The sequence below is a fragment of the Marinobacter sp. MA genome, assembly GCF_048298425.1.
Classification (GTDB): domain Bacteria; phylum Pseudomonadota; class Gammaproteobacteria; order Pseudomonadales; family Oleiphilaceae; genus Marinobacter; species Marinobacter salsuginis.
The window spans coordinates 3,271,779-3,382,577 of the sequence record NZ_CP103058.1; the positions used below are offsets into that span (position 1 = coordinate 3,271,779).

General features: G+C 56.7%; 122 protein-coding genes (1 of these 122 cut by a window edge). 48 read left to right on the top strand and 74 right to left on the bottom strand.

Annotated features, from left to right (window positions below):
- Nucleotides 1–77 precede the first annotated feature (77 nt).
- Together NUW46_RS15135 and NUW46_RS15140 are read left to right on the top strand one after the other, a co-directional pair.
- Nucleotides 78–1,526, top strand: a complete 1,449-nt coding sequence (locus NUW46_RS15135; protein ID WP_418140533.1) for a PLP-dependent aminotransferase family protein — start codon at nt 78–80, stop codon at nt 1,524–1,526.
- The gene (locus NUW46_RS15140) at nt 1,523–2,251 is read left to right on the top strand and encodes a class I SAM-dependent methyltransferase (RefSeq protein WP_418140534.1); all 729 of its coding nucleotides are present in this window, start codon (nt 1,523–1,525) and stop codon (nt 2,249–2,251) included. Before NUW46_RS15135 ends, NUW46_RS15140 begins: the two co-directional genes overlap by 4 nt.
- Here NUW46_RS15140 and NUW46_RS15145 read toward each other — a convergent pair.
- Nucleotides 2,172–3,074 (bottom strand): LysR family transcriptional regulator, encoded by a 903-nt coding sequence (locus NUW46_RS15145; RefSeq protein WP_418140535.1) that lies wholly within the window; start codon nt 3,072–3,074, stop codon nt 2,172–2,174. The two genes, NUW46_RS15140 and NUW46_RS15145, sit on opposite strands and share 80 nt — an antisense overlap.
- Before the next feature lie 105 nt (nt 3,075–3,179).
- Between NUW46_RS15145 and NUW46_RS15150 the strand changes: the two genes are divergently transcribed.
- Genes NUW46_RS15150 through NUW46_RS15160 form a run of 3 tightly spaced genes read left to right on the top strand, consistent with a single transcriptional unit; the run spans nt 3,180 to nt 4,315 of the window.
- Nucleotides 3,180–3,806, top strand: a complete 627-nt coding sequence (locus NUW46_RS15150) for a class I SAM-dependent methyltransferase (RefSeq protein ID WP_418140536.1) — start codon at nt 3,180–3,182, stop codon at nt 3,804–3,806.
- Nucleotides 3,807–3,841: 35 nt separating this feature from the next.
- Nucleotides 3,842–4,066: a hypothetical protein gene (locus tag NUW46_RS15155; RefSeq protein WP_418140537.1), complete on the top strand. Its 225-nt coding sequence runs from the start codon at nt 3,842–3,844 to the stop codon at nt 4,064–4,066.
- A gap of 45 nt (nt 4,067–4,111) precedes the next feature.
- On the top strand, nt 4,112–4,315 hold the full coding sequence (locus NUW46_RS15160; RefSeq protein WP_418140538.1) for a DUF3185 family protein: 204 nt from the start codon (nt 4,112–4,114) through the stop codon (nt 4,313–4,315).
- A 13-nt stretch (nt 4,316–4,328) separates the two neighbouring features.
- Here the strand turns inward: NUW46_RS15160 and NUW46_RS15165 are convergent, their stop codons facing one another.
- Nucleotides 4,329–4,721 (bottom strand): DUF2784 domain-containing protein, encoded by a 393-nt coding sequence (locus NUW46_RS15165; RefSeq protein ID WP_418140539.1) that lies wholly within the window; start codon nt 4,719–4,721, stop codon nt 4,329–4,331.
- Between the two features lie 82 nt (nt 4,722–4,803).
- On the opposite strand from NUW46_RS15165, the gene NUW46_RS15170 reads away from it, so the two are divergent.
- The 3 genes from NUW46_RS15170 (at nt 4,804) to NUW46_RS15180 (ending at nt 9,525) form a co-directional block, all read left to right on the top strand.
- Nucleotides 4,804–5,547 (top strand): maleate cis-trans isomerase, encoded by a 744-nt coding sequence (locus tag NUW46_RS15170; protein ID WP_418140540.1) that lies wholly within the window; start codon nt 4,804–4,806, stop codon nt 5,545–5,547.
- Between the two features lie 169 nt (nt 5,548–5,716).
- On the top strand, nt 5,717–8,287 hold the full coding sequence (locus tag NUW46_RS15175) for a GcvT family protein (RefSeq protein ID WP_418140541.1): 2,571 nt from the start codon (nt 5,717–5,719) through the stop codon (nt 8,285–8,287).
- A gap of 113 nt (nt 8,288–8,400) precedes the next feature.
- Nucleotides 8,401–9,525: a GlxA family transcriptional regulator gene (locus NUW46_RS15180; protein ID WP_418140542.1), complete on the top strand. Its 1,125-nt coding sequence runs from the start codon at nt 8,401–8,403 to the stop codon at nt 9,523–9,525.
- On the opposite strand, the gene NUW46_RS15185 is transcribed toward NUW46_RS15180, so the two are convergent.
- The 3 genes from NUW46_RS15185 to NUW46_RS15195 all read right to left on the bottom strand — a co-directional run bounded on the left by NUW46_RS15185 (nt 9,517) and on the right by NUW46_RS15195 (nt 13,592).
- Entirely contained in the window at nt 9,517–11,253 is a 1,737-nt protein-coding gene (locus NUW46_RS15185) for a formate--tetrahydrofolate ligase (RefSeq protein WP_418140543.1), read from the bottom strand. The two genes, NUW46_RS15180 and NUW46_RS15185, sit on opposite strands and share 9 nt — an antisense overlap.
- Complete coding sequence (locus NUW46_RS15190) at nt 11,250–12,164, bottom strand: methylenetetrahydrofolate reductase (RefSeq protein ID WP_418140544.1); 915 nt, start codon at nt 12,162–12,164, stop codon at nt 11,250–11,252. Before NUW46_RS15190 ends, NUW46_RS15185 begins: the two co-directional genes overlap by 4 nt.
- Before the next feature lie 66 nt (nt 12,165–12,230).
- On the bottom strand, nt 12,231–13,592 hold the full coding sequence (locus NUW46_RS15195) for a glycine cleavage T C-terminal barrel domain-containing protein (protein ID WP_222465161.1): 1,362 nt from the start codon (nt 13,590–13,592) through the stop codon (nt 12,231–12,233).
- 351 nt (nt 13,593–13,943) lie between these two features.
- On the opposite strand from NUW46_RS15195, the gene codB reads away from it, so the two are divergent.
- The 3 genes from codB to codA are packed head-to-tail and all read left to right on the top strand — an operon-like array spanning nt 13,944 to nt 17,137.
- Entirely contained in the window at nt 13,944–15,227 is a 1,284-nt protein-coding gene (gene codB, locus NUW46_RS15200; RefSeq protein ID WP_418140545.1) for a cytosine permease, read from the top strand.
- Complete coding sequence (locus tag NUW46_RS15205; RefSeq protein ID WP_418140546.1) at nt 15,228–15,851, top strand: PucR family transcriptional regulator; 624 nt, start codon at nt 15,228–15,230, stop codon at nt 15,849–15,851.
- Between the two features lie 29 nt (nt 15,852–15,880).
- Nucleotides 15,881–17,137, top strand: coding sequence for a cytosine deaminase (gene codA / locus NUW46_RS15210; protein ID WP_418140547.1), 1,257 nt, complete (start codon nt 15,881–15,883; stop codon nt 17,135–17,137).
- A gap of 14 nt (nt 17,138–17,151) precedes the next feature.
- Here codA and NUW46_RS15215 read toward each other — a convergent pair whose 3' ends face one another.
- Nucleotides 17,152–17,607, bottom strand: a complete 456-nt coding sequence (locus NUW46_RS15215; RefSeq protein ID WP_418140548.1) for a DUF4112 domain-containing protein — start codon at nt 17,605–17,607, stop codon at nt 17,152–17,154.
- 20 nt (nt 17,608–17,627) lie between these two features.
- The gene (locus NUW46_RS15220; protein WP_418140549.1) at nt 17,628–18,275 is read right to left on the bottom strand and encodes a DsbA family oxidoreductase; all 648 of its coding nucleotides are present in this window, start codon (nt 18,273–18,275) and stop codon (nt 17,628–17,630) included.
- Between the two features lie 176 nt (nt 18,276–18,451).
- Here NUW46_RS15220 and NUW46_RS15225 point away from each other — a divergent pair, with 176 nt between their 5' ends.
- A complete protein-coding gene (locus NUW46_RS15225) occupies nt 18,452–18,664 on the top strand; it encodes a penicillin-binding protein (protein WP_136630549.1) in 213 nt (70 codons plus the stop codon).
- A 25-nt stretch (nt 18,665–18,689) separates the two neighbouring features.
- The gene (tenA, locus tag NUW46_RS15230) at nt 18,690–19,358 is read left to right on the top strand and encodes a thiaminase II (protein ID WP_418140550.1); all 669 of its coding nucleotides are present in this window, start codon (nt 18,690–18,692) and stop codon (nt 19,356–19,358) included.
- Between the two features lie 32 nt (nt 19,359–19,390).
- Here the strand turns inward: tenA and mtgA are convergent, their stop codons facing one another.
- A complete protein-coding gene (gene mtgA, locus NUW46_RS15235) occupies nt 19,391–20,083 on the bottom strand; it encodes a monofunctional biosynthetic peptidoglycan transglycosylase (protein ID WP_418140551.1) in 693 nt (230 codons plus the stop codon).
- Nucleotides 20,084–20,192: 109 nt separating this feature from the next.
- Between mtgA and NUW46_RS15240 the strand changes: the two genes are divergently transcribed.
- On the top strand, nt 20,193–20,495 hold the full coding sequence (locus NUW46_RS15240) for a 2OG-Fe(II) oxygenase (protein WP_418140552.1): 303 nt from the start codon (nt 20,193–20,195) through the stop codon (nt 20,493–20,495).
- Between the two features lie 46 nt (nt 20,496–20,541).
- On the opposite strand, the gene NUW46_RS15245 is transcribed toward NUW46_RS15240, so the two are convergent.
- Genes NUW46_RS15245 through NUW46_RS15255 form a run of 3 tightly spaced genes read right to left on the bottom strand, consistent with a single transcriptional unit; the run spans nt 20,542 to nt 22,906 of the window.
- Nucleotides 20,542–21,420: an amino acid ABC transporter substrate-binding protein gene (locus tag NUW46_RS15245; RefSeq protein ID WP_418140553.1), complete on the bottom strand. Its 879-nt coding sequence runs from the start codon at nt 21,418–21,420 to the stop codon at nt 20,542–20,544.
- A gap of 24 nt (nt 21,421–21,444) precedes the next feature.
- The gene (locus NUW46_RS15250; RefSeq protein WP_418140554.1) at nt 21,445–22,164 is read right to left on the bottom strand and encodes a DnaJ domain-containing protein; all 720 of its coding nucleotides are present in this window, start codon (nt 22,162–22,164) and stop codon (nt 21,445–21,447) included.
- Nucleotides 22,165–22,210: 46 nt separating this feature from the next.
- Nucleotides 22,211–22,906, bottom strand: coding sequence for a VWA domain-containing protein (locus NUW46_RS15255; protein WP_418140555.1), 696 nt, complete (start codon nt 22,904–22,906; stop codon nt 22,211–22,213).
- Between the two features lie 94 nt (nt 22,907–23,000).
- Here NUW46_RS15255 and NUW46_RS15260 point away from each other — a divergent pair, with 94 nt between their 5' ends.
- Nucleotides 23,001–23,870, top strand: a complete 870-nt coding sequence (locus NUW46_RS15260; protein ID WP_418140556.1) for a hypothetical protein — start codon at nt 23,001–23,003, stop codon at nt 23,868–23,870.
- Between the two features lie 39 nt (nt 23,871–23,909).
- On the opposite strand, the gene NUW46_RS15265 is transcribed toward NUW46_RS15260, so the two are convergent.
- Together NUW46_RS15265 and NUW46_RS15270 are read right to left on the bottom strand one after the other, a co-directional pair.
- Complete coding sequence (locus NUW46_RS15265) at nt 23,910–24,365, bottom strand: GatB/YqeY domain-containing protein (protein WP_069184333.1); 456 nt, start codon at nt 24,363–24,365, stop codon at nt 23,910–23,912.
- A gap of 121 nt (nt 24,366–24,486) precedes the next feature.
- Nucleotides 24,487–26,079 (bottom strand): BCCT family transporter, encoded by a 1,593-nt coding sequence (locus tag NUW46_RS15270; protein WP_153637243.1) that lies wholly within the window; start codon nt 26,077–26,079, stop codon nt 24,487–24,489.
- A gap of 240 nt (nt 26,080–26,319) precedes the next feature.
- Between NUW46_RS15270 and NUW46_RS15275 the strand changes: the two genes are divergently transcribed.
- Nucleotides 26,320–27,213, top strand: coding sequence for a patatin-like phospholipase family protein (locus NUW46_RS15275; RefSeq protein WP_418140557.1), 894 nt, complete (start codon nt 26,320–26,322; stop codon nt 27,211–27,213).
- Between the two features lie 90 nt (nt 27,214–27,303).
- Nucleotides 27,304–27,972, top strand: coding sequence for a glutathione S-transferase family protein (locus tag NUW46_RS15280; RefSeq protein ID WP_418140558.1), 669 nt, complete (start codon nt 27,304–27,306; stop codon nt 27,970–27,972).
- Nucleotides 27,973–28,052: 80 nt separating this feature from the next.
- Here NUW46_RS15280 and NUW46_RS15285 read toward each other — a convergent pair whose 3' ends face one another.
- Entirely contained in the window at nt 28,053–28,211 is a 159-nt protein-coding gene (locus NUW46_RS15285; protein WP_167352711.1) for a hypothetical protein, read from the bottom strand.
- A gap of 80 nt (nt 28,212–28,291) precedes the next feature.
- Nucleotides 28,292–28,621, bottom strand: coding sequence for a rhodanese-like domain-containing protein (locus NUW46_RS15290; RefSeq protein ID WP_418140559.1), 330 nt, complete (start codon nt 28,619–28,621; stop codon nt 28,292–28,294).
- A 78-nt stretch (nt 28,622–28,699) separates the two neighbouring features.
- Here NUW46_RS15290 and NUW46_RS15295 point away from each other — a divergent pair, with 78 nt between their 5' ends.
- Nucleotides 28,700–28,903 carry a hypothetical protein gene (locus NUW46_RS15295; protein ID WP_209400488.1) on the top strand — a complete coding sequence of 68 codons (204 nt, stop codon included), beginning with the start codon at nt 28,700–28,702 and terminating at the stop codon, nt 28,901–28,903.
- 15 nt (nt 28,904–28,918) lie between these two features.
- On the opposite strand, the gene NUW46_RS15300 is transcribed toward NUW46_RS15295, so the two are convergent.
- From NUW46_RS15300 to NUW46_RS15310, 3 genes are all read right to left on the bottom strand, one after another.
- Nucleotides 28,919–29,296, bottom strand: coding sequence for a nuclear transport factor 2 family protein (locus NUW46_RS15300; RefSeq protein WP_291906337.1), 378 nt, complete (start codon nt 29,294–29,296; stop codon nt 28,919–28,921).
- A gap of 121 nt (nt 29,297–29,417) precedes the next feature.
- Nucleotides 29,418–29,882, bottom strand: a complete 465-nt coding sequence (locus NUW46_RS15305) for an AtaL-like protein (protein ID WP_418140560.1) — start codon at nt 29,880–29,882, stop codon at nt 29,418–29,420.
- A gap of 175 nt (nt 29,883–30,057) precedes the next feature.
- Nucleotides 30,058–31,362, bottom strand: a complete 1,305-nt coding sequence (locus NUW46_RS15310) for a ferredoxin reductase family protein (protein ID WP_305965897.1) — start codon at nt 31,360–31,362, stop codon at nt 30,058–30,060.
- Between the two features lie 95 nt (nt 31,363–31,457).
- On the opposite strand from NUW46_RS15310, the gene NUW46_RS15315 reads away from it, so the two are divergent.
- Nucleotides 31,458–32,051, top strand: coding sequence for an NUDIX hydrolase (locus tag NUW46_RS15315; protein WP_418140561.1), 594 nt, complete (start codon nt 31,458–31,460; stop codon nt 32,049–32,051).
- On the opposite strand, the gene NUW46_RS15320 is transcribed toward NUW46_RS15315, so the two are convergent.
- Together NUW46_RS15320 and NUW46_RS15325 are read right to left on the bottom strand one after the other, a co-directional pair.
- Entirely contained in the window at nt 32,034–32,519 is a 486-nt protein-coding gene (locus NUW46_RS15320; RefSeq protein ID WP_418140562.1) for a DUF6644 family protein, read from the bottom strand. The two genes, NUW46_RS15315 and NUW46_RS15320, sit on opposite strands and share 18 nt — an antisense overlap.
- 8 nt (nt 32,520–32,527) lie before the next feature.
- The gene (locus NUW46_RS15325) at nt 32,528–32,908 is read right to left on the bottom strand and encodes a DUF6152 family protein (protein WP_305965894.1); all 381 of its coding nucleotides are present in this window, start codon (nt 32,906–32,908) and stop codon (nt 32,528–32,530) included.
- Between the two features lie 293 nt (nt 32,909–33,201).
- Here NUW46_RS15325 and dctP point away from each other — a divergent pair, with 293 nt between their 5' ends.
- From dctP to NUW46_RS15340, 3 genes are all read left to right on the top strand, one after another.
- Entirely contained in the window at nt 33,202–34,209 is a 1,008-nt protein-coding gene (gene dctP, locus NUW46_RS15330; RefSeq protein ID WP_305965893.1) for a TRAP transporter substrate-binding protein DctP, read from the top strand.
- A gap of 89 nt (nt 34,210–34,298) precedes the next feature.
- Nucleotides 34,299–34,925 (top strand): TRAP transporter small permease subunit, encoded by a 627-nt coding sequence (locus NUW46_RS15335; RefSeq protein WP_418140563.1) that lies wholly within the window; start codon nt 34,299–34,301, stop codon nt 34,923–34,925.
- A complete protein-coding gene (locus NUW46_RS15340) occupies nt 34,922–36,331 on the top strand; it encodes a TRAP transporter large permease (protein ID WP_418140564.1) in 1,410 nt (469 codons plus the stop codon). The genes NUW46_RS15335 and NUW46_RS15340 overlap by 4 nt, the downstream gene beginning before the upstream one ends.
- 73 nt (nt 36,332–36,404) lie before the next feature.
- Here NUW46_RS15340 and NUW46_RS15345 read toward each other — a convergent pair whose 3' ends face one another.
- Together NUW46_RS15345 and NUW46_RS15350 are read right to left on the bottom strand one after the other, a co-directional pair.
- Nucleotides 36,405–36,887 carry an FKBP-type peptidyl-prolyl cis-trans isomerase gene (locus NUW46_RS15345; RefSeq protein WP_418140565.1) on the bottom strand — a complete coding sequence of 161 codons (483 nt, stop codon included), beginning with the start codon at nt 36,885–36,887 and terminating at the stop codon, nt 36,405–36,407.
- 73 nt (nt 36,888–36,960) lie between these two features.
- Nucleotides 36,961–37,743: a helix-turn-helix domain-containing protein gene (locus tag NUW46_RS15350; RefSeq protein WP_418140566.1), complete on the bottom strand. Its 783-nt coding sequence runs from the start codon at nt 37,741–37,743 to the stop codon at nt 36,961–36,963.
- Between the two features lie 150 nt (nt 37,744–37,893).
- Here NUW46_RS15350 and NUW46_RS15355 point away from each other — a divergent pair, with 150 nt between their 5' ends.
- Nucleotides 37,894–38,301, top strand: coding sequence for a hypothetical protein (locus NUW46_RS15355; RefSeq protein ID WP_418140567.1), 408 nt, complete (start codon nt 37,894–37,896; stop codon nt 38,299–38,301).
- Nucleotides 38,302–38,358: 57 nt separating this feature from the next.
- On the opposite strand, the gene NUW46_RS15360 is transcribed toward NUW46_RS15355, so the two are convergent.
- Entirely contained in the window at nt 38,359–40,104 is a 1,746-nt protein-coding gene (locus NUW46_RS15360) for a DEAD/DEAH box helicase (RefSeq protein ID WP_418140568.1), read from the bottom strand.
- Nucleotides 40,105–40,224: 120 nt separating this feature from the next.
- Between NUW46_RS15360 and NUW46_RS15365 the strand changes: the two genes are divergently transcribed.
- Nucleotides 40,225–42,885 (top strand): cation-translocating P-type ATPase, encoded by a 2,661-nt coding sequence (locus NUW46_RS15365; RefSeq protein WP_418140569.1) that lies wholly within the window; start codon nt 40,225–40,227, stop codon nt 42,883–42,885.
- 56 nt (nt 42,886–42,941) lie between these two features.
- Nucleotides 42,942–43,955, top strand: a complete 1,014-nt coding sequence (gene ltaE / locus NUW46_RS15370; protein ID WP_418140570.1) for a low-specificity L-threonine aldolase — start codon at nt 42,942–42,944, stop codon at nt 43,953–43,955.
- On the opposite strand, the gene NUW46_RS15375 is transcribed toward ltaE, so the two are convergent.
- Nucleotides 43,949–45,076 (bottom strand): HlyD family secretion protein, encoded by a 1,128-nt coding sequence (locus tag NUW46_RS15375; protein WP_418140571.1) that lies wholly within the window; start codon nt 45,074–45,076, stop codon nt 43,949–43,951. The two genes, ltaE and NUW46_RS15375, sit on opposite strands and share 7 nt — an antisense overlap.
- 3 nt (nt 45,077–45,079) lie before the next feature.
- The gene (locus NUW46_RS15380; protein WP_418140572.1) at nt 45,080–45,424 is read right to left on the bottom strand and encodes a DUF3302 domain-containing protein; all 345 of its coding nucleotides are present in this window, start codon (nt 45,422–45,424) and stop codon (nt 45,080–45,082) included.
- 153 nt (nt 45,425–45,577) lie between these two features.
- Here NUW46_RS15380 and NUW46_RS15385 point away from each other — a divergent pair, with 153 nt between their 5' ends.
- Nucleotides 45,578–46,123, top strand: a complete 546-nt coding sequence (locus NUW46_RS15385; protein ID WP_418140573.1) for a nucleoside 2-deoxyribosyltransferase — start codon at nt 45,578–45,580, stop codon at nt 46,121–46,123.
- 30 nt (nt 46,124–46,153) lie between these two features.
- Here the strand turns inward: NUW46_RS15385 and NUW46_RS15390 are convergent, their stop codons facing one another.
- The 7 genes from NUW46_RS15390 to NUW46_RS15420 all read right to left on the bottom strand — a co-directional run bounded on the left by NUW46_RS15390 (nt 46,154) and on the right by NUW46_RS15420 (nt 53,555).
- Nucleotides 46,154–47,437 carry an SO2930 family diheme c-type cytochrome gene (locus NUW46_RS15390; protein WP_418140574.1) on the bottom strand — a complete coding sequence of 428 codons (1,284 nt, stop codon included), beginning with the start codon at nt 47,435–47,437 and terminating at the stop codon, nt 46,154–46,156.
- Between the two features lie 13 nt (nt 47,438–47,450).
- Nucleotides 47,451–49,046: a parallel beta-helix domain-containing protein gene (locus NUW46_RS15395; RefSeq protein ID WP_418140575.1), complete on the bottom strand. Its 1,596-nt coding sequence runs from the start codon at nt 49,044–49,046 to the stop codon at nt 47,451–47,453.
- Between the two features lie 217 nt (nt 49,047–49,263).
- Complete coding sequence (locus NUW46_RS15400) at nt 49,264–50,208, bottom strand: helix-turn-helix domain-containing protein (protein WP_418140576.1); 945 nt, start codon at nt 50,206–50,208, stop codon at nt 49,264–49,266.
- A 168-nt stretch (nt 50,209–50,376) separates the two neighbouring features.
- Nucleotides 50,377–50,928, bottom strand: coding sequence for a flavin reductase family protein (locus tag NUW46_RS15405; protein WP_418140577.1), 552 nt, complete (start codon nt 50,926–50,928; stop codon nt 50,377–50,379).
- A complete protein-coding gene (locus tag NUW46_RS15410; RefSeq protein WP_418140578.1) occupies nt 50,928–51,983 on the bottom strand; it encodes a methionine synthase in 1,056 nt (351 codons plus the stop codon). The genes NUW46_RS15405 and NUW46_RS15410 overlap by 1 nt, the downstream gene beginning before the upstream one ends.
- Before the next feature lie 27 nt (nt 51,984–52,010).
- Entirely contained in the window at nt 52,011–53,006 is a 996-nt protein-coding gene (locus NUW46_RS15415; protein ID WP_418140579.1) for a DUF1852 domain-containing protein, read from the bottom strand.
- Nucleotides 53,007–53,270: 264 nt separating this feature from the next.
- Nucleotides 53,271–53,555 carry a hypothetical protein gene (locus NUW46_RS15420; RefSeq protein WP_418140580.1) on the bottom strand — a complete coding sequence of 95 codons (285 nt, stop codon included), beginning with the start codon at nt 53,553–53,555 and terminating at the stop codon, nt 53,271–53,273.
- Between the two features lie 205 nt (nt 53,556–53,760).
- Between NUW46_RS15420 and NUW46_RS15425 the strand changes: the two genes are divergently transcribed.
- A complete protein-coding gene (locus NUW46_RS15425; RefSeq protein ID WP_418140581.1) occupies nt 53,761–54,204 on the top strand; it encodes a YHS domain-containing (seleno)protein in 444 nt (147 codons plus the stop codon).
- Nucleotides 54,205–54,299: 95 nt separating this feature from the next.
- Nucleotides 54,300–54,467 (top strand): hypothetical protein, encoded by a 168-nt coding sequence (locus NUW46_RS15430; RefSeq protein WP_418140582.1) that lies wholly within the window; start codon nt 54,300–54,302, stop codon nt 54,465–54,467.
- 68 nt (nt 54,468–54,535) lie between these two features.
- On the opposite strand, the gene NUW46_RS15435 is transcribed toward NUW46_RS15430, so the two are convergent.
- The 8 genes from NUW46_RS15435 to NUW46_RS15470 all read right to left on the bottom strand — a co-directional run bounded on the left by NUW46_RS15435 (nt 54,536) and on the right by NUW46_RS15470 (nt 60,821).
- Nucleotides 54,536–55,546 carry an Acg family FMN-binding oxidoreductase gene (locus tag NUW46_RS15435; RefSeq protein WP_418140583.1) on the bottom strand — a complete coding sequence of 337 codons (1,011 nt, stop codon included), beginning with the start codon at nt 55,544–55,546 and terminating at the stop codon, nt 54,536–54,538.
- Between the two features lie 46 nt (nt 55,547–55,592).
- The gene (locus NUW46_RS15440; RefSeq protein WP_418140584.1) at nt 55,593–56,387 is read right to left on the bottom strand and encodes a substrate-binding periplasmic protein; all 795 of its coding nucleotides are present in this window, start codon (nt 56,385–56,387) and stop codon (nt 55,593–55,595) included.
- Between the two features lie 141 nt (nt 56,388–56,528).
- Nucleotides 56,529–56,969, bottom strand: coding sequence for a DUF4174 domain-containing protein (locus tag NUW46_RS15445; protein ID WP_418140585.1), 441 nt, complete (start codon nt 56,967–56,969; stop codon nt 56,529–56,531).
- 57 nt (nt 56,970–57,026) lie between these two features.
- Nucleotides 57,027–57,635: a DUF3592 domain-containing protein gene (locus tag NUW46_RS15450; RefSeq protein WP_418140586.1), complete on the bottom strand. Its 609-nt coding sequence runs from the start codon at nt 57,633–57,635 to the stop codon at nt 57,027–57,029.
- 47 nt (nt 57,636–57,682) lie between these two features.
- Entirely contained in the window at nt 57,683–58,306 is a 624-nt protein-coding gene (locus tag NUW46_RS15455) for an ankyrin repeat domain-containing protein (RefSeq protein WP_305965880.1), read from the bottom strand.
- A 45-nt stretch (nt 58,307–58,351) separates the two neighbouring features.
- Nucleotides 58,352–58,747, bottom strand: a complete 396-nt coding sequence (locus NUW46_RS15460) for a hypothetical protein (RefSeq protein WP_418140587.1) — start codon at nt 58,745–58,747, stop codon at nt 58,352–58,354.
- A complete protein-coding gene (locus NUW46_RS15465; protein ID WP_418140588.1) occupies nt 58,740–60,227 on the bottom strand; it encodes a type VI secretion system PAAR protein in 1,488 nt (495 codons plus the stop codon). Before NUW46_RS15465 ends, NUW46_RS15460 begins: the two co-directional genes overlap by 8 nt.
- Nucleotides 60,228–60,386: 159 nt before the next feature.
- Entirely contained in the window at nt 60,387–60,821 is a 435-nt protein-coding gene (locus NUW46_RS15470) for an SRPBCC family protein (protein ID WP_418140589.1), read from the bottom strand.
- Between the two features lie 136 nt (nt 60,822–60,957).
- On the opposite strand from NUW46_RS15470, the gene NUW46_RS15475 reads away from it, so the two are divergent.
- Both NUW46_RS15475 and NUW46_RS15480 read left to right on the top strand, forming a co-directional pair.
- Nucleotides 60,958–61,449, top strand: coding sequence for an MOSC domain-containing protein (locus tag NUW46_RS15475; RefSeq protein WP_418140590.1), 492 nt, complete (start codon nt 60,958–60,960; stop codon nt 61,447–61,449).
- A gap of 21 nt (nt 61,450–61,470) precedes the next feature.
- Nucleotides 61,471–62,403, top strand: a complete 933-nt coding sequence (locus NUW46_RS15480; RefSeq protein ID WP_418140591.1) for an NAD-dependent epimerase/dehydratase family protein — start codon at nt 61,471–61,473, stop codon at nt 62,401–62,403.
- 82 nt (nt 62,404–62,485) lie between these two features.
- Here the strand turns inward: NUW46_RS15480 and NUW46_RS15485 are convergent, their stop codons facing one another.
- Nucleotides 62,486–62,821, bottom strand: coding sequence for a thioredoxin family protein (locus NUW46_RS15485; RefSeq protein WP_418140592.1), 336 nt, complete (start codon nt 62,819–62,821; stop codon nt 62,486–62,488).
- A gap of 237 nt (nt 62,822–63,058) precedes the next feature.
- Here NUW46_RS15485 and NUW46_RS15490 point away from each other — a divergent pair, with 237 nt between their 5' ends.
- From NUW46_RS15490 to NUW46_RS15500, 3 genes are all read left to right on the top strand, one after another.
- Nucleotides 63,059–63,610 (top strand): hypothetical protein, encoded by a 552-nt coding sequence (locus NUW46_RS15490; protein WP_418140593.1) that lies wholly within the window; start codon nt 63,059–63,061, stop codon nt 63,608–63,610.
- A gap of 36 nt (nt 63,611–63,646) precedes the next feature.
- A complete protein-coding gene (locus tag NUW46_RS15495) occupies nt 63,647–64,261 on the top strand; it encodes a PEGA domain-containing protein (protein ID WP_418140594.1) in 615 nt (204 codons plus the stop codon).
- 354 nt (nt 64,262–64,615) lie between these two features.
- Nucleotides 64,616–65,557, top strand: coding sequence for a hypothetical protein (locus tag NUW46_RS15500; protein ID WP_418140595.1), 942 nt, complete (start codon nt 64,616–64,618; stop codon nt 65,555–65,557).
- A 49-nt stretch (nt 65,558–65,606) separates the two neighbouring features.
- Here the strand turns inward: NUW46_RS15500 and NUW46_RS15505 are convergent, their stop codons facing one another.
- The 5 genes from NUW46_RS15505 to NUW46_RS15525 all read right to left on the bottom strand — a co-directional run bounded on the left by NUW46_RS15505 (nt 65,607) and on the right by NUW46_RS15525 (nt 67,842).
- Entirely contained in the window at nt 65,607–65,981 is a 375-nt protein-coding gene (locus tag NUW46_RS15505) for a thiol-disulfide oxidoreductase DCC family protein (protein ID WP_418140596.1), read from the bottom strand.
- Nucleotides 65,982–66,177: 196 nt separating this feature from the next.
- Nucleotides 66,178–66,633 carry a metallophosphoesterase family protein gene (locus NUW46_RS15510; protein ID WP_418140597.1) on the bottom strand — a complete coding sequence of 152 codons (456 nt, stop codon included), beginning with the start codon at nt 66,631–66,633 and terminating at the stop codon, nt 66,178–66,180.
- 13 nt (nt 66,634–66,646) lie between these two features.
- Nucleotides 66,647–66,958, bottom strand: coding sequence for a helix-turn-helix transcriptional regulator (locus NUW46_RS15515; protein WP_338355581.1), 312 nt, complete (start codon nt 66,956–66,958; stop codon nt 66,647–66,649).
- A gap of 14 nt (nt 66,959–66,972) precedes the next feature.
- Nucleotides 66,973–67,326 (bottom strand): type II toxin-antitoxin system RelE/ParE family toxin, encoded by a 354-nt coding sequence (locus NUW46_RS15520; RefSeq protein WP_418140598.1) that lies wholly within the window; start codon nt 67,324–67,326, stop codon nt 66,973–66,975.
- A 63-nt stretch (nt 67,327–67,389) separates the two neighbouring features.
- The gene (locus NUW46_RS15525; protein ID WP_418140599.1) at nt 67,390–67,842 is read right to left on the bottom strand and encodes a transposase; all 453 of its coding nucleotides are present in this window, start codon (nt 67,840–67,842) and stop codon (nt 67,390–67,392) included.
- A gap of 425 nt (nt 67,843–68,267) precedes the next feature.
- On the opposite strand from NUW46_RS15525, the gene NUW46_RS15530 reads away from it, so the two are divergent.
- Both NUW46_RS15530 and NUW46_RS15535 read left to right on the top strand, forming a co-directional pair.
- Nucleotides 68,268–69,041, top strand: coding sequence for a hypothetical protein (locus NUW46_RS15530; RefSeq protein ID WP_418140600.1), 774 nt, complete (start codon nt 68,268–68,270; stop codon nt 69,039–69,041).
- 704 nt (nt 69,042–69,745) lie between these two features.
- Nucleotides 69,746–70,030: a hypothetical protein gene (locus NUW46_RS15535; RefSeq protein ID WP_418140601.1), complete on the top strand. Its 285-nt coding sequence runs from the start codon at nt 69,746–69,748 to the stop codon at nt 70,028–70,030.
- A 12-nt stretch (nt 70,031–70,042) separates the two neighbouring features.
- Here NUW46_RS15535 and NUW46_RS15540 read toward each other — a convergent pair whose 3' ends face one another.
- The 21 genes from NUW46_RS15540 to urtA form a co-directional block, all read right to left on the bottom strand.
- Nucleotides 70,043–70,678 (bottom strand): hypothetical protein, encoded by a 636-nt coding sequence (locus tag NUW46_RS15540; protein ID WP_418140602.1) that lies wholly within the window; start codon nt 70,676–70,678, stop codon nt 70,043–70,045.
- 11 nt (nt 70,679–70,689) lie between these two features.
- The gene (locus tag NUW46_RS15545) at nt 70,690–71,220 is read right to left on the bottom strand and encodes a hypothetical protein (protein WP_418140603.1); all 531 of its coding nucleotides are present in this window, start codon (nt 71,218–71,220) and stop codon (nt 70,690–70,692) included.
- Between the two features lie 146 nt (nt 71,221–71,366).
- On the bottom strand, nt 71,367–71,969 hold the full coding sequence (locus NUW46_RS15550) for a PIN domain-containing protein (protein WP_418140604.1): 603 nt from the start codon (nt 71,967–71,969) through the stop codon (nt 71,367–71,369).
- A 107-nt stretch (nt 71,970–72,076) separates the two neighbouring features.
- Nucleotides 72,077–72,499 (bottom strand): hypothetical protein, encoded by a 423-nt coding sequence (locus NUW46_RS15555; RefSeq protein ID WP_418140605.1) that lies wholly within the window; start codon nt 72,497–72,499, stop codon nt 72,077–72,079.
- A complete protein-coding gene (locus NUW46_RS15560; protein ID WP_418140606.1) occupies nt 72,496–73,365 on the bottom strand; it encodes a DUF6731 family protein in 870 nt (289 codons plus the stop codon). The genes NUW46_RS15555 and NUW46_RS15560 overlap by 4 nt, the downstream gene beginning before the upstream one ends.
- A 94-nt stretch (nt 73,366–73,459) precedes the next feature.
- Nucleotides 73,460–74,152 (bottom strand): DarT1-associated NADAR antitoxin family protein, encoded by a 693-nt coding sequence (locus NUW46_RS15565; protein ID WP_418140607.1) that lies wholly within the window; start codon nt 74,150–74,152, stop codon nt 73,460–73,462.
- Nucleotides 74,153–74,154: 2 nt separating this feature from the next.
- Nucleotides 74,155–74,775 carry a DarT ssDNA thymidine ADP-ribosyltransferase family protein gene (locus NUW46_RS15570; RefSeq protein ID WP_418140608.1) on the bottom strand — a complete coding sequence of 207 codons (621 nt, stop codon included), beginning with the start codon at nt 74,773–74,775 and terminating at the stop codon, nt 74,155–74,157.
- Between the two features lie 184 nt (nt 74,776–74,959).
- Complete coding sequence (locus tag NUW46_RS15575; RefSeq protein ID WP_418140609.1) at nt 74,960–75,757, bottom strand: NERD domain-containing protein; 798 nt, start codon at nt 75,755–75,757, stop codon at nt 74,960–74,962.
- A gap of 171 nt (nt 75,758–75,928) precedes the next feature.
- Nucleotides 75,929–76,504 carry a HupE/UreJ family protein gene (locus NUW46_RS15580; protein WP_418140610.1) on the bottom strand — a complete coding sequence of 192 codons (576 nt, stop codon included), beginning with the start codon at nt 76,502–76,504 and terminating at the stop codon, nt 75,929–75,931.
- 43 nt (nt 76,505–76,547) lie between these two features.
- A complete protein-coding gene (ureG, locus tag NUW46_RS15585) occupies nt 76,548–77,186 on the bottom strand; it encodes an urease accessory protein UreG (protein ID WP_418140611.1) in 639 nt (212 codons plus the stop codon).
- Between the two features lie 22 nt (nt 77,187–77,208).
- Nucleotides 77,209–77,922: an urease accessory protein UreF gene (locus NUW46_RS15590; protein WP_418140612.1), complete on the bottom strand. Its 714-nt coding sequence runs from the start codon at nt 77,920–77,922 to the stop codon at nt 77,209–77,211.
- Nucleotides 77,894–78,460 carry an urease accessory protein UreE gene (locus tag NUW46_RS15595; RefSeq protein WP_418140613.1) on the bottom strand — a complete coding sequence of 189 codons (567 nt, stop codon included), beginning with the start codon at nt 78,458–78,460 and terminating at the stop codon, nt 77,894–77,896. The genes NUW46_RS15590 and NUW46_RS15595 overlap by 29 nt, the downstream gene beginning before the upstream one ends.
- Before the next feature lie 21 nt (nt 78,461–78,481).
- Entirely contained in the window at nt 78,482–80,185 is a 1,704-nt protein-coding gene (ureC, locus tag NUW46_RS15600; protein ID WP_418140614.1) for an urease subunit alpha, read from the bottom strand.
- Nucleotides 80,182–80,499 carry an urease subunit beta gene (locus tag NUW46_RS15605; protein WP_136631679.1) on the bottom strand — a complete coding sequence of 106 codons (318 nt, stop codon included), beginning with the start codon at nt 80,497–80,499 and terminating at the stop codon, nt 80,182–80,184. Before NUW46_RS15605 ends, ureC begins: the two co-directional genes overlap by 4 nt.
- 10 nt (nt 80,500–80,509) lie before the next feature.
- Nucleotides 80,510–80,812, bottom strand: a complete 303-nt coding sequence (gene ureA / locus NUW46_RS15610) for an urease subunit gamma (protein WP_069184394.1) — start codon at nt 80,810–80,812, stop codon at nt 80,510–80,512.
- Nucleotides 80,813–80,848: 36 nt separating this feature from the next.
- Entirely contained in the window at nt 80,849–81,745 is an 897-nt protein-coding gene (locus NUW46_RS15615; protein ID WP_418140615.1) for an urease accessory protein UreD, read from the bottom strand.
- Nucleotides 81,742–82,440 (bottom strand): urea ABC transporter ATP-binding subunit UrtE, encoded by a 699-nt coding sequence (gene urtE / locus NUW46_RS15620; RefSeq protein WP_418140616.1) that lies wholly within the window; start codon nt 82,438–82,440, stop codon nt 81,742–81,744. The genes NUW46_RS15615 and urtE overlap by 4 nt, the downstream gene beginning before the upstream one ends.
- Nucleotides 82,440–83,264 (bottom strand): urea ABC transporter ATP-binding protein UrtD, encoded by an 825-nt coding sequence (urtD, locus tag NUW46_RS15625; protein ID WP_222465239.1) that lies wholly within the window; start codon nt 83,262–83,264, stop codon nt 82,440–82,442. The genes urtE and urtD overlap by 1 nt, the downstream gene beginning before the upstream one ends.
- Complete coding sequence (urtC, locus tag NUW46_RS15630; protein ID WP_418140617.1) at nt 83,261–84,385, bottom strand: urea ABC transporter permease subunit UrtC; 1,125 nt, start codon at nt 84,383–84,385, stop codon at nt 83,261–83,263. Before urtC ends, urtD begins: the two co-directional genes overlap by 4 nt.
- A 192-nt stretch (nt 84,386–84,577) precedes the next feature.
- Nucleotides 84,578–86,176: an urea ABC transporter permease subunit UrtB gene (gene urtB, locus NUW46_RS15635; RefSeq protein WP_418140618.1), complete on the bottom strand. Its 1,599-nt coding sequence runs from the start codon at nt 86,174–86,176 to the stop codon at nt 84,578–84,580.
- 95 nt (nt 86,177–86,271) lie between these two features.
- On the bottom strand, nt 86,272–87,579 hold the full coding sequence (urtA, locus tag NUW46_RS15640) for an urea ABC transporter substrate-binding protein (protein WP_418140619.1): 1,308 nt from the start codon (nt 87,577–87,579) through the stop codon (nt 86,272–86,274).
- Nucleotides 87,580–87,931: 352 nt separating this feature from the next.
- Here urtA and atzF point away from each other — a divergent pair, with 352 nt between their 5' ends.
- The 7 genes from atzF to NUW46_RS15675 all read left to right on the top strand — a co-directional run bounded on the left by atzF (nt 87,932) and on the right by NUW46_RS15675 (nt 95,183).
- Complete coding sequence (atzF, locus tag NUW46_RS15645; protein WP_418142047.1) at nt 87,932–89,746, top strand: allophanate hydrolase; 1,815 nt, start codon at nt 87,932–87,934, stop codon at nt 89,744–89,746.
- 45 nt (nt 89,747–89,791) lie between these two features.
- Nucleotides 89,792–90,499 (top strand): GntR family transcriptional regulator, encoded by a 708-nt coding sequence (locus NUW46_RS15650; RefSeq protein WP_418140620.1) that lies wholly within the window; start codon nt 89,792–89,794, stop codon nt 90,497–90,499.
- Nucleotides 90,500–90,945: 446 nt separating this feature from the next.
- On the top strand, nt 90,946–91,215 hold the full coding sequence (locus tag NUW46_RS15655; protein WP_069184402.1) for a ComEA family DNA-binding protein: 270 nt from the start codon (nt 90,946–90,948) through the stop codon (nt 91,213–91,215).
- Nucleotides 91,216–91,367: 152 nt separating this feature from the next.
- Nucleotides 91,368–92,147 carry a (Fe-S)-binding protein gene (locus tag NUW46_RS15660; RefSeq protein ID WP_418140621.1) on the top strand — a complete coding sequence of 260 codons (780 nt, stop codon included), beginning with the start codon at nt 91,368–91,370 and terminating at the stop codon, nt 92,145–92,147.
- The gene (locus tag NUW46_RS15665; protein ID WP_418140622.1) at nt 92,144–93,583 is read left to right on the top strand and encodes a LutB/LldF family L-lactate oxidation iron-sulfur protein; all 1,440 of its coding nucleotides are present in this window, start codon (nt 92,144–92,146) and stop codon (nt 93,581–93,583) included. The genes NUW46_RS15660 and NUW46_RS15665 overlap by 4 nt, the downstream gene beginning before the upstream one ends.
- Entirely contained in the window at nt 93,580–94,233 is a 654-nt protein-coding gene (locus tag NUW46_RS15670; protein ID WP_222465245.1) for a LutC/YkgG family protein, read from the top strand. The genes NUW46_RS15665 and NUW46_RS15670 overlap by 4 nt, the downstream gene beginning before the upstream one ends.
- Nucleotides 94,230–95,183, top strand: coding sequence for a DMT family transporter (locus tag NUW46_RS15675; RefSeq protein WP_418140623.1), 954 nt, complete (start codon nt 94,230–94,232; stop codon nt 95,181–95,183). Before NUW46_RS15670 ends, NUW46_RS15675 begins: the two co-directional genes overlap by 4 nt.
- A 6-nt stretch (nt 95,184–95,189) precedes the next feature.
- Here NUW46_RS15675 and gloA read toward each other — a convergent pair whose 3' ends face one another.
- Both gloA and NUW46_RS15685 read right to left on the bottom strand, forming a co-directional pair.
- The gene (gene gloA, locus NUW46_RS15680; RefSeq protein WP_069184407.1) at nt 95,190–95,738 is read right to left on the bottom strand and encodes a lactoylglutathione lyase; all 549 of its coding nucleotides are present in this window, start codon (nt 95,736–95,738) and stop codon (nt 95,190–95,192) included.
- Between the two features lie 303 nt (nt 95,739–96,041).
- Nucleotides 96,042–97,178 carry an alkane 1-monooxygenase gene (locus NUW46_RS15685; RefSeq protein ID WP_418140624.1) on the bottom strand — a complete coding sequence of 379 codons (1,137 nt, stop codon included), beginning with the start codon at nt 97,176–97,178 and terminating at the stop codon, nt 96,042–96,044.
- A 251-nt stretch (nt 97,179–97,429) separates the two neighbouring features.
- On the opposite strand from NUW46_RS15685, the gene NUW46_RS15690 reads away from it, so the two are divergent.
- From NUW46_RS15690 to NUW46_RS15710, 5 genes are all read left to right on the top strand, one after another.
- The gene (locus NUW46_RS15690; protein ID WP_418140625.1) at nt 97,430–98,089 is read left to right on the top strand and encodes a GntR family transcriptional regulator; all 660 of its coding nucleotides are present in this window, start codon (nt 97,430–97,432) and stop codon (nt 98,087–98,089) included.
- A 309-nt stretch (nt 98,090–98,398) separates the two neighbouring features.
- Nucleotides 98,399–99,448 (top strand): DUF6160 family protein, encoded by a 1,050-nt coding sequence (locus NUW46_RS15695; protein WP_418140626.1) that lies wholly within the window; start codon nt 98,399–98,401, stop codon nt 99,446–99,448.
- A 65-nt stretch (nt 99,449–99,513) separates the two neighbouring features.
- Nucleotides 99,514–100,572, top strand: a complete 1,059-nt coding sequence (locus NUW46_RS15700) for a lysylphosphatidylglycerol synthase transmembrane domain-containing protein (RefSeq protein WP_418140627.1) — start codon at nt 99,514–99,516, stop codon at nt 100,570–100,572.
- The gene (locus NUW46_RS15705; RefSeq protein WP_418140628.1) at nt 100,569–102,812 is read left to right on the top strand and encodes a glycosyltransferase; all 2,244 of its coding nucleotides are present in this window, start codon (nt 100,569–100,571) and stop codon (nt 102,810–102,812) included. Before NUW46_RS15700 ends, NUW46_RS15705 begins: the two co-directional genes overlap by 4 nt.
- A gap of 103 nt (nt 102,813–102,915) precedes the next feature.
- Nucleotides 102,916–103,863 (top strand): YbgA family protein, encoded by a 948-nt coding sequence (locus NUW46_RS15710; RefSeq protein ID WP_418140629.1) that lies wholly within the window; start codon nt 102,916–102,918, stop codon nt 103,861–103,863.
- A 51-nt stretch (nt 103,864–103,914) separates the two neighbouring features.
- On the opposite strand, the gene NUW46_RS15715 is transcribed toward NUW46_RS15710, so the two are convergent.
- From NUW46_RS15715 to NUW46_RS15725, 3 genes are all read right to left on the bottom strand, one after another.
- Entirely contained in the window at nt 103,915–104,646 is a 732-nt protein-coding gene (locus tag NUW46_RS15715; RefSeq protein WP_418140630.1) for a DUF481 domain-containing protein, read from the bottom strand.
- Between the two features lie 21 nt (nt 104,647–104,667).
- Nucleotides 104,668–105,687 (bottom strand): rhodanese-related sulfurtransferase, encoded by a 1,020-nt coding sequence (locus NUW46_RS15720; RefSeq protein WP_418140631.1) that lies wholly within the window; start codon nt 105,685–105,687, stop codon nt 104,668–104,670.
- 144 nt (nt 105,688–105,831) lie between these two features.
- Nucleotides 105,832–106,563 carry a DsbA family protein gene (locus tag NUW46_RS15725; RefSeq protein ID WP_418140632.1) on the bottom strand — a complete coding sequence of 244 codons (732 nt, stop codon included), beginning with the start codon at nt 106,561–106,563 and terminating at the stop codon, nt 105,832–105,834.
- Between the two features lie 126 nt (nt 106,564–106,689).
- Here NUW46_RS15725 and NUW46_RS15730 point away from each other — a divergent pair, with 126 nt between their 5' ends.
- Nucleotides 106,690–107,664, top strand: coding sequence for an NAD(P)H-dependent flavin oxidoreductase (locus NUW46_RS15730; protein WP_418140633.1), 975 nt, complete (start codon nt 106,690–106,692; stop codon nt 107,662–107,664).
- Here NUW46_RS15730 and NUW46_RS15735 read toward each other — a convergent pair.
- Together NUW46_RS15735 and NUW46_RS15740 are read right to left on the bottom strand one after the other, a co-directional pair.
- A complete protein-coding gene (locus NUW46_RS15735; protein ID WP_418140634.1) occupies nt 107,661–109,601 on the bottom strand; it encodes a methyl-accepting chemotaxis protein in 1,941 nt (646 codons plus the stop codon). The two genes, NUW46_RS15730 and NUW46_RS15735, sit on opposite strands and share 4 nt — an antisense overlap.
- Nucleotides 109,602–109,728: 127 nt before the next feature.
- Nucleotides 109,729–110,799, bottom strand: the 3' portion of a protein-coding gene (locus NUW46_RS15740; protein ID WP_418140635.1) for a DUF5666 domain-containing protein. 447 nt of this gene lie beyond the right edge of the window; 1,071 of the gene's 1,518 nt are visible here — the last part of the coding sequence; its start codon lies beyond the right edge, outside the window; its stop codon occupies nt 109,729–109,731.

Sequence of the window (110,799 nt, forward strand, 5' to 3'; positions counted from 1 at the left end):
GGTCTTGCACTTCAGAAAATGTACTTCTATTGAAAGGCACTTCTGATACCATCGAAAGATCCAGATTATGAATTTTAATGAGACCAGTTGATGTGATTGACGATATCCGGCTGGATGGTGAGCATCCACTACAACACCAGCTGTATCAGCAACTGGCCGAACGGATACTCGACCAGCGATACCCGGCCGGGCGCCAAATGCCCCCCAGCCGCCAGATGGCTAAAGATCTAGGCATCAGTCGTAATACGGTGAACGCGGTTTATGAGCAGCTCAAGGCGGAGGGCTTTCTTCAAAGCCGAGCCGGCAAGGGAATCTTTGTCCACGAAGACATCAAATCCGTCGTCAGGCCATCCGGACCAGGCCTGAATAAAGCTGCCCAGTTTGGGGTTGAGCTGCCCCCGCTGCCTGAACGACCCCCGGTTAAATCGAAACCGGTGGAAGACGCCAGCCTGCCGTTCCAGCCGGGCCTGCCGGACCTGGACGCGTTTCCAATCCGTGCCTGGAATCGCATCATGCACCACCAGGAAAGTCGCCGGTCACTCAGGGGATATGACAGCATCCAGGGGTATCAGCCCCTGAGACGCGCCATCGCCAATTACCTGCGAACCTCCCGCGGTGTTCGTTGCCAAGAGCATCAGGTGATCATAACCAACGGCGCCCAGCAGGCGCTTTCACTGCTAGCGGAAGTGTTTCTGCAACCGGCCGACAGCATCCTGTGTGAAAACCCCGGTTACCGTGGTGCACGGAACGCGCTGGGTCGCTTGGGCAATCCACTGATTCCAATACCCCTGAAGAATCAGGTACTGGATGTGGAGGCGTTGCCCGGCCTTGAGTCCGCCAGGGCCAGGCTCCTGTTCTGTACGCCCACGCACCAATACCCCATGGGCGGCATCCTCGACCTTTCCCAGCGAATGGCACTGGTGCATTGGGCCCGGCAAAACGGATGCTGGATCATCGAGGACGACTACGACAGCGAGTTCCACTTCTATAACAAGCCCTTCGCCGCCATTCAAGGCCTGTTCGAGAATGCGCCCGTGTTGTACATGGGCAGTTTCAGCAAGACTCTGCTCCCCGCATTGCGCGTCGGGTACCTGGTGGTTCCGGAAGCGGTTGTAGAACCCCTACTCTGGGCAAAGCAGATCAGCGGTGGCGAGACGCCGCTCCTTACCCAGGCGACCATCGCCGAATTCATCGAGAGCGGTCAGTTCACCCGCCATCTCAGGCGAATGCGCCAGCTCTACCGGGACAAATGGCAACGCTTCCAGCATGAGGTAATCGAAAAGCTCGGTGGACTTGCCCAACCAGTGGCGGAAAGCGCAGGAATGCATCTGGTGCTGGAAGGGGCTTTTGATGATGTGGCTCTCAGTCAATGGTTGAAAACCAGAGGCTTTGGCAGCACGCCGCTCAGCGCACACTTCCTGGGGAAAAACGCGAAAACAGGCCTGGTAATGGGCTTTGCCAGTGCCAACGAGCGTGAAATCACAGAGTGCGTCGAAACCCTACGATCGGGGCTCGCCAAGCCATGACATCGAAGTACGAAAAACAGATTCTTGCCGCCTGGCACTCAAATGCCCGACCCTGGATCAAGGCAGTGGAAGAGGCAGGCATACGTGCACCCGGCACGCTCTCGAGCAGCGCTGTTCTATGTGTCATCGAAGATTACTGTCCTGCGGGTGGTTCAATTCTCGACGCAGGATGTGGCGAGGGCTGGCTGATCAGAGAGCTGACCCGCCTCGGTTATCGTGGCACCGGAACAGATGCAGTACCAGAATTGATCGAATACGCCCGGCAACAGGGAAGTGAAACGTTCAGGTTACTCGCCTACGAACAACTTGAAACAGCGGGTTTAGGCAGGTTCGATCTTGTCGTGAGTAACTTTGCCTTGCTGGGAGATTCCTCAACCAGCGCGTTCCTCAAGGCTTTGCCTGACCTCCTCAATCCAAACGGCGTGTGTGTTATCCAGACGCTCCATCCGGTCGCTTTTTTCCGGGAAGGCGAATACATCACTGGCTGGAAGCCCGGCACCTGGGCTGGCCTACCCGGCGATTTCGGCGATCCGGCTCCCTGGTATTTCCGAACACTCTCTGATTGGCTAAACCTGTTCACGAAAACCGGATTGACGGTGCGAGAGACTAGGGAACCCTCAACGGAGGGCCAAGCGCCGCAGTCGATTATTTTTGTGGTTCAAAATACTCGGAAAGTTCAGCCGCGAGAAAATCAAAGACCGTCCGAACCCGCAGGTTCATCCTGAGTTCCCGATGGGAGACAAGCCAGACATCGCCGCCGAAAACCTTATCCTTGAAGACTCTCTCAACGTCAGGCTCTGCATCACCCAACTCAACGGGCATTATACCAATACCGATACCCGCGCGAGTCAATTGCCAATGAACCAGATGGCTGTCTGTCCTGGCAACAAATTGTTCCTCCTGCAGCTTGAGGCCACGTTGCGCCAAGGCTTCCATGTATCTCTCATTGTTCGAGAGAAAGCCGATGAATGGGGCCTCACAAAGATCGTCGGTCAACGGCGATGGCAGATCAGCCAGGATGTCCGGTGTGGCGAAAAGAGTCGCAGAGAATTCACCCACCTTTCGGGCGATAAGATCAGGTTCGGTAGGCCGAAAATTGCGTATGGCAATGTCTGCTGCTCGGCGGCGAAGATCGCTGGCTTCGTTGGAAGCAACAAGGTTAACGCGAATTCCAGGATACTGGTCCCGGAGCTTGTGAAAAATAGAGGGCAGAACGTAAGCGGCCGTGATTTCTGACGCCGAGATGGCGATCTCGCCCTCAATAGACCTTGCCTGACCGGTTGCGGCAAGTGATAGGCTGCTGGCGGCCTCTCCCATCGCTCGAACGTAGGCAAGCAGATCCAGGCCATTCCGCGTCAGTTCCAGCCCTCGACCACCCCGCTCGAAAAGCGCTGTAGAAAGCTCTTCTTCCAGTGCCGCAACCTGTCTTCCCAGGGTTGGTTGCGAAACGCCCAACGCCTTTGCGGCAGCAGAGAGAGATCCCTCCTCCGCAGTCACCAGGAATGCGCGCGCTCGGTTCCAGTCGAATTTTACAGCTCGCCAATCCATTCAGAAATGCATACCTGAAATAATTTTTTGTCGATATTACCAACAAAAGTGAAGATATAAAATCCGTTCCAGGTATTGAATCAACTACTCCTGAGAGCCGAAACCATGAACTCCTCCATCAGTTTCTGGAACCGCAGCGCCGCACGCTACGCCCAGCGCCCGATCACAGACCAGAACGCCTATTTGCGAAAAATCGCTGTTACCCAGAAGTACCTTCACCCGCAAATGGATGCTCTGGAGTTCGGCTGCGGCACCGGATCGACGGCACTTATTCATGCTCCCAGGGTACGCAGCTACCTGGCAACCGATGCCTCTCCCCGGATGATAGATATTGCCCGAAAGCGGAAGACAGAAAAATCCGCTGACAACCTCCGCTTTGTGGTTGCCACACTTGACGACATGCAACATCGGCAGCAAGCGTTCGACGCAATTCTGGGGTTGAACATTCTGCACCTGCTCCGGGACCCCGAACGTGCAATACAACAAGTTTCAAGCATGCTGAAACCCGGCGGAGTGTTCATCAGCAATACCGCCTGCCTACAGGATACCTGCCCCTATTTGAAACCAGTCGCTGCCCTGGCTCGAGTGCTGCGACTCGCGCCCTATGTTAATTTCTTGTCCCGAGCTCAGCTGGAGAGGCATCTGGAGCATGCCGGATTCCAGATTGATTACCGCTGGGTGCCTGAAACCTCGAAAGACGTTTACTTCCTGATTGCCAGAAAACCAGAATAGGACTGTGCCCATACTCAGAAGAGCAATCTCGACCAATGAAGACATCACTTTCTCTAACCGCCCTTTTGGTATTGACCGCCGGCTGCAGCCACAGAGCCGTCTATGAGAACGTTCAGATAAATCAACGAACCGAGTGCGCCAACGAGCCGCCGTCGACCTACTTCGAGTGTCTCGATCGTGCTAACAAACCCTTTGATGAATATCAGCGTGAAAGGAAAGAACTGTTGGAAAAACCAGAATCGGATGGCAAGCTTCCCTGACCCACGGCACGCTGCATTTCAGCGCCAATCAAAAAGGAGCACATAATGGGAAGTTCAAAGCTGGTCGGTATCGTTTTACTGGTTGTTGGCATAGGATTGCTCTATTTCGGCTATCAATCAACACAGTCTCTGGGAAACCAGCTTACCGAGACGGTCACAGGCCGATTTACCGACGACACCATGTGGTATCTGATTGGCGGTGCGGCCGCGGCTGCAGCCGGCGCTTTCCTGGCATTTTTCAAGAAATAACCCAGCCTGTTTTTCACCGCTCGGGCCTGACCACAAACCAGCTGGCCAGGACGAGCGCTCCGAACACCGTGTAAGCCACGATAAACACCCAATCCGGAGCGCTGTAGTAGAGGATTGACTGCAGCCAGTGCTGGATAAATGAGCCTTCATAGCCCGCCTCCCCGGCCTTTGTCCGAAGCGCCATTTCCCAGCTCGTAAGCGGGCATAACACGCCCAGCCAGGATTGCAGAACCACAATCGCAATCACGATCAGGTGGCTGAGGCGGAACCAGAAATTTCGAACCCATCGCCACTGAAGGAAATGACCAGCGAAGGTTGCCACCAGCCCGAGGATCACGAAGGCCACCAGCATCGTGTGCAGGATCAGGAGCGCATCAGCAAAGATCAGGAACCAACGGGAATCCATCACTAACCTCCAAAGACTGCGGTAGCCCCAGTTTTCGTCTATTGTGGAGACACGTCAATCACTGCGAGCGCGGGAGCGATCAATGAACCACGCACCACCTCCAGCCAGGCTCGGATTCCTCTACCCGGGCCATGCGGCCGAAGACGATTATCCCCTTATGGGCTCCATGATAGAGCCCCCGGCTCAGGTAACCCTTATTCACACCGAATTCCTGGAGGACGCTCACACCGTTGAAGCCCTCAGTGAAATGGGGAGTATCCACCGTCTTACGGAAGGAGCAGAAAAGCTGGCTGACTCGGGGATTGAATCGGTGATGTGGACCTCCACCAGCGCCAGCTTTGTACTCGGCCTCGACGGTATTCGTCAGCAGATCGACACGCTCGAGAAGGTCCTTGGTGTACCCGCCTCCACCACTGCAATGGCATTTGCCAGAGCGGTCAAAGCCATCGGAGCAAAGCGGGTGGCCATCGCTGCAACCTACCCCGAAAAGGTCGCGCAGCGATTTCGGGAATTCCTCGATCACTTCGAAATTGACGTGGTGCACCTGTCCAGCCGAGGCATCGTTACAGCGGCTGAGGTAGGTACTCTGGAGCGGGACGAGGTTATTGATTTTGCACTGGCAAATGCACGGCAAGACGCCGATGCGCTGCTCATTCCCGACACGGCCCTCCACTCTGCAGCCTGGCTGACTGATCTGGAACGGTCGATCAGTCAACCGGTGCTGACTGCCAATCAGGTCAGTTTCTGGGAGGCTTTGAGGTTATGCGGGAAGCTGACGCCCCAGAAGGAACTAGGGCACCTGTTCAAGCAAATGCCTATGGGCTAGCCCACAACGCAGGCGGACCTACACTGTTACCCCCCGAGCCTGCCGCTTTTAGACGGCTCGGTGTCGTATTGGATTTACCCGCCCAGAGCAATTAGAGCCACATTGACTGAAGGCTTAGCCGAGAATCGGGCAGCACGGTCGCGTTCAATGCAGGTACGGGGGAATCAAAATGGCACAACTACCGAAACGGGCAAAAGTCGTGATCATTGGCCAGGGCGGTATCGTTGGCTCGTCGGTAGCGCACCACCTGATCGAGCAAGGCTGGGATGACATCGTGGGTCTGGAGAAATCCGCGATTCCCTCGGATATCGGTTCAACCTCCCACGCATCGGATTTCTGCTTCACCACCTCCCACGACAAGCTGAACATATATACCACCAAATACAGCCAGGCGTTTTATGAGAAGCGTGGCAACTACGTGAAATGCGGGGGCATGGAAGTGGCCCGTGTTGATGACGACGAGCGAATGGACGAGCTTCGACGCAAGGTGGGTTCCGGAAAAGCCTTCGGCACAAATGTCAGCATGATCTCGCCCAAACAGGCCAAGGAGTTGTTTCCTTTACTGGACGAAAGCCAGATCCAGGGGGCCATGTGGGACCCGGATGCCGGGCTGGTGGTGCCGCGCTCTCAGAGTGTTGCCGGCGACCTGGTGGAAGAAGCCGTGGCCACCGGCAAACTGCAGGCCTTTGCCTACACGCCGGCCATCCGCATTGATGTCCAGGACGGCCAGGTGCGTGGCGTTGAGACCCACAAGGGCTACATCGAGACCGAATACGTCGTTCTCTCCATGGGTATCTGGGGACCCCTGATGGCCAACACCGCGAATGCGCCCTTGCCATTGATGCCACTGGAGCATCCGCTGCTGTTTTTCGGTCCCTATGAAGAGCTCAATGGCACCGGCAAGCAGATCGTCTATCCACTGTTTCGCGATCAGGGGAACTCCGCTTATGTGCGGGACACCGGCGACCCAACCACCACCGAAGGCGGCCGTATCGAGTGGGGCTACTACGAAGCGGAGAACCCACGGCTGGTCTACCCCGGCGCCATTGCCGAGCCCGGTGATGCCCGGATGTCCCCCTCGATGCGGGATCTTTCCCTGGAGCAGGTGATGGACGCGTACGAAAAAGCCATTGAGATGACGCCGATCCTCGGCGAACTGGGGTGGGAAGAGAAGCACTCGTTCAATGGCCTGCTGTCAGTAACGCCGGATGGGGGTTCACTTATGGGCGAATCCCCGGAAGTCCGTAACCTGTGGTTCTGCGAGGCGGTCTGGGTGAAGGACGGCCCGGGGGCGGGCAAGGTCCTGGCCGACTGGATGACCCACGGCTCCCCTGCAATGGACCCCCACAGTATTGATATTGCCCGACACTATCCGCTGCAGAAAACACCGGACTACGTGTATAACCGCTGCTACGAAACGGCCAAAAAAATCTATACCCCGGCGGTTCACCCCCGAGAGCCATACCTTACCGGTCGCAAGATGAGAACCAGCCCTTTCTATCTGCGGGAAGTCGGTCTGGGTGCTTACTTCATGGAAGCCGCCGGCTGGGAGCGTGCTCACGGTTATGCGGTCAACGAGTCCACCCTGCTGGCGAAATATCGCGACCGGATCCCGGTGCGGGAACACGAATGGGATGCCCGGCACTTCTGGGAGGTCTCCAACGCAGAACAGCTTGAGATGAGCGAATCCGTGGGTATGATCAACCTCTCACATTTCGCCATCTTCGACATCTCCGGCGCCGACGCAGAAGCACTGCTGGAATACCTGTCCGTTGCCAAAGTCGGCGGTACCACGCCCCACGGCAAGGGTGTCTACACCCATTTCCTCGACGAGCGCGGGGGCGTACGTTCCGACCTCACCATCATCCTGCGGGGTGAGCAGGACTATCGGGTCGTCTGCGGCGGTGACACCGGCCACCGGGACTATTGCTGGATCACCCGTATGGCCCGGGAAAAGGGCCTGGACAACATCCAGGTGCATGACCGCACAGACGAACTGGCGACCCTCGGCCTCTGGGGTCCCAAGGCCCGGGAGACACTGGCCCAGTTCGTTACAGACCCGGACCAGTTGTCCGCGGACAATTTCCCGTTTGCCACCGCCCGGGAACTGAACATTCAAGGGGTCCCGGTCTGGGCCTTCCGGATTTCCTACGTTGGCGAGCAGGGCTGGGAGCTCTACTTCCCCTTCAGTTATGGTTTGAGAATCTGGGACCTGCTCTACGATGCGGGCGTTACGCCGGTGGGCATCGAAACCTACGCCAACACCCGTCGCCTGGAGAAAAGCCTGCGACTGCAAAACGTGGATCTGGAAACGGAATACAACCTTTACGAAGCCGGCCTGCACCGGCCCAAGGTCAAGGAAGCCGATTTTCACGGCAAGGCCGCGTATCTGGAACAGCGGGAGTGGCCCAGTCAGGCCGCTTACCTGTGCACCATGACCATGACCGAGCATCGGGATGCCAACGGCATTCTGCGCTACCCGGTCGGCCAATGGCCGATTCTGGATCCACAAACCGGTGAAGTACTGGTGGATAGTCACGGCCGCCGCTCTTACAACACCAGCGTGGCCTGGGGGCCTTCGGTGGGGAAAATCATCCTGCTCGGTTACATCCCCGCCGAGTACGCCCAGGAAGGCCGAGAACTGACCCTGGAATACTTTCAGGAGCACTACCCTGTCCGGATCGAAGCGGTGGGTTACCGGGCACTGTTTGATCCGGATAATGAGCGGGTCAAATACTGATCACTTATTGCACGATTTAGGTGCAACAGCTACTGTTCAGGTAGTGGTGGGCAGTATGAAATTTTCGCGTACTGGCCAGCGCAACCGGCCCAGGCGGGGCAAGGGGGTTGATTATGACCACTGATACCGGCTCGCAGACAGACAGGCCCGTTCAGCCGCCCTATCGGGTCGGCTTCCTGCTGATCGACAATTTCACCCTGATTGCCCTTGCCACCGCGGTTGAACCCCTGCGAGTGGCCAACCAGATGGCCGGTACCGAACTCTACTCCTGGAAGCTGCTGACAGCCAACGGCGATTACGCCCGTGCCAGTGACGGCATCACCATGGTGCCGGATGCCTCCATTCAGGAAGAGCACAACTTTGATCTGGTCATCGTTGTTGCCGGGATTGACGTCACCCGCAGTTTTTCACGCCCTGAGGTTCAGTGGCTGAGACAGATGGCGCGGCAGCATGTGCTGCTGGGGGCTGTCTGCACCGGACCCTATGTGCTGGCCAGCGCCGGGCTGCTCGACGGCTACGCCTGCAGTGCGCACTGGGAATGTCTGGAAGCCATGCAGGAACACTTTCCGCGAGTACAAACCAACAACCATCTGTTTACGGTGGAGCGTGAGCGCATGACCTGCACCGGTGGCACCGTGCCCATGCACATGATGCTCAGTTTCCTGGCGCGACGGCACGGCCAGGAACTCAGCAATGCCATCTCCCACATGTTTGTCTGCGACCGGGTCCGGGAGGAGACCGAACAGCAGCCCATGCCCATGCATCCGGGCCTGGCCCGCGCGCAACCGAAGCTGGCGGAGGCGGCTCAACTGATGGAGTCCAACATCGAGGAACCGATCGAGCTGCAGGAACTGGCAACCCTGGCAGGTATATCCCGCCGGCAACTGGAACGCCTGTTCCTGAAACATATGGGATGCACACCGTCTCGCTATTACCTCAGGGTGCGACTGAACCGGGCCCGCCGGCTGCTGAAGCAGACCTCCTGCTCCATCGTGGAGATTGCCTCTATGTGCGGCTTCGTTTCTGCCACCCATTTCAGCCGTTGCTATCGTAAAATCATGGGGCGGGCGCCCAAATACGAAAGGATGGCAGTCTTCACTCCAGCCAGGGCCGAAGGTCTGCTGAACGAGACCATGGGCAGTTTGTCGTCTTCATCCCTGCAAGCCCTGAAGCGGGCCCGGACTGAGCCCACCTACGGCACCTTTGAGAATTCCGCTAAACAGACGGCTTCAGGTTAACCCCACCACAAGACCATTTTCGTCCAGGGCAATGTCCAGGGCCGCCGGGCGTCTCGGCAGCCCTGGCATGGTCATGATGTCGCCACAGACCGCCACCACGAAGCCGGCTCCGGCGGCAAGGCGCACTTCCCTCACCGGTAACATATGCCCGGACGGCGCGCCCTTCACCGACGAATCCACCGAAAAGCTGTACTGGGTCTTGGCGATGCACACCGGCAGGTGTCCAAAGCCCAGGCTTTCGTATTCCTCCAGCTGTCGTTTGGCGACCGTTGTAAACTCCACGCTGCCGGCATGGTAGATACGGGTCGCAATGGTGCGAATCTTGTCCGCCAGGGGCAGGTTGTCTTCGTAGAGAAACTTCACCTCGGGTTTCCCCTGGTCCATCTGGTCGAGCACAGCCTGGGCGAGTTCCATGGCACCTTCGCCGCCAGTTGCCCAGTGATCGGCGGGCACTGCCCGCACGCCCAAATCCTCGCTAATGGACTGGACCAGCGCCATTTCCTCCTCGGTGTCATCCGGGAAACGGTTGATGCACACCACCGGGTTCAGACCAAATTGCTGCAGATTGCGGATATGCCGCTCAAGATTCGCGGCCCCCTTGCGCAGCGCTGCCAGGTCGGGAATCCCCAGTTGGCTGCGGGGAATACCGCCCTGCATTTTGAGGGCCCGGATGGTGCACACCACCACGGCGGCATCCGGCCGCAGCCCGGTGTGGCGGCACTTGATATCAATGAACTTCTCCGCACCCAGATCGGCGCCGAAGCCGGCCTCGGTAATCACCACGTCATTCAGCGCCAGCGCAGCCCGGGTGGCCGTGACCGAATTGCACCCGTGGGCGATATTGGCAAAGGGCCCACCATGAATAAACACTGGATTGTGCTCCAGGCTCTGCACCAGGTTTGGCTGCAGGGCTTCTTTCAGCAGTACGGTGAGTGAACCCTCGACCCCCAGATCACGAACGGTCACCGGCGACATGTCCGAACGCCGTCCAACGATGATATTTCCCAGGCGCTGCTTCAGGTCCGCGCGGCCATCCGCCAGGCAAAGGATGGCCATGATTTCCGATGACACCGTGATATCGAAACCGGTCTCACGAGGCACGCCATGTGCCGTCCCGCCCAAGCCACAGACCATGTTTCGCAGAGACCGATCGGTTATATCCATGACTCTGCGCCAGCTTATGTAACGCGGATCCAGCCCGGCCTCATTGCCCCAGTGAATGTGGTTATCAATCAGTGACGCCAGCAGGTTATGAGCGCTGGTGATGGCGTGGAAGTCACCATTGAAATGCAGGTTGATGTCCTCCATCGGAATCACCTGGGCCCGGCCTCCGCCCGCAGCCCCGCCTTTCATGCCAAAGCAGGGCCCCAGGGACGGCTCCCGCAGACACACGGAGGAACGCACTCCCAGGCGGTTGAAGCCGTCGTTCAGCCCCACGCTGGTTGTGGTCTTGCCCTCTCCTGCCGGGGTTGGCGTAATGGCCGTCACCAGTACCAGTTTTCCACGGGGGGCCGATTCAGACGTATCGACATAGGCCATGTCCAGCTTTGCCTTGTAATGGCCACAGGGCACCAGGCTCTCCGCCGGCAAACCGAAACGCTGCTGCGCCAGCAGAAGAATGGACTGGGGCTGGACCGAACGGGCAATCTCGATGTCCGGCGTGCCCGGCGGCGGGAAAGCCGAAGACGCCGGCGTCTCGGGTGTGAATTGATTGTACTGAAGACTCATGACACCGCCTCCCTTTTGTCGTCGACGGACCCGCTGTGTTCCCGAATCCATTGCGCTGACTGGCGCAGCCCTCCGAACGGAAACAGATGGATGCCCCGGAGCAGGGTCTCCGGATTTTCCAGGCAGTACTGCACCAGGGCCCGGACCATGTCGTCGGGTTTCCAGGCACCCAGCATCCGGGCGCTGCCAGGCCGACGGAGCAGCATACGGGCGGATGCGCCCACCCCGCACATAGCTGCGTAAGCGATAAGCGTTTTAACCCGCGTCGGGCCCGCCATGCCGATATAGACAGGCACCTCCTCCAGAATGTTGCCCAGCCCCTGCAGCCAGTCGATCACCACTTCAGCGTCGAAGGTGAACTGGGTGACCACCCAGAGCCTGGTCGCGATCGTACGGGCGTACTCACGCTTGACGCTCAACGCCTGTGCCAGGGTTGCCCTATCCGCCATCGGATGGCCATCCGGATGCGCCGCAACACCGATACCATGGAACCGGAACTGGGCCAGCAATCCCGATTCAAGCACGGCCAGGGTATCGGGGAACGGACCGGCCACCGCATCGCTGTCGCCCGCGATCAGCAGCAAACGGTCCACGCCGCTTTCCTGCAACTGGGCCAACCAGTCCTCCATCTGCCCCCGGCTCTGAGCCATTCGGGCCGGCACATGTGGCACCGGCTGCATACCCAGCTCCAGCAAACGGCGGGAGGCTGCCAGCGTATCGCTGAATTGCCCCTTGGGCAGGAAAGGAACGTAAACAGAGGTCCCGAAGGGCAGGAGATCGGGTAGATGCTCTGTCGTCAGGATCTGACGGGGCGTGGCCTCAATGGAAGCCGAGCGCACCAGCTCACGGAACCGCGCTGCTGCTTTCTCCTCGGGCCGAATGAACGCCTGCCTTTCGCTCATCAGTGTCATAAACCGCGCACCCCATCGCTCAAGGTGTTTACCCGGCAGCCGTTACTGCCGGTTTCTCCCGCCCTGTTAATCGGCGAAGTCGATCCCCTTGGCCCGCGCCCTCTCGCGGGCGTTCGGGTTCACCGAGGGCCGGAAGGGCACTTCCACCACTTCCGCCTCCACAGCGGTTGAACCATCCGCGGCAGCGTATTCCACAGGAAGATGCACAGTCAGCCTCGTGCCGACAGTTCGAAGATCAAAGGGCACGTAAGCCAGTGCGATGTTGGTCTCAAGCTCCGGCGAGTACCAGGGGGAGGTCACATAGCCCTCCGGTTCGCCGCCATCAGGGCCGCTGATCAGCCAGAAATCATTGGAGTAGTCAGTCACCTTGCCACCACCAAAACGGATGCCCACCATGATGTGGCTGAAAGGAGGACGCCCCGCTTCCACCTGTTCACGGATCTGCTCAAGCTTTTGCTTGCCGATATAATCGGCCTCCTTGTTGCGCGGAACCTGGTACGCCAGGTTGCACTGGAACGGCAGGGTTTCCTGATCCACATCCTGACCCCAGGACAGAATGCCCGCAGCAATCCGGCGATGGTGGGCGGGTGCTATGACCCGAAGATTGTGAGGCTCGCCTGCGGCAAGCACGGTGTACCAGAGGTCCTCGGCGTATTTGGTCGCTTCCTTGAGATAAATTTCGTACCCCTTCTCACCGGTGAAGCCGGTCTGGGAAACGATCACGTCGTGGCCGGCCACCTGGCCTTCCATAAGACCGTAATAGGGAATATCCCGAACGGCGTCGCCAAACAGATCCGCCATAAGCGCTTCGGATTTGGGACCCTGGATCTGCACGGGCGCGACATCAATTTCCGCAATGGTGACGTTGAAGCCCATGCCAATGTTCACGCCCCGCATCCAGAGTTCCAGATCACTGTCGGAGAGCGAGAACCAGAACTCGTCCTCGGCAACCCGCAGCAGAACAGGGTCATTGATGATGCCACCTTCTTCATTGCAGAGAATGACGTACTTGCCACGCATGGGCTTTATCTTGGTCGCATCCCGGGTGATCACGTAATTCACGAATCGCTCGGCATCCGGGCCTTTAACCTGGATCTGGCGCTCGACCGCCACGTTCCACATGGTGACGTCGTGGATCAGCGACTCGTACTCCAGCATGGCACCGCCGTCCTCAGGGCGGACATAACCCCGGGGGTGATACATCCGGTTGTAGACGGTCGCCCGCCAGCAGCCAGCCTCATAGGCCAGATGCCAATAGGGTGACTTGCGAACCCGGGTGGAGATCAGCATTTCCACCGGCGTAGGCCCGGATTGGCGCAGATTGATGGGAACGCGCCGATCAGACTGGTCGACGCTGTCGGGCTGGCGCGCCGCTCCCGCCCGTTGTTGTGGGTAATCCAGAAGTGCTTGCTCGAATTTAACGGCCATGGCTTTTTCCCCCTTGCCGGGTTGTCGATAGCCCTAATGTGGCCGTCTTTGAGGTTTCCGGGAGGAACCAATACGACACCCAGTCGACTAAAAGCGTCAGACCGATCTCAAGTGTGTTGGCGCAGCTTCTCCAAAAAGTAAAAACGGGGAAGCACGCACCAAATGTGCAAACAAGCCCATATTTCGCACCATGACAATGCAACCAGCCCCCTACCCAATCGACTGCGGCTACCCGACTGTGCATATTGCACAATAAAGAACCGGCAACCTGGCACAAATCAGCCTGAAAAGCGGCCATGGCACAAACGTTGCCAACTCTCCCCGTGTTACCTACGACACGGAGAGAACGTCATGACCACTGAACCAACACCCAAAGAACAGGATTATCCCTTAAGCCCTGTCCCCATGGATCAGCGTAAAAGCGTCTGGTCCATGGGGCTGGTCCTCCTTGGCTTTACCTTCTTTACCGCCACCATGTGGGCCGGTGGCAGCGTTGGTGTTGCCTTCGACTTTTCCACCATGCTCATGGTGCTGGCGGTCGGCAATCTGCTGCTTGGCCTCTACGCAGCAGGGCTCGGCTATATCGCCGCGAAAACAGGCCTGAACACTGCATTGATGAGCCGGTTCACCTTCGGCGAGCTGGGCAGCAAACTTTCCGACTTTATTCTGGGCTTCACCCAGATTGGCTGGTACGCCTGGGGCACCGCCACCATGGCCATTCTGCTGGTTAAACTCACGGGGATGCCGGAGGGGATGACAACACCGCTGATGGTGCTGTTCGGTTTCGCCTTCTGTGTTACCGCATTTATCGGTTATCAAGGCCTCGAGTGGCTATCCCGGGTTGCCGTGCCCGCCATGATCATCCTGGTGGCCGTCAGCATGTCTATCGCCACGTCCGATGCCGGCGGCCTGTCCGGGCTTCTGGCGATTACCCCGACGGATGAAATGACCGTTGCAGCGGCAATCACGCTGGTGTTTGGCACCTTTGTCAGTGGCGGAACCCAGGCCACCAACTGGACCCGCTTCGCGAAATCCGGCAAAACGGCGGTGATCGCCACATTGCTTGCTTTCTTCCTCGGTAACGGCCTGATGACCCTGATCGGCGCCTTTGGTGCCCTCGTCTATCAGCAGGCCGACATCGTCGACATCATGGTCGCCCAGGGTCTGGCCACACTCGGTATCCTGATGCTATTCCTGAATCTCTGGACCACTCAGGACAACACGGTTTACAACTTTGCGGTCGCAGGCTGTAACCTGATCCGTACCCGCCGCCGCAAGTCGGTGACCATTGCTGGTGCCGCGATCGGAACAGTACTGGCTGTACTGGGCATGTACGAGTGGCTGATACCGTTCCTTGTTCTGCTTGGCACCTTTATCCCGCCGATCGGTGGCGTCATCATGGCCAGCTACTTTGTCGGCTATAAACGCCAGTATCCGGACCTGACCACGGTTACACTGCCAGCCTTCAATGTCCCGGGGCTCGCGGCCTACGCCATCGGCTCCGCAGCCGCCTATACTTCTCCCTGGATTGCGCCCATTGTGGGTGTCCTCGTCGCGGCCCTGAGCTACAGCCTCATTCTGGTCGTCAGCGAAGCAGTCCGTGAGCGCAAAGCACAGGTGATGGGAGCGATCTAAGTGACACTGCGATGCCGGGACGTGCCACTTCTCCCCGGCCTGGACGCCATTCGGCTCCGGGGCGGGGAGTCCGCCGGAGATAACCCGGTACGTTGGCCCTATGTGGCAGAAAACCGCTCGTTCAAGAGCTGGGTCAAAGGCGGCGAGCTGGTATTTGTTACCGGCATCAGCCGGCATCGCAGCCCCCAGAATCTGGCGGAATGCCTCTATGAGGGTAAGGAATGCAATGCCTCCGGTCTCGTCGTCCTGACCGGAGACGCCTATATTGGCCAACTGCCCAACACGCTCTGCCGGCTGGCCGACGAACTTGCGATACCTCTGTTCGAACAGCCCTATTCGCTGCCCATGGTGGAAGTCACGGAGGCCATCGGCAGGGCCATCGTCTGGTCCGAACACACATCGATTGAGCAGGTGGATCCGTCCATTCTGGCCGATTCTACCGAATTGCTCGACGCCTGGATCGCCTGCCGGGGCAACCAGAGTGCCATGGCAGAGGCATTACGCTGCCACAGAAACACGATACGCAACCGAATAAACCAACTCAGTGAATCGTTACCAGGCCCGGGCAACACCACTGAAAAATTCAGAATACTCTTAAAGGCTCACCTGCTATTGAAACCATAAAGGTTGGTGAGCGACTTACCGGAGACAATATGACTACACCATTGAATGCCATAGCGAACGCACGTTTACAGGGCCAGGATGGGCTGTACAGGCTGGAGATCACCAACGGGCGCTTTTCAGGTATCACGGCCCAACCCGACAAGGCCACCACCAGAGACGGTGAACTGGATGCAGGGGGCAACCTCGTCACCGCACCTTTCGTGGAACCGCACATTCATCTTGACGCCGCCATGACAGCCGGGGAGCCGCGCTGGAACAAAAGCGGCACCCTGTTTGAAGGCATTGAATGCTGGTCCGAGCGCAAGACAACTTTGAACCACCAGGATGTCATTAACCGCGCCACCCAGACACTGAAACTGTTTGCCGCTCACGGCATCCAGTACGTCCGTACCCATGTGGACGTAACGGATCCGAGCCTGACGGCCCTCAAGGCCATGCTTGAGGTTCGCGAAAACACCGCAGCCTTTGTAGACCTGCAGATCGTTGCGTTTCCCCAGGAGGGCATCTGGTCTTTCAAAAACGGGCGTGAGCTAATGGAGGAAGCCGTGCGGCTCGGAGCTGATGTGGTTGGTGGCATCCCGCACTTCGAGTTTACCCGGGACTACGGCGCGGAATCCGTTCGCTGGCTGATGGAGCTGGCCCACAAAAACGACCGGCTGGTGGATGTCCATTGCGACGAAATTGACGATCCGGAATCCCGGTTCCTGGAGGTTCTGGCCGCCGAGTCCCTGAGACTGGATTACGGTTCCCGGGTATCCGCCAGCCACACCTGCGCCATGGGCTCCTACAACGACGCCTATTGCAGCAGACTGTTCCGATTGCTGAAAAAGTCCGGCCTTCGCTTTCTTTCCATGCCTACGGAAAGCCTGCATTTGCAGGGGCGGTTCGACAGCTACCCCAAACGCCGCGGGATTACACGGGTCCCCGAGCTGCTTGATGCCGGACTGAAAGTCGCCTTCGGCCAGGATTCCATCCGCGACCCCTGGTATCCCATGGGCAATGGCAACATGCTCCGCACCCTCGATGTCGGCCTGCACGCCTGCCACATGCTGGGAATGAGCTGGATTGACCGGTCGCTGGAACTGATTACCGACAATGGCGCGGCTGCGCTGGACCTTGATGAGTATGGCGTTTATGAGGGGATGCCAGCACGGTGCGTGGTTCTTCAGGGAACCACACCCTATGAAGTGCTGCTCGGACAACGACCGGTGCTGGCTTCTGTACGAGACGGGCAAGTGCTGGTCCGGCGGGAGGCATCCCACCCGGAATCCGGCCTGATGCTTTAAGAGAGTTGCCCGGTTCAGAACAAAAGCGTGAGGCCACCGGTCACCACGGCAAACAGAACCGACAACCCGATGACAGTCATCCAGGGGAAGGGCGGTGGAGGTGGCTCAATGGCCAGTTCCTTCTCCAGGTAATTTCGGAGCAGGCGGGTATTCCGCGTGTTGGCTTTGTAGACCGCATCGAACGCATCACCGACCACCGGGAAGAGCCCGCCCAGGAAATCAATGCCCATGTTGCGCAGCATGCGAAGCTTAACCGTCTTACTGGCGCCCGCCCGCTGCGCTTCCACCAGCACGTAGCTTGCCAGCACCAGGCCGGCCATGTCTCCCACCACGGGCAACAGGCCAATCACCGCCTCCGCGCCAATCCGTACTTTGGTGAACGGAATCGCGATGTTGCTATCGGTAAAGCGGCTGAATTTATCCAGCCGTGCCAGAATGGCCCGCTGCCGGGCTTCGGAAGGTTTCGGCATTTCTACTCCAGCTCAGGATTTCATTCGGGCTTTCCGCCTATTTCCTCGAACGCCTGCACCAGCGTATCCGGTTCCTGGGCGCCGGAGATCAGGTATTTCCCGTTCACGATGAATGCCGGCACCGCAGACACGCCCGCCTGTTGGTAGGTGGCTTCGTCTTCGCGAACCACACTGGCGAATTCATCAGAATCCAGAATCTGCTCTGCCCTCGCGCGATCCAGCCCAAGGCTCTCGACACAGCCCAACAACACGTCCCGGTCTGAAACGTCTTCTGCCTTTCCAAAATAGGCGTCGAACAACGCCTGTTTCATCTCCGTCTGCTTGCCCTGCTGGCCGGCCCACTTCACCAGCCGGTGAGCATCGAAGGTATTGCAGGTGAAACGCTCCTGCATTTTTTCAAAGTTGAGGCCCAGATCCTTCGCAATCGTCATCATCTGGTCCTGAGTAGCACGCATCTCTTCCTCGCTCCGGCCGTACTTGCGGGCCAACGCCGGCAGGATTGGCTCCCCCTCACCCGTATGATCCGGGTTCAGTTCAAAGGCATGCCACTGGACGCCGAATTCGTATTCAGGCGCCAACTGCTTCATGGCCTGTTCCAAGCGCGCATACCCAATGGCACACCAGGGGCAGGCGATGTCGGAAACAATGTCGATGCGAATCTTTTGCATGGGGAATCCTGTCAGCTGGTTGAATACATCATCCCTCAGACTAACACGGACACCGATCAGCAATCTCCCGCAAGATGCCCGGGGTCAATTGCTTTTCCGTGGCTGCCTGTCGGCCTTTCCCAAATGACTTGCGTATACTCTTCATCTATCAATCAAACCGCATGAGGAGTCTGCCAATGGCCGATGAAGATACACTCACCGCCCTCAAAACCGCCTTCACCTTCATGCCCCAGCCGGTCGAAATTAACCGGTTTGAATATGGGGATGATGCCGACAGAATTCTGGCTCAGGTGAACTTTGTGAGGGAAGTGTTGACCCGTCACGGCATTGATCCAGAAGAAGTGGCCGGCGAGATCAATCCGGACTCGTCCCCCAATTCCTGCTACTGAACCAACAGCATTTTCAGGAGAAAGCATGCCTTACCAGTTCGATGACCTGAAGAAGAGCTGCCAGGCCGAATGGCAAGCCTACATCCAGCATAGCTTCGTGCAGCAACTCGGTAATGGGTCGCTCGCGCCTGAAGCGTTCCAGCATTACCTGAAGCAGGACTACCTGTTTCTGATCCAGTTTGCCCGAGCATTCGCCCTGGCCGCTTACAAAAGCCCGACATTATCCGACCTCCGCCAAGCGAAAGAGGGTTTGCAGGCCATCCTGGATGTGGAGCTGGATCTCCACGTCAACTACTGCAAGGAGTGGGGCATCTCCGAGCAAGAGCTGGCGGAATTGCCAGAAGCCCGGGCCACTTTGGCCTACACACGCTACGTTCTGGATACTGGTAACCGTGGCGACCTTTTGGACCTGCACGTCGCCCTATCGCCGTGCATGGTGGGCTACGGTGAGATCGCCAACTGGCTGAACAGCCGGGCGGAGACTATCCGTGGCGACAGCAACCCCTATGATGCCTGGATCGCCATGTATGATAGCAAGGAGTTCCAGGAGGCGGTGCAAGCTGAAATTTGCTGGCTCAATGAACGATTGGCCGATGTCTCCCCTGCCCGCTTCAAAGAGCTGACCCGGATTTTCAGCGATGCCACCCGGCTTGAGATCGATTTCTGGGAAATGGGCCTGAAGCAGAGCGACTGACTGGGCGCCAATCCTCTTTAAACGCCTCTCAGCTAGAGATCGCGCAGGTACCCAGCACCAAGCTGTGCGATCTGCCCCTGAATCCAGGCCACTCGCTCCCGCACATAAGCGGACGGTGTGTTGACACGCAAAACCTTCGGATTTGGAAGCACGGCCGCGAGCAGCGCGGCCTGGTACTCGGTGAGGTGACGGGCAGGCTTGCCGAAATAGGCCTGGCTGGCGGCTTCGACCCCGTAGATACCGGGACCGAACTCAGCAACGTTCAGGTAAACTTCCAGTATGCGCTGCTTGGGCCAGAGGCCGTCTATGACAAGGGCCAGCCCTGCCTCAAGAGCCTTGCGGACGAAACTGCGCCCGTTCCACAGGAACAGGTTTTTAGCCGTTTGCTGAGTGATGGTGCTGGCCCCTCGAAGCCCCTCGCCCGCCCTGTACTCCGAGAGGGCTTGGCGTATAGCCTCAAAATCCACGCCCGCGTGATGCGGGAAGCGTTGATCCTCGCTGGCAACCACCGCCAGCGGCATCCAGGCAGAGATCTCATGTATGGGCACCCATTCGTGAGCGAGGGATCTGTTCGCGCTTTGAAGCTGATACCCCAGCATGAAGGCCGAGGTGGGTGGATTTACGAACCGGAACATCAGCACCACCAACAGGACCAGCACGATAGCGCCAGCGCATAGCAGCAAAAACCACCGCAAAAGCTTGCGAGCACCTGATGCTCTGGCCATCAATTCAACCCCCATCGTTGTACATTGCGGGACTCAGCAAATCATTGACCCATGGCCCGCAGACCGCGCACACTGCTCTGGTGTTTCTGTAAGAGCGTATGCCACGAACATGCCTGGCAAAGTGAAGACCCGGATTCTCTTTCATTCAAGACGCCTGAATATATACCTGGTCCGATATCCTCAAGGCCATAAGGTAGGGCCACATGTGGACATGGTCTCCGAGGGCCGGCTGTACAAACTTAATTATGTTTTGGCCAAGCCCAAGGCCGGAGGGGAATTCATCTGCGAGAAGAATATCTTCAATCTGTTCGGACGATTGTATCTTTTCCGTCCGGACCTATATCAACACAGGGTTTCAAGAATCGAAAGCGGTAACAGGTGGTTGCTGAGTTTTGCTCTGACGACGCCCTGATATCATTCAACCCAAGCAGAAATCGAGGTGTGGCGGCCTCCTTTACTTACCGTCCCAGGTACCTGAAACGCAGCACATTCTGATACTTGTCGATGTATCTCTGGTTGATGTCCGCGATCACCTCTGATTGCCGCAAATCATCGAAGCATTGATCAAATGCAGTGGCACGTTCACGGTCCCGAAAAACCATTTTGTGCGGCGCAGGGTTGAATATCGGTGCGAATCGAAAGGTATCCATCTGCGAGGGCCAGCTTTCACCACGACGCTTCTCACGAAATATTCTTCGATTGACCTCAGCCACCACGAATCCATCAGCCAGAATCGCATCGGCCCGTCCCATGAAGAGTAGGCGCGAGTGAATTGTCTGATCGGCAATCTCGGTAAGAGAGGCAAATTCCGAAACATTGCCGCTGATTCCCAGAACATCAACACCCTGACGGAAAGTAAGCACATCAAGACCGGCGAGGTCATTGATCCGCTCAACTGGCCCGATACGGGAATAATTATAGAAGGCCCCGTTCTGGTACCAGATGTAGGCAGAAGTAGAATACCCTGGAAGACGCCAGTGCAGGGGCACAGTCATGATGGCGTCGAAGTCCTCACGTTCCCGGTAGGTACGAGCATGCCGCTCGAAGGGCTGAAAAACGAACCGGGCGTCAAAACCGCACTCATTGAACGTTGCCAGCACAAGTTCAATATCCCGACCTTTGAGACTTGGCTCGGCTGCGCCCGGGATTTCGGGCGCGAGTACTTTCAGCCGCTTTAAAGACTCGGCGAGCCCGAACTGGGGCAAGCCGAGTATAAAAAGCAAGATCCACGAGATCAGCGTTGATGTCTTCAACCGAGGCGCTCTCCCCCAGGCCCAGAGAAGTCCAATTTTTGAACAATATCGCTTACCGTCACCACAGGCAACCGACTCTGGCAAAACGCCTGCGAACCTCGCCGTCCTTCAGCCCAGCAAACACTCCTTGGCTTCATTAATGCGCGCCGCCAGATAATTGCTGCCGCCATGATCCGGGTGCAGCTTCTGCATCATCCGGCGATGGGCCTTGATAATCTCGTCGCGGCTCGCGCCGGGCTCCAGCCCCAGGATATCCAGCGCTTCGCTCTCGGTCAGAGGAGCTCCAGCATTGCCATTTCCGCTTGACTTCGTGCCTTCGGAGGCGCCCTCATCATCCTGTCGCCAGGAATCACCGAACCTGCGATCCAGATAGCTTTCCAGGAGCCGGGCCGAGTCTTCGTCCTGCGCCCGGCAATACCGCAGCAGTTCCAGGAACTCGTTCTCGCTCAAATCTGACAACTCACGGCCCTCCATGGGCCCCTTTATGATTCTGCCACTCATGTTTCCGGAATCGTGGTCCAGGGTCATTTCCAGGATGTCACTGGTCACGTGAGATTGATTGCCGGATTTGGCTCGGGCTCCGCCAGCCATACCACCCAGTCCACCGCGCAACAGTGAGGGCAGCAATCGACGCAACAGCGGATAAAGAAACGCCAACCCGGCGAACACAAAATGCAGGCGTCCGGTTACGGCGAGAACGACCACGATCCCGATACCGACCAACAAAGCGAGTTTGAGAATGGCTGCATTACGTTGGCTGGCTGGCTGATTGCGCAACCACACCCAGGCAACAACCGCGACCACGATGGCAACAAGCGTTAACGGCACTCAGATACCCCGGGCGCATCGGCCCTCGAATGGATTTCCACAAGCACTATCGGATCTGCTTCGTCAGGCGCTTCACTTCCGGGGAGCTGCGGCTCGAAAAATCCTGCAACGCCTTGGCTCCCCCGGAAGCATAGACCGCAACCGCCGCCATAAGATCCTTCAGAACCTGCGGGCTGCTCCGATCAAAGGGCGCGTATGCGCCGCCGGAGAGCTTGCTCACCTGCTGGAAAACCGCCCTGGCGTGGGCGTCACTGCCTTCATGAAACATAAATACCGGCGTGCGCAGCATGCCCAATTCCCCGGCGGTATGGCAGAGCTCGTCTACCGGTTCCTCGCAGCAATCTCCGATAAACACCACCGCCTTGACGGGGTTTGTGCGAGTCTCTTTCACCGCGTGGGCCAATACCCGGCTGATCTGGGTTCGCCCACCCAGACAGGAAACGCCGTTCATCAGGTTCAGTAGCTGTCCGGCCCCGGTCACAAAGCCTGTGGCCTTGAACTCGCCAAAACCTCGATAGTAACAGAGCTGAATGGCCAACCCGCCCAGATCCCGGGTTGCCATAAACAGTTCGCTCTGCAAATGGCAAGCCTGATCCCAGGTTGCCTCCCGGCTTGCGGTTGCGTCCAACGCGAAAATCAGACGCCCCTGGCCGCCACCCTGTTTAGGCAGCGAGCGAACCTCGTTAATAAACTGATCGATCGCCTGTTTATCGGATCGGATTCGTAAATCTTTGTCGGCCATGGGCTCCTGAAAATCGCAGCGATTGGAGAATCTGACGCTAAAATAGTAGGGCATAGATCGCTCAATTCACAGGTTTGGCAAGAGGCGACGCATCTTGGATACAGGGCGTTGGTACCGAATCGGGAACCTGGCCAGACTCCGGTTTTTCATTCTGGCTCCGTTCCTTGTTGCCATCCTGGCAATGCCCTGCGCGGTACAGGCCTCAAATTCTTTTTATCTGCTCTATCGCCAGTGGCAAGCTTACGATTGGCCAGAGGATCTCCCCGCTGCAAACGAGGTGACCCGCTCGCAGCGCGGCCTGGGCTGGCAACGGCAGAACTCTGCGAGCACCTTTGGCATCGATTACGATTACCAGCCACTGAGAATCCGCACAGGCGAACCGGCACACAACGGGCACCTCCATCGGTTGACCTTCGGTGGCGATTGGCAGCATCGGCTTTACCGCTTGGAAGCAACGGCCGGCGTTGCCGGCACTTCCAACATGTTCAAGTACCAGGACTTCCACAATGATCTGTTAAATGGACGTATCGCTCTATTCCGGGCTCTGAATGAGACCAGCGCCCTCAGCCTCGGCGTCGGCGGCGACCATCGCTTTGGCTCTTTCCGATGGCTTCCCAGGGCACGCTGGCAACAGATCAACGACAGTGGGCACTGGTTGTTCGACCTGCCGGTCTTAATCCAATGGCAAAGCACCGGGCATCTATGGGAGTTTCGGGTGGAACGAAACGGGGACCGTTGGGCGACTCTTGATAAAACCAGGGAAGTGGAAAACGCTCTGTATTTGCGGGAGTGGAGAACGGAAATTGAATACCGGGCCTACGACGGGCGCGGGGCTTGGCCGGCGGTGACTCTTGGCGTCGGCGCCAGCGTTGATACCCGTGTCCGGTACAAAGACCTGAACACGGGCACGGAGGATCTGAAACTGGGCGATGCCCTGCTCGCCAGCCTCAGGCTGGATTGGTAACCGGGGCATTAATGCCCGCGAGCCGGCAAACGCCGGCGCTCAACCCGCCAGCGCAGACCTCACCTTCTTGCTCAAATGCCCCATTTCTACCCGGCCAAGCACCTGGGGCTTAAGCTCGTTCATCACTTTGCCCATGTCCTGCATCCCCTGGGCATCGGTTGAACTGATGGCCATCCGAATCAGCCCGTCCAGGTCATCCTCGCTCAGGGCCGCAGGCATGAACTCCTCGATGATCACCATTTCAGCTCGTTCTTTGTCGCCCAGCTCCTCACGACCGGCATCATCATACTGGCTCGCGGCGTCGCGGCGCTGTTTGAGCATCTTGTCCAGCACCTTCAGAACATCTTCATCGTTGAGCTCGCGGCGTTCATCAATCTCGATCTGCTTTACGGCAGACTGGGCCATGCGCAAGGTAACCAGACGGGTTTTATCCTTGTTCCGCATTGCCTCCTTTACCGCGTTGTTCAGTTGTTCCTTCAGAGTTGGTGCCGTCATTTCCGATCTCCTGTTTGTTTGCGCCTTTTCCGTTTATATGGGGACAGGATCCCGAAAATGCAAAGGCCCCTCGGTGAGGGGCCTTTGGGTCGGTGACGTGGTTTAACGATCAGACTGCCGGTTACATTTTGCCCTCAGCGATCAGCAAGCGGCGTTCATGGTGAAGCCCCTTGAACAGGCTGTAGGTCATTACCAGCAGAACGAGAGTGAAAGGCAGACCCACGCTCAGGGCGCCGGCCTGAAGCGCCCCCAGCGCTTGCTCGCCGCCTACGAACAGCAGCACGCCGGCAATCGAACCTTCAATAACCGCCCAGAAAATCCGCTGGGCTTTGGGAGCATCCGTCTTGCCGCCCGAGGTAATGCTATCGATGACCAGCGAGCCGGAATCCGACGAGGTCACGAAGAAAGTCAACACCAGGGTAATACCGATAAACGAGGTAATGCCCGACAGTGAAATATTCTCAAGCGCCTGGAACATCGCCAGTGATACTTCAGTGAGTCCCTCCGAGGCCAGCACGCCAATATCATTCTGCACCTGATGGAGGGCACCGCCGCCGAAGGCGCTCATCCAGAACAGCGTGATGATGGTCGGGATGATCAGAACCGCTGTAACGAACTCACGCACCGTGCGGCCATGGGACACCCGCGCGATGAACATACCCACAAACGGCGACCAGGAAATCCACCAGGCCCAATAGAATACCGTCCAGCCATGGAACCAGGTCGTGTCCTCCTCCCGGCCGAACGGGTTACTGAGCGCGACCATGTTGGAGGCGTAGGACACCGACGTATCCCAGAGCCACTGGAACACCGCCAGCGTGGGACCGGCAAACATTACAAACAGAAGGAGCAGGCCCGCCATGATCATATTCGCGTTACTCAGGATCCGAACACCACCGTGGATGCCTCGAATCACAGAGTAAGTGGCCACAGCCGTAACGCCGGCAATCACGCCTACCTGAATATTCAGGCCTCCCTCAATATCAAACAGGTAGGAAATACCAGATGCGGCCTGCTGGGCCCCGAATCCGAGCGAGGTCGCAAGACCAAAAATGGTCGCCAGCACCGACACCGTATCGATCACATTACCCGGCCAGCCCCAGACCTTGTCACCAAGTATCGGGAAAAACGCAGAGCGTATGGTTAGCGGCAGGCCCTTGTTGAAAGCAAAAAAAGATAGCGAAAGCCCGACAATTGCATAAATCGCCCAGGGGTGCAGACCCCAGTGATACATGGTTGCACCCATCGCCAGGCGCGCACCCTCTTCGGTGTTAGGTTCAACACCAAGAGGCGTTCCATACCAGTCGGTGTAATAGGCCACCGGCTCAGCGACCGACCAGAACATCAGCCCAGTGCCCATACCGGCTGCAAACAGCATGGCAAACCAGGAAAGCAGGGAAAATTCAGGCTTGGCTTCAGTCCCGCCAATCCGGATCTTGCCTACCGGCATGAAAATCAGGGCCAGGCAGAAGAGAACAAACAAGTTTGCGCTGAGCAGAAAACCCCAGTCGAAAACAGCGATCGCGCCATTTTTGGCGCTATCTAGCAATTCCTTTGCACCGGATGGAAAAATGAGCGTCCCGACAACAAAGGCCACAATCAGGATGGCGGTTAACGGGAATACGATGTTGTGGATGTCGAAGCCGAATTTCTCGATATTATCCTGACCGGCCACGTAGTCAGTCTGGTAATCATCTTTAATGACGTCGCCCAATGTGAGGACTCCTATGACTGCATCGACCCGCAGTCGGTTGGAAAATTTACCTCCTTAAGTGCCACACCAATATTTTGAACTCTAAGAATTGAAATTTCCAACCGGTCTGCAAAGCTCCGCACAAACCACTGCGTTCACAAATTCCTATTCGTTCGCATCGCGTTGAATTTAATGCGCGAGCTACTCTGATAGACTTGCTTTAACGGTTATCTCCTCGAGCACGTGAATGGGCCAAACACCATGAAACTCAATCCCTTTAATACCCGCATTGGCCTTGCCCTCGGGGGCGGCGCGGCAAAGGGCATCGCCCATATCGGCGTTCTTAAGGCCTTCGAGGAAGAGCAAATCAGGATTCACTGTATTTCCGGAACCAGCGCCGGCGCACTCATTGCGAGCTACTACGCCTTCGGCCGCCCGGCGGAGTCCATCCTTTCCATTTGCTCCACCCTGAACCTCTCGAAAATCATCAACTTTACCTTCGAGCGCGGCGGGCTTTTCAGCACCAATGCCATTCGGGAAATGATTCATCGGGATCTCGGGGATGTCCGGATCGAAGATGCCAAGATTCCACTGGCCATCTGCGCAACGGATATCGAAACCGGCGAACAGTTGATCTTCCGGGAGGGCAACCTGGCAGACGTTGTGTGCGCCTCAATGGCGGTACCCGGCCTGTTTGTACCGGTAGAGATCGATGGGAGAACACTGGTGGACGGCGGGCTGGTTGAAAATGTGCCAATTTCACCACTGGCGAAAATGGGCGCCGGCATCACTGTAGCGGTTGATCTCAGCCATGTGAGCCGATACCCGAAGCCGGATAACACCTTCGATGTGATCACCAACGCCATCAACATTGGCATCGATTTCAACACCCGCAAGCAACTCAAGAATGCCGATATAGCCGTGCCTCTGGACCTGAGCAGCTATAGCCTCACCAATAACGCAGACCGTGTTGAGGAGCTGTACCTGGAGGGCTATCACCCCATGAAGAAAAAGATCCGCCAGGTTCTCTGGTACAAGCGAATGCACGTTGCCATCAGCCTTCTGAAGACAACCCGCACGTTGATGCCCTTCAAGGTGCCCGAGATTCTCAAGGAGCTCAAACGCCACGGCTTTGCCATGCGCAATCGGCATTAGCCCAACAATCACCTTCCGCGGTGAACCAAAACGCTTTTTGAAGCCTACTCTTCACACCAGATCATTTTTCGATGCGAACGGAGCTTGCGCATGATTACCGTCCACCACCTGAACAATTCCCGCTCACAACGCGTTCTCTGGATGCTGGAAGAGCTGGGTGTGCCCTATGAGATCAAGCATTATCAGCGTGATCCCAAAACCATGCTGGCGCCTGAAAGCCTGAAGAAGGTGCACCCGCTGGGAAAATCCCCTGTGATTACCGACGGCGATCTGGTGGTAGCCGAATCCGGCGCCATTATTGAATACCTGGCCCACACCTACGGCAAAGACACCTTGCTGCCCGAGAGCGGCGGCCAGGCCTGGCTCGACTACACCTACTGGCTGCACTACGCCGAGGGCTCACTGATGCCCCCTCTGGTCATGCGCCTGGTGTTTGAAAAGGTCAAAACCAGTCCGATGCCGTTCTTTATTAAACCGGTCGCCAAGGGCATTTCAGACAAAACCAATGAAATCTTCATCGGCCCGATGATCAAGACCCATCTGGACTTTGTGGAAGGCCACCTCGCAAAAAACACGTGGTTCCTGGGTGACAAACTGAGTGCTGCAGATATCCAGATGAGCTTCCCGCTTGAAGCCTCGGTAGCCAGGGGCATTGTCGGTAAGAACAGGCCTCACATCACCGGCTGGGTGAAACGGGTTCACGCCAGGCCGGCTTATAAGAAAGCACTTGAGAAAGGCGGTGACTACGACTTTGCCTGAAGAGGCGGCACAGTCATGTCGAAACTATTCACACACTGGCGCCCATCGGAGTGAGCTCGTCAATAGGTTTGAGCCGCGCGTTACTTTTTCAGGCTGATCTGCTTTGAACCTGTAGAGGAAACTTGTCCGCTCTGGCCCTTGCCGACATATTCGACAGATCCACCCGCTTTCAAAAAGGCGGCAGTCTGTTCCTCAATTTCGGCGGAGGTCAGGGTAGCTTTCTCGTTTTTCTTGCTCATGTTGGTATCCAGGTCAAGGTGGCTTGTTTTACAGAATAAGCCGTTCATTATACCCGATGTGGCTAAAAATTGTTCGCTTCCTAAAGGCCGCGTTCCTGGCGCGCCTCTGCCAGGCTGCCCTTGTTTTCCACATTCGTATAGCCCGCGCGCTCAAGTGCCGCTTTCGCCTTGCCTGCCCTGTTACCACTGCGGCAATAAAGATTGATCTCGGTGTCTTTGTCCGGGAACCTCTCGCTGACCTGCGCAACGATCCGGGTGTGCGGAATCAACGGGTCGCCATCAATGTGGCTTTGCCGATGCTCGGCCTCGGTGCGGACATCAATCCACACAGCGTTCGCATGGGCTACTATCGGTGATAGGACCAGTGACGACAGGATTAGCACCGCCTTTACTAAACCAAACACTCTCATTTCTATCTTGCTCCCTGTATTCATTTCAGACTTTCAGCAACAATTCATACGGTGAAACAGAACGGAGGAGTTCATTGCATGGAAACCGCTGACATCTTGCTGGCGCTGCTGTTCGGCTGCATCGGCTTCGGGTATTTCATGTATGGCCGGCGCAGGAAAAACATCGTCACCCGATACTGCGGCATTGCCATGATCATCTATCCTTATCTGGCCAGTAGCGCATGGGAAATGCTGGCCGTAGGGGTCGTACTCATGGTTGTGCCGAGGTTTGTCGAACTCTGAAGTTCGAGGCTTGAATCACTCCGCTGCAGGCAAACTCCCGCCTAGCATGTTTTCAATCACCGCTGCGTTATAGAAAGTTTCAACGCACTGGATCTTTTGCTCCCTTACGCGACACCAGATTGCCAGGCGCACATCACCAATCGGCTCGAAGTAGGTGCGATAATCCAGGATCGCAAACACGTGCTCACCGTCGGCACTCAGTTGCCGTAAAACCAGATCTTTCTGAATGGCAAACATGCCGAACTGATAAGCCAACATGTCGTCCCGGCTGAGGAATCGCATGTTGGGGCCCACATACTCAAAGCCCTCTTCAGCAAGCAGATCCTTGGCTTCATCCAGGCGCTGGGCACGGATGTTTTCGATGAACTGAGCCACAATATCCTTTGGCTGCATGACCGTTCTCCAGGTTCCGGAACTGACAATCCAAACTGCATCCACTAACCTGAACATTAGCCTATTCGGGCCTGCAGCAACACAGTCACCAATCAACCTTGGGCTCAAAACCAAAGGGCTTTCAGAACACACCCGTCTCCGCCAATTGCCGTATGATCTGAATGGTTTCCACGTCTGTGGCTACATACGCTTCATAAAGGTACTGATCATAGGGCATCGAGTCACCGCGGTTCTCGATGCTCGCTGTGTGATACCGGAAGCGGACAAAAAGCGCCCCAGGCTCCGGCTCCTCGATGTCCATGACAAGTGTTGCAGCTGGAACCGAGTGAGTTGGCTGAGTTCGATACTCGATCCTGGCCTCATGCCAAAATACGACCTCGTCGACCACCTCCAACCCCGGCAGCTGAAGGCTGCGCTTCAGGTAAGCTGGTCCCTGATCAAGGATCTCAAAATCGTCAACGCCCACCAGGAACTTGTCAGGGCGCCGGGCTCGGAGCACCAGGCCTTCCCAAACCTGGAATCGGGTCAGGACCGGTAGCTCTGGCTTGGTCAGGTCGTTTATCTGAACAATATGCTCGAACGTCATCTAGTCTCCTGTCAGGTGCAATACACCACACTGTGCCAGTCCTTTCGCGCGTACGGAACCCGCGCTTCAGAGACCCGAACGGAACACAAAAACGAGGAGAGTCGCGAACAGCGTGATGTTTACTGCCCAGACGATCCAGGAAACCCGGCGCCGTAGACTTGCCCGCTTGATGGGATTAGTCATAACTGAAACGCTCCGAAAGGATGTGATGGGAAGGCGTGCCTCGCTTGATCAGGTGATCCTCAACGACATCCATCATGGGTGCAGGCCCGCACATCACAAAGAGCCATTCGCTGAATTCTTCCTCGGAGAAAACCCTGTCGATCAGCGCGCCATCAATGAAGCCGGTCTCACCCTCCCAGTTATCTGGTGGTTCCGACAACACGTAGACCACATCCTCCGTCCCGAGCTCCTCCCGGTGAGCGATCTGATCAATCACGCGATTACCATAGATCAACCTCACCTTTCGGGGATCGTTGGTGGCCCGCATTTGCCTGAGCATACCCAGCAGTGGCGCAAGTCCTACTCCCCCGGCAATGAGGGCAACTCCGGGTTCCGCTCGACCGTCAACAGTAAGATTACCGTAGGGGCCGTCAAGGTAGGCAAGGGTTCCCGGCTCTATCTGGCCAACCGTGCGGGTAAAGTCGCCGAGCTCTTTGATCATGAAAGATACCCGTGGTCCCTCGGCAGGTGCCGAACAAATGGAAAAGGGATTTTCTTTCAATGAGAAGGGGCTGTGCCCCACATTCAGCCAAAGAAACTGACCGGCTTTATAATCCAGCCCCGCATGCCCTTCAGGCTCCACGGTCAGTTCCCATTGCCTCGGTGTCAATTGGTTCACGGAGACCACGCGCCAAGCGCGTGCCTTTTGCTGAAGGGGAACCCACAGGTAAACCATGAGCAATGACCCGACCGCAACTCCTGTCATTGCCAGCCAAACCCAGGTCATCACTGATTCTGATCCGTAACGCCCTCCGTAGACCGTGTGGTGCAAGAGAAGAAGAGCAATCAAGAGCGCGCCAATCCCGTGCATCAGGCGCCATGTCTCGTATTTATAGTCCAACTGTGTCCGGCCGATGGCGAGGAGCACAAGGCTGGGAAGAAGCAAAAAAGCGCCAATTCCACTTAAAATCGCGGAAAAGTCCGTTGTGAGCGTCAATTCACGGCTGGGATCCCATGGGCGGGGACCACCGGAGGGCGTTTCCTGGTAGAGAAATGGGTGCACAAGCGCAAAAACCAGGGCCGTACGGGCCATGATCTGGTGAAACCGCATCGTCACATCCATTCCGACGCCATTCGAAATGGCCTTGAAACGCCCGGAGAGAATGAATTCCATAAGGATCATCGAGAAGGCGAGGATGCCCAGACCCGAGGCGAGTTCCTGGTGCCATTCGCGCGGAGGTCCCCCAACCGCAGCGGACAGGATCAATGGCAACGTGACAGCACCAAGGTATACAACAATCAAAAAAAACGGCTTCATTTCCAGAACCTATGCCAACTAAGTCGCAACGCAAACACCCTGCTCGTCCAGGATATGTTTAACTATAGCCATCAAACATCAAAGGACAGCGTTACGTGCGATCGAAGTCCTGGGTAAGCCATTTGCGCCCCAAAAAAATTCCTTTCCGGCGTCGATTTGCCCGAGCGTCCGTCGCGCTGATCTTCCGGAGAGTGGAAAACGCCCACGAGGAACTGCTGTTTATCCAGCGGGCGCGTCGGGAAGGCGATCCCTGGTCCGGCGATATGGCCTTCCCCGGTGGCCGACTGCAACCAGAAGATGAATCCGCCCGGGCCGCCGCCGAGCGGGAAACGCTGGAAGAAACCGGCATGGATCTTGGCCGCCAAGGCCGATACATAACCCGACTGTCAGATCTGATCACCCGACACCACAGCCGCCTTCGCCCGATGGTCGTCACTCCCTACGTGTTCGAGTGGCACGGGTCGAGGACGATCTTGCCGAACCATGAAGTCGAACGGGCGGTCTGGGTACCCCTGGACTACCTTGCAGCCGGGGAGAACCAGAGCCAGCTTCCCTGGCGAACACCTCTTGGTACGCTGAACATGCCCTGCTGCCGCTATCAGGATGCCTGCATCTGGGGATTAAGCTACAGCATGCTGCAGGAATTGCTGACAGCAGGCATCAACGCAAAGTCAAAAATACCCCACTAACCTGCCAAGAATCAGTACGCTGATCCAGACAGCCAAAGACATCAGGCCCCCGACCCGGAGGACCACAGGCATAGGAGCCCTCATCGGGAGGCTCCGTATATCCCGGAGTTTCATTAACCGGCCTACCGCAAACGCATTCAACACACCCAGCAGGACAAGCGTAATCTTCGCCTGAAACAACGGCGAAGTGGCGTAGTCCGGGGCTGCGGTGGTAAACAGCAATGCTCCGCAAACCACGGCCAACGCCAAACCGACCGCGGCTGAGATTCGAAGCACATCGACAAACACCATCACCGGGTATTTACGCCAAAGCCCGAGCAGACGCAGATCCAGCGGCACGATGCCGCCTACCAGTAACGAAACCCCGAGGATATGTCCGGCATTCACCAACGGGTACATGAATGTGGAGTTGCGTAGGGCCGAGACAAAAGCCAAGCTTTCGATGGCAACCAGCGCTTGCTCAATCATCCCGGGTGTCAGGACGTTCGGCCCGGATACAGGTTGTAGTCCTGCCCGTCGATCACAACCCGCTCAGCCTTGACCAGCCGCTCGCCCTCCCGGGCGGAGCGATGGCCATGCACTGTGATTTCCCGGCCCTGACTCAACATCTCTTTGGTGAGTCCGACCCGGTCGTTGCGCCAGGGCTGGCCGACTTCCACAACCCAATCCTCGCCATCCACTCGTATGGTGACCTCGCCATGGGGATTACCCAGGCGTACAGACTGGATGACACCGGTGATTTCAAACTCCTCATCGGTCGCCCACGCCCACCCGTGATGGGCCTGTGCGGAAGAGGCGGCGAGGAAAGCGGCAAGAACAGCAAAACACATCAGATGGGTAAAACGAAGCTGAGGCATATCGAATCCTCTTATCGTTGTTTCGTCGGGACACTGCGCCCGCACACTCGTCAAGACTCGATAAATGTACGAGACTGCCATTACACCAGACTATGACCGATTGGCCCAAGAATGGTGCCCCGGCATTCTGATTCTCAGCTCTACCCGACCAATATACTACTGCACAAGATGGCCAACGTGACCTAAGCTTTCCAGACGAAATCAGTAGCACTGGTTTTGATCATCAGTGCAATCGCCTTCACCATAATGGCCGATAACAACAAACAACAACTTACTGACCAGAAGGAAGCATCATGAAAACCATAAAAACAGCATTGGTCGCATCGGTGGCCGCAGCCAGTTTTATCGCAGCCGATGTTCACGCGGCGACCGAATGGAACGTATCTTTGTGGGGCAAGCGTCGAGCTTTTACCGAAAACGTCGAGAAACTCGCCGAATTGGTTGAAGCCAAAACCGATGGGGAGTTTACCCTCAACATCTCTTACGGCGGGTTATCCAAGGCAAGGGAAAACCTTGATGGCATTTCATTTGGCGCTTTCGAAATGGCGCAATTCTGCTCCTTTTACCACACCGACAAGAATCCGACCATCACAGTAACCGAGCTGCCTTTTTCACAAGATGTGTCTCTGTCCCGGATCAGCGACATCTACACGGAAGTGTTCAAGCACCCCGAGGTCAAGAAAGATCTGGCTCGATGGAATGCCACTCTGTTGATGCCCACCCCGCTGCCTCAGTACAACCTCGTCGGTAAAGGAGAGCCGATCGGGACTCTGGACGATTTTGAAGGCATGCGCATCCGTGGCCCGGGCGGAATCATGGGCGTGTTGGGCAAACTTGGCGCTGTCAAGACAGGGGTGCCTTTCTCTGAAGTACGTCAGGCCATGGATTCCGGAGTTATTGACGCAGCCTCCTTCGCACCCCATGCACACCTGGCCACCACAACTTACAAGGTAGGTCAGTGGGCTACAACTAACCTCAATCTCGGTTCTGCCAATTGCCCGGTAGTCGTCAATACCGACGCCTTGGACATGCTTGAACCGGCCCATCGTGAAGCGCTGCTGGGCTCTGTTGAGGAAGCTCTCGACTATTACGTAGAAAACTACGAGCAGAACACCACGGCCAGGTTCGAGGCTGCCAAGGACGAGACCAACATTACGGAAGTTACCTTTACGGCAGAGCAAACTGCCCGGCTGAACGAACTTGCAGAGTCTGTCCGTCAGGAGTGGATCGAAACCCATAAGGGCGATTTTGATGCAAAGGCTGTTTTCGATTTCACAGCCAAGCTCTTCGCCGAACAATAACCTGACTCGTAAAACCGGAGCCCGATTCTAACTGAACGGGCACCGGTTTATTTTTTGGGAAACCACCCCTTCCCCGACTGGAGGCTGACATGTCTGCAGCAGCATCTGTGCTTGCTGATAACTCAACGCTGAGCCGTCTGGACCGTCTGTTTTTCCGGCTGGAATCATTACTCACCCTGGCCGGCGGTTTCGCGATTTTTCTGCTGGTTTTGTTGGCAACGGTCAACATTCTCGGACGTTGGATTTTTTCTTCGCCAATCAGTGGTTACGTTGATTGGGTCGAACAGGCCATGGCATTCATCGCTTTTCTTGGCATTGCCTACACCCAGCGAATGGGTGGCCACATCCGTATGGACATACTGGTTGGAAAATTCCGCGGCCGCTATCTGTGGTTTACCGAATTGGTTACAACACTGCTAATGCTGGCAGTCACCTCTGTACTTATTTACGGCAGCTACATGCATTTCTGGCGAGCCTACACCATTGGTGATTCATCGCTAGACATCAATTTGCCCACCTGGCCCGCCAAACTGGTGGTTCCAATTGCTCTCACCATCCTGGCAATGCGCCTGTTACTTCAGCTCTGGGGCTACATGCGGGCGCTCACGCAGGGCGGAGACAAGCCTGTAGCGGTCCCGCTTGTTGAATCAGCGGCCGACGTTGCCGCCCGTGAAGCCAGTGCCGTCAGTGGCCACGATGAAGAAAAAACAACATGACTGAACTGTTCCAAACCATGGGCAACATGGATTCCATCGACATCGGCCTCTGGGTCACCGGAGCCATGCTGGTTTTTGTTCTGCTGGGCGTTCGAGTCGCTTTCGCAGCTGCCACAGCCGGCTTTCTCGGTCTGGTATGGATTTTCTCCGCCAAGCTCGGTTTCGACCGGGGTTTTCTGGTCGCTGTGAAAATGGCGGGCACCATCCCCCATTCAAAGGTTTCCTCGCTTGCCCTGTCATTGATCCCCGCTTTTATCTTGATCGGCTTTCTTGCCTATCACGCAGGTCTCACTAAATCTCTATTCGAAGCGGCAAAACGCTGGGTCGGCTGGCTCCCCGGCGGCATGGGGGTGGCCACCGTATTCTCCACCGCAGGCTTCGCAGCAGTGTCCGGTGCATCGGTTGCGACGTCTGCCGTTTTCGCCCGGATCGCGGTGCCGGAAATGCTGAAACTGGGATATGACAAGCGCTTCGCCGCGGGTGTTGTCGCTGCCGGCGGCACACTGGCTTCGCTTATCCCCCCCTCTGCCATCCTGGTCATCTACGCCATCATCGTTGAACAGGACGTTGGTGCGCTGCTGATGGCCGGGTTCCTGCCCGGTGCCTTTTCAGCCCTTGTTTACGGGGCACTCGTCATAATCATGGCGGTCACCCGCAAGAACTTTGGCCCGCCTGTTCGTGGCTACACGTGGAAACAGCGCATTGAGTCAGTACCCGGCGCAATGCCCATCTTCGTGGTGGTTGGAATCATCATGGTCTGCATTTATGGGGGCGTGGGTACACCAACCGAAGCCGGTGCCCTTGGCGCATTTGTTATTCTCTGCATGGCGCTCTATAACGGAAGTCGGTGGCCAGAGCTGAAAGCTTCACTGATGGAAACGGCAAAGCTGTCTGCCATGATCTTTGCCATCATTTGGGGTGTTCTCATCTACGTTCGCTTTCTTGGATTCGCCGATCTGCCCACGGCATTTTCTGACTGGATCGTCAGCCTGGAGCAGAGCCCGCTGCTGACACTCCTTCTCATTCTCTGCGCTTACGCCGTTCTGGGGATGTTTATGGACGCCATCGGCATGCTACTGCTGACTCTGCCCGTGGTGTACCCCGCAGTGATTGCCCTGAATGGGGGCATCGATGTGACTGCCGCCGAATCGGCCTTTGGGGTTTCTGGAACCGGCTGCGCCATCTGGTTTGGCATTATTGTGGTGAAAATGGCAGAGCTCTGCCTGATTACGCCTCCCATAGGGCTGAACTGCTTTGTTGTTGCTGGCGTGCGTCCAGAGTGTTCAGTGCAGGACGTGTTCCGGGGCTGCACCCCCTTCTTTGTGGCGGATGTTTTAACCATCGCCGCCCTGATCGCGCTGCCCGGTATCGTGTTGTGGTTACCAGGCATGATGGGCTACGGCTGAAGATGCGCCGGGCCAGCTTTGCTATGGGTGTCTGAGATGACAACCATCGGCATGCTCACACCACTATACATTCTCAATGATGGTGCCCACCCGGGCCATGGGCGTGACCGTGGGCTATTTCTTCCGAGGTCGCGGCGCGCACGTCAATCACTTCGATATCAAAGGTCAGGGTCCTGCCCGCCATCGGATGGTTGGTGTCGACATCGGCAAACTTATGGCCAACCTTGGCAACAACCACATGGCGCGGGCCCTGCTCGGTCTGTACCTGCGCAACCATGCCTGCCTTCCAGCGTTTGGCGCCCATCAAGTGCTTGATCGGCACCCGCTGAATGGCGTCGGGCTTGCGCGGTCCGTAGGCCTTTTCCGGAGTGACGGTGACGCTGAACGTATCACCCGCATCGCGACCTTCCAGGGCCTCCTCCAGGCCCTTGATGATGCCGCCGTGGCCATGGAGGTAAGCGTTCGGCTCACCGCCGTGGGAGTCTTCAACAACGTTATCTTGTTCATCGCGGACACTGTAATGGAACAGGACGACCTGGTTCTTTTCGATTGGCATAGGATTCTCTTCGACGTTTAAAGATGCACCATTGTAACCGGCTGCGGCTTTGACTTCAGAGTGGAAATTGGCTTCATCCCTGCCAATATGCCTTACTCACCTCATCCATTGGAAAGAAATGCTCAATCCGCAAATTCTGAGCGGTGACATCCAGCGGCGTGCCGATGGTTGCGATGGTGGAAAAGATCCTGAGTTGCCGATCCCCCAAATTCAGCGTGAAAGGAATCGCCGGGTAGTCGAGGTGTTCCACCACGTGGCTTTTCCAGTTCTGAGGAACGCCGGGAACGGTCAGCGCCCGCTCCAGCAACCGGTTGGGCTGATCCCGGAAGGGGCCTGCAAGGTGCTCATGGTAGACCCGTTGCAGCATGTGGCAGGCAATATTCTCCCAGTCACCCACGAAGGGTTTCATGCCCTGCTCATCCAGCAGCGACAGTAAAAAATTTGGACGGGCCGGAAATTGAGCGCCCAGCTCAATCATTTTCGCCATCATCGCCTGCATGGCCTGGTTGGCCATCACCAGATAATACTCGTGGTCGAAAACCACCGCGGGGTATGGCAGATGCCCCTCCAGCAAGTGTCCAAGCGCCTCCCTGATCATCGCCATGCCGGGCGCGCTCAGATCCTGGTCGGAATAGACTTGGCCATAGCCCGCCGCCGACAAGAGCCGATTGGTTCCGGCCAGGTCCGCCTGCAGCATCTGTGCTAAATGCAGAACCATGCCTTTGCTGGGCTTGCTGCGGCCGGTTTCCAGAAAGCTGATGTGTTTGGGCGACACCTCGCACCCAAGGGCAAAATCCATCTGGCTCAGGCGCTTGCCCTGCCGCATTTCTCTGAACAGCGTACCGAAGGCGCTCATTGGTTTTCCCGTAGATTCCGAATGTTCAGACATTATCGTAGCCGAAGGTAGGCGGAACCATTACCTCACAGGTAATTGAGAGGATCACCGCCTGGGTAGAAGCTTTGTAGTGCAGTCCAACCCATTGTGAACCCCGATTGAGGTGATCCCATGAAAAATCTAATTCGTCGATTCAGCGTGAAGCAAATCCTTCTGAGCGATGTCTTCCTCTCCACGCCCCTGGCGTTGGCTCTCATTCTGGCCGCTGAACCAATTGCCCAGTGGGCGGGAGGCCCCGGCGCAACCTTCTACATGGTGGTCGGCATCGTGATGCTGCTGTGGTGTGTGGATATGGCCACTATCGCCAGCAAGGAACAGTGGCAGGATAAGTTCCTCAAGCTGATGATTGTGGTAGATGTCACCTGGAGCCTGTTGGCCCTTGGCCTTATGATCTGGTTTGCCCCGAGCCTCCAACCGTTGGGCTGGGTGCTCTTCGCCCTGAACGTGCTGGTTCCGCTGGACATGGCTTGGATGAAGCGGGTGGCTGGCAGTAAGCCTCATCAGGCTGCGTTCGGATGATGGATCAGCCCTCCAAACGCTACCCAGATTGGGTAATTTCTTACCCAATCTGGGTTTTCAATACGCCTTCCGAAAACTACCCCGATAATCAAAAACCCGCTCCTGCACCTGCCAATAATGCTTATGCTTGCGAGCGATCACGAAATCCGGGGCCGGCAACAGAGCCTGACATTCAAGCACCGTATCTGCTGAGCTGAACACTTTCGGGGCCTGGCCATTGGCAAAACGACGCCCGAATATCCGGTTGAAGATAGTGCGCTGGCCCGGTTTGCTGAAATCAAACGACTCGTTGAGCTCCTCCCCATCCTCACCGTGATAGGTAATCCTCAACTTGCTGCCGTCAGCGTCCAGCGATAGGCCGGCGCAGCGAATCACCATGGCATCCTTGAGCTTCAGGGCATCCCGGAGCTGATCGTCCGGGTCGATAATGGCTTTGTGGCATTGATGGCAGTTGCGGGCCGCAATGTCATTCTCGGCACCGCAGTGCGAGCATTCCTTGAAACGGAAACGGTAATCGCACTGTTGCGGGCGCCCGTCCTGCTCCGCGGCCTCTAACAAACCCTGGCAGCGACGGCCATAGTGCTCAATCACCCGGCCGTCACCGTCGGTCTTGCCCCAGAAGATATTGGCAAACCCGCATCCCGGACAAAACACCTGCACCGGCTCACTGTCGGGGTCCGGTTTCGGCTCACCCACTTCCGGGTGATGCAGGTTCACATGGTTGCCGGCGTAATCAATCACCAGGCAATCACGCTTCCCCTCGTCCAAACGAAGACCGCGACCCACAATCTGCTGGTAAAGACTTACTGACTGTGTGGGCCTCAGTATGGCTATGAAGTCCACGTGGGGCGCATCAAAGCCGGTGGTCAGCACGGACACATTGACCAGATACTTGAGCTCCCGGTGTTTGAAGCGCTGAATCAGCAAGTCCCGGTCCTTCAGATCCGTCCCACCCGTCACCAAAGCAGCCTCATGCTCCGGCAGATACCCGGTAATCTCCCGCGCATGCTCCACCGTGGCCGCAAAGATCATCACGCCCTGCCGGTCTGCGGCCAGCTCCATCACCTGCTCTGTAATCGCGCGGGTTACTCGCTTGTGCTTGCTCAGCAGCTGGTTCACGTCTTTCTCGGCGTACTCGCCAAAGCGATCCTGCGGCAGCGCCGAGAAATCGTATTGCGCCACCGCAGCGTTCACGAGTTCAGGTTGGGTGAGATAGCCGCGATTGATCATGTAGCTCAACGGCAGCTCATAAATGCAGTGCTGAAAGGGCTTGTCATCCTCACCCCGAACAAAGCCCCGATAGTGGTAGCGATAGATCCAGCCCATCGCCAGGCGATAAGGTGTGGCAGTCAGCCCGAGCACTTTCAGGGAATCATTCTGCTCGCGCAAAAGTTCAATGATTCGTTGATACTGACTGGTTTCCTCACCGCTGACCCGATGGCACTCATCAATGATCAAGAGAGAGTATTCATCCCGAAACTGATCGAGATTCGCCGACACTGACTGCACGCTGGCAAAAGTCACCTGATGGTGGCGTTCCTTCCGCTTCAGACCCGCCGAGAACACGCCGCCCTCCAGCCCATAACTTTCATATTTGGCGTGATTCTGCTCAACCAGCTCCTTCACATGGGTCAGCACCAGAATCTTCCGCCGGGCGAGACGAGCCAGCTCGGCAATCACCAGACTTTTGCCAGCGCCGGTTGGCAGCACGATAACGGCGGACTCATCGGACTTTCTGAAATGATTCAGCGTGGCCTCGACCGCATCCTGCTGGTATGGGCGTAATTTGAAAGGAGCATTCATGTTGCAGTATCTGGCCGTCTTCTGAACGAAAATTTGGCCATACTAGCAGATGCCATTACCTTTACCCTTGGGCCGACACGAGATCCGCCCCCTTTTTCTGAATGGCCAACTTGGACCGCCATGAACGACGCTGCGCCAGAGCTACCCATCACGCCCAATCCTGCTGAGAGCGGGCTTTCCAGCCAGCAGGCCAGTGCACGGCTGGAGGAGTTCGGTTACAACCGGCTGCCTGCCCCTCCAATGCCAGGTGTTCTGGAGTTGTTTGCCAGGCAGTTCCTCAGCCCTTTCATTTACATCCTCCTGATCGCTTCCGGGGTTTCATTTGCCCTCGGCCAGACCCCGAGCGGGGTTTTTATTCTGATTGTTCTGCTGATAAACGCGATCATCGGCACCGTGCAGGAGTTTTCGGCTCAGAAGGCGGCGGCTGCGCTGAAGCAAATGATGAAAGGGACAGCCCACGTGCTTCGGGACAGCCAGATTGTCACCGTTGACGTAGAGGAAATCGTCCCGGGCGATATTGTTTTGCTTTCCTCCGGCGACAAGGTACCCGCGGATCTTCAGTTACTCAGCGCCAGCAGCCTGGCAGTGGATGAGTCCATGTTGACGGGGGAATCCCTGGCGGTTGCCAAGAATGTCGATACCACAAGCAATGACAGCACCCCGCTAACTGAGCGCGCTGACCAGTGCTTTGCTGGCAGCATCATCACCCATGGGCGCGGGCGCGGCCGGGTGATCGCTACCGCCTCGGCGACCCAGCTTGGCAAGATTGCCCAGGGCGTTACCGGCAAAACCTCGGCCGAGCCGCCGCTGATGATCCGGATCCGCAAATTCACCTATCAGGTCGCCTTCGGCATTCTGGCGGCTATTGCCGCCCTGGCAGGCCTGATGATCCTGGATGGCGGTTATTCCATCGAAGAGATGATCCTCATGACCATCGGCCTGGCGGTTTCGGTGATCCCCGAGGGCCTGCCTGCCGCACTCACCGTTGCCCTGGCCATTGGCATGTCCCGAATGGCAAAACGCAATGTCATCATTCGCAAGCTTGTCGCCGTGGAGGCCCTCGGATCCTGCACTCTCATCTGCTCCGACAAGACCGGCACACTGACCGTTAACGAGCTCACCATTCGCAGGGTGATGCTGCCTGACGGGCGGCAGTTCGAGGTTACTGGCGAGGGCGTGGCACCGGGAGGGGAAATCACAGGGCATGCCGGCACCGAGATGGATGCGACAGGCCAGGAAACACTCAGGGAACTCTGTGTTGCAGGCGTCCTCGCCAATGAAAGCCACCTCGACTACAGCGGCGGCGAGTGGGTTTCCCAGGGGGATATCGTCGACATCGCCTTTCTGGTGATGGCCAAGAAGCTGGGTATGTCCATCACGGACCTGCGAACCCGGCAGGAACAGGTGGCCCTGATCCCTTACGAGTCGGAAAAGGCTTACAGCGGCGTGGTCAACCGGGTTGGTGATCAAACCGTGATTTACGCCAAGGGCAGCCCTGAAAAGATGCTGGCCATGTGTGACCGGATGACCACAGCTGACGGCTCCATAGCCATCGACAAGCCGGCCCTCGAGCGCCAATTCACCGAACTCGCCTCCCGGGGCTACCGGATTATTGCCCTTGCGAAGAGAACCTCCGCACACGGCGATCATGAAATGGCCGGGATGGTCTTTCTCGGCATGGTTGCCATGATCGACCCGCTGCGCCATGAAGCCTTCGACGCTATCGAAAAGTGTCGTACCGGCGGCATTGAGGTCGCCATGGTCACCGGTGACCACCCGGCGACCGCGAAATCCATCGCCCAGGAACTGGGCCTGTGTGACGCAGACGCAACCGTCGTAACAGGTCCGATGCTGGATGAAGCCAGCGCTCGAGGCCAGGAGGCCGTCGATCAGCTCATTCGCCCGGCCCGGGTATTCGCCCGCATAGAACCCACCCGAAAGGCCCAGATCGTGGACAGCTTCATGCGGGATGGCCATTTTGTGGCGGTTACCGGGGATGGTGTAAACGATGCACCAGCCATGCGGCAGGCCCATGCCGGAATCGCCATGGGTAAGCGAGGCACCGATGTGGCCAAGGAAACGGCCGACCTGATCGTCACTGACGATAATTTCTCGTCCATTGTCGCCGGCATCGAGCAGGGCCGGGTGGTATACAACAACATCCGCAAGGTCATCGGGCTGTTGGTGGCCACCGGTTTCTCCGCAATCCTGCTCTTTTTCCTCTGTGTCATGGCCGGTCTGCCAATGCCCATGATCGCAGTACAGCTCCTGTGGCTGAACCTGGTTGCCAACGGCTTCCAGGACGTGGCCCTCGCCTTCGAGCCGAAGGAAGGCGGTGAGCTCTCTGTGAAACCGCGCTCTCCCCACGAGCCCGTGTTCGATAAACACATTATTGAGCATGTTCTGGTGGTGGGCTCATGGATGGGTCTTGTTGCCTTCCTCAATTTCCAGTGGACGCTCGACCAGGGCCAAACCATTGAGGAAGCCCGCAACCTCACGCTGATGCTGATGGTGCTGTTCGGCAACATTCACGCGCTCAGCAGCCGCTCGGAATTCCGCTCGCTCTTCCGCATTCCTCTGCTCCGCAACCCGTTCCTGATGCTGGCGGTTCCCCTGGCCCAACTGGCACACATTGGTGCCATGTATGTGCCGGGGCTCTCCGATGTCCTGCAGATTCAACCGATATCCCTGGCAGAATGGCTGCAGTTGCTCGCACTTGCCATGAGTCTTGTCATTGTCGAGGAACTGCACAAGGTATTGATCAGGAAGCGGCGACGGTGAATCTGTGGTGAGATCCCGATAAGCTTGGAACAGGTTTTCTTCAGGACACTGAACACATGATCGATTTTCGCAGCGACACGGTCACCCGCCCTACCCCTGCAATGCGCGAAGCGATGGCCAGCGCCGAGGTGGGCGACGACGTTTATGGCGACGACCCCACCGTAAACAGCCTTCAGGCCTACGCCGCCGAACGGCTGGGCTTCGAGTCGGCCCTGTTTACCGCCACCGGCACCCAGGCCAACCTGCTGGCCATCATGAGCCACTGTGGCCGGGGCGATGAGTACCTCTGTGGTCAATCGGCTCACAACTACCGCTACGAAGGCGGTGGCGCTGCTGTGCTGGGCAGCGTGCAACCACAACCGATCGAGAACGAGCCGGATGGCAGCATCAACCTTGGCAAAGCCAAAGCCGCCATCAAGCCCGACGATTTCCATTTTGCCCCTACCCGACTGCTCTCGCTGGAAAACACCATCGGTGGCAAAGTGTTGTCGTTGGACTATCAGCGCGAGGCCCGCGCCTTTTGCGACGAAAACGGTTTGCTGCTGCACCTTGATGGCGCCCGGGTGTTCAACGCAGCCGTGAAATCCAACTGCGACATTACCGAAATCACCAGGTACTACGATTCGGTGAGCGTGTGCCTTTCAAAAGGGCTGGGTGCACCCGTCGGTTCGCTGCTGCTGGGGTCAAAAGTCTTTATCGAGCGAGCGACACGGCTGCGTAAAATGGTGGGTGGCGGCATGCGCCAAGCCGGCATACTGGCTGCAGCCGGGCGCATCGCCCTTGAGAAAGGGCCACTTCGACTGATTGAAGATCACGAGAATGCCGAGTACCTGAGCGCCGGCCTGGCCGACATTCCGCAGCTGGAGATAAACCCCGCCAGCACTCAGACCAACATCGTCTACGCCCGCTGCACGTCCGGCAGAGCCGCGCAGCTGCGAGACTACCTGACTGACCAGGGCATACTGATCACAGCGGGAGACCCCATTCGCTTCGTGACGCACCTGGACGTCAACCGCCAGGATGTCGACCAGTTGCTGGACGCTATCCGGCGCTTCTACCTGGATCAGTGATCCAGGTAGAGGTAGTGCTGCCAGCTCAGCATCCTGAGGAGAATTTTGCGCATGATCGCCACATGGTGCATGTGATCGGAATACACGGCCGCTTGGGCGCTGACACCGAGAGGCAGATCCTCGATCGCGCTGGCATCCTCCATTTCCAGGACAACAAGCGTCTCATTGTCCATTCTCCGGAAAGCTTCGCCACCGATTAACTGCTGCCCCGCAGCGAGCTGAGCTTCCGCGACGGCAGGTAGTACCTCAACCACCCGTGCCGGAAAAACCTCGCCGGGCAACGCGGTGAAGGTCAGCTCTGCCTCGTACCCCGGCTTCAGGCGCAACAGTGATTGCTGGCGAAAAGCAGCCACAAAACGTCGCTCCTCTTTATTGACAAAGTTGGCAACTGGCCTGAGCGGGAACGGCACCGCCATCATTCCGGGCCGAACCGCCAACTGAGTCACGAAGCCGTCTGTGGGTGCCCGCAGAATAGTGTTCTCCAGATCAAAACGAGCTTCCTCAAGCTGGGCCTCTATCGCAGCCACTGCCGGGTCCTGGCCATCCACCGAGCCGCTAAGCTGCGCCTCTGCTCTTTCCAATGCCGCCCTGGCCGCATCGAGATCTGCGTTGCTGGCCGCCACTCGTTGACGCTGGGTATCGATCTGCTGTTGGCTGAAAGCCGAGGCCGCCCCTTCGTAGCGGCGCAGGGTTTGCAAAGCCTGGTCTCTTATCGCTGTCACCTGAGCCACTCTGGCACGGGCCTCGGAAACACTGGCGACATTCGACGCCACACCCTGCCCCGTATCCGCCAGTTGGGCTTCCAGCTGGCGAATACGGGCCATAACGCGAGTGTCGTCCAGAACGATCATGGGCTGTCCCTGCTGAAGGGGTGTATTGGGCGATACCAGCACACCCACCACCCGGGCCTTGATCTCCGGCACAATGGGAGTCACCACAAAAACCTGTCTCGCCTTGTGGGTAAACGGGTGGTTGTAATTCATCAACAGCACCAGTGTGCCGACCAAAACCACACCACCGAGCACAGCGGTGGGCACGGTCCATTTATTGAGAGAAACCCGAAAGATCTTGAAAATAGCGATGCAGATAGCGGCGTAGGTTAGCAGCAGTAAGAGGTCCATAATTCACTCCCCTCCCTGCTTCTGCTCGAGGACTTCGAGACGCCTGGCTTGTTCCGCCAGTTTCTCATGGAGCTCGTTCAACAGGGCTTCATCCGAGCGGAGCGGCTCCGAGGACGTTTTGATACCCCAACCACGATCTGGCCGGTAAATCGTTGCCCAGATCCAGAGGAACGGCCATATGGCATGCAAGGTAAACAGGCTGACCCAGCCCGCCACATGAATAGCATCCTGATGGGGATGGTCACGGTGTTTGGCGATTTCGTAGGGAATATCGTGGATGGCAATCACTCCATAAAACAGCACCAAAACCACGAAAATCAACAAGAATAGAGCGACGTAGCTGAGCATTAGCAATTCCTTTTTACCAATAACTAGTGTCTGAGATAGGGAGAGGTCATTGACAGGCCCGCTTTCAGATTAGTACACGCTTACCAATGCTGCGCGACGGATGCGCATCGAAAGCTTTTGATCCCGCATTAGAAACAGTCTCACGAGGCCCACATGACAGACCCAAAACGCATTTATCTCGCCGGTCCGGAAGTGTTCTTCCCCGCCGAAGAACACCAGGCCATCGTGGCCGAGAAAAAGCGCCTGCTGCTGGAATACGGTTTGGAGGGCGTAGACCCGCTGGACGCCGAACTGGCCTCCTCCGACAGCGAGGCGAAATTCAGGCTTGGCCATCGGATCTACCGGGCCAACCGCGAACTGATGGACAGCTGCGATGCCATCATCGCCAACCTCACCCCGTTCCGTGGCATCAGTGCCGACCCCGGTACGGTCTTCGAAGTCGGCTACATGATCGGACAGGGCAAGCCCGCCTTCGGGTTTACCCTGGATAACCGGTACTACCGGGAACGAGCAGGCGGCACCGACCTGGACGGTCTGGGCCACAGCATCGAAGACTTTGAGATGAGCGACAACCTGATGATTGAGGGCGGCATCTACGGGTCCGGTGGCCAGCTCTTCGTGGCAGACCAGCCAGGCGAGAATCATTTTTTCTCAGCGGAACTGTTCCGTCGATGCGTGAGGGTGCTGACCCAGGCCTGAGCCGGGGTCAGTCTCCCTGTGATAACGGAACTACGTACTCGGTGAACAACTGGCTCTCGGCAGATAGTCAATCCAGCTGCGAATCAATTGAGCACCTTCCTGATGCACCGTGCTGCGGCCGAGCTCAGGCATCTTGTGCCTGCTGTCTGTCGTCTCTACCCGGAACAGCAGGTAAGACTCATCAGGATTGCCTGGAATCACATCGTACGGATAGCCCTCTTTGCCACCCGCCACCGGGTCCTTGCAGACTCCGAATTTACCCGGCGAGTCGGCATAGTTACGGTTGTACTCCAACTGTACGCCACTGCTCCCGGCAGGCCCTGCATAGTCTGCAGGGAGAGTCAGGTCAGCACGATGGCAGTGGGCGCAATTGATGTCGAGATAGGCCCTGGCGGCGTGGTTCAGTTCCACGTCGCTTAATGACGGAATATGGGTGCTGTCGTTAAATACCGCCGCTCTTTCCACACTGTTGAAATCTGAGGGCAACCCTGTCAGCAACTCGCCCTCAGCCCAATACTGGAGCTGGTTGTAAACCGTCCCGTCGGGATAACTGAAGTCAGTATTTAGATAGCGAGCCTTGGGACCAATCGGCAGGAAGATCTGCTCACGCTGGTCATCCGGACCGGCAAGATCCGGTACGATCGAATGGCAGGACGTGCAATCTGCGGCCTTGGGAACCGCGTAGTCGAAGGTGAGCGTTTGCCCCTGGTTGTTTATGGTGGTCAGATCAGTCAGACGTTTGCCCGCGATGGCCAGTGTCGCCTCGGACTCCGAAGACCAGTAATACGGCAATGCGATCCAGCCATCGTTACGGAGGATCAGCAGGCGGGTCTCGATCACCAGCTCTGCCCCGTTGGGCATCGCGGTGTTCTCTGGCAACGCAAAGGTTTTGGCAATGACTGTCCCTACCGGGAACTCCAGAACCTCTGACGCGCTGTAGCCGACCGTCTTGCCTTCAGGCACAAACACAAAACGATACTTGCTGGTGTAATCAGAGAACAAGGCGGTCGAGAGATCGTAAGGAACCCCACCCCTCGTCGGACCCGCCGTTGGATCACTGGCATCGGAAAACAAGTTGTAGTCAGACAGCTTGGGGCACACCTCGGTCATCAGCGCATCCCAATTAACGCCATCGGTTGCTGCGTTACAGTCGCCTTCCGAGCCTGTCGGCGCCCCTGCGTTGGCATTCAGTGCAGTGCCTGTTTGGCCGGTTCCGCCATCAACCGATGAATCACCGCTTCCGCCGCCTCCGCAGGCGGCCAGAAGCACCGACGCCCCCAGCACCGCTGCTATTGCTCTATGGTTGTTGCTCATCCGAAACCCTCCCTTACAGCGCGCAGGCGGCTTCGGCCAGGTCATCCCCGGTACAGCCGTAAATGTTGTTGCGGAAATTCACCACTGCAGGTGCCAGTCGGGGCTGAACGCAATTCAGGTATGTGTTGTTGACCATCTGATCAATCAACAGATGCGGGAGCGGATTGCCGCTGCCGTCGACCATGGTCAGATCAGCCGGTTCATCCGGGTAAACCAGGCCTGTATTGACCTCGTCATACTCTGGTGCCGGGTTGCCGTTGATATTGCTGTTCGCACAAATCTGGTCACCTGCACCGTATGGGTCGTAATTCACGCCATCGGCCTGGGCCTCGGCGCCAACGAGAGCGTTAAAGGGTGCCAGCTCACCGGCATTCGAGAGCAGCTCGCCGATTCCGTCATACAGGATTGCCGGGAAGGTTTGAGGCGTGCCCTTGTTGTTCATGTTCGAGGCGTAACCATCAATGATGGGCTGCAGCAGCGCACCCTGAGGATTGGCACCGTTGCGGGCAATGGTGTTGTTGTGCAGGTAAACGTTCTTGAGTGTGGGGCTCCAGCCGTTACCCATAGTGGCACCATAATTTGCCGGGTAACTGGCCAGGGCGTCATCAACCAGCAGGTAGCTGGTGATCGCTACTGCCGTGGTGTCGTTGTCGGTGATGAGGTTGTTGTATACCTCAACATCGCTGGTCGCAAGCACAAGGGCACCGGTTCCCGGAGGCACCATACCAACAACGCCAGCGCCCACATTGGGAGCGTTATTACTGTATGCCTGGTTATTGAACACACGCACATTGCCGCCATAGGCTTTATCCAGTCCCGGCAAGTCGAACACCAGAATGCCACCGGAATTCCCTAGCGCGATGTTGTTGTACACATCCGCCATAGTGGAGTTTTCAATTTCGATGCCAGCCACATTCTGCTTGGCCGTGTTGTTCCGCACCACGATGTTCTCGGACTGCCCCACGTAGATGCCCGCATCCGCCGATCCGAAGGCGTAATTGTTCTCCAGCAACACGTTCTGGCTCTTCAGGGGGTACAGCCCATAGGCCCCGTTGTTCGCTTCCAGCTCACCTTCCCAGACCGTGGCGGTGTAGGTCATGTGGATGCCGTTGACGTTGGTAGCTTTGATACCGTTCTTGGGCGCCTCGTAAACACCGAAGTCCCGCACCGTGATCCCGTTACCACCCTGGAAGCGGAAGGCATCGTCGCCATTGGAATTACTAAAATCCAGCGCGGTTTCGTTGATGCCGTGACCGGTGAGGGTCAGCCCACTGGCACTGTTGACAACAATGCTCTCAGTGACCACAAAACGCCCTTTGGGCAAAACAACCAGGGCATCCTCCGGCAGATCAAAGAGCGCCACCGACAGTGCCTCGGTAATATCTTCGCCGTCTGATGCATCCGGGGCTACCAGAATGGCATCCTCCGGGATTGAAAAACCGGAAGTGGTCACGGCAAGTTGTGCCACGACATCTGCGGGCTGCCCGTCGGCCCCATCCTTGCCATCCACCCCGTCTTGTCCATCATCTCCTCCACAACCGGAGAGCAGGAAACTGCCCGAAATCGCGGAAACCAACAGTAGCTTTTTGAACGTCCTAGCCTGGCGCATCTTAACCCCTGCTTTATGGTGTTTTTATTCTCGCGCTCTCAACGGAACGCGGTGTCACGAAGACACTAGGCTGTCGACAATGCGTTGGCGAGAGCAACAGGTATGCAGAAAAACACAGGCCCTGTGCAAAAACTGCAAAGGCCTGTGCACCAAGGGATTGAAGAGGTACGAAGGGGCGGTGTGCAAAACCTGAAATCAGGCCAATTGCAGGTTTTGATCAGTGGGTAGCAGCGCCCGAACACTGCTGTCGGAATTCTGTGGGTGTGGTGTTCTGGATATCCCGAAACGCCCGGTTAAACGAACTCAGAGTTCGGTAGCCAACATCCAGGGAGATATTCAAAACCGGGGTTTCCGGTTCATTTCGCAGACGTTCGGCCGCTTCTGCTACCCGGAGCTGGTTAATGTAATCGTTGAAATTGCGGTAACCCAGCGATTGATTGATAACCTTGCGCAGCCGGTATTCCGGAATTCCGGTGGCGTCCGACAGCTTCTTCAAGGTCAGCTTCTCCGTTCGGTAGAACCCGGCATCCATGGTTCTGCCCAAAACCGCGGCATCCTCATCCTGTTGCCCCGTCAGAGGTTCCCGGGCATCTGATACCGAAGCGCCACTCGATTGCAGTTGAGACGAACCGGAAGCCCTGTTGCTGCCCACCAGATCAAGGATGCCTTCACGCGACTTGACCAGGCAGATCAGAACGGCAAAAGCCGCCAGCCCTGTAATGATTCCTCGGATGTACTCATGGTAAAGCCCGAAATTCAGGCTGACAGTTGCGACACCCACCGCGCTGCCAACAATCAGGAGAAAGGCCAGGCGAGCCTTTCTACGGGCTTCCACCAGATCGTTTCGCCAATACCGGATTACCAGGCTGAGACCATGCAAGACCACAACGTATTCAAAAAACTGGCCCAGCCGCCATCCGAAGAACACCTCAGGTGTAAGCACATCACCTGGCGCTACGAACGGTCGTGCCAATGCAGGCGCAAGGAAGCTATAAAGCGCCATTGCGCCCCAGACCGAAAGTAATCGCAGGCGCGGAGCAAAAATCAGGTGACACAACAGCCAGAACAACGCCGGCAACGCAGTTTGCAAGTCAGAGGTAATCCAGCGCCATTCGATAGGGACCAAAGGATCAATCAGGAATGCCGCAGAGGCTATGATCACCAACAGAAAAACCTGGCCTACCAGCAAATGCCGAAAATCCCGTAACGTAACCACGAAAAGGGGGAGGAGGCACCCCAGTCCAAAGCCAGTTAGCAACATCACTTGAAGTTTACCTTCTTGTTATTCTCTCAACGTTGGCAACAGATCTTAGCCGAAGTGCTGAGAGCTTTAACAGGTTCTCTGGCCAGAAGAGCTGGAATGCCGGCCCGCGACAACCTGCGCTGCAATCTTGCGATACTCTCCCCGGAAATACAGCAATGGCCGGGAGGCTGTGGTTTCCTTCACATTCAACGCCCTCACTTCGCCAATCACGATCAGGTGGTCCCCTGCCGCGTGTTCAGCGTGGATTTCGCAATCCAGCCAGCGCAGGCTACCGGGGATGATCGGGTTGCCCAGCGGCGATGCCTGCCACTGGACGTCCTTCCATTTGTCGGCGCCCTGGCGGGCAAACAGATTGGAAATTGCTTCCTGCTCAGCGGACAGGATATTGACGACGAATCGACCGGCACGGCGAATCCGCGGATAGCTGAAGGAGCTGGACTTCACGCTGAATGACACCAGCGGCGGGTTCATCGACACGCTGTAGAACGACTGGCACGTAAAACCAACCGGTTCGCCCTCATCGATAGATGAAATCACCGTGATACCCGAGGCGTAGTGCCCGAGCACTTCGCGAAAGCGCGCGGGTTCGATAGCGCCGCTGGTAGACGATAGGGTCATCAAATCCGCACTCGTTGGAGACTTCCCGTCACCGAAAGCTCGCGCCTGACAATATCAGCGCCGGCACTCAGCGCTCGCAGCTTGCCGCTGGCCACCCGGCGGGACAGAGGCGTCATGCCACAGTTGGTGCAGGGATAGAGCTTGTCGGCATCGACAAACCGGAGCGCCTTTCGCAGCGTCTCGGCCACCTCTTCCGGCGTTTCGATGGTATTCGTGGCGACATCAATTGCACCCACCATCACTTTCTTGCCCCGGATCAGCTCAATCAGCTCCATCGGCACGTGCGAATTCTGGCACTCCAGTGAAATCAGATCGATATTGGAGGTTTGCAGCTGGGGGAAGATCTCTTCATATTGTCGCCACTCGGAGCCAAGGGTTTTCTTCCAGTCGGTGTTGGCCTTGATGCCATAGCCATAACAGATGTGCACGGCAGTCTCACAGTTAAGCCCTTCAATGGCCTTTTCCAGGGCAGCGATGCCCCAGTCATTCACCTCATCGAAAAACACGTTAAAGGCGGGTTCATCGAACTGGATGATATCCACACCGGCCGCTTCCAGCTCCCTGGCTTCCTGGTTGAGTATCTTGGCGAACTCCCAGGCCAGCTTTTCGCGGCTTTTGTAATGGGCATCGTACAGCGTGTCGATCATCGTCATGGGGCCAGGCAGTGCCCACTTGATCGGTTGATCGGTCTGCTCACGCAAGAACCGGGCGTCGTCCACAAATACAGCCTTCTGGCGACTCACAGCACCGACCACCGTGGGCACGCTGGCATCGTAGCGATCACGAATTCGAACGGTCTCGCGCCTCTCGAAATCAACGCCGTCGAGGTGTTCGATGAAGGTGGTCACGAAGTGCTGGCGCGTCTGCTCGCCATCACTGACGATATCAACGCCAGCCAGTTGCTGGTCCTGCAATGACACCCGCAAGGCGTCCTGCTTGCCCTCAACGAGTTCTTCACCCTGCAGCTTCCAGGGTGACCAGAGTGTCTCGGGCTGAGCAAGCCAGGCCGGCTTTGGCAGACTGCCAGCGGTTGAAGTGGGTAACAGTTTTTTCACGATGGCTAACCTATGGGTTCTTGGTGATCAAAGCGCGTAATCAGGCACGTAGTTGGCAGACCACTGCTCCAGGAGGGTTCGGTAAGGTTTGATGAGACGCTCCTCAGCAAATCTTCCCTGTTCAACCGCCAGCTCGCTGCGCTCCTCGCGATCGTAAACAACGTCTGTGCGCGAGTGATCACGGTTTTTCAGATCCGGTTGATAACGCTCGCCTGCTGCAGAGTGGGCGTTGTAAATCTCCGGTCGGTAGATTCGCTGAAAGGTTTCCATCGTGGCGATGGTGCTGGCCAGCTCAAGATTGCTGTAATCGTTCAGCAGATCACCAAAAAAATAGAACGCCAGAGGCGCGACGCTGCCTGCGGGCATGAAATACCGAACCTCCAGCCCCATTTTTTGGAAGTAGATCTCAGTCAACGAAGAGTCGTTGGGCTGGTATTCAACACCCAGCACAGGGTGCTGATTGCCGGTGCGGTGGTAGGTTTTGCTGTCTGAAACGCTGAGGCAGATCACCGGCGGCTTGCCGAAATTCCGCGTGTAAGCCTCGGAATGCACGAAATGCTGAAAGAGCTTTCCGTGCAGATCGCCAAAATCCTCGGGTACGCTGAATCCGGATTGATGCCGATTGTGCTCCTGCAGCCGCACACTGAAATCATAATCGCGCAGGTAGGAGGAGAAATTATTGCCGACAACGCCTTCAATACGCTTGCCGGTGTTGCGATCAACGATGCTTGTTTGCAGCACCTCTATCGCCGGGAAGTTGTCGGCCAAGTGTTCAACACCCACGATCATGTCGACGGAAACGATATCAAGCTGAACTGAATAGCGGTCGCCTTCGGGATTGTCCCAGTGCACCAGGGCGTTGAAACGATCGTTAATCATCGTCAACGCGCTGCGCAAATTCTCCCTACGCTTCTCTCCCCTGGCCAGATTGGCAAAGTTGGTGGTAATGCGCGTGTTCTGCGATGGACGGTAGTTTTCATCGAAACGAAGACGCTTGATGGCGAATGTGAACTCGTTGTTCATGACAATCCGGTATCCTGATTTCTGAGATAAAACCTGAATTCATTGGCTGTCTCCTGCCGCCGCCTTTTAGTCAGCCACGGTTGAGACTGGAATCTATGCTAGGCGCATGAACCAATGATTAAAATTGATTTAATCTCATCTAACTATGAACCGTTGTCATATCTCGACTTTCAGATCCTCAAGTCTGAGCAATGCCGAGCCTGCAAAATACGCAGCTCGACACCCTCACGCACAATAATGTGCTGGTTCCGCGAATCCTGATTCTTACATCGAGGTTTTATCCCCGTCGGACATTCCATCTTTTTTCATGGTGTCTTTGTCCATATGGTCCTTCTTCATTCCCTCATCCATCATGCCGTCGGTCTTCATCCCGTCATGCATGGTATCGGTCTTCATTGAGTCCTTGGCCATGCCGTCATCTTTCATGTCGTCATGCATCATGGTCTCGTCCATACCCTTGCTGTCCTTAGCCATGTCGTCTGCGTGGGCCGGTGCCATCAAGGCCAGGGTGGTACCAAATGCCAAAAGAGTGGCTGTCAGCTTTTTCATTGTGCATTCTCCTTGCTGGAAACAATTTGTGTTCGACACCGCCCGGCTCCTGAGTCGGGGCCGGCGGCGTCAGAATGCAGGATAAAAAGGAACGCTTACGCGGCCGTCACGGCCCGGTCAAAAGTCGGTAAAGAAGAGATCACAAAACCTTCACGGGGAGAACCAATTCACCTCGCTCGTGTCTATAGACCGAGGAGAAACCGATATGAAAAGACAGCTGCTACTCATCGCCTTTGCATTATTCGTTTCTGCAAGCGCATGGGGTTCCGAACCTGCTGTATCCACGGGCCTGCTTAGCAACACAGGAGCGGGCGGCTACGACACCGTCAGCTATTTCCAAACGGGAAAGCCAATCAAAGGCTCGCGCGAATACACTACTGAGCATCTGGGCGTAACCTGGCGATTTTCGAGCGCAGAAAACCTGGCACGCTTTGAGGCCAACCCTGAACGCTACGTACCGGTTTATGGTGGGTACTGTGCCTGGGCGGTCGCGCAGGGCTATCTTGCCAAGGGAGATCCAGAGCACTGGGCCATACGGGACGGCCGTTTGTATTTGAACTACAACCAGTCTGTTCAGGATCGGTGGCTGAAGAATACCGAGGGGTTCATTCGGCAGGCAGACGCAAACTGGCCTAAGGTTCTGGAATAATGGGAAAGCGTCGTCGCGGATTTCTGCCAGCGGTCTGACCCTCCACGAATTTCGTAGTACCCAGCAAGCATTTCAGAACGGGAATGAACTGTCTTATGAATTATGAACACGCCGTAGTGAGAACTGAAGGCGAGATTGCCACCCTGCTCTGCAACGGCTGTGGCATTAAGATCGCAGAAGGCACCAGCCATGAGGACCGCGAGCATTACTGCACCATGTGCATGAGCGGTAACTGCAAAGCAAAATTCAAGAAGGACGATTAATGTATCCCGGTTTTCAGTCCTTCTCAGAATCCCTCAATGGCGCCCCGTACCGGTAAGAGAGTATCCGCTCAGGTAATTACAACCTCCTCAATCGGTCGTCGCAACGAGCGCGGCATCTGCGGGCCATGGCCAATCCGTACTACCAGGTCGGGCCGCCGGCCGCCAATGCCAATGGCGCGGGCAAATTCCGGTCGCAATGCCGCCACTTCCACAGGCTGGTTGATGAACGCCGTGCGCAAACCCAGGGCGGCGGCCTGAAGCGCCAGGCGTTGGTAACACCGACCCGCCTCAATCCAGTGGGGAATGTCATCGGCCTCGGAATGGATAACGGCAATGGCAGACGAACTGTGGATATGCCGCCGATCTTTCTGGTTCTGGTTTTTGGCAGAGAACGAGCCCTTCATCGCCAGCAAACCCAGCCAACGGGGAACGGCCGGGTTTCCCATGGCAGGCCCGTAAAGGCCATCGCCGGAACGGATCGCCTCCTTGCCATTGAACCGAATCCAGCCTTTGAGTTCATCAGCCCAGGCCGCGTCCGAAAACTGTTCCTTGTTGCCCCTGGCGACGTAGTCGGCCACCAGGCTTTTCTGATCGGCCTCGGTCATCAGCAACACCGATACGCCGTCACCCTCGCCGGCCCTCTGAAGCAAATCCAGCTCTTCAGGGGTAAGGGGCACACCGTCATACTCTGAGCGGCTGCACTGGCGCAGGGGAATTGCCTCGAAAAGCGCAGACCGCTCGGCCTCGGCTTCTTCAAAGTCGACCACCAACCCGGATTTGGATGCATCGAATCGGCAGTACCCTTTCAGCCCGGCCGCCCGGGCGGCCAGCAGCAGATTCTCCGTCGCGCACCCCAGGCTGGCGTAAAGATGGTGATCATCCGGATCGACGGCGGGACAGCGCCTCGACAGATCCGGAAGCACCTGTATCTGGTTGGGTTCGAGCTTGAATATCCAGGGCTGAGTGTTGTGACTGGAGGCGGCCAGAGTGGCATAGCGCACCAACTCTCTGTAAACGTGTGGAGAGCTGCCGAGCTCACGATGGCGCCAGGTTTCGCTGACCATTTCCGTATATTTCACAGTGCCTCCAGCCTCCGAAAATACACCTGTCGAGATTTTCGCCGCGTTATCGATATCTTCTGATCAACGTGTTCAGCTCTGACTGAAATTCAGGATTCTGCGTGACCGCGTCAACCTCATTGATCACATCCATCGCGGAGGGATGCTGCCGCGAAACACCAATGTGGAAAGGGATCCGGGAATTCGGGATAAAACCAACCTGGCGAACTCTCAGCTTCTCCGAATAACCCAGTTGTTGAGCCATGTATCGGGCGTCTTCGGCGGGCTGCACCATGAAATCGCCCGCCTCCCGCAGCGTGAGAAGGTGCATCATCGCTTTTATGTCCCGACCCGGCTCGCGTTCCAGATAGCCGGGAATGTTTTCCTCTTCCCATCGGGAGCCCCTCTCGACGATCACCGTCAGACCGGACAAATCAGCAAAGCTGGTAGCCGATTCGATCAGGTCAATGTTGGGGTTGTCAGCTGAGTAGATCAGGTAGCCAAAGTCCTGAGTAAAGAGTGGCTTGTCTGAAAAGACAGCGTATTCCTTTCGCTCCTTCGACGGATACGTAAGAAGGCCATCAGCAAGGCCGAGCTTCACGTTGTACTGTGCCCTGGCCCAGGGCACCACCTCATGCTCCGTGGTATAGCCGGGGATAAACCTGAAGGTCAACTGCACCAAATCCGGAAGCAGCCCGAGAGTCTTCCCGTTGAGTGAGAAACTGTAAGGCGGTGATTTGTCGCTGTACGCGAATGTAAGATTGTTACTTGCTAACGAAACACCAGGCAAAGCAATCAAAACAACCATAAACGCGCGACACAGCGCCGCCGACAATCTTTCAAACCAATGCTTTTTCGCCAAGATAACCCCGCAGGACATCTGCGCCTGTTATCAGGGTGCCCTCTAGACACCCTGTCGATATCACTTCCTCATTCTATGTTGTCCAATCCTCCGAGGAATAGGCCTGTACCGGTTTTCTCTCATTCAAGCGCTGACACGGTTTCAGTCGACACGCATCTCGCGCATTCGCATCGGCATGGCATCGATACGGCGAAAGATAGCATCAAGATCGAGCCTGGCCTCGCGACTTTTGATACCGCCGTCCTTGCCGATCAACAAGACCCTCCCATCAGAACGCCCCCCGTCAAGCAGGGTTTTGATATCGCTCTCAAGGCTGTTCGAAAGAGACTGTTGATTTGAAACCACCTCGGAACCAGTGTTCACAAACCAGACAACATCACGATCATCGACCCCGGCCCGAGCACTCCTGAGCATCTCGATCTCGCCGGCATTCTCATCTGAGGCTTGCACAAGAATGAGTCGGTTTTTCCACTGGTAGTCGCTCAGGCTGTTCATGTCGGCTCCGTGAGTGGTCAGCGTGATGAGTAAAAGCATCAACGTCAGAAAGGTGCGTTTTCGAAGGATGGAAAAAATGAAGCTCATTTTCTTGCTCCCGTAATCGCTCTACCAAGAGAGCTACGAGAGTTTGTGCTCAGTTGATCAGGCGAGCTGAGTAATCTCCGCGCCAGAGGGAATCTGAGACGGTTGCTCGGGTTCACGCCCCTTGAGCATATTGGCGAGCCGCCGCTCCCGGACCTTGTGAACCGAAGGATCCAGCCGCAACACCTTCAACGGCAAGCGATCCCCTTCGCGAAGCTTATCGAATAGATCAGCCTTGTTCAGATAATAAGCCCCGCTGTGATTGCGGCCGTTGAACTGGTAATCAAATTCAACGAGCAGATTGCAGCTGTAATACTCACCGTTCACCCTGTTGTTATTGTCGAGAACCTGGTGCAACTGGCAATCCGCCTCTTTTCTGGTCAGGACGCCATCCACGTCCATGCCGTACTTTCTTAACAGGGCCAAGCCGTAGTAGTAACCTATGCTTGAGTGAGCGCTCACAAAGGCATAAATAAACAGAGCCAGACCGATCAACGCAAAGAATCCACCGAAAACCATGGCCCCTGCTTCACCAAAGCCAAGAAAGAAAATTCCGCCCCCGACTACTCCAAATATCAGACCCATGATCAGGAGAGTAAAAAAGGCGCCGGCATGATCCTTCACCGCTGACCAGAGGAGCGGCCAGTCTGTTGTGCGTTTCCTTCGCATTTTAGATTCCTTGTGATGGCTGGCCTAAACGTAGGCCACTGCAGTTTTCACCAGGCTTCAAGCTCTTTCCGGACGTTTCGATAGACCTTATGATTCCGCGATTCCAAAAACGCAGCAAACTCGAAAGCGTTAAAACCGTGAAAAGCCTTTTCGGGGTTATCAATCGGCACTTCCGGATCCGCTCCAAGGCGTAGCAATGCCTGTAGGTAGTCATTATTGGCGTAAAGCACCGCCTCATGCACTGGTGCAAGCCCGTGGTAATAGCCGTTAATGGGCTCTCCCCTTGCTGCAAAATGTCGAAGCAACGCGTAACTACGCTTCCTCATAATCGAATCAGCATCGTGAGTATCTAACGATGCGCCTACGAAATTTATCAGAGGTTGCGAACAGCCGCCCATCGCGCTCATCGCTTTACCACATCGCTCATACGGCCAGTCGGAATGCGTTAGAAGCCAATACGCTGCTGCAGGCCTGATTGCGAGGCTATCGGAGTCGAAAGGACTCCACGGCATTTCCTCGGGATCAAGAAGTGCAATAACTGTAAGCCCCCAGGCATCCGAGCCAAAAGCCCAGGTGCGATAGATCATCGGGAATAATGTCAGAACAATGGCCAGGATCACTCCGCTAACAGCGAGCGCCTTTTTGTGGCCTCGTAAATATTTGACAGGCATATCGCTCCTCCTTGAGCTTCATGAACTCGGTAACGAGCGCCTCGGCTAGTCATAGGCTCCTAGGTACCAACCGGTGAAAAAAAACAAAACCACTGCGACCGCATACACAGAGAAAGGCACAATCACCCATAGTTTCAGCGACAGCGGAAGCGGTTCGTTCTCGTCACCCATTCTGGCTTCGATCCGCGGCCCGATGCGCGGCAGGTGCCTGAATAGAAAGAACACGTAAACATGCGAAATTCTCATCCATCGACCGATTGGGCCGTTCCCCCAGATGATGCGAATGCTATCCAGTTGTTTGCCCGGTGTCGCAATTCTCCGTTCAACTTCTTCGGTTTTTCGGAAAAAGAACGTGACCATCAGGAACATCAGAATGATGGCAAGAACGAGAGATACAGCACCAGTGATAGCCGCTAATTCTGTCCATTGCTCCTCACTCATGAATAACCTCCCTGAGGTTTTCGCCAATGGCCTCACCAGTGTTTCCACCAACTTGGCCACCAGCCGCTGCGCCGAGCCCTCCGGCGATGACTGCACATGCGATACCACCGATTCCTGCGGTAGTCACAGCAAAGACCGTGCAGGCCGAAACTGCGACGGTCGCACCAATACTGCCTCCAGCAAGCGAACCAGCAAATTTACCGCCCTCCTGGTAAGCAACGACCTGACATTCGCTCGTGCTTCCAGTGGTGCATGCCTCTCTGATCTTTGATGCCGAGATAGACGCATCCAGAGCGATCCCCACATAGCCGACATTTCGGGCATATCGGGCTCCTGTTGCCAGTCGCTCATAGTACTTGGAGTAACCTGGAATGGCACCAACACCTGAAGTCTTCCAATGATGCACGATACTCTTGGACGACAATCCCAGCGCTCGCCTCAACCTTTCATCGCTGTCTATTGACATACCCTTACGTGCAACACGACCCAGAGCGAAATCCAGCTCCTTTAAAAGCGCCCGCCGCTTATCGAAGAACCCGAAATGATTAAGATGGCCATGCGTTCGGTAACTGTCCTGATAAAGCTGCTCAATACTCTTCAGTGTCTTCTCAATACTACCAATCTGCCTGGAGACCATAACTGCACCAGCCCCCAAACCTGCTGACCCTGTCGAAGTGACTGCTTCCAGCAGATCGTAGTAATCGACAATAAACTGCGCCTCGACTGGATCCAGCGACCTAACCTGGGCATTCACTTGAGCCGCCATCTCCATCAGATCAGCTTCTTCCGTGGTACACGCCTCCCCTTTCGGGTCACCCAGGACAATCATCTCTCCCGGCAGAACCCTGTCACCGAGGTCCGGATTCAACCGGTCAAAGTGATCAGGCTTTGCGGATGCGTCTCCGTATAATGCAGCCAACAACTGCGCTCTGCTCATTGGGCTGCGGACCACATGGTAGCCCGGTTCGACGGTACCTTCCTGTTCAGAAGCAATTGGGTGTGTGCCGAATACACTGGGTGCTGCCCGCACATCAGCCGTCGCGCCATCCGCAATAATCGCTGGACCGTTGCCGGCCGATGATAAGTTGGAGTCTGTGCTGTCACCAGAATGGCGAACATAAGATGACTGCGCCTCTGAAGCGCGCTTTGATGGCGCCGGCGAGATACCAGAGAACGGTGCAGGTTTATGCGTGTCCCCAATCACAACGCTGCCACTGCCGATGGTCACACCCCCGCATGAAATAGAGCTACCAGTCACCGCTGCGGGAATGCCATTAATCAGAACCGTTGCCGAACCTGAGGCAATTGCTCTCGGGTGGGGTGGGTGTTTGGGCTTGGAGTGTGGCGCGAGGGGATCCCCAACGCGGGCGACGGGTTTGCCATCAATCAGCACATTGGGGGAGCCGGCGATAACGGGAGTGGGAGGAAATCCTTCATGATCGGTTCCCATATCACCCAACAATACAACTTTCTTGCTCATTCCTTTGTTCCTTCTGTCCTTGAAGGTTTATCCCTTTTATCGGGCTGCCGTCACTGGCGACCTAGTCCGCTATAGTAAACAAAGAATCTACAATGCCCAAATTCTCTATTGCTTCTCCGAATCGCTTAAGGGCAACCCGGACCTCTGGGGCACCTTCCCCTACAGCCGCTCAATGGCCTTCAGCAGCGAACTGAAGGCTCTCGAAAAGCTGCGCTCAGCCATCCGATCCATCAACTTTCCAACCAAGGGCACCTGCACAGCCCCCTCAGAAATCCAGATCACACGTGTCTGTTCATCCTCGGGCTTCAAAACAATCTCCCCCTTCGTGTGCTGCACGCGGAACGGGCTGGATTTCTCAATGCGATAGTCCATCCGGTTCGGCCTTTCAAAACGGGTAATACGTTCAGTCAGCTCAAGCCGGCCGGCGCCGATCACCCGGAGCGCACCGGTGCCATTTTTCTCGTCTTTTCCCTCTTCAACCAGAACAGACTTGCTCACCCCGGGGAACCGATCGTAGCGAGCATGGTCGGTGATGGCCTCGAAAACCGTGTCGATATCCTTTTCAAGAACCTGCTCGACGTGAATACGAAACATACCTACTCCTAAAAAATCGCTGTCCCACACGATACGCTTACGCTTCCTCAAAAGAATGGGTTTTCTTCCATTTTTTGATACCTTCGTGAAAATCGAAAGGCGAAGCTGTTTCGCCTCTGTGTACGAGCGAGCGCCGATGTCTGAACCAACCCCACTTCAAACCCTGCTGGACACCCTCCCCCAATGTGGCCGTGTTGAATGGATCGGCATCCGCCCCGCGCGCGGTGAACCCATGCAGCCGCTGGACAGCGTGGGGATAATCCCTGGCAAAGGCCTGGAGGGCGACCGATTCAAGGGTCGAGAGACCAGCAAACGACAGGTAACCCTGATCCAGCAGGAACACCTGCACGCCATTGCCTCGCGCCTGCAACGCGAGGCCATCGCACCCGGGGTTTTCCGGCGCAACATTGTGGTATCCGGCCTGAATCTGCTGGCTCTGAAGGGCAAACGATTCCGAATTGCCAATGTGGTGCTGGAATACACTGGCCTTTGCCATCCCTGCAGCAAGATGGAGACGGCGCTCGGGCCCGGAGGCTATAACGCCATGCGCGGGCACGGCGGAATAACGACGCGGGTGGTCGAAGCGGGAAGCATTGCCCTTGGAGACGATGTCCAGGCCTGTCTCTAAACAACTTACGGAGCTAAACCCATGCAAACCATCCTTGGCGCCAGCGGACAGATTGGGCGGGAACTGGCGCTCAGCCTGAAACGCGACTTTACCAGTGACATACGGTTGGTCAGTCGAAAGCCGCAGCAAGTGAACGACACCGACCAGTTGGTCAGCGCCGACCTGCTGAATGCCGCTGACGCCTTGCGGGCGGTTGAGGGCTCAAGCATTGTTTACGTAACCGTGGGTTTGCCGATGGACACCCAGCGCTGGGTGGAGCAATGGCCGGTCCTGATGCGCAACATCCTTCAGGCCTGTGAGCGGCACAACGCCAAGCTCGTGTTTTTCGATAACACCTACATGTATCCGCAAACGGCCACACCCCAGACCGAAGAGACGCCGTTCCAGCCCAATGGCGAGAAAGGGAAAGTTCGAGCCGCCATCGTCAGAGAACTGATGCAAGCGATGGACGAGGGGCGAGTCAATGCCGTGATCTGCCGCGCCCCGGAGTTCTACGGCCCCGGCAAAACCCAGAGCATTACCAATGCGACGATTCTCGACAAGCTGAAAGCCGGCAAGAAGCCAACCGTGTTTCTTCGCGACGATACGCTACGAAGCCTGATCTACACACCGGACGCCAGCCGAGCCATGGCCCTGTTGGGCAACACGCCGGATGCGTACGGACAAACCTGGCACCTGCCCTGTGATGACCAGCGCCTGACCTACCGGCAGTTTATTGAGCTGGCGAGTGAGATCCTACATACCGACAGTGATTACAAGGTTCTCAAGCGCTGGCAGCTGAAGCTGGCCGGGCTGCTGAGCCAGCAAGTCCGGGATGCGGCGGAACTGTTGCCACGCTATGAGGTGGACAACATTTTTGTGTCTGACAAGTTCAAAAAACGCTTTCCGGAGTTTCGCGTAACGACATTCCGAGAGGGTTTGACGGCTGTGGCAGAGGAGCCTGGGGCCCGTTGAAGCTGTCGTGGTTTATATCCAGGTAGAAGATGGGCAGTTGCTTGTTCGGCTCAAGGAATAGAGCCTGACGCGTTCCCCTTAGTCACTTCTGTGTCATAAGGTCATAAGGCCGCTCCAACGCAGAACGAACATCGCCAACAGAAAACACCCTGGCAAATTCGGCGAATCGCTGCCCCTCAAACCATAGCTGGACAACAGGCAGAGAAAAAATACCCTGAGCCGCACACAACGGGCCGGCGGCTTCCTGGCAATCAATGTAAGCGGTCACCAGCTTCGGAAATTCCTCCTTAGCCAGCGTCTCCATCCGGGGCTTAATTGCCTGACAGACGCCACAGGTTGCTCCACCATAAAGAAGCAACACCGCAGGGCTGGACCGAAGTAATTCCGATAAAGCCTCTTCTGAGCAGACGTTTTGCATTACTAAATCCTGATAAGCATGACCGGTTTAATCTCCAGCGCCTGCCGCGCAAACTCCGCATCTGGCCAGAACAACAGCCAGCCGAGCACCGCAAGATTTCACGAAATTTTACCCCGGTTACCCGCCCAGTTCATAGCAAGCTCACCAACGCTCAGCTACCATGGCGCGCCGCTATAAGCTCCGGCTTGTCGGCAGGAAATAACCCAAAATAATCAATTAAGTAAGAAGGAATCTACCGTGCGAAACGCAAGGATCATGGCAGTGCTGGCTGCTCTGTTGTACCTCACCGGCTGCGCCTCAGGCGCCAAAATGGGCAACATGGTGTATGAAGGGCCTTTGAAGGCCTATGACACAGCCCTGGAAGATAATGTGGATGTCACCAACGTTTCCGGCGGCGAAGAAACAAACCCTGCATGGACCTCGGAGATAGACAACGACGCCTTCGCAGGCGCCCTGAAACAAACCCTGCAAAAACAGGGATTACTGTCTGGCACCGGTCGCTATCAGCTAGAAGCGCTCCTGCTGGAAGTTGACCAACCCATGTTCGGGCTGGACTTCGAGGTAACCACCCACGTGAGGTACATCCTGACTGACCGCGAAAACAACGGCGCCGTGGTCCTCAACGAAACGGTCGTTACCCCCTACACCGCCACCATTGGCGATGCGTTCGCCGCCATCAAGCGACTAAGGCTGGCCAACGAAGGATCCGGAAAAGCCAACATTCAGGGGCTGCTCGACAAACTCGCCGAACTTCGAATCCAGCCCGGCAACATTTCCCTGGCGCAATAACTCCTCAGGAATTCAGCACCAAGACAAGGAAGCATCATGAAGTCTTCACTACTCCTCACACTGGCCGCCATCGCCTTTCTGTCCAGCGGTTGCGCATCGGTGGTCTCCGGGACCGACCAGAAACTTACCTTCAACAGCGAGCCTGAAGAAGCCACTGTTACGGTTTCCGGCCGTGTGCTCGGTAAAACCCCGCTGACTGTGCCGGTGGACCGGGGCTCCAACCAATCCATTACCTTTGAAAAGGAAGGCTACGAGACTTACACCGCTCAGCTCTCCACCACAACCAACCCATGGTTCTTCGGTAACATCGTGATTGGGGGGCTACTGGGCTCCACTACCGATGGTGTATCCGGTGCCATCCACGAATTTTCTCCCGACCAGTACTTCGTCACTCTTAAGCCTGACACCCCTTCCGGAATATCGACCTCCAAACCGCGACAGATCAAGGAAATCATCATCGCGTTCAGTGGAGAGTTTCGGCACCAGTTGGCGAGCGGCGGCGGTGAAAAGGTGGACACCATCGTGCAACTGCTGGGCGTCGATGCCTCGGAGAAAGAGACCACCATTCGGGCACTGAACCAGCTTGCGCTGGTGAATGAGAACGATCTTGAGTTGGCCAAAGCGATTATTGAGGTTTACGAGGTTCGGTAAAGGTAATCTCCTGAAGCCGGGGGGCATCCATGGCGCAAGCGCCCTGCCCCCTCGCGTTTCAGCAGTTGCCCTTTTTCGCCTGATCCCGCTCTCTCCCGAAGACCTTCGTATTCAAGAACCGCAAACCCCTGTCACAAAACTCACCACCCGGGCTTTAACTTTATCTGCATATGTCGTATCTATTGGCAGTTCTTCAGGGATAGATAGGAAGCGACATTGGATGTTGAAAACATACCCCCGTTTTACCTCCCGTGCTCCCTTGAAATTACCTGAATGCAGACACGCGCGTCTGGAGCGGTCCCCAAAACACCGGGCTCCAGGCATCAAGCATTTGAGGAAATCTGAGAGGGAAGCATGAATAAAAAGAAATTGATCGGACGTTGCGCTGTAGTCTCCAGCTTGGCGCTACTGACCGCTTGCGGTGGCGGTGGCGGCGGTGGGAGCAGCAATAACGCAGAGCCAACTCTCTCGCTTGACTCAAACGGCTACGCGAGCAAAACGATTGCAATTTCCTCGTCCACGAACGTCAACAACGTCAACCAGCTTTCGGCTGATATAAACGGCGCTTTTGGTTTGCTTGAGGATCTTCATGAATCTCTTTGGGATCAGAACGGAGGTGTATCGGGAACAACCAATTGTGATGGAGGAGGCACGGCCACCGTCACCTACGCGGGCAAAGACTGGAACATAGATGAACGCTGGTCGTTCAATAACTGCGTCGTTTCCACCTTTAGCCACGGCAACGTCATGCTCAATGGCACTTTCCGGTACGTTGATACTCTCACCGGCGAAACGGCGACCAGCGAAACCTGGAAGGGGTATGAAAGCTACAACATCACCGGTGAGCTTAAAAACAGCGGCGAGCCATTGACCGTAAAAGGTCGCAGCGACTGGGATCAACTATTCCGCTGGGAAAACGACTCGGCAAGCGGCCGTTTTGTTGACACCATCGAAGCCTTCGAGCTGAAAGTCGGCAACCATTACATCGCTCTCACCAACACCGAGACGCGGCTGGAAGGCACGGAGTCTAACCTCGAATACTCAATGACTGGCACGCTGATCGGCTCTGCAATTCAAGGACATGTTCAGGTATCGACCCCCACTCCGGTGAGCCTCTCTGTCAATGAAGCCTGTCCAACCGAGGGAATCATCCGTGTTGCCAGTGATGGTTCTGCGGAAGTTCGATATGGCAGCAGTGCGGCTGGCACAGCAGGCGCCGTAGCTGTATGGATAGATGGCCAGATTGTTGAGAGCCATGCCGACTGCAACACCGTTGGCTTTGTACCGATCCTTTGATCAGTGGCGGCGAGGACTATGCTCCTCGCCATCCATTATCACATCCAGATTATGGCATGCGCCCGGTTCTCTCCAACCGCTCGCTCACCCATTTGTGATACAGCTTTGCCAGCGCTGGTCGAATCACCGGCAAACCAATCAGCCAGGCAAGCGGTTTCAGAAGCCAGACCCGCGACATTAGCAGGATATAGGCATCCAGTTCCCGGTGGATGTTGCCCTGGCCATCCTCCACATGGAGCTCCTGAAGCGCGGCTTGCGGGTCTATACCACGTTCCTTCAACGCCTCATCACGGCCAGTGATATCCACCCACTCTACCGATTCGCCGGTCCGGCCCGCCAGTCGCTCATAGAGCCTGCGATCCTTGACGCAGCTCGGGCAGGCGCCATCGTAGAACACGCGAAGCTGATCGCCTGGTGCCGTCATCGCCCTCTCCCTTGTTTGCATCGTATTCACCTAACTACACGATAAAACAATGTGTGGCTCCCGTTAACCGTTCGGATCCCAAGGCATGATCGGCTAGAGGTTGTGCCCTCGCTCTGAAATTCCAGGGGCGTTTCGATCATTGTCTGGCTCGCATGCTTGAAGGTCGAGAGTCTCAGGATAGCTCTTTGCTTCAGGATCAAACCGGCAGTTCAATAATCTCACCAACCACACCGTCTTCACTCACCTGCAACCGCCCTACCGTGATCGGCAGCGTAAAACGCCGGGGCCCGGCGCCACCGGGATTGAAGTAAAGCACGTCGCCAATCCATTCATTACGGGGTTTGTGGGAATGGCCGGCGATCACCACCCGGTAACGACTTTGCGGATCGAATTCGAGGGTTTTGACGTCGTGAAGCATGTAAAAGGCATGGCCGAGAAACTCCAGATCCTGAACATCAGGTAGCGTTGCTGCACGGCCTGCTGTATCTATATTGCCGCGGATAGCAACCAAGGGAGCGATGGCCTCCAGTGCCTCCAGAACCTCATCCCGCCCCACGTCACCGGCATGGAGGATCAGATCCGAGCCCTCCAGAGCCTCCAGGGCTTCGGGACGCATTTTGCTGTGGGTGTCTGCGATTACCCCGATTTGCATGTTTACGCCTCGGTCAAGCCGCGCGGCCAGATCCGTTATCCTCACCCGCCTGCAAAGTCCAGGTCATACCCAGAGCACGCCCAGCTTTAACAAGCGTTGTGATAGTCACACCGGTATCCTTCTCATCAAGAAGGCGGTTAACCACTGTACGGCTAGTATGCATTTTCTGGGCAAGCTGAGACTTATTCACACCGGTCTGACCCATTGCCTGCTGAATCTGCCAGACGATTACCCGCTTCAGCGCCTCAGCTTCTACTTGCTCAAGTGTGCCGTCAGCTTCAAGCAGATCATCGAGAGAGCTGCCAACGTGTTTGTGCTGTGTCATTTTCCTGCTCCCATTCAGACAAGATTCTTCTTTCGATCTCTCGCTTTCGCCAACTCTTGATCTGGTGTTTTCTGAGTCTTTTTGATGAAGCCGTTCAGCAGCACCATATCGCCGCGGAACATCGTGAATATGACTCGTGCAATCCGACCGCCTGATAGATCACTACGAACTTCCCACAAATCTGAGTTGACCTTCCCAGAGAAGCCCCTCACCAAAGGCATGCCCAGTGGCCATCCATATTCCACCGTCTTCAGATCAGTTCCGATCACTGAACGATCCTCTTTATCAAGCTTCAGCAACCACTCCTTGACCGGTTCTCGACCACTGTCACTTCTGTAAAATACGACGTTAACCGCTTTCCTTGTCATACAACCCCTTTCCTTGGCGCAAACTGATTGTACCTATTTAGGTGCGCCTATGCCATACCTCTATTAACTCATCAACTTCCGCGCAAAATAGCTCGACCACTCATACAACTCAGGTTTATCCACCATCCCTGCTTTAACAGGATTGAGCTCTACATAGCGACAACAAGCCAGCAGGTAGGCATCAGTATCAATCGGGCTAATCTTGTAGCGCCCTTCCCAGAGAGAACCACTGCGTTTTTCGAGGGCATTCACAAAGCGTGTCTGACGACCAGCCAGGCGCTTCATCAATTGAGGAATTGCGGTTACATTGTCGTTTGCCTGAACGACCAGATGAACATGGTTCGTCATCAGGCAGTAGCTGAACACCTCCAGCTCATAGACCTGCTTCCACTCTTGAAGGTTTGCCAGGTAGTACTCGAAATCACGGCGTTCGACGAACACCGGTTGGCGGTTATGGCCGCGTTGGACAATATGATGGGGATAACCGGGCACAATCACCCTGGTCTGTCTTGGCATAAGCGCCTCCTTGCTTTTCAACCACAGAATCCGTTCTGTGCGTGCAGACCCGATGTTAACCGAAGTGCCGAAACGGTTGGTAGCGGACCAAATCACGGCAGAACTATCAGCGGAGCCGCGAAAATAAATCTGCCCTGGCTTTGAATTGCGTTTTACCCCTCGTTGATCCTCCTTCCAATCACTGGCGCTTAACCGCCCAAAACCTGCTTAACTATAGGATTTGTAAACGTTTGTGAAACTTCATCGAGTACCCTCTCTTTTTAACAAACAGTCTCTAGAATGGTCGCCCGGCGAGCGTCGCATCGTAATCGCCGGTATCGATAACCAGAAAGATCAGGTGGCACTACCTCGGAGCCCGATACGGCTACTGAAGGTTTTCACACATTCTAGATCTTCATTCGCATCACGCTGAAGTAAGGAACACTATGAAACGATCACTCACCTCTTTTACTGCCATCGCAGTACTGGCAATGACGGGTTGCGCCACTCAGGGCAAGGATGGAAGCGCACCCACCGCTGGGGATCATTTGAACTCCTTTATAGCCGGAGCCACCGACGTCGTGTCTAAAACCGTCGAGGTCGTCGCAAAGGATTTTCAAAAGACCAACTTCACCCTCGGGCCTTCAGGTCCAGAGCGTACCGAAGATGGCGTTATCTTAAGTGGCCGGGCAACTTCCTCTGGCAAGCCACTCAACCCTGGCGGTAAGAAGAAAAAGCTTCTTGGCTTCCGAGAGCTCAAGTGGGGCGATGCGCCGACCGACAACATGGTGAAGGTGGGGACTGTCGATACTTTTGATATCTATAAAGTAAATAATAGTGACAACTCTATTGGACGCGCTAGCTTGTCGGCCATTCACTACCGCTATTTAGACGACAAACTTCACAGTGTCGTACTGGAAACCGCTGACTTCGATAATGGAGACGCGCTTCTTCAGGCGCTGGATTCGACTTTCGGTAAGGGCCTTCAGCCGGATAACGGAAACGTCCATCCGTCTAATGCGTCCTATGTGACCTCAAACAGCAGATATGCCGCTCAAACCAACGTTTGGTACTGGGACAAGCATTCTGGCTGGATTGACATGCGTTGCCAGGAAGGCGGTAGCCCCGTATGCAGCGCAACGCTTATTTCCAAAGTTGAATACGCTAATGAAATCAAGAAGAAACAAAGTGCTGCCAACAACGCTGTTTCTGATTTCTGATATAAGCCAGAACCTTCGCTGGGATTCCTAAAAAGTTTCTGAGCCACTTGCGATCCCGACAGATTTTCTCGGGATCGCTCCCTCTTCAGCGTTCTTTCCCTCTCTCCTAAGACTCACTTAGGCCTGATACTTGGCATCAGTCTCCAATCAACGAAGTGGCCAAGAGGATTTGCTGGCCCGCCACCGCTTATCATTAAAAATAATTGATTTAACAACTCCCGAGTGCTGAACTTGCCGAACCAAAAAAACCTAGACCGATCTATTTTTTTAAATGCCGGCCTTCCGGGCTTACGAATTTCAACCCTGATACCAACACGGTTTTCAACCTCAGTTAGTGCTCATTATCGATCGGGCTGATCTTGTAGCATCCTTCCCAAAGCGGACTACCGGGCTTATCAATGGCGTTCCTAAGACGGGTCGGTCGAACATCGAAACTCTACATTAGCCGCGAAAATAAATCTGTCCCGGTTTTCTTCGGGCTAAAATCACGCAGATTGGAAGTAAGAGCTGTAGATTTATCTTTAGATTTGGGCTGCAAATCGCCCCTCCTCGGCACCTAGGGTTATTCTCGAACGAAAACGGGATCAAGAATCAGGACAGCTGGAAAGTGGGACAATAAACCTGCGCCGGATTCCGAGCGGTCACGACTGGCCTGCCAAAAGCCATAAAAACAGGCCAGCAGCCCCGAGAGAAAGCACTGCAAAATGAACAGCCAGGTTCTTCCGAATCGTTGGGGCGGGCTTCGCGTCGAAACTGAAATAATCCTCACCAAACAGCCCGACACCGCAGCGCTCACAGTAGTTTTTCGAGTAAGAGACTCTGAGCTCAGGTGGCTCAAACTTTTTTCGGCAACTGTAACAACTGGGTTTGATCAATGGGGGCTCCGCTTTCTCTACAAAACCGGGCAAAATCACCCTGGTCTGTTTCATCATCCGTTCATCCTTGCTTTTGAAGCAAAGAATCCGTTCTCTGCAGTCCCGGTTTTGTAGAGCTTATCGAGATCACAGGGTATAGCGGTATCCCACCGTTACAGCATCAAAGCTCTCATTTTGGTCCACATTCAACTCAATACTGTGATGTTCCCTAAACCAGAGTGCCGCACCTATTGAAGTCGTGCTGTCAGAGTTCTCCTCATCGGAATCTGAGAAACCACCGCTGATCTCCAGGGTGCCCGGCACAACCCAAATACGGGCAAACAGGCCGTACGATAGTGCGCTGTCGTCTTCGGTGGCACAAATGTTATCCGCACAAGCTTCGACCTCGTTGCCCACATAGCCAACGCGGGGAATAAGGTCTACACGATCCCCAATGGGAATAGGTACAAACAGGTTTAAGCTAATTGAGGAGTTGGTGATTTCGGTGCGATTGCCTTCGTTGGTGAAAATATCCGCTGAAGCCCCGATCGCAAGGTTATCAGCCAACTGGACCGCACCATTGATGCCGGCTGCACCGAAGTCCTCGTAAACCTCATTCAGAAAAACGATTTCCTCATCCGGCGTTACCCGGCCCAGGTACCCGCCGACGGTACTGTATGAAAAATTACTTTTGCCGATACCCGATTGAGTTTTTTCCGCAAACAGCGGAGTGGTTGTCATAGCCAGAACAGCCGTAAGGGCTACTGCGTTCCTTTTTCGCATTTTGTTTCCTCTTATTGTGGCGTGACTTTACTGTCACTGGATTTAGGCTTTGCCTTCAACTCCCGATAAACCTCACAAGCCTTATCCCGCTCTCGCGCTAACCTGGGATCGCTATTACCCATGGCCGAAACCGTCGCCGCATTGCAGGCCTGTCGGGCATCTTCCAAGCTGGAGAGCATTTCTGCGGAGCCGATACTGGCAACTGTGGGCTTGAACGACACAGCAGCATTGCAGTACATATTCTGGATTTTCACCTGCCCCCAGTCGCCTGCTGACGACTGCTTCAATTCCGAACACAACGCATTGAACAGCCGAGAAGCCTTAACGGTACACTCGGAAAACTGGCTAATGTTTTGTTGGTAGTTTGCACAGACACTTTCCGGACGCACTCGCCATAGTTGGTGCTGGTATGAGACAGGAACACCCTCGTATTCGACAACGACGGAACGAACCTCAAGATTTCTGGTTTCATTGAAATGATTCGATACCGTCGACTGCACAGTATTCAGGTAAGCGGAAAACACCAAACTAACTGGGTCCAAAGTTTTGTACTCCGAAACAGATCCAGATTGGGGATAATAAAGTCAGGCCACGCACTCCACACCTGAACAGTAAATTTAAAGAAATTTTGAACCCTAACGTGGAACGAACCGGCGACCCATCAAGGGCGCCCGGCTTACTTGGTTCGTTAAGGCTTTCCTGGTAACTGGTAAGTCACCTTCGAGCCGTTAGTTACGACAATTTTTTGCCGGATCAATTCGTCCATGATTTTTCCCAACTCGTCCTCTTCAAGCTTCTTCATGAACAATGAATTAATCGAGTTGGACAGTGTTTTCACCGCTCTTGGCTTGGCAGCGCCACGGACCTTGAGAAACTCAACAATTGCGTCGATTCGCTCTGCCATTGACTTGGAGTTTGAGATTTTGAGTAGGGGAATCTCGGAAATATCCTTTTCTCTCTGGGCATAGATGCGCTTGGCCTTAAGGTGCTTAATCAGCGGATCGAAGCCAGTATCTTTTGAAATTATATGAAAGTAGCAATCTGGGTCCCTGGCCGCGATGTTTCCCATGTAGAAGGCAATATGAAAATCCAGCGCATTCGGTCCATTGCCCTCTATTTTCACATACTCTGCGTCAGCGCCAAGAGACTGCATGGCGCAAGCCAAATCGAATGAGATCTTTACCTGTTTCGAGCCAACAAAAACGATAACTTTAAAACCGTGCCCCTTGAGTAGCTCGAGATTTTTTGGCTGAACGTTTTCGAAATCAATCAGTACGTAATTGGTTTTCAAGAATACTTCCTCGCTTCCATGCAATTCGCCTTGACGCCATGCATAACGGGCCGGTTTGTGGAGCGACTAGCGGAACAAATCGGTCCCGTTGATGCGCTTATTAGCACCTATTGGGGTGGATGGTTAATAATTTTAAGCATAATGTTTGTAACGCGAATGAATGCGCCTGCACTGGCCAAACCCAGGCCTATCCAGGCCAAGCCATACCAAACTTCTTGCTTGGGAACAAAAAAGCCAATCAAAGAAACAATGCAAAATCCGAAACTAAGCCAAATAGCTTGACTTAGGTAAGAAACCATATCGCTCAAATACGATGTTTCACGGATCTTTTGCATTATTGGTGAGTTCAAAGTCATAACGATGGCTTTCGCCGTTGCAAGGAAGCCAGTCAATATTGCGCCCAGTGTTAAAGAAGAGCTCAAAATCGCATTTTCGCTTGGCAAAGCTAGATCGAACCTCCACCAGCAAACCCCACCTGCTACAGCGAGGATGTAAGGTGCCAACTTTTCAAGATATATGGATTTCATCATTTTAGAATGTTTTTCCAGCCCTTATATGCGCGGTGTAACGCTTTATACCGCTCTTTCCTTGGGAAGCGAAGATCACTGCCTATTGGAATATCATCGAATTGATGAATGAGCCTTTGAGCAATAAGGTCCAACACTTCCATACGACTATCTAGGTTCTCAAGAACCCCCACTCTCAATTTTGTTATTCCGTCGGGGTTTTGACCAGCTTTGGTTTTCAGCGTATCTGCGGTCTTATCAATGAATTTGCTCAGGTAATTACTCTTAGGCTTTCCTGCTGAAATCGTTAATTCAACCTTTTCACCTTGGGACTGATTGCCCAACTCGAGAGCTTGAGTGAGGGCGGTTCCTGCAACTTTATCTGCTTGGGAAAGAAAACGAGGGTCGATTTCAAAGATTATTTTTTTCGTAGCAGCACGATTTCTAAATTTACGCTCAACTGTTTGGTCATATTTAGGGAGAAGTTCGAATGTGTATGAATTATTGGGGTCGTAATTATTGAGGTATTCTTGAATCTTCCCTACACGAGCACCGTGATGGTTATACTGAACAATAAGATGTTTGGTTTTGGGAATGTAGACGCACGCTGTTTCCTCACAGAAAACTTCCCCATTGCTGAAGGTAAAGCCCTTTACCGGCGTCGCTTTGGAAGCTTTCCCAGGCCCATGCTGCTCACGAAATTTGCCAAAATCAAAGAACCAAAGCCCATTGACCTTTCGCACGTCTTCAACCCTAATATCGGCATATCCTACTGTCCTCACTCTTGCCGGCAGCGAATCGTTTTTTATCTGAGCTAATAGATCTTCGAGAGCCCCGCTTCCATCAAAAGCTTTCACCCCAAAAGCATGAACCTTTAACTTTTCCTTCATTCTTACCTCTTGTTTTTATGAGTGCTAACGCAAAGCGCACCAGCGACCTTGACGAAGCGAAGCGTAGACAAGGGCGTCCGACTGCCGCGTGTTGTTAAATCATGCGATCCTGCACCGAAATATTTCTACGTTGTTCCGCATAATGTTGCTCGCAAATCGACAAGAAATCGTCAGATGACGACAAAGCTTTTCCCAAAACGTCGTTCTTTTTCAGGCTAATGAATAGTGCTACTGCATGAGCTTGGCAATTTATGGACTTTTTCGGATTAAATTCAATATCTGAAAATGCGTCAAATTCTAAAACCGAATCGCACAAATCGCGATTTTGAACTAGTGCGTTGATATATATCCAATCATAAAAGTATGTTCTCGGCACTATTGGAAATTTTTCACCAAAAAAACTGAATCCCACAAGATTTCCCGACTCCTTGAGCCTTACATCACGCTTTGCTTCCAACGACTCTTTTAAAAATATGTCCTTGTAGGGGCCACCTCGTTCAAAAACTTTACTTGCTTGGAATGCCGACTCCACGCTGAATGTTTTATTATTTTTCTTCGTGGTTATAGTCAAATTGAACGCGCTTAATTCTATCCCGAGCGGATCTTCAGACTTGCTTGATACCTCCAATAGGCGTTCATAGCCCAAGTATTTTGCGGATTCATGTAGAGAGGCTATAGATTTCTTCTTTTGAGACGCGGCCATTCCAGGAAACCACTTAAACTCTATCAGCTTCTCAATTACTCCAACTTCGCCTTTTTTTGGGATAAACAAGGGCCTAGTTGCCATAATTAACGTCTCACATAGCCCCGAGCAGCAAAGAAACCTTTATTTCTGCTATGCTCGACAAGCTTTAACCGTTCTGATAGATGCTGATACTGATCTTTAGATGGCCGATCAGGAAATACTATTCCACCGATGTAGTCGGTTGGTATTGATTGGTTTACCAACACTTCGGCTTGTGGGTCCGTTGGGTCGAATATTTTAAGTCTTTGCTCTTCTCGCGAATCCAGAGATGGGATCTCATCAAACATTTCTCTTAAGGCCGATGCTGAAGAGAGATCGGCATCCGAAAGACCAGAGATCCTGCCGTCTGCGGCATTGTGTTTACAGAATAAACATTCAAGATCCCATAGCACTGATGGCTTAAGCGCCAACACACACCAAGGCACTTGATTCTCTTGCCTATACTTATAGAACATTCGATGGTTAGGAAATCCAATTGATAGAGAGATGGTATTTCGCCGACCGTCAAGACGCATTTCATCATTGATTGCGACATCTTCAGGGATGGCATCTCGACATAACAAGCCATTTTCCAGAATGCTGGGCAGATTTGCCAGTTGCGTGAAATGAACCAAAAAGGGCACCTGCCGATCTTTCACAACCTGCTTTATTTCTTCCTTGCTCACTCTACCTCCTAAAAACCGAACGCATATTTAACAGTGATTTGATAGCGCGCTTCGTTATTGCAATCATTTGAGCATCAATTAAAGCTCAGGACCACAAACTCATATTGAGCCAGTTAAGCCATTAAAATCAATCCTCTACGATGCAATAACACTCTGTTCGCGCCGTAATCATTTGACAGCTTCGTTATTGCAATAACGAAGCACCAACCATCCCCCGGCACTTGGGAAATGCCTTACAACCAAAAAACTCCTTCCCAATATTCTCTCCGCGCTTCACCGTGCGCTTTACCATCTCACCCTGGCACTTCGGGCACCGTGGCTCACTGTTTTTCTTAGCCACGACCTCCTTCACATGCGCCACGTGCTTCCGGTGATTTTTGAACGTAGCCACCAGCCGCCCGGATTCAATGGCTTCGATTACCTTCTGAACTTCAGCATCCGACAGCCGCTGCTCAGTTTGGGCTTTGATAAAGCGGACATACCCACCACCGTGGGTCACGTTCTCCGGCATAGGCGTTTTGAATGTGGAATCCCCCACAAAGACCACCACCGAAAACACCTGCTCATCAGTCAGGTCCAAGAGGCTTTGCAGTGTCTTAACGTGTTTGTAGTTCTGGTGCAGCGGGTTCTGAAATTTCTGCGAGTACTTGAAGATCTTCTGCGTCCAATACCGCTGTTTGGCGTTACCGAAGATCCAGCCTTTCATGTTCTTGGTTTCCACCACGAACACGCCGTACCGGGAGACAATGATGTGGTCGATCTGGGTGGTGCCGTCTTCCGTGGGCAGGGTAACGTTCTTGATGAGGTGGTAACGGGCTTTATCGAGAAAGAGTTTGGCTGAAAGGTTAACAACTGCCTCCCCAGCCTTTCCTTTGAACCAAGCCGATTTGATGACTACCGCAACGAGGAAGAACGGAATCAGATACCAAATCTGGGCCGGAATGTTGTTCTGGAGGGTGTGCAATATCTGGTTGTAGTCCATCCGTCATCCTTAACAGCGGTGTCTATCCGTTTCTTATAACTACACACTAGCCTAATCCTTAGGAAACTTCCTACCCGTGCGACGTAAATTTTAGTAAACCAAATACAACAAAAGCCGCCCGGTTTCCCGGGCGGCTTTCTTGTCTGCTTATTGATGGTTTTGAAGTACGTATCAGGCAGCCGCCAAATACGCCCCCGCAACCGCCAGCACACCACCAACCCCACGGCTAAACCGGCTATCCGCCTTCAGCATCAAGCTACCCAATCCACGGCCAACTAGGGTGATCGCCAGCGTAGCGATGGAGAAGCCAGCCAGGTAAGCGGCGAGAGTCGCGCCCGCGGGCATTTCAGCACCATGTGCAAAGCCATGGAACAACATAAACGCACCAACCAGAGTGCCACCCACAGCCGTGGGCAGTTTCGCCAGTGTGGCAATCAGGATGCCGGCGACCAGTACGGAAAAGGTAATCCCGGCTTCCACGCCCGGCAGGCTGAGGCCGCCCCAGGCGAGAGTGGCGCCGAGGATCATGCCGCCGATCACGAAGGCGGGGGTGGCGTTTTTCATGGTATTGCTCTGGCGCACGCTCCAGAAGCCGATGGCGGCCATGGCCAGCAGGTGGTCCAGGCCCAGCATGGGGTGCAGCAAACCGCTGGTGAAACCGCCTTCGGCGTGGCCGGAGTGGGCCATGGCGGTGGCAGAAGCCGTGAGTAGCGCAGCGGCGGTGAGGAGTTTGGCTGTGAATTTCATGGTTTTCTCCTGATGGTTCTCAAGTCGTTCGAAGTCGGTTGGCTCAGGCGGGTTCCGCCAGTTTTTCAGGACGACGCTCCGGCAGCATGCCCCGCTCCAGAATGAAGCTGATGATGGTCTCCAGCCCTACCCCGTCGTAGAGGTTGGTGAACACGAAGGGGCGTTCGCCGCGCATTTTCTTGCTGTCCCGTTCCATTACGTCCAGGGAGGCGTGCACCTGGTCGGCGATGTCGATCTTGTTGATGATCAGCAGGTCGGATTTGGTGATGCCGGGGCCGCCTTTGCGGGGGATCTTGTCGCCGGCGGAGACGTCGATGACGTACAGGGTGAGGTCGCTCAGTTCCGGGCTGAAGGTGGCGGAAAGGTTGTCGCCGCCGGATTCCACCAGTACCAGTTCCAGATCCGGGTGGCGGCGCTGGAGGTCGTCGATGGCCGCCAGGTTCATGGAGGCGTCTTCACGGATGGCGGTGTGCGGGCAGCCGCCGGTTTCCACGCCGAGGATGCGGTCTGCGGCCAGGGCTTCATGGCGCAGGAGGAAGTCGGCGTCTTCCCGGGTGTAGATGTCGTTGGTCACCACGGCGATGTCGTAGTGGTCCCGCAGGGCTTTGCACAGCTGGCGCAGCAGCGCGGTTTTACCGGAGCCAACCGGGCCGCCGACTCCAACTCTCAGACAATGTGTCATGGCAGATCTCCTCAATTGTTATTCAGCTTCTGAAAAGCCGTGAATACTGTGTTTCGTGTAAGGCACTTCCGAGCGCCAGTCCCGGCAGGATGGGCCCGAGTTCGTGATCGTTTCGTTCCAGGGCAGTGTCTACCGCCGCCACCAATTGCGGGCGCAGCTGTTCGATGATGCGTTGCGCGGCGGTGTGCCCCAGGGGCAAGGCCTTGCAGGCAACAGCGAGCTGGTTTTCCAGCCAGGCCCAGGCAAAACCGAGCAGCGTCTGGCGCACGGGCACAAACCGTTTGTGGGCGGCCCAGGCGAACATGGTGATGTAGCCCGGCTCCTCCGGAATCAGGCTTTGCTCCGGCAGCAGGTCCAGATTACGCAGCAGGGTGACCAGGGCACCGCCCAGGCGGGTGTCTTCGTCGCTCAGTTCAGCGGTTTCCCGGGTGGCGTGCAGCCAATCGTTCCAGTGGGCCAGCGTGTCGGCATCGTTTTCCGCCCAGGCGGTCTGCAAACGCACCAGCAGGGGCAGTTCACAGCGGCTCAGGCCATCTTCCAGCACGCCTTCAATCCACTCGGCCAGTTCGGCTTCGTTGTTCACCCAGCCCAGTTCGAAGGCGCTTTCCAGGCCCTGGGACCAGGCAAAAGCGCCTATGGGCAGTGCCGGGCTTACCAGCTGCATCAGGCCCAGCAGGGCCAGATCGCCAGCCGGGGCCGCGCCGGCCTCAGTGGGTGTGCTTGTGGCTGTGGCCATGGCTGTGCCCGTGGTCGTGATCGTGTGAGTGGCTGTGCCCGTGGGAATGGCCGTGGCTGTGACCGTTTCCGTGAGAGTACCCGGCCTGGGTGTAGGCACCGGGTTCCGGGTCAAACGGGGCGGTGTGGTGAATCAGCGTGGCGCCCAGGCGTTCCGCCAGTTCTTCCAGCACGTGGTCCGGAGTGATGCGTACATAGGCGCCCTTGTCGTCCATGCCAATAGCCAGGGTCACGTGGCGGTTGCCCAGGTGATAGCACAGCCGCGCCAGGGGCTGGCCACTTTCGATGCGGGCGGTCACCACCTGCTCTTCCGCTGCACGGATGCGGACGATCTCGCCGGTTCTGGCCTGCAGCAGATCGCCGTCTCGCAGCACGGGGCCGCGGTCGAGGAACAGGCCAACATCCACCCTGGTTTCGGTGGTGGCTCGCAGGCGGCCACGGATGCGCAGTTCGTAGGGCAGGATCAGGTTGTCGAGAATCTCGGAGCTCTCGATCCCGGCAGCTTCCTGTTCACTCAGTCGTTTTGTCAGTTCCAACATAATCTTTCTCCAGTGCCCGGCTCAGAACAGATGGTAGCGCTGGGCCAGGGGCAGTTCGGTGGCGGGCTCACAGGTGAGCAGCTCGCCGTCTGCGTGTACTTCGTAGGTTTGCGGGTCTACGGTGAGGTGTGGGCACGCGTCGTTCAGTTTCATGTCGCCCTTGCGCACTTCCCGCACGCCCTTGCAGGCGGACAGCGGGCTGTCCAGGCCCAGCTCCTTGCCAATATCGGCATCCAGCGCGGCCTGACTGACAAAGGTCAGGCGGGTGGCACTGGCGGCCTTGCCGAAGGCGCCGAACATGGGCCGGTAGTGCACGGGCTGGGGCGTGGGGATGGAGGCGTTCGGATCACCCATGGGCGCCGCCGCGATCATGCCGCCCTTGATGATGCAGGCGGGCTTCACGCCGAAGAACGCCGGGCTCCAGAGCACCAGGTCCGCCAGCTTGCCTACTTCCACGGAACCCACTTCGTGGGCGATGCCGTGGGTGATGGCGGAGTTGATGGTGTACTTGGCGATGTAGCGTTTGGCGCGAAAGTTGTCGGCGCCCAGCTCTTCGTCTTCCGGCAGCAGGCCGCGCTGCACTTTCATCTTGTGGGCGGTTTGCCAGGTGCGGCAGATCACCTCGCCTACCCGGCCCATGGCCTGGGAGTCGGAGGAGATCATGGAGATCACGCCCATGTCGTGCAGGATGTCTTCCGCCGCAATGGTTTCCCGGCGGATGCGGGAATCGGCAAAGGCCACGTCTTCCGGGATGTTCGGGTCCAGGTGGTGGCACACCATCAGCATGTCCAGGTGTTCGTCGATGGTGTTCACGGTGTAGGGCCGCGTCGGGTTGGTGGACGACGGCAGCACGTAATCCTTGGAGCACGCGGTGATGATGTCCGGGGCGTGCCCGCCGCCCGCGCCTTCGGTGTGGAAGGTATGGATGCAGCGGCCCTTGAAGGCGGCCAGGGTGTCTTCCACAAACCCGGATTCGTTCAGGGTGTCGGTGTGGATGGCCACCTGCACATCGAACTGGTCCGCCACGGTGAGGCAGTTGTCGATGCTGGCCGGGGTGGTGCCCCAGTCTTCGTGCAGTTTGAGGCCGATCACGCCGGCTTTTACCTGCAATTCCAGGGCTTCCGGCAGGCTGGCGTTGCCCTTGCCCAGGAAGCCGATGTTCATGGGCAGGCTGTCCACGGCCTGGAGCATCTTGCCGATGTGCCAGGGGCCCGGGGTACAGGTGGTGGCGTTGGTGCCGGTAGCCGGGCCGGTGCCGCCGCCAAGCATGGTGGTGATGCCGCTCATCAGGGCTTCTTCCACCTGCTGGGGGCAGATGAAGTGAATGTGGGGGTCGATGCCGCCAGCGGTAAGGATCTTGCCTTCCCCGGCGATGATTTCCGTGCCCGGGCCGATAACGATGGTCACGTCTGGCTGGGTGTCCGGGTTGCCGGCCTTGCCGATGGCGGCGATGCGGCCTTTCTGGATGCCCACGTCGGCCTTCACGATGCCCCACCAGTCGAGGATGAGGGCGTTGGTGATCACGGTGTCCATCACGGCGTCATCGCAGCGCTGGCTCTGGCCCATGCCGTCACGGATGACTTTACCGCCGCCGAATTTTACTTCGTCGCCGTAATGGGTGTGGTCTTTTTCCACCTGGATCCACAGCTCGGTATCGCCCAGGCGAACCCGGTCGCCCACGGTGGGGCCGTACATGTCGGCGTACGCCTGTCTGGAAATTTTCATGCCTTGCCCTCCAGCTTGCCCATCACTTCCTGGCGGAAGCCGTAGATTTCCCGGTTGCCTGCAAACGGAATCAGGGTGACCGAGCGGGTCTGGCCGGGCTCGAAGCGGATCGCGGTGCCGGCGGCCACGTCGAGGCGGTAGCCACGGGCTTTGGCGCGGTCGAAATCCAGCGCCGGGTTGGCCTCGGCGAAGTGGTAGTGGGAGCCGATCTGCACCGGGCGGTCGCCCGTGTTGGATACGTCGAGTTCGATGCGTTCGCGGCCGGCGCAAAGCTCAATGTCGCCGTCCTGGATCTGGTATTCACCGGGGGTCATGTCGGTCTCCTTACACAATCGGGTTGTGAACGGTGACGAGCTTGGTGCCGTCCGGGAAGGTGGCTTCCACCTGCACCTCGTGCACCATGTCGGCCACGCCGTCCATCACGTCGTCACGGGTGAGGATTTCCGTGCCGGCGCTCATCAGTTCAGCCACCGTGCGGCCTTCCCGGGCCCCTTCCATGATTTCGGCGCTGATCAGGGCCACGGCTTCCGGGTAGTTCAGCTTCAGGCCCTTGGCCTTGCGGCGTTCCGCCAGCAGTGCGGCGGTGAACAGCAGCAGCTTGTCTTTGTCTCTTGGGGTGAGTTCCATGGTGACTCCGTTCTCTCTCTGTTGCGGCCAATGCCGTCAGGTAAGCCAGATTCTGGGTGTGTGCGCCGGCACATTCGCGAGCATGGGTCGCAACAGGTGCCAGGCCTGCTCGCACAGGGCCCAGGCTTCGTTACGCTCGGTGCCCAGGTAGCGCAACAGCACCACCCCACGGCGCCGGGTGACGGCCCAGCGGTTGTTGTCCGGCAGTTGTTCTCTCAGCAATTCAATGGCAGCAGCCTCATCGTCCAGGCCAACCGCCCAGAGGGTGGCCTGCACGGTGGCGCCGCCCTGCCCCCAGTGGCCGGTAAAGCGCCGGTGGGTGGGGTCCAGAAGCTGGCGTTCCAGCCACAGGGGCCTGCCGTCCAGGCTCAGGTGAAAGCGTTGTTCCAGCACCCCGGAAGCAAACGGCAGCTTGCTGGCCGGGCGGCCCAGGGCGAGCACTTCCCAGCCCAGGGTCCGGGCGCCGCTTCCCAGTTCGATGGTGGTGGTCTGTTCGCCCCGGGAGCCGTCGAAGGCGATGGTTTCCTGGGGCAGGTATTCGAGGATGGCGTCTTTGGCCACCTGCAATCTCGTGTGCTGGCCCCAGGCCACGCCATGACTGTCGGCTTTGTAGAGTTTGGCGGCAGCCGGGGTGGTGAGCAGTGCGTGGCCACCTTCCGCCACCGAAGCTTCGATGCGCAGTTCGTCGCCACTCACCAGACCGCCCGGTGGGTGCAGCAGGTACACATGGCAGCAGCCGGTTTTGCCTTCCGGGTAGAAGGGGCGCTGCACCCGCAGGGGGCCGATGTGCCGGCGGCGTACCAGACGGGTTACGGGCACTGGATCACCTTCGCTACGGGCCTCGAACCCCAGATCCAGGGCCGCGGCCCAGCGCCGTTCGCCATCAAAACGATGGCCGGAGGCGTGGGCGGTAATGGGCTGATAGGCGGTCATACGGTCAGGTGCTTCTTGATCAGTTCATCGGTCAGCCCGGCAATTTCGCCGTCCGCCACCCGGCGACCCCGGTCGAGGATGGCGAAGCGGTCGGCGTATTTGCGGGCGAAGGGCAGCTTCTGCTCCACCAGCAGCACGGTGAGGCCGTCCTCCTCGATCAGCTTGCGAATCACCTCGCCAATCTGGGCCACGATGTTGGGCTGGATGCCCTCCCCGGGTTCGTCCAGGATCAGTAGGCGCGGTTCGATCACAAGGGCCCGGCCAATGGCCAGCTGTTGTTGCTGGCCACCGGAGAGGTCGCCACCGCGGCGATGCTTCATTTCCTTCAGCACCGGGAACAGCTCGTACACCCGCTCGGGGATTTTCTTGCTGCCGTCCTTGCGAACGGCCAGGCCGGTGCGCAGGTTTTCTTCCACGGTCAGCAGCGGAAAAATCTGGCGGCCCTGGGGCACGTAGCCGATGCCCAGGCGGGAGCGGTCTTCGACTTTCTTTTTGGTGAGTTCCACATCGCCGGCAAATTCAATGCTGCCGCTCTTGGTGGTTTCCTCGCCCATGATGCATTTCATCAGCGTGGTCTTGCCCACGCCGTTGCGGCCCATCACGCAGGTGCACTGGCCCTGGGGCACGTCCAGGTCCAGATCCCAGAGGGTGTGGCTTTCACCGTAAAACTGGTTGAGCTTTTCAATCTTCAGCATTACGCCTCCTCCCCGAGATACACCTTGATCACTTCCGGATCGTTGGAGACCTGGTCCATGCTGCCTTCCGCCAGCACACTGCCCTGGTGCAGCACGGTCACCTTGCGGGCAATGGAGCGCACAAAGCCCATGTCGTGTTCCACCACCACAACCGACTGTTTGCCGGCCAGGCTGGTGAGCAGTTCGGCGGTGCGCTCCATCTCCTGTTCGGTCATGCCGGCGACCGGCTCGTCCACCAGCAGCAGGCGCGGCTTCTGCATCAGCAACATGCCGATTTCCAGCCACTGTTTCTGGCCGTGGGAGAGAATGCCGGCGAGGCGGTCGCGGAGGGATTCCAGGCCGATCATTTCCAGCACTTCGTCGATGCGGTCCCGGTATTCGGCTTTCATCACGGCGGTCAGCGTGGGAAACACGCGCTTGTCCGCCGCCATGGCCAGTTCCAGGTTTTCGAACACGGTGAGGGCTTCGAATACCGTGGGTTTCTGGAACTTGCGGCCGATGCCCAGGGAGGCGATGTCCGGCTCGTTCATGGTGAGCAGGTTGTGGCGGCTGCCGAACCATACCGAGCCGGTGTCCGGCCGGGTTTTACCGGTGATGATGTCCATCATGGTGGTCTTACCGGCGCCATTGGGCCCGATGATGCAACGGAGCTCGCCGTCGTCGATGGTAAGGTTGAGGTTGTTGATGGCCTTGAAGCCATCAAAGCTCACGCTCACATCTTCCATGTAGAGGATGGGGCCGTGCCGCACGTCCACCGGCGATTGCACCTGAGTGAGAAACTCGAACACGTGCTCCCGGTCAGCCAGTTCCTTGAAAATGCTCATGCGGTTGCCTCCTGGCCTGCGGGTGTATCGTCATCGGCGTTGGCTTTGCGGCGTTTCTGCAACAACCCGGCAATGCCCTTGGGCAGGAACACGGTAACCAGCACAAACAGGCCGCCGAGGGCGAACAGCCAGGCGTCCGGCATGATGCCGGTGAACACGGTTTTGGCGTAGTTCACCAGGATGGCCCCGATGACCGCACCGTAGAGGGTTGCACGTCCGCCCAGGGCCACCCACACCACGATCTCGATGGAGAACAGGGGCGAGAATTCGCTCGGGTTGATAATGCCCACCTGGGGCACGTACAGCGCGCCGGCCACGCCCGCCAGCATGGCGGACACCACGAACACGAACAGCTGAACCCGCTCCACCCGGTAACCCAGGAAGCGGGTGCGTGCCTCGGCATCCCGGCAGGCCACGCTCACCCGGCCCAGCTTGCTGGTCACTATGCCCCGGCAGATCACGTAGCCAATGGCCAACGCGATGCCGGTGGCAATGAACAGTCCGAGACGCGTCGCATCGGTGCGCAGGTTGAAGCCGAGGATATCCTTGAAGTCGGTGAGGCCGTTGTTGCCACCAAAGCCCATCTCGTTACGGAAGAAGGCCAGCATCAGGGCAAAGGTCAGCGCCTGGGTGATGATGGAGAGGTATACGCCGGTCACCCGCGAGCGGAAGGCCAGGAAGCCAAACACCAGGGCCAGCAGGCCCGGCGCCAGCAGCACCATGATGAAGGCGAACCAGGCCATGTCGAACCCGTGCCAGAACCAGGGCAGCTCCTGCCAGTTCAGGAACACCATGAAGTCCGGCAGGATGGGATCGCCATACACGCCGCGATCACCAATCTGGCGCATCAGGTACATGCCCATGGCGTAGCCGCCCAGGGCAAAGAAGGCGCCATGGCCCAGGCTGAGGATACCGAGGTAGCCCCAAACCAGGTCCACCGCTACTGCCAGCAGCGCATAGCACAGGTACTTGCCCAGCAGCGTCACGGTGTAGGCGCTGACATGCAGAGCGCTGTCCTCGGGCATGAACACGTGGAGGAAGCTCACCACCACCAGGGCCACAAACAGCACCCCCAGAAATACTTGCGTGGATCGCTCTTGTAAGGGTCTTGTTAGCCACATAACTGGTGTCCCTTCTGGCTAATTATTTGATTCACTGAGCCTCTGAACGCCTTGAGAGCAAGGCGCAGTGGCGAAGGTTTGGTGGTTCCAAATCGAGGCGCTGCAACGCGGCTATCAAGGCGTTCAGAGGCTCCCGAAGGGCGAGGCGCGTGCGCCTCGCAGTGGATTAAAGAATTGGCTAGACGGGACACCCTAGCCCTCCGCAGCCCGGCCTTTCTGGGGGAAGAGCCCCTTCGGCCGTTTCTGGATAAACAGGATGATGAACACCAGCACGATGATCTTGGCGAGTACGGCACCGGCCCAGGGTTCGAGCAGCTGGTTGATGGTGCCCAGGGAAAGCCCGGCAATAAGGGTGCCCCAGAGGTTACCCACGCCACCGAACACCACCACCATGAACGAGTCGATGATGTAGTTCTGGCCCAGGTTCGGGCCCACATTGGTGAGCTGGGACAGCGCCACCCCGGCCAGACCAGCCACTCCGGAGCCGAGGGCAAAGGTCATGATGTCCACACGGGTGGCGCGGATGCCCATGGAGCGGGCCATGGCGCGGTTCTGGGTAACGGCACGGACTTCAAGGCCAAGGCGGGTCTTGCGCATGATCAGCATCAGGCCGGCGAAGACAATCAGTGCGAAGGCCAGCACATACAGGCGGTTCAGGGTCAGCGAGAGCGCGTCGTTGATCACCAGGGAGCCGCTCATCCAGTCCGGTGTCACCACGGTGCGGTTCTGGGGCGAGATCACCGTGCGCACCAGCTGCTGCAGGATCAGGCTGATACCGAAGGTTGCCAGCAGGGTTTCCAGCGGGCGGCCTTTGAGGTACTGGATAACGCTGCGCTCAATGATGATGCCGGCGGTGGCCGCCACCATGAACCCGGCGGGAATCGAGAGAATCAGCGCCAGGCCAGGTTGCCCGGGGAAGAGTTGCTGCATGCCCCAGGTGGTGTAGGCACCCAGCATGATCAGTTCGCCGTGGGCCATGTTGATCACGCCCATCACGCCGAAGGTTATGGCCAGGCCGATGGCGGCGAGGACCAGAACAGAACCGAGCGACAGGCCGAAATACAGGGTCTCGGCGGCGCGGTTCAGTTTGAGTTTCTGTTCGATGCTTTCGAGGGCTTTGGCTGCCCGTTGGGCCAGCGCCTCGTTGTCACCGCGAACGGCCTCGTTCAGGGCGGCGCGGGCGCGCGGGTGCAGGCTGCCGGCCAGCACGTCCACGGCCTCAAGATTGCCCTCGCCCACCCGGTAGATGGCCAGGGCTTCTTCAATGCGGTTGCGTACGGCGGCGTTTTCTTCTTTGGCCAGCTGCGCTTCCAGCGGCTCCACCAGGGAGGCGTCCACCTTGCCCATCATGTCCTGTGCGGAGGCTTCGCGCACATCGGGATCTTTAGCATTCAGGTCCAGCATGGCCAATATGCCTTCAAGCTGGCCCCGTATGCGGTTGTTGATGGCGACTCTGTCCAGCTCGCGGCGGGACATTTCACCCATGTTCTCTCCGGTCAGCGGGTCGGCAATTTCCCAGTCCCTGCCCCGGTTGTTCAGTACCAGTACCACCTGCCCGGTATCTTTGATCCGGCTCAGGCGATTGTTTCCATAGGCTTCGAGCCAGCCTCTGGCTCTTTCATCACCGCTGCTGACGATGGCGTTCACCGCCTCTTCCACTTTGCTGGCCGGCGCTTCTGCCAGGTTGATCAGCAGGGCCTTGCCAGGGTCGTCTTCCTGCGCCGTTGCGGGCAGCGATAGCAGGGAAAACAGGGCGATAAGCAGCAGTGTGAGCGATCGGAAGATGCTCATGAGAGTGTCCTGTCTGTTTCAAGCGTGTTGCGGGGAACAGCCGGGAGCGGCGCTTGCCACCCCCCGGTTGTCCATGGTGCTATGCCAACTGAGCCTTACTCGGCTTCAGCGGCCATTTCGCCCGCAGAGGCGCCACAGGTGCCGGTTGCGGTATTGAAGGTTCCGCAGAACAACGGCTTGCGCCAGTCAGCAATCATGTCGCGGGAACCCGGCAGGTAGTCAGACCAGGCGTCGCCAGCTACAAGCGACGGGGTTTCCCAGACGACGGAGAACTGGCCGTTATCCTGGATCTCGCCGATCAGCACCGGCTTGGTGATGTGGTGGTTGGGCATCATGGCGGCGTAGCCACCGGTGAGGTTGGGCACGGTCACACCGATGATGGCGTCTTTCACTGCGTCAACGTCTGTGGTGCCGGCCTTCTTCACTGCTTCAACGTACATGTTGAAGCCGATGTAGTGGGCTTCCATCGGGTCGTTGGTTACGGCTTGCTCGTTGCCGGTGTGCTCGATCCACTGGTCGATGAAGTCGTAGTTGGCGTCGTTGTCCACGCTCATGAAGTAGTTCCAGGCAGCCAGGTGGCCAACCAGCGGGCCGGTGTCGATACCGGAGAGCTCCTGCTCACCCACGGAGAAAGCAACAACCGGGATGTCGGAGGCGGAGATACCCTGGTTGCCCAGCTCGCGGTAGAAAGGCACGTTGGCGTCACCATTGATGGTGGAGACCACGGCGGTCTTCTTGCCAGCGGAACCGAAGCGCTTGATGTCAGAGACAATGTTCTGCCAGTCGGAGTGACCAAACGGGGTGTAGTTGATCATGATGTCTTCCTTGGCCACACCCATATCCATCAGATAGGTCTCAAGGATCTTGTTGGTGGTACGCGGGTAAACGTAGTCGGTACCTGCCAGAACCCAGCGCTCCACGCCGATTTCGTTCATCAGGTAGTTAACCGCAGGGATCGCCTGCTGGTTGGGCGCGGCACCGGTGTAGAAAACGTTTTCGGAGGATTCCTCACCCTCGTACTGAACCGGGTAGAACAGAAGGCCGTTCAGCTCTTCCACCACTGGCAGTACGGATTTACGGGAAACCGAGGTCCAGTTACCGAAGATCACGTCCACTTCTTCCTGGGCCAGCAGCTCACGGGCTTTTTCAGCGAACAGCGGCCAGTTGGAAGCCGGGTCTACAACAACCGCTTCCATCTGACGACCGAGCACACCGCCTTTGGCGTTCTGTTGCTCGATCAGCATTTCAACGGTGTCTTTCAGAACGGTTTCACTGATGGCCATGGTGCCGGACAGCGAATGCAGGATACCCACTTTGATGGGATCTTCCGCCGCCATGGAATTAAAAGAGATGGAAAGTGCGAGTGCAGAGAGGCCAAGTTTCACGTGTTTTTTCATGGTCATTTCAGGCGTCCTTTTCTTAGTTAGGTATGCAGTTCGTCTTAAAACGCAGCAGGGCCTCTGCATCTGCTGTTCCACACCCCTCACATCTCATTAAAAAACAATTAGTTATCTAGTATACAAGGCAGATTACGCAGGCCAGCACCACTAAACATGCCTCCAGAGCACAGCATTCATGAGCGATTTTGGTGCGCCCGCACCTGATGCGGGCAGATCTGAATCGTCCTGTGCATCAAAAAAACTCATAACCTTATGTTTTTCAGTCACTATCGATAAAAATCGGTAAATGGCACAGGCATTGCCATTCCTCATGTATACAAGTTGATTACGCACATGAGGAAGACGAATGCCTTCAATGCTCGGATGGACCATCAAGGACTGGCAGAACGCTTATAAGGAGGGCGCTACGCCCAGGTTACTGCTGGGTGAGTTGCTGACCGGCCTGGATTCAAACGATGCTGCGTGGATCTCGATTCTGGACCAGGAGGGGCTGGGTAAAGCGCTGTCTGAGCTGGATGAGCAGCTCGAGAAGGCTGGTGGCGATATCAGCACGCTGCCTCTCTACGGCGTTCCGTTTGCGGCGAAAGACAACATTGATGTGGCCGGGTTTGAAACAACCGCAGCCTGCCCTGCCTTCGCCTACACGCCGGCGGAAGATGCCCACACCGTGGCCAGACTCAAGGCCGCGGGTGCCGTGGTGATTGGCAAAACCAATCTGGATCAGTTTGCTACCGGTCTGGTAGGCACACGCTCCCCTTACGGTGCAGTCCCGAACACGTTCAAACCGGAAGTTATCAGCGGAGGCTCCAGCTCCGGCTCAGCATCGGTTGTCGCGAGAGGGCTGGTGCCTTTTGCCCTGGGTACCGACACCGCCGGTTCCGGCCGCGTGCCTGCCGGGCTGAACAATCTGGTGGGCCTCAAACCAACCAAAGGGCTGTTCAGCATTCGAGGCGTGGTGCCGGCCTGTCGTTCGCTGGACTGCGTATCCATTTTTGCGCTCACCGTAAACGACGCCGGCCTGGTGTCGGATACTCTGGCCGGATTCGACGCCGGCGATGCTTTTTCGCGCAAATCCCCGGACGCCTTACCGCTTGATGGCGCCGCCCTTCGGCGACCTGGACCCATTAAACGACTCGCCATTCCCGAGCATCCCCAATGGTTTGGCGATCAACAGTCGGAAGCGGCATGGAACACGGCTATCAGCCAGTGGCGTCAACAGAATGTGGAACTGATTCCAATGGACTTCAGCCCCTTGCTGGAACTCGCCGCGTTGCTCTACGAAGGCCCCTGGGTGGCAGAGCGCCATGCAGCCGTGGAATCGTTCATGGCCAGCCACAGCGATGAGATGAATCCGGTGGTCAAAAGCATTATCAGCAAGGCCGCGAACTTCAGCGCTACCGATACGTTCAAGGCCCTGTACCGCAAAGAAGAACTGCTTCGCCAGATCGATGAGCTGCTGGCCGACGTGGATGCCCTGCTGGTACCCACGGCTCCGACCGCACCCACCATCGAAGCGGTGAACGCAGACCCGGTGACCCTGAACAGCCAACTGGGCACCTATACCAATTTCGTTAACCTGGCCGACATGAGCGCCCTCGCTGTGCCAGCGGGGTTCCGGGATGACGGCTTGCCTTTTGGCGTTACCCTGATCAGCGGCGCGTGGAAAGATGCGGAGCTGCAACATCTGGCCTGCCAGTGGCTGAATTCACACCCCACACCGTTGGGCGCTACCGCCCGGGCGCGCCCCGAGGAGACACCCGGGGCCGCCATTTCCACACCCACCATCAAGGTGGCGGTTGTTGGCGCCCACCTCAGTGGCATGCCCCTGAACACGCAGCTCGGTGAGCGCCATGCGGTGCTGCTTGAGCAAACCACAACCTCGGCCCACTACCGGCTGTTCGCCCTGCCAAACACCACACCGCCGAAGCCCGGGCTTAAGCGCGCGGCCCCGGGCGAGGGGGAGGCGATCATTGTGGAAGTCTGGGAGATGCCCGCCTCCGCCTTCGGCTCCTTTGTGGATCTGATTCCCGCGCCCCTTGGTATTGGCAACGTTGAACTGGCGGATGGCCGATGGGTCAACGGCTTTATCTGCGAAGGCTATGGTTTTGAGGGTGCAGAGGATGTCACGGAATTCGGTGGCTGGCGTGCCTATATCGCCTCCAGATCCTGAGCATGGCAGGTAAATCTGGCGCCTGACGGGGGACAATCGGAGCCAATGGCAAACCAAAGAAGAAAAGAGTCCGTGGCAGACAGGGTGTATGAAGCCCTGAAAGAGGACATCTTCGAGTTCCGGCTACTTCCAGGCGACCGATTCAGCGAGGGAGATATCGGAACCCGCCTGAATGTGAGCCGGACGCCCGTCAGGGAGGCGCTTTACCGCTTGCAGCGGGAGGGCCATGTGGAGGTGCTGTTCCGCAGTGGCTGGCAGGTAAAACCGTTTGATTTCCGGCAGGTGGAAGAGCTCTATGACCTGCGCATCACCCTCGAGCGGGCGGCCGTGCACAAGATCTGTGGCCTGGCTGAGGAACCGGAAGCATTGCGCACACTCACCGCCCTCTGGAATCCCGATCATCCTTCGGAGCGTGCGGTGGGCAGTACGGTCCGGATGCTGGACGAAAGCTTTCACTGCGATCTGGTCGCCGCCGCAGGAAATCGGGAAATGACGCGGATTCATCGGGAGATCACTGACCGGCTCCGGATTGTGAGGCGCCTGGACTTCAGCCGGGAGGAACGGGTGGATGCCACCTACGTTGAGCATGCAGCCATTCTGGAGGCCTTGAGGAGCGGCATGGCCAGCGAGGCCGCCGATCGGCTGACCCGCCATATTCGTGCCAGCCAGAAGGCGGTTCGGGAGATTACGATGGAGCGAATCCGCGAGGCCGCGGCGGGCAATAAATTGCCTCGGAGGCCCCGCAAATACTGAACTCCGGTTCATTTTGCTCGCCTCCGAAATGCTTACAAATCTGTAAGACATATCGCACAACCCCCGGAGCGATTCTCCGATAGGTAGGAATTCTAACCACAGTAAAATGGTCAGTGTCAGGGATGACAAGCCAGCAAGGAATGTTGGCCCAAGGACGAGAGCTTCAAGGATCGAAGCCGCAAGGATGAAAACTCCATGGATATGGAGTTGCCCAAAGGATCAGGGCTTACAGGGATGACCACAGGGAAGACGCGCTCAGGATGAGTCGCACGCCTGAAGGAACAGGCAGGGGTCAGCCACGGAATCGGGGATCACAAGGAATGTGGTCCCGTCCGTGCACTCCCCATCCCCACAGACATTTCTGCTCTCCTCTTACATTTCGCTTCTGCTGCTTTGCGCCCTGGCACACAACCAAAAACGCAAATTAGCCTCAGGAGCTTACACCCATGAAGCGCACTCCGCTTTTCGCAACCCTCATTCTGCTGTTCAGCCTGGTTACCGGTTTTGCTTACGCCCAGGAAGCCGCTATCAATATCAACACCGCCGACGTGGCCACCCTCGCCAGCCTGAACGGCATTGGCCAGAGCAAGGCTGAAGCCATCGTTGCCTATCGCGAAGCCAATGGCCCGTTTGCAGTGACTGCAGATCTGGCAAACGTGAAAGGCATTGGCGAGCGCACTATCGAGAAGAACGCCGCGCGCCTGACCGTCAAGTAATACCCCGGGCAGTGGCGCGCTGCCGCTGCCCATCTTCCCTTCCTGCATCGCTCCATTTTCGATTTCCGGCTGCCCATAAAGTCGTCTGGCAACACCGCGCTCGCCACCCTATTATTGCTGGATAACAATTCAAAAATGACGAGCGTCGGCCCATGGTTGATCCCATCAAGGTTTATCCATCCAAACCTTCAAAAGTGTATTTCTACGGCACCTGTCTGGTGGACATGTTCTACCCGGATGCGGGCATTGCTGGTGTGGAGCTGCTGGAGCGTGAAGGCATTGAGGTGCTGTTCCCACAGGACCAGACTTGCTGCGGCCAGCCGGCCTACACCTCCGGTTACCATGACCAGGCCCGATCGGTAGCCCGTGCCCAGCTCGACCTGTTTCCCGGCGAATGGCCCATTGTGGTGCCGTCCGGCTCCTGTGGCGGGATGATGCGCAAGCACTACCCGGATCTGTTCAAGGACACCCCGGATGAAGTCAAAGCCGCCGAGGTTGCTGGCCGGGTCTGGGAGCTGACTGATTTTCTGCTGAACGTTTGCCATATCAAACTGGAAGACCTGGGTGAGCCCACCACGGTTGCCATGCACACCTCCTGTTCCGCCCGCCGTGAAATGGGCGTGGCCGAGGTGGGGCCGAAACTATTAGGCCAGTTGGAGAATGTGAATCTCGTGGAGCAGGTTCGGCCGGAGGAATGCTGCGGCTTTGGCGGTACCTTTGCGGTTCGCCACCCGGAGATTTCCGGCGCCATGGTGAGCGAGAAAATAGATGCACTGGTGGAGACCGGCACCCGACAGTTTGTCACCACCGATTGCGGCTGCCTGATGAACATTGCCGGGTACGCCGAGAAAAACCAGAAGCCTGTTGAAGGCCAGCACATTCTCAGTTTCCTGTGGTCGCGCACCCGGGGCAAAGGGGGGCAGCAGTCATGAGCGAGACAGCCGAGCACACTGGCCATCACATCGACGTAAAAGAGTTTCACCCGCGGGCTCAGGCGGCCATTCACAACCCCAAGATCCGCAAGAACTTCCGCAGCGCCATGGACGGATTGATGTCCAAGCGCAAGACGGCGTTCGAGGGCTGGGACCTGGAAACCCTCCGGGAACTGGGCGCCAATGTTCGGTTGCGGGCCCTGGCCAATCTGCCCGATTTGCTGGAGCAGCTTGAGAAAAAGCTGACTGAAAACGGCATCAAGGTGCACTGGGCCGTGGACGGCGACGAAGCCTGCCGGATCGTAAGGGATATCTGCAAGGCCCGGGATGCGAAGACGGTGATCAAGGGCAAATCCATGGTCTCCGAGGAAATGGAGCTGAACCATTACCTGAAAGCAGAGGGCATTGAAGCCCTGGAATCGGATCTTGGCGAGTACATCGTGCAGTTGGCGGATGAGACGCCCTCGCACATCATCATGCCCGCGATTCACAAGAATACCGGTGAGATCTCCGAGCTTATGCACGAGAAAACCGGCACGGATCTCTCCAACGATGTGGAATACCTCACCGCCAGCGCCCGCCAGCAGCTGCGGGAAAAGTTCATGAACGCGGATGTTGGCGTTTCCGGCGTGAACTTCGCGGTGGCAGAGACCGGCACGCTCTGTCTGGTGGAAAACGAGGGTAACGGCCGGATGACCACGACGGTGCCAAAGTGCCACATCGCCGTAACCGGCATCGAGAAGGTGGTGCCGAGCATGGAGGACGTCTCTGCCATGCTCGCCCTGCTGACAAGGTCTGCCACCGGCCAGCACATCACCACTTACTTCAATATGATTTCCGGCCCGCGCAAGGCCGAAGAGCTGGACGGGCCGGAGGAAGTTCATCTGGTGCTGGTGGATAACGGCCGCTCGTCGATCTACCAGGACGATGAGTTGCTGGATACCCTGCGCTGCATCCGCTGCGGCGCCTGCATGAACCATTGCCCGGTGTACACGCGGGTGGGCGGCCACGCCTATGGCACCACCTACCCGGGCCCCATCGGCAAAATCCTGATGCCGCATCTGATTGGCCTGGACGAAGGCCGGCATCTGCCGAGCGCCTCCAGCCTGTGCGGCGCCTGTGGCGAAGTCTGCCCGGTGAAGATACCCATTCCCGATCTGTTGGTTCGCCTTCGCCAGGAATCGGTGGATGGTGACAGCCTGCACCCGGCCAAGGTCCGCGGCCACGGCGCCAAGCGAAGCTCAAAAGAGGCACTGATCTGGAAAGGCTGGGCCTGGATGCACGCAAGCCCGGGCATTTACCGTTTTGGCACCAGCGCCGCGACAAAATTCAGGGCATTGCAACCCTCGAAAGCGGGCGCCTGGACCAACTACCGCACGGCCCCCAAACTGGCGGCCAAAACCCTGCACCAACGGATGAAGGAGCGTGGCCAATGAGTTCCCGGGAAACGATTCTTCAGCGTTTGCGCAATCGGACGGGTGGCGAACTGACGGTACCGGAATGCGACTTCTCGGTTCTGGTTCGGGACGACTGGTCCACCGCAGAACGCATCGAACGGTTCGAGAAGATGATCGAATCTGTGCATGGGGAAGTTCACCACTGCACCGAAGACATGTGGATGGACAGACTGGCCGAGGTACTGACCACCCGCGGTGCCAGGAATCTGCTGATCCCAAAGCAGCACGAAATCGGCCAGGCCCTTCGCAATGCCGGTCGTGAGGACCTGCCGGACCTTCTGATCTACGACGAGCCGATCGAAAGCTGGCAGGCCCATCTGTTCAACGAGGTGGACGCCAGCATCACCTCCACCCGCGGCGGTATTGCCGAGACCGGCTCGCTGATCCTGTGGCCAAACGACGACGAACCCCGGCTTATGAGCCTGGTGCCGCCGGTGCACATTGCCGTGCTGAAGGCCTCGGAACTCTATACCACCTTCCACGAAGCCATGCAGGCCCAGAACTGGGCCGCTGGCATGCCGACCAATGCCCTGCTAATCTCTGGCCCTTCCAAAACCGCCGACATCGAGCAAACCCTTGCCTACGGTGTTCACGGTCCCAAAGAGCTGATTGTGTTGATTATTGAATGATCCAAGGCGCCCTGTTGATCGCCCTGGCTGCCCTGCTATGGGCGACCACGGCCATTGTTGCGAAATTTCTGTTTACCGGTACCGAGCTGCAGGCCATTACGTTGGGCTTCCTGAGACTGGCCGTGGCCTTGCCTTTTTTCTGGCTGCTGATGCGGCGGGAGCAGACACGCCTTGAGCGCGCCAATCCGGGCGCCAGCGTGCCCGGCAGTTCTCTGCGAAGCCTTACGCGCAAGACCCTGATTCCGTTGGCGGCGCTTGGTCTGTTCCAGGCGTTTTACCAGGGCAGCTACCTTCTGGCCGTAGACCTCACCGGTGCGGGCATTGCCACCCTGATCGCGCTGTGTTTGCCTCCGGTGCTGGTGGCCATTCTGGCTGCGCCCCTGCTGGGAGAGAAGCCCAGCCTTTTAACCGTTCTGTCGTTGTTCGCGGCCATTGCAGGCACCGCCATGCTGGTTCTCAGCGATATGGACACCACCGGTACACTCCGGCTCGCAGGCATTCTGGTGGCGTTACTGGCCGCCTGTGTGTACACCGGGTTCACGCTCACCAGCCGCTACAGCTCTGCCGGTACACCGGTGTTCACCACGGCGTTTATCTGTTTCTTTACGGCGGCGCTGATTCTGTTACCGGTGGTGGCGCTGACTGGCGGGTTCGAGGGGCTGGAAACCCTCAACTTCGGCCACTGGCTGATGGTGATCTATGTGGGCGTGGTGCCAACCTGCATCGGGTATGTGTGCTTTTTCACAGGCATGAAAACGACACCGGCAACGCTGTCGAGCATCATCGTGACGCTTGAGCCGCTGTTTGTGGCGCTGCTGGCCTGGGTGTTTCTGGAAGAGATTCTGGGGCCGATCGGTATTGCGGGGGCGCTGATTCTGACTGCAGCGGTGGTGGTAGCCTCCCGCTACGGTCGTAAACCCGCAGCCGGCCAGGAGGCCGGTGCGGAGTAAGGAAGATCAGTCTTCCTTACGCTGTTTCTCGAGCATGTCCGGCTGCAGGATTTCAATCCAGTAGCCGTCCGGGTCCTTGATAAAGGCCAATCCTTTCATTTTGCCGTCGTCCGGCTTTTTCACGAACTCTACACCAAGCTTTTCCAGGCGGTCACAGGCGGCGTACACGTCGGGTACGGCAACGCCAATGTGGCCGAAGCCCTGGGGCTCGTCATTACCGTTGTGGTAGCCAAAGTCGTTGTCGTCTTCAGTGCCCCAGTTGTGGGTCAACTCAAGCATGGCTTCGCGGCCGAAGGTGTAGGTGGTGCGGTGGGCGTCGTCCTGGGGCACGAGGCCAGCCTGACGATCATCCAGGTAACCCAGGAAATACAGGGTGAACTTCATTTCGGGGAAGTCCAGTTTGCGAACCAGGCGCATGCCCATCACTCGGGTGTAGAAGTCCATGGAGCGCTCGGGTTCCTTGATGCGCATCATGGTCTGGTTGAATACGTAGCCTTCGGTTTCGGGAACGGGGTCTTCGTGCAGACCGGGGGCTTGTTCGAAATGCTTGGGCATTTTGGTTATCCCTTTTTTCCGTGGAGTTCAGAGGATATACCTGTGTGCGTTTCAATGGGATTTCAAGGGTGTGAAAAAGAGTGCGAAAAAAGACCCCGGGGTCAGAGACGAACCGCCGGGGTCTTGAGGGCCGGTTTTTTACGCCGGCGTTTCTTCAGAGACGCTCTGAAGATCTGTGGCTGGCAGGGCCATGAGGGGTTTCTTTCTTCCGGGAATCCGAACTCGCTTCGCTCAAACAGTCGTTTCCCTGCAGAAAGAAACCCCTCACACCCCTGCCGACCGAACCTTTGGAATGACCCGCTTTCAGGCCAACTGGTGTTCTTCGCCTTTGTAATAGGCCTCTACCCTTGGGTTCATTACCCGCCGCCAGAGTGGGGGGAACATTGCCAGGACGATCATTGCGGAGTAGCCGGCTGGTAGTTGGGGGGCTACGTCGTGGTGGCGGAGGATCTGGTATCTGCGTTTGGCCCAGGCGTGGTGGTCGCTGTGGCGTTGGAGGTGGAACAGGAAGACGTTGGTGAGGAAGTAGTTGCTGTTCCAGCTGTGTTCGGGGCCGGTGCGTTCGTAGCGGCCGTTTTCGAGTTTTCTGCGGTGCAAACCGTAGTGTTCGAGGTAGTTGACGATTTCCAGCAGGGTGAAAGCGATGAAGCTCTGGCCCAGGAAGAAGGCGGCGCCGAGCCAGCCGAAGGCGATGGTGAAGGCGGCCAGTACCAGGGCGCTGAGGCTGTACCACCAGATCAGTTCGTTGTTCCAGCTGAGGGCTTTGTGGCCTTTGCGTTGGAGGCGTTCGGCTTCCAGTTTCCAGGCGTTGAGGAAGTTGCGTACGTAGGCCTGGGGCAGGAAGTTGTAGAGGGACTGGTTGTACCGGGATGAGGAGGCGTCTTCCGGGGTGGAGACGTGGACGTGGTGGCCGCGTAGGTGTTCGACTTTGAAGCCGGCGTAGCAGACCAGTGACAGCAGGAAGCCGCCAGCCCGGGTTTCGAGTTTGTCGTCTTTGTGGATGAGTTCGTGGGCGACGTTGATGCCGAGGCCACCGACGATGCCGATGGAGACGATCCAGCCAATGCTTCCTATCAGGCTGAATGTACCGGAAGCCAGTTCCAGCATGCTCCAGACCAGCAAAGCTGCGAAGCCAGCAACCCAGCCCAGTGTGATGGCCTTGTAGAAGCGCTCGCCGACCATTCTTGGCACGTCGGTTTCTTCGTCCGGGTTCAGTGAATCCTTGCCCAGCAGCATGTCTAGGACCGGGATAATCCCGAAGACGACGACGGGGACGCCCCAGGAGAACAGGTTTACCAGATCAGTGGCCTGGCCGGCGGCCAGCAGCAGAGGGGGCAGCACCAGCGGCACCATGGCGATCAGGTAGCTGTACTTCTTGAGGGTCAGCAATATTCGCCGGCGGGTGGCATCGCGATTTACCGATAACTGTGTCGTGCTCATTGGGTTCTCTCCATCAAATGCTTGTTGGTGAAACTCTGATCACCTGTTGTTTTGTGCATTATTGTCCTACAATATATCAGTCGTCAACCAGCGACCGGGAGTTTTTTGACAAATGTCAGGAACCCTCAGCAGATCAAGGCGTTGTGACTGTCAGACTCGGAGGCTGTGATAAACTCATGCGCACGCATCCCCACGCCGGGCGGCTTACCGCAGCAGCCGACCGGTTTTTAAGACCTGTTCAGAGAGCCTTTATGGATTTTCAGGTGCCCAACACTCTGGCCGAGCAGATTGCCAATTACCTGGCCGAGCGGATCATGACCGGGCAGATTCGCCCCGGTGAGCGGATTCAGGAGGCGACCCTGGCCGGTGAATTGAAGGTGAGTCGTGCCTCGGTGAAGGAAGCCCTGTACACCCTGGAGCGCTGGCATCTGGTGGAGATCACGCCCCGCAAGGGTGCTTCGGCAACCCGGCTGGACGCGGACCATGCGTCCGAGCTTTACGATGTATACATGCATTTGCTGATGATGATGGCGGTGCGTTTATGCGAGCGCTGGCAGGAGAACGATAAGCCTCTGGTGCTTGGGGCAGTGAGCAGGGCTGTTGAAAAGATCAACGAGGGCTCTGCCGACATCTCCGGGGTGGTTGAGGCGAGTTTTGATGTGATGGATGCCTGTTGTGAGGTGGTGGGGAATCCTTATCTCACGGAGGCTTTGTCGAATTTCAAGCCGGCGGTCAGTCGTGCCTATTATCTGAGCGCGGATCGGTATCGGCGGGATCTGGCGCAGACCAGTGAGTTTTTTGCCAATCTGCCACAGGCTGTGCTGGCGCGGGATTCGGATAAGGCGCAGGCGTTAATTCGGGAGTTTGCGGAGCACCAGAAGTCTCTCATTCAGCAGGCTTTGGCTTCCTAGGCCAAGAACATTTGGTGCTAGCGGAGGAGATGGTCGGGCTTTCCAAAACACGCTGTAAATACCTCCCTGTACGCTCGGTCGCGCCATCCCTGGCGCTCCACGGTTTTGGAAAGCCCGACCATCCCCTCCTCCCTCACCTTTTCGATGCCTCGATTGTGACAGAGAGCACGGATCTAGAAGGTTTCGCCCTCTATCGTAACAGTCTGTAACAAACCAAAGTTCTGCTGCATAGGTTGTGTTGTCCCCCTGCGGCCCGGAAGCTCTGTTTGAGCTTCCTGAAAAAACATTAAAAAATGGATCCGGGGCACCATGACTTCCATTTCTCTCTCAACGTTCTCCAAATCAAATTGCACCTTGCGATTGTTCCGAGCCACCACAGCGTTCGTATTGGGTTTTGGTGTCGCCCTGCCCGTAACAGCGGATTTCCGGCCGCTGGGCGATGCCGCCATGGCAAGCGTAACCGGTCAGACGGGTGTCACAATTGAGATGGCAACGAAGATCAGCATTGGTCAGCTGACCTATCAGGATGAAGGACAATTGAATGTGGATAACATTCGACTGTCCGGTCAGAACGATACTATGTTGGATAACATGAAGCTGACCATTGATATTGCCGGTCAGGATGAAGTGCTGGATTTCGGGTTTTCGGAGATTGCTCGTCGTGCAGATGCCGGGACGCTGGATCCGAATGATCCCGACGTAGCGGATGCCCTTGCTGCCTACAAACAAGCCAATGGCGCGTTTGGCAAGCAGTTCAATGACGGCGATTTGGTGATGCACCTTGGCGCGATCGATTACGGTGATCCCTCCAGCCTTGGTGATTTCCGGGACGCGGTAGATTTCGAGTTGGCGATAGACAGCATTGCGTTGAGTAAGTCTGACGGCAGCGCACCGACCACGACGATGTTTTCGGATATTCTGCTGCAGGGAAACCTGGGGCCGACTGACCTCGTGATTCGCAACTCAGGCAGCGAACGCACGCTTTCAAACGGTAATGTAGTGTCCGAGTCGGAGCTGCAACTCGACAGCCATTTTGAGATCACCAACGGCAGGCTGAACTGGGATGTGGCCGATGTAATTCTGATCTTCAATCTCGCTGCCATCGGTATCGAGGATCTACAGATTCACAACCGCCGGGGCGACGACACTTTGGGGCATTTCGGGATGGCCAACGTCAGTGCCAAGCTGTCCAAAGGAACAAGCGCGGCAACCGGGGTGGAAGGATTATCCATTCATGATGTGGAGTTCAGGGCCGATATTGATATGCCTGTGTTCCGGGTTGGCGACAAAAGCATCGGCAGCGTTTATTTCACCGACTTCACCATTACCAACACCACCATGATGGTATATGGCCACTAGCCGGACACTGGACACCCACCACACCCTACCCTGTAAACTGCCCGTCTCACTCTGACGGGCAGCCCATGACTCACTCCACGGACATCGACTATTCGAAACGCGCCTCCGGAAAAAGGCTGGCGATGTTCAGTCTGTTGTTTGTGGCGCTTACCGCTGCCGGGCTGTATGCCGTTTACGACCTGTTTGCCGAACGCACCCTTACTTTTGATGCCAGGCTGATCGCTCCGGGGACCCTGTTATCGGTGGCTGGTCTGTTGCTGGTTTATTTCATCTCTGATGGCCTTCGGCTCTACTTTACCCTGCGTGCTTTAGGGCACCGGCTGCCCCTGCCGGCTATATTCCGGCTGGTATTTATCAACCTGTTTTTCTCCAACATCACACCGATGGCCACCGGGGGCGGTTTCGCCCAGATCTGGTTCCTCAGCCAACATGGTGTTCCGGTTGGCAGGGCCACGGCAGCCACAACGATTCGCACGGTACTGGCGGTATTGTTCATTTTCTCGCTCACGCCGGTATTCCTGCTAACACTCAAGTCACTGGACGGTAATTCGATTGTCGGCGATATCGGCACCGCGCTGGCCTTTCTGATCGTTCTGTATCTCGGCTTTTTCCTGGTGCTGCTGTTCCGGACGCGTTGGCTGATTGGCCCATTGACCCGACTGCTGAGGACTGCACGTCGACTGCACCTGATCAGTGAGCGCCGCCACCGGCGATGGCAGTTCAAGGCACGCAGGGAGATGCTGCGGCTGTCACGGAGCTTTGGTGATTATCTGCGCGGCGCTCCGGTGTTCGTCTGGCTGTCCATCCTGTTCACGGCCATCTTCTTACTCAGTCTGTTCAGTTTCCCGGCGCTTTTGATGCACAGTCTGGACTACAGTGTTGATTACGTGATGTCAGTGGGCCTGCTGGTGGTGACGACCTTCGTTATGTATTTTTCACCCACGCCTGGTGCCTCCGGTATCTCGGAAGGTGTTTTCGGGAGTTTTTTTCGGGATATCCTCTCGGGTAACCACTTGATTCTGGTCATCGTCTGCTGGCGCCTGCTCACCATCTACCTGGGCATGATCATCGGGCTGGTGGTGCTGCAGAAGGAACTTGTCGCCAATCGCAGGAGAGCCGGATGATTTTCCGCAACCCCCTCAAGCTTCTGTTCTACCTCTGCCTGCTGGTGGTGTTTCTGCTGGTGGGCTACAAGACCTATCTGAACCTGTTCACAGAGGATTTCGAGGGGATCCATACCGAGCAGGTGGAGCAGATCTATCGTGAGCTTGACCCCGGTGAATCATTCAGCTTTGCGGTGGTGGGTAACATCAACAACTCGGTGGGGGTTTTCGAGGACCGCATCATTCCGGAACTGAACCGGTCCGGGCTCGATTTTCTGGTCTCGGCGGGTAATGCAGTCAGCGGCGGTGGCGAAGACAAGTACCGCGCCCTCTACGGCACTCTGGGTCATCTGGAGATTCCCTACCTGCTGACCTTCGGCGCCCACGAGTTTGAGGATTTTGGCAGTTTCCGTTTCTACGATCACTTCGGCCCGCACTTCTTCAGCATAGAGGCAGGTGCCGCCCGGTTGATTTTCCTCGACAGCACTGGGAAAACCCCCTGGCGCTGGCAGATCCGCTGGCTGAAGGATCTGCTGGCCCAGGACAGCTCAAAGGCCCGAATTCTGTTCATCGGGCACCCGCCCCTGCACCCGGACGAGAACGCCCCGTTCGATCAGAAGGATGATTACCTGGCGCCGCCCGAGTTCCGGGACGAACTGCTCCGGACAATCGAAGAACATGATGTTGACCGGGTGTTTTCCGCCAACCTGTCGCTCTATTCCGAAAAGACGGTCGGAGACACCACGTTTGTTACCACGGGCGGTGCCGGTGGCCTGGTCATGAACAACGACACCAGTTTCTATCACTATGTGCGGGTGAATGTGGGCGCCGATGGCGAGGTAAGCCACAACCTGGAGCGCCTCGAAGTAGGCCAGCACCCAATTCTGAAGCGGCTGGAGAGTCTCTGGTTCTTTATTTACTCCCTGTTCTACACCGGCTACCTCAACTTCATTCTGATTGTCGCCGTGTTTGCGGCCATTGCCATCAAACTCTACGGCGCCATTTTTATCGGCAAGGATTATTACCCGGACTACGATCTGGACCCGGCCCCCTGGCTCGAAAAACCGATGCGGGTGGCGATGTTTACCAACAACTACCTGCCCTTTATTGGCGGCGTGCCGATTTCCATCGAACGCCTGCGGCGGGGTCTGGAAGCCCTTGGCGATAAACTGCTGATAGTGGCGCCCCGCTACAAGGGCCAGCCTGAGGCCGAACCCCACGTACTTCGGGTGCCCTCACTTCTGGCCATGGGAGAAAAGCGGGAATTCAGGTTGGCCAATATTTTCCTGGGCCGGATCCGCAAGCGAGTGAGGGCCTTCAAGCCGGATATTATCCATCTGCATCATCCCTTCTGGCTGGGGTCGCTGGGACTGTTCGTGGCGCGTACTCTGAGTATACCGGCCATCTATACCTACCATACCCGGCTGGAACACTATGCCCACTTTGTGCCCTTGCCGGGCATGCTGTTCCGGAACCTGATCTCCCACGCCCTGATCAAGCGGTTTGCCAACAAGTGCGACGGGGTCATCGTGCCCACCTACTCCACCGAGGAATACCTGCGGATGATCGGGGTGAAAACGCCGACGTTCGTGCAGCCGACAGGCATCGAATACCACAAATTCCAGGACGTTCAGCAGGAAGACATCAAGAAGCTGCGTGACAGGCTGGAACTGAAAGACGAAAAAGTGTTCGTCAGCGTTTCCAGGCTCTCCAATGAGAAGAATATCGACTTCATGATCGAGGCCATTGATGCCCTGAGGCGGGAAACCGATGTGCCCTTCCGGTTCCTGATGATCGGCGATGGCCACCAGAAAGACCGGCTGCAGAAAAAGATTGAAGACCTCGGGCTCCAACAACACTTCACCCTGGTCGGCGCCGTTCCGCCGGACGAAATGGCCATCTGGTATCGGCTTGGCGATGCCTTCCTGTTTGCCTCGATATCCGAAACCCAGGGCATGGTCATTCTTGAGGCCATGGCCGCCGGCTTGCCGGTAGTCGCGGTTCGATCCAGCGGTATTGAAGACGTGGTTCGGCACGGGTTCAACGGATTCAAAACGCCGGAGAAACAGGACCAGTGGCGGGCGCAGGTGAAAAAACTGCTGGAAGACGACGAACTGCGCGAGAAGCTCTCCTCCCAGGCCCTGGAGTTTGCCGGGGATTATTCGGTAGAGCAGTTTGCCAGTGACGTTCGCACCATCTACGCCACCACCCTGGCCATGTACGACAAAAAGCGGAAAGGATCGGTGCTTCGACCCGAGTAAGTAGGGTTACGGTTTTCCTGGCGGAGCTGATCGGGCTAGACTCAATTCACGTATTACAAAGACAGTTTTCACCCTCGGATCGACCTGAAGAATGGAGAGTAACGTGAGCGGTATCCCTGTCGGAATCAGCACCTGCCTGCTGGGAAAGGAAGTTCGCCATGACGGCGGCCATAAACATTCCCGTTACTGCACCCAGGTGCTTTCAAAGCATTTTGATTTCCGCTCGATCTGCCCTGAACTGGAAGCGGGCCTGGGCGTTCCACGCCCTGCCATCCACCTGCGCGAATACAGTGACGGCCTGCGCCTGATCGAAACCACGGGCGCGGCGGACCATACCGATGCCATGCAGGGCTTTATCGACCAGGTCATGCCCACCCTGGCTGACCTGCGCGGCTACATCCTGATGGCCAAGTCCCCCAGCTGCGGAATGGAGCGGATCAAGGTCCACAATGAGGATGGCAACGTCATCCGCCGCGATGGCCGGGGCATGTTTGCGGAAGCGCTACTGAAGGCTTATCCGCTGATGCCGGTGGAGGAAGAAGGACGTCTCAATGACGACATGATCCGGGAAAACTTCATTGAGCGTGTATTTGCCTACGACGACTGGATGCAGAACGTGGCCGGCGACAAGCTTTCCGCTCAGGCGCTGATCGAGTTTCATACCCGCCACAAGTTTCAGCTTCTGGCCCACTCGGAGCGAATCTACCGCCAGCTCGGCCCCATGCTGGGAGACCTGAAATCCGAACCATTGGAAGCTATTGCGGAACGCTACATCCACCAGTTTATGGAGGCCATGAGCAAGAAGGTGAGCCGGGGTTCACACATGAACGCCATGCAGCACCTGATGGGCTACCTGAGGGATTCCATGGGTGATGAAGACCGCAAGGTACTGATGGAGCAGATGGAGGCTTATCGCCGGGGCGAGGTGCCGTTGGTGGTTCCGATGACCCTTCTGCGCATGGCTCAGCGCAGGGAGCCGGTGGACTACCTGCATGCCCAGCAGTACCTCACACCCTATCCGGATGAGCTGGGCCTCAGAAACAACGTTTGATGCTGAAGGTGGGGTCAGATGAACACGTCATCTGACCCGGATTTCACGTCCTCAAAAACCATAGATAAGCGAAAGCGACGTTTCCGTGTCGGTGTCTTCAGAGCCTGCGGGCGGATCCGACAGGTGCTTGACCCGGAACGCAGCCTTCATGGAGAGGTTTCCCACCACATTCGCCTGCAGTGACGTTTCCCACTCGGTGACCGTGTTGTTCTCGTCCAGTCCGATTTCAGTACTCAGCTTCTGACGGAACAGTGAGTTCTCCGACAGCGCATAATCAAACTGGCCTGCCAGGCGGGCGATCGCCTCTTCTTCGGCATCCTCGCCCTGGGCATTCACCGTTTCCAGTTTGTTGTAGCGATAACCGCCACCGACCGAGAGATCCAGGAAGGAACGCTCGCCGGATGTCCACACACGGTGTCCATAGCCCGTCGTCACTGAAGATTCGAAATCGTAGCCGGAGAAACGGTCGTCCTCGTAGGAGCCCCGGAGGAACCAGTACTGGTTCTCTGCAAACTTGTAGTCAGTTTCCAGGGCGGCCAGATACTTCTCGGCTGTGGTTTCGTCGTCGGTCTCGGAATAATTGGTCCGGAATTCACCCGTGTTGCGCCAGGTTTCGACCTCATGGATCAGCCCCAGGCGCCCCTTGATGTTGGTCTCTTCGGTATTGCCCGAGGTGATCAACACACCCAGCTCGGTTTCACCCTTCCAGTTGTCTGCCTCCTGCGCACTGGCAAAGGGCGCGATAACAACTGCGGTAATAGCTACGGCCTGTCGTAAATCCATGAAGTCTCCTTTCCGGGTTGGTCAGGCCCTCTCGGTGCTGCTCGCCCTTTCGCCCTCCAGGCTTTTGCGGGCCTGACGTTCTCTTTCAGCCTTTTTCCGGGCCTTGCGCTCGGCGATGATGCGCGCCGCTTCGCCGCCAACGTGGGCCTCACCCCGCTCCTCCGCCAGACGCATCTGGCGTTCACGCTCGGCAAACCGGGCTTTCTGCTCTTCGGTCAGCGAATCGATGCACTGATGACAGCTCACACCCTGCTCATACTCCGGGCGCTGCTTGTCCTCTTCGGTAATCGGCCTGCGGCAGGCGTGGCACTGGTCGTAATCGCCACGCTCCAGTCGATGGTTAACCGTTACCCGGTCATCAAAAACAAAGCACTCTCCGTGCCACAGGCTCTGCTCCTCCGGCACCTCTTCGAGATATTTCAGAATTCCACCCTTGAGGTGATACACCTCCTCGAAACCCTGTTCCTTCAGATACGCGGTGGATTTCTCGCAACGGATACCCCCAGTACAGAACATGGCGACCTTCTTGTGTTTCGAAGGATCCAGGTTCTGCTTCACGTATTCCGGGAACTCCCGGAAGGTATCGGTGGCCGGATTGACGGCATTTTTGAAGGTGCCGATTTCCACTTCGTACTGGTTGCGGGTATCAACCAACACAACCTCAGGATCGGAAATCAGATCATTCCATTCCTTCGGATCAACATACGTGCCGACAATCCGCTTCGGATCGATACCCTCCACACCCATGGTGACAATCTCTTTCTTGAGCTTCACTTTGGTGCGTTTGAACGGCTGGATGTCCACAAAGGACTCTTTGTAATCAATGCCGTCGAACCGCTCGTCGCTGGCGATCCAGGCTTTCACGGCATCAATACCCTCTCGGCTGCCGGCAATAGTGCCATTGATGCCTTCGCGCGCCAGCAGCAAAGTGCCATGCACGTCTTTCTCAAGCATCAGGTCCAGCAGGGGCTGGCGGAGGGATTTGTAATCATTCAGAACTGCGAACTTGTACAGTGCGCAGACAACAACGTTGTTGCTCATCATTTTCTCCTGCGGGCCGGACCGTAAATCCGGAGCATGGTTTGGTAACTGTTTGAAAGTCTCGGAGGCCGGAGCCTGAGAGGGCGCAAATTTTAACCAACTCAGGCTCACGATCAAGTGCGGGGTTACCCTTGGAGCAAAGCGTCAGTCCGCCTCATTGGCCAGTTCACGCTCAACCACGGCAGAAAGTTGACCCCAGCCGGGACGAGTCAGGCGGATGTTATCCACCAGAACCGTTGGTGTGCTGGTGACTCTTAGTTGCATGGCCACCTGGCGGCTCTGCTCGACAGCTTCACGGTGCAACTCGGTAGTCATGCACCGGCGGAAGCGCCGTTCTTCCAGGCCCAGATCACCGGCGTAACGGGTGAAGGTGGCAACCGGGTCGTTCGAGCCGCTCCATTCGGTCTGGGAATCGTACAGGCGATCGTGCATGGCCCAGTAGGCGTCCTGATCCCCGGCACACCGGGCAGCCTGGGCCGCTGGCATGGCATTTTGATGCTGCTGCAATGGCAGATCAAAGTAGACGAAGCGAACCTTGCCCGCCTCCACATACTCTTCCTTCAACTGCTTGCTGGCAGAGGAAAAGCTGCCACAGGCGGGGCACTGGTAGTCGGCAAATTCACGCACCACCACGGGGGCATCCTCGGGGCCAACAGAGACGCCGTACTGGTCCAGTTGGGCCGGGAAATCATCGGCATTGGGCGCGGCGACGGGCAGTTCGTCAGAGGTCGGCTCGGGTGCGGCGGTCAGGAAAAAGACACCGAGGAGCACGGCGGCCAGAACCAGAAGACCAATACCGGCATACAGCGGCTTATTGGATTTTGCTTTTCGGGGAGGCGGTGCGCCGGTTTCCTTGCGACGTTTTGCTTCACCCATGGAAGGACTCCTTATTCTGTTTGTGGTTTCCGGAATTAATTAGCTCGCGACCGTTTTCAGATCGGGCCAGGCACGCTAAGATCCTTTATATCCTACAAAAGTTCCAACAAAAATTAAGGAATCCTCATGCCGTTGCCCGCGTCCCTGAAAGACTCGCTCTCACTGCCCCTGGTGGCCGCCCCCATGTTTCTGATCTCTGGCCCGGAACTGGCGCTTGCCTGCTGCAAGCAGGGCATTGTTGGCAGTTTTCCGGCTTTGAACCAACGCACCAGCGAAGGCTTTGAAGACTGGCTCATCCAGATGAATGAGGAGTTGGATGCTTTTCGAAGCACGAATCCGGATGTAACAACGGCCCCCTATGCCGTGAATTTGATCGTGCACCGGACCAACCCCCGTTGGCAGGCGGACCTTGAGCTGTGCGTTAAACACAAGGTGCCCATCATCATTACTTCTCTGGGTGCCGCCAGCCAGGTGGTGGAAGCGGTTCACAGCTACGGCGGCGTGGTGTTCCACGACGTGACCAACCAGAAGCATGCCCGCAAGGCTGCAGAAGCGGGCGTCGACGGCATTATCGCCGTGGCGGCGGGTGCCGGTGGCCATGCGGGCACCATCAACCCGTTCGTGCTGGTGCATGAGATCCGGGAAGTCTTTGATGGCACGATTCTGCTGGCTGGGGGGCTATCACATGGTGAGGACCTGCTGGCGGCTCAGGCCCTGGGGGCGGACCTGGCCTATCTGGGCACCCGCTTTATCAACACCTTCGAGTCTCAGGCCGACGAGGCCTATCGGAACATGATCATTGAGGCGGTGTCTGGCGACATTATTCACACACCGGCGGTATCCGGCGTGCCCGCCAGCTTCATGCGCCAGAGCCTGGAAGCGGCTGGCTTCCCCATGGACAAGCTGAACCAGGCCGGCGAGATCAACTACGGGGAAAAGCTGAAGCCCATCGATGATGAAGCCAAGGCCTGGAAAACCGTCTGGTCTGCCGGCCAGGGCGTCAGCCAGATCCACGACGTGCTCACCGTCCCGGACCTGGTACGTCGACTGACCGACGAGTACAGAAGCGCCCGGGAACGCCTGCTATCTTCAGGCGCCTAAACCTGGAACTGTGAAGCTTTGTCCTTCAGCGAGGTCAGTGTCCGGGCAATCTGGCCGCTGGCCTCGTCGGAACGCTCAATGGCTTCGACCGTCTGACGGGAAGAGCCGGCAATATCGCTCACGCTCACACTGACTTCACTGGCGTGCCGGCCCTGCTCTTCCGCCACGGTTGAAATGGCCATGGCCCGATCCTGGAGGCTGCTGAGCAACTGGTTGATGCGATCGAAGTGTTCATCGGCCCTACGGAACTCCGAGGAGGATTCGGCCACCTGGCCCGACACCTCGCCAATGGCGCTGACCGCCTGCCGGCTGCCCTGCTGAAGGCGCTCGATGATGGACTGGATCTCGGTGGTGGATTCCTGGGTGCGGCTCGCCAGGGTGCGGACCTCATCGGCCACCACGGCAAAGCCCCGGCCGGATTCACCGGCGCGCGCGGCCTCAATAGCGGCGTTCAGAGCCAGCAAGTTGGTTTGCTCCGCGATGGAACCGATCACTGACAGCACCGATCCGATCTCCTTGCTCTGGTGGTCCAGTTGATTGACCGCGTCCACCGCCTGCTCAACGTTGCGCACCACCTGATCAAGCCGGTTCCGAACTTCCCGGGAAATGCCCGCGGTGGCCTCGCTCTCGGCACTGACGTTGCTGACCGAGCCGGCGATATCCTGGATGTTTTCTGCCACCTCGGAAATACTCCGGGACATGGCATCCATGGTGCCGGACACCTCAGCCACCTCCTGCTCCTGACGATTCACGGCGGAGACCGCACTGCGACTGATATCCCCCTGAGCCTGGGCCTGGCCAGCGGCCGATTCGGCCGACTCCTTGACGTCGGAAACCAGCTCCTGGATACGGGCAATGAACCGGTTCACACCCTGGGCCATTTCGGTGAGCTCATCCTTGCCTTTCATGGATACCCGGCGGGTAAGATCTGCCTCACCATCGGCAATTCCCCAGATCGCCGAGCTTAAACGGAAGACCCGTGGCAGCAATCCGCCACCCAGGACCAATGCAACGAGCAGGATAAGAATCACCACAGAGCCGATTGCGAGCATGCTGAGGTTGGCCGAAAGGCTTGAGGCTTCGGCATTCAGCGCTTCCACAGTGCTCTGGATTCTGGAGCGGGTATCGGAGTCCATGCCCGCCAGCTGCTGCTGAAGGCGCTGGTTCACCTGTTCGGTTTCCGCCTCCAGGGTGTCGCGAAGAGCGTCTATGCTACCGGTAATCGTGGCACTGAATTCTTCTTCCAGGGCGGCCAGATCCCGGTTAATGCCTTCCAGGGACAAACCCAGCTTAAGCTGACCAATAGCCGACCCCTGGGGAGCAATATCAGCGGTAATGATGACGACGTTGGGGTCACGGCTTGCCGCATCGAGGACCCGATTTGCCGCACCACGACCTTCCCCCTGCTCCATTAAGGTGCGTACCCGATCATCGGTGCGATCCACGTAGCGGGTCAGTCGCTCACCGTACTGGTCGTAATACACGGCGAACAAAACCGATTCACGAGCGTCGGCCAGCTCCACCAGATCAGTCAGGCGGGGGACATCACGATCCCAGATCAGCGGAGCTGCGACCGCAGCCAGCACATCGGCCAGGCCCTGGGCTTCGGCCATAACAGCGGTTCGAACGTTACCGGCGACGCGTTCCTGTTGGGCGGTTTGCTGGCGGGTGAGTTCGGCGGAGAGTTCTTCGGTGGTCTTCTGCCGCATGGTCTCCAGGCGGGTCCGGACATCCTCGCGGGTATCCCCAAACGAGGCGCTGACCTGCTTACTGCTCGCCTCAAGGGCTGACCCTGCGGTGTCGACCAGGCGCTCCACCTGGCTGGAAATCAACCACTGGCTGACCAGAACCTGGACAAGACCGGCAACGACCAGAACTATAAATACCGGCCGCAGAAGGCGGCTTGAGATCAGCCGCCTGATAAAACTGAGTGACATACGGACTCCGCTAGCATGTGTACTTCATGCATCCTGCACAGTCGGCAACAGCGTCCCTGCTTGGCTTGTCCGTATGTATAGCAAAACCCGGGCCTGAATAGCGCGCTTTTATGCACGGGTTTTGTAGTTAATCGTCATCGTTCTCTTCGAGATCAATTTCGTCGGCGATGAAGTCGTTCCCGTTCTTCGAATATTCAACTTCGAGAATCAAAACCTCCCCATCATCGAAACGATCAATGATCTCACTCTGAGGATTACTGTCGTAAGCGCCTGGTCCGGCATCGATCAATACGCCGAGAACAGTGATGGTGCTTGGGGTGATGTTCGTGAGCCTGCCTTCAAGCTCGTAAAGGTTTAGATCATCAACGTCTGCAACTTCGTCGTCGACTTCTACTTTCAATGCTTCAATGAAGACGTCTACACCCTGCTCTTTCTCAATGCCCTCAACCTCAACGGTTGTGGTGCCAATTGGAAGAGCCTGGAGTGAGGTACCGGAGCCATCCTCAACGGTGAAGACTGTCGTCGAGGAAACCCGAACTTCAACACCACCGATAAAGAAAACATTGTCAGTTGGAGTAGAAACCACTCCCTTCACCTTCGCATTACCGTCCCGAAGTTCAATTTCCTCAGCCTCAACAACCGTATCCGAGAGGAAATGCCCCTCTACCTGAATCAGGAGTCCTTCGGTAAGTTCGTCGAGCGTAATGCTGTCATCCAGTTCGGTCGCATCTGTTACCCGAACGGTCAGGCCTCCCATCGTAAACTCACCCGGCCGAGAGCCAGCTCCGGAAGGTGTGTAGGAAGCATCAATGACTGCCGTGAATTCGATATCGTCGGCACTGTTGCGACTGAAGCGTCGGGCGTCGTCCCGGTCAATCGTAGTTGCTATCAGCGTAGTCCCGTTGAGTTCCCCCTCAACTTCCAGGGCGGTGGCGTTTTCCAGGTCTGCCTCTGTAAGTCCGGAGCCAAAGCTGACATTGTTTTCATCGTATTGAACAGTGATCGTTCCAATCGTGAATTCGTTCAGGTTGGTATCCACAGTGAGCACACTGCCTTCCAACTCGACATTGGTCAGATCCGGATCGATTATCTGGATATAGCCAGCCCGATAGGAGCCATCGGACTGGCGCCAGGCACTGACTCGAACATGATCGTTTATCGGCTGCTCGCTGAGCAGTGCAGCGTATGTTGTGCCGCG

Bases quoted from the DNA above. Each gene is read 5' to 3' on its own strand.
- urtA (WP_418140619.1), bottom strand. From the start codon at position 87,579: ATGACCATGAAAAAACACGTGAAACTTGGCCTCTCTGCACTCGCACTT.
- NUW46_RS15385 (WP_418140573.1), top strand. From the start codon at position 45,578: ATGACAGACCCAAAACGCATTTATCTCGCCGGTCCGGAAGTGTTCTTC.
- NUW46_RS15455 (WP_305965880.1), bottom strand. From the start codon at position 58,306: ATGCCTGTCAAATATTTACGAGGCCACAAAAAGGCGCTCGCTGTTAGC.
- NUW46_RS15555 (WP_418140605.1), bottom strand. From the start codon at position 72,499: ATGATGAAATCCATATATCTTGAAAAGTTGGCACCTTACATCCTCGCT.
- NUW46_RS15445 (WP_418140585.1), bottom strand. From the start codon at position 56,969: ATGAGCTTCATTTTTTCCATCCTTCGAAAACGCACCTTTCTGACGTTG.
- NUW46_RS15275 (WP_418140557.1), top strand. From the start codon at position 26,320: ATGAAACTCAATCCCTTTAATACCCGCATTGGCCTTGCCCTCGGGGGC.
- NUW46_RS15225 (WP_136630549.1), top strand. From the start codon at position 18,452: ATGGCCGATGAAGATACACTCACCGCCCTCAAAACCGCCTTCACCTTC.
- NUW46_RS15685 (WP_418140624.1), bottom strand. From the start codon at position 97,178: ATGAGCACGACACAGTTATCGGTAAATCGCGATGCCACCCGCCGGCGA.
- NUW46_RS15390 (WP_418140574.1), bottom strand. From the start codon at position 47,437: ATGAGCAACAACCATAGAGCAATAGCAGCGGTGCTGGGGGCGTCGGTG.
- NUW46_RS15475 (WP_418140590.1), top strand. From the start codon at position 60,958: ATGTCTGAACCAACCCCACTTCAAACCCTGCTGGACACCCTCCCCCAA.
- NUW46_RS15430 (WP_418140582.1), top strand. From the start codon at position 54,300: ATGAATTATGAACACGCCGTAGTGAGAACTGAAGGCGAGATTGCCACC.
- NUW46_RS15660 (WP_418140621.1), top strand. From the start codon at position 91,368: ATGGTTGATCCCATCAAGGTTTATCCATCCAAACCTTCAAAAGTGTAT.
- NUW46_RS15425 (WP_418140581.1), top strand. From the start codon at position 53,761: ATGAAAAGACAGCTGCTACTCATCGCCTTTGCATTATTCGTTTCTGCA.
- NUW46_RS15505 (WP_418140596.1), bottom strand. From the start codon at position 65,981: ATGACGGCACCAGGCGATCAGCTTCGCGTGTTCTACGATGGCGCCTGC.
- NUW46_RS15735 (WP_418140634.1), bottom strand. From the start codon at position 109,601: ATGTCACTCAGTTTTATCAGGCGGCTGATCTCAAGCCGCCTTCTGCGG.
- NUW46_RS15460 (WP_418140587.1), bottom strand. From the start codon at position 58,747: ATGAGTGAGGAGCAATGGACAGAATTAGCGGCTATCACTGGTGCTGTA.
- atzF (WP_418142047.1), top strand. From the start codon at position 87,932: ATGCTCGGATGGACCATCAAGGACTGGCAGAACGCTTATAAGGAGGGC.
- urtB (WP_418140618.1), bottom strand. From the start codon at position 86,176: ATGAGCATCTTCCGATCGCTCACACTGCTGCTTATCGCCCTGTTTTCC.
- NUW46_RS15655 (WP_069184402.1), top strand. From the start codon at position 90,946: ATGAAGCGCACTCCGCTTTTCGCAACCCTCATTCTGCTGTTCAGCCTG.
- ltaE (WP_418140570.1), top strand. From the start codon at position 42,942: ATGATCGATTTTCGCAGCGACACGGTCACCCGCCCTACCCCTGCAATG.
- NUW46_RS15580 (WP_418140610.1), bottom strand. From the start codon at position 76,504: ATGAAATTCACAGCCAAACTCCTCACCGCCGCTGCGCTACTCACGGCT.
- NUW46_RS15465 (WP_418140588.1), bottom strand. From the start codon at position 60,227: ATGAGCAAGAAAGTTGTATTGTTGGGTGATATGGGAACCGATCATGAA.
- NUW46_RS15380 (WP_418140572.1), bottom strand. From the start codon at position 45,424: ATGCTCAGCTACGTCGCTCTATTCTTGTTGATTTTCGTGGTTTTGGTG.
- NUW46_RS15695 (WP_418140626.1), top strand. From the start codon at position 98,399: ATGACTTCCATTTCTCTCTCAACGTTCTCCAAATCAAATTGCACCTTG.
- NUW46_RS15365 (WP_418140569.1), top strand. From the start codon at position 40,225: ATGAACGACGCTGCGCCAGAGCTACCCATCACGCCCAATCCTGCTGAG.
- NUW46_RS15220 (WP_418140549.1), bottom strand. From the start codon at position 18,275: ATGCAAAAGATTCGCATCGACATTGTTTCCGACATCGCCTGCCCCTGG.
- NUW46_RS15595 (WP_418140613.1), bottom strand. From the start codon at position 78,460: ATGTTGGAACTGACAAAACGACTGAGTGAACAGGAAGCTGCCGGGATC.
- NUW46_RS15300 (WP_291906337.1), bottom strand. From the start codon at position 29,296: ATGCAGCCAAAGGATATTGTGGCTCAGTTCATCGAAAACATCCGTGCC.
- NUW46_RS15285 (WP_167352711.1), bottom strand. From the start codon at position 28,211: ATGAGCAAGAAAAACGAGAAAGCTACCCTGACCTCCGCCGAAATTGAG.
- NUW46_RS15150 (WP_418140536.1), top strand. From the start codon at position 3,180: ATGAACTCCTCCATCAGTTTCTGGAACCGCAGCGCCGCACGCTACGCC.
- NUW46_RS15725 (WP_418140632.1), bottom strand. From the start codon at position 106,563: ATGGGTGAAGCAAAACGTCGCAAGGAAACCGGCGCACCGCCTCCCCGA.
- NUW46_RS15705 (WP_418140628.1), top strand. From the start codon at position 100,569: ATGATTTTCCGCAACCCCCTCAAGCTTCTGTTCTACCTCTGCCTGCTG.
- NUW46_RS15535 (WP_418140601.1), top strand. From the start codon at position 69,746: ATGAACAGCCAGGTTCTTCCGAATCGTTGGGGCGGGCTTCGCGTCGAA.
- NUW46_RS15375 (WP_418140571.1), bottom strand. From the start codon at position 45,076: ATGGACCTCTTACTGCTGCTAACCTACGCCGCTATCTGCATCGCTATT.
- NUW46_RS15450 (WP_418140586.1), bottom strand. From the start codon at position 57,635: ATGCGAAGGAAACGCACAACAGACTGGCCGCTCCTCTGGTCAGCGGTG.
- NUW46_RS15730 (WP_418140633.1), top strand. From the start codon at position 106,690: ATGCCGTTGCCCGCGTCCCTGAAAGACTCGCTCTCACTGCCCCTGGTG.
- codA (WP_418140547.1), top strand. From the start codon at position 15,881: ATGACTACACCATTGAATGCCATAGCGAACGCACGTTTACAGGGCCAG.
- NUW46_RS15295 (WP_209400488.1), top strand. From the start codon at position 28,700: ATGGAAACCGCTGACATCTTGCTGGCGCTGCTGTTCGGCTGCATCGGC.
- NUW46_RS15575 (WP_418140609.1), bottom strand. From the start codon at position 75,757: ATGGACTACAACCAGATATTGCACACCCTCCAGAACAACATTCCGGCC.
- NUW46_RS15305 (WP_418140560.1), bottom strand. From the start codon at position 29,882: ATGACGTTCGAGCATATTGTTCAGATAAACGACCTGACCAAGCCAGAG.
- NUW46_RS15160 (WP_418140538.1), top strand. From the start codon at position 4,112: ATGGGAAGTTCAAAGCTGGTCGGTATCGTTTTACTGGTTGTTGGCATA.
- dctP (WP_305965893.1), top strand. From the start codon at position 33,202: ATGAAAACCATAAAAACAGCATTGGTCGCATCGGTGGCCGCAGCCAGT.
- codB (WP_418140545.1), top strand. From the start codon at position 13,944: ATGACCACTGAACCAACACCCAAAGAACAGGATTATCCCTTAAGCCCT.
- NUW46_RS15530 (WP_418140600.1), top strand. From the start codon at position 68,268: ATGAAACGATCACTCACCTCTTTTACTGCCATCGCAGTACTGGCAATG.
- NUW46_RS15420 (WP_418140580.1), bottom strand. From the start codon at position 53,555: ATGAAAAAGCTGACAGCCACTCTTTTGGCATTTGGTACCACCCTGGCC.
- NUW46_RS15335 (WP_418140563.1), top strand. From the start codon at position 34,299: ATGTCTGCAGCAGCATCTGTGCTTGCTGATAACTCAACGCTGAGCCGT.
- NUW46_RS15165 (WP_418140539.1), bottom strand. From the start codon at position 4,721: ATGGATTCCCGTTGGTTCCTGATCTTTGCTGATGCGCTCCTGATCCTG.
- NUW46_RS15670 (WP_222465245.1), top strand. From the start codon at position 93,580: ATGAGTTCCCGGGAAACGATTCTTCAGCGTTTGCGCAATCGGACGGGT.
- NUW46_RS15485 (WP_418140592.1), bottom strand. From the start codon at position 62,821: ATGCAAAACGTCTGCTCAGAAGAGGCTTTATCGGAATTACTTCGGTCC.
- NUW46_RS15355 (WP_418140567.1), top strand. From the start codon at position 37,894: ATGAAAAATCTAATTCGTCGATTCAGCGTGAAGCAAATCCTTCTGAGC.
- NUW46_RS15265 (WP_069184333.1), bottom strand. From the start codon at position 24,365: ATGACGGCACCAACTCTGAAGGAACAACTGAACAACGCGGTAAAGGAG.
- NUW46_RS15175 (WP_418140541.1), top strand. From the start codon at position 5,717: ATGGCACAACTACCGAAACGGGCAAAAGTCGTGATCATTGGCCAGGGC.
- NUW46_RS15180 (WP_418140542.1), top strand. From the start codon at position 8,401: ATGACCACTGATACCGGCTCGCAGACAGACAGGCCCGTTCAGCCGCCC.
- NUW46_RS15155 (WP_418140537.1), top strand. From the start codon at position 3,842: ATGAAGACATCACTTTCTCTAACCGCCCTTTTGGTATTGACCGCCGGC.
- urtD (WP_222465239.1), bottom strand. From the start codon at position 83,264: ATGAGCATTTTCAAGGAACTGGCTGACCGGGAGCACGTGTTCGAGTTT.
- NUW46_RS15520 (WP_418140598.1), bottom strand. From the start codon at position 67,326: ATGACAAGGAAAGCGGTTAACGTCGTATTTTACAGAAGTGACAGTGGT.
- NUW46_RS15605 (WP_136631679.1), bottom strand. From the start codon at position 80,499: ATGACCCCCGGTGAATACCAGATCCAGGACGGCGACATTGAGCTTTGC.
- NUW46_RS15470 (WP_418140589.1), bottom strand. From the start codon at position 60,821: ATGTTTCGTATTCACGTCGAGCAGGTTCTTGAAAAGGATATCGACACG.
- NUW46_RS15395 (WP_418140575.1), bottom strand. From the start codon at position 49,046: ATGCGCCAGGCTAGGACGTTCAAAAAGCTACTGTTGGTTTCCGCGATT.
- NUW46_RS15360 (WP_418140568.1), bottom strand. From the start codon at position 40,104: ATGAATGCTCCTTTCAAATTACGCCCATACCAGCAGGATGCGGTCGAG.
- NUW46_RS15350 (WP_418140566.1), bottom strand. From the start codon at position 37,743: ATGAGCGCCTTCGGTACGCTGTTCAGAGAAATGCGGCAGGGCAAGCGC.
- NUW46_RS15320 (WP_418140562.1), bottom strand. From the start codon at position 32,519: ATGATTGAGCAAGCGCTGGTTGCCATCGAAAGCTTGGCTTTTGTCTCG.
- NUW46_RS15525 (WP_418140599.1), bottom strand. From the start codon at position 67,842: ATGCCAAGACAGACCAGGGTGATTGTGCCCGGTTATCCCCATCATATT.
- NUW46_RS15500 (WP_418140595.1), top strand. From the start codon at position 64,616: ATGAATAAAAAGAAATTGATCGGACGTTGCGCTGTAGTCTCCAGCTTG.
- gloA (WP_069184407.1), bottom strand. From the start codon at position 95,738: ATGCCCAAGCATTTCGAACAAGCCCCCGGTCTGCACGAAGACCCCGTT.
- NUW46_RS15665 (WP_418140622.1), top strand. From the start codon at position 92,144: ATGAGCGAGACAGCCGAGCACACTGGCCATCACATCGACGTAAAAGAG.
- ureG (WP_418140611.1), bottom strand. From the start codon at position 77,186: ATGACACATTGTCTGAGAGTTGGAGTCGGCGGCCCGGTTGGCTCCGGT.
- NUW46_RS15255 (WP_418140555.1), bottom strand. From the start codon at position 22,906: ATGGCCGACAAAGATTTACGAATCCGATCCGATAAACAGGCGATCGAT.
- NUW46_RS15135 (WP_418140533.1), top strand. From the start codon at position 78: ATGAGACCAGTTGATGTGATTGACGATATCCGGCTGGATGGTGAGCAT.
- NUW46_RS15340 (WP_418140564.1), top strand. From the start codon at position 34,922: ATGACTGAACTGTTCCAAACCATGGGCAACATGGATTCCATCGACATC.
- NUW46_RS15140 (WP_418140534.1), top strand. From the start codon at position 1,523: ATGACATCGAAGTACGAAAAACAGATTCTTGCCGCCTGGCACTCAAAT.
- NUW46_RS15170 (WP_418140540.1), top strand. From the start codon at position 4,804: ATGAACCACGCACCACCTCCAGCCAGGCTCGGATTCCTCTACCCGGGC.
- NUW46_RS15185 (WP_418140543.1), bottom strand. From the start codon at position 11,253: ATGAGTCTTCAGTACAATCAATTCACACCCGAGACGCCGGCGTCTTCG.
- NUW46_RS15615 (WP_418140615.1), bottom strand. From the start codon at position 81,745: ATGACCGCCTATCAGCCCATTACCGCCCACGCCTCCGGCCATCGTTTT.
- NUW46_RS15590 (WP_418140612.1), bottom strand. From the start codon at position 77,922: ATGGCCACAGCCACAAGCACACCCACTGAGGCCGGCGCGGCCCCGGCT.
- NUW46_RS15240 (WP_418140552.1), top strand. From the start codon at position 20,193: ATGCCTGGCAAAGTGAAGACCCGGATTCTCTTTCATTCAAGACGCCTG.
- NUW46_RS15715 (WP_418140630.1), bottom strand. From the start codon at position 104,646: ATGGATTTACGACAGGCCGTAGCTATTACCGCAGTTGTTATCGCGCCC.
- NUW46_RS15720 (WP_418140631.1), bottom strand. From the start codon at position 105,687: ATGAGCAACAACGTTGTTGTCTGCGCACTGTACAAGTTCGCAGTTCTG.
- NUW46_RS15195 (WP_222465161.1), bottom strand. From the start codon at position 13,592: ATGGCCGTTAAATTCGAGCAAGCACTTCTGGATTACCCACAACAACGG.
- mtgA (WP_418140551.1), bottom strand. From the start codon at position 20,083: ATGGCCAGAGCATCAGGTGCTCGCAAGCTTTTGCGGTGGTTTTTGCTG.
- NUW46_RS15405 (WP_418140577.1), bottom strand. From the start codon at position 50,928: ATGACCCTATCGTCTACCAGCGGCGCTATCGAACCCGCGCGCTTTCGC.
- tenA (WP_418140550.1), top strand. From the start codon at position 18,690: ATGCCTTACCAGTTCGATGACCTGAAGAAGAGCTGCCAGGCCGAATGG.
- NUW46_RS15345 (WP_418140565.1), bottom strand. From the start codon at position 36,887: ATGCCAATCGAAAAGAACCAGGTCGTCCTGTTCCATTACAGTGTCCGC.
- NUW46_RS15215 (WP_418140548.1), bottom strand. From the start codon at position 17,607: ATGCCGAAACCTTCCGAAGCCCGGCAGCGGGCCATTCTGGCACGGCTG.
- NUW46_RS15190 (WP_418140544.1), bottom strand. From the start codon at position 12,164: ATGACACTGATGAGCGAAAGGCAGGCGTTCATTCGGCCCGAGGAGAAA.
- NUW46_RS15495 (WP_418140594.1), top strand. From the start codon at position 63,647: ATGAAGTCTTCACTACTCCTCACACTGGCCGCCATCGCCTTTCTGTCC.
- NUW46_RS15565 (WP_418140607.1), bottom strand. From the start codon at position 74,152: ATGGCAACTAGGCCCTTGTTTATCCCAAAAAAAGGCGAAGTTGGAGTA.
- NUW46_RS15145 (WP_418140535.1), bottom strand. From the start codon at position 3,074: ATGGATTGGCGAGCTGTAAAATTCGACTGGAACCGAGCGCGCGCATTC.
- NUW46_RS15700 (WP_418140627.1), top strand. From the start codon at position 99,514: ATGACTCACTCCACGGACATCGACTATTCGAAACGCGCCTCCGGAAAA.
- NUW46_RS15290 (WP_418140559.1), bottom strand. From the start codon at position 28,621: ATGAGAGTGTTTGGTTTAGTAAAGGCGGTGCTAATCCTGTCGTCACTG.
- NUW46_RS15560 (WP_418140606.1), bottom strand. From the start codon at position 73,365: ATGAAGGAAAAGTTAAAGGTTCATGCTTTTGGGGTGAAAGCTTTTGAT.
- NUW46_RS15510 (WP_418140597.1), bottom strand. From the start codon at position 66,633: ATGCAAATCGGGGTAATCGCAGACACCCACAGCAAAATGCGTCCCGAA.
- NUW46_RS15515 (WP_338355581.1), bottom strand. From the start codon at position 66,958: ATGACACAGCACAAACACGTTGGCAGCTCTCTCGATGATCTGCTTGAA.
- NUW46_RS15480 (WP_418140591.1), top strand. From the start codon at position 61,471: ATGCAAACCATCCTTGGCGCCAGCGGACAGATTGGGCGGGAACTGGCG.
- urtC (WP_418140617.1), bottom strand. From the start codon at position 84,385: ATGTGGCTAACAAGACCCTTACAAGAGCGATCCACGCAAGTATTTCTG.
- ureC (WP_418140614.1), bottom strand. From the start codon at position 80,185: ATGAAAATTTCCAGACAGGCGTACGCCGACATGTACGGCCCCACCGTG.
- urtE (WP_418140616.1), bottom strand. From the start codon at position 82,440: ATGCTGAAGATTGAAAAGCTCAACCAGTTTTACGGTGAAAGCCACACC.
- NUW46_RS15650 (WP_418140620.1), top strand. From the start codon at position 89,792: ATGGCAAACCAAAGAAGAAAAGAGTCCGTGGCAGACAGGGTGTATGAA.
- NUW46_RS15325 (WP_305965894.1), bottom strand. From the start codon at position 32,908: ATGCCTCAGCTTCGTTTTACCCATCTGATGTGTTTTGCTGTTCTTGCC.
- NUW46_RS15540 (WP_418140602.1), bottom strand. From the start codon at position 70,678: ATGCGAAAAAGGAACGCAGTAGCCCTTACGGCTGTTCTGGCTATGACA.
- NUW46_RS15415 (WP_418140579.1), bottom strand. From the start codon at position 53,006: ATGAACAACGAGTTCACATTCGCCATCAAGCGTCTTCGTTTCGATGAA.
- NUW46_RS15280 (WP_418140558.1), top strand. From the start codon at position 27,304: ATGATTACCGTCCACCACCTGAACAATTCCCGCTCACAACGCGTTCTC.
- NUW46_RS15690 (WP_418140625.1), top strand. From the start codon at position 97,430: ATGGATTTTCAGGTGCCCAACACTCTGGCCGAGCAGATTGCCAATTAC.
- ureA (WP_069184394.1), bottom strand. From the start codon at position 80,812: ATGGAACTCACCCCAAGAGACAAAGACAAGCTGCTGCTGTTCACCGCC.
- NUW46_RS15675 (WP_418140623.1), top strand. From the start codon at position 94,230: ATGATCCAAGGCGCCCTGTTGATCGCCCTGGCTGCCCTGCTATGGGCG.
- NUW46_RS15310 (WP_305965897.1), bottom strand. From the start codon at position 31,362: ATGAAGCCGTTTTTTTTGATTGTTGTATACCTTGGTGCTGTCACGTTG.